At 59.5% G+C, this 82596-nt stretch carries 69 protein-coding genes, 3 pseudogenes and 2 riboswitches; of the genes and pseudogenes, 43 read left to right on the forward strand and 29 right to left on the reverse strand.

Features of this window, described 5'->3' with window-relative positions; genetic code table 11:
- Positions 1–1224: 1224 nt before the first annotated feature.
- The 3 genes from LCM4577_RS19130 to LCM4577_RS19140 all read right to left on the reverse strand — a co-directional run bounded on the left by LCM4577_RS19130 (position 1225) and on the right by LCM4577_RS19140 (position 4960).
- Positions 1225–2112, reverse strand: coding sequence for a hypothetical protein (locus tag LCM4577_RS19130; protein ID WP_071072859.1), 888 nt, complete (start codon positions 2110–2112; stop codon positions 1225–1227).
- Positions 2113–2387: 275 nt separating this feature from the next.
- On the reverse strand, positions 2388–2678 hold the full coding sequence (locus tag LCM4577_RS19135; protein WP_338012040.1) for a hypothetical protein: 291 nt from the start codon (positions 2676–2678) through the stop codon (positions 2388–2390).
- 629 nt (positions 2679–3307) lie between these two features.
- Entirely contained in the window at positions 3308–4960 is a 1653-nt protein-coding gene (locus LCM4577_RS19140) for an MFS transporter (RefSeq protein WP_071072861.1), read from the reverse strand.
- A 347-nt stretch (positions 4961–5307) separates the two neighbouring features.
- Here LCM4577_RS19140 and LCM4577_RS19145 point away from each other — a divergent pair, with 347 nt between their 5' ends.
- A complete protein-coding gene (locus LCM4577_RS19145) occupies positions 5308–5769 on the forward strand; it encodes a MucR family transcriptional regulator (protein ID WP_071072863.1) in 462 nt (153 codons plus the stop codon).
- A gap of 155 nt (positions 5770–5924) precedes the next feature.
- Here the strand turns inward: LCM4577_RS19145 and LCM4577_RS19150 are convergent, their stop codons facing one another.
- The 11 genes from LCM4577_RS19150 to LCM4577_RS19200 form a co-directional block, all read right to left on the reverse strand.
- Positions 5925–6137, reverse strand: coding sequence for a cold-shock protein (locus LCM4577_RS19150; protein WP_041005646.1), 213 nt, complete (start codon positions 6135–6137; stop codon positions 5925–5927).
- 121 nt (positions 6138–6258) lie between these two features.
- Positions 6259–6408, reverse strand: a complete 150-nt coding sequence (locus tag LCM4577_RS19155; RefSeq protein WP_157900475.1) for a hypothetical protein — start codon at positions 6406–6408, stop codon at positions 6259–6261.
- A 453-nt stretch (positions 6409–6861) separates the two neighbouring features.
- Positions 6862–7449 (reverse strand): type II toxin-antitoxin system VapC family toxin, encoded by a 588-nt coding sequence (locus LCM4577_RS19160; protein ID WP_071072865.1) that lies wholly within the window; start codon positions 7447–7449, stop codon positions 6862–6864.
- Positions 7439–7735: a hypothetical protein gene (locus tag LCM4577_RS19165; protein WP_071072867.1), complete on the reverse strand. Its 297-nt coding sequence runs from the start codon at positions 7733–7735 to the stop codon at positions 7439–7441. The genes LCM4577_RS19160 and LCM4577_RS19165 overlap by 11 nt, the downstream gene beginning before the upstream one ends.
- Before the next feature lie 751 nt (positions 7736–8486).
- Positions 8487–9728 carry a hypothetical protein gene (locus LCM4577_RS19170; RefSeq protein ID WP_131803478.1) on the reverse strand — a complete coding sequence of 414 codons (1242 nt, stop codon included), beginning with the start codon at positions 9726–9728 and terminating at the stop codon, positions 8487–8489.
- On the reverse strand, positions 9715–10830 hold the full coding sequence (locus LCM4577_RS19175; protein WP_041005644.1) for a Fic family protein: 1116 nt from the start codon (positions 10828–10830) through the stop codon (positions 9715–9717). The genes LCM4577_RS19170 and LCM4577_RS19175 overlap by 14 nt, the downstream gene beginning before the upstream one ends.
- Positions 10831–11732: 902 nt before the next feature.
- Positions 11733–12167, reverse strand: coding sequence for a PIN domain-containing protein (locus LCM4577_RS19180; RefSeq protein ID WP_041005642.1), 435 nt, complete (start codon positions 12165–12167; stop codon positions 11733–11735).
- Positions 12164–12466: a hypothetical protein gene (locus tag LCM4577_RS19185; RefSeq protein ID WP_040972818.1), complete on the reverse strand. Its 303-nt coding sequence runs from the start codon at positions 12464–12466 to the stop codon at positions 12164–12166. The genes LCM4577_RS19180 and LCM4577_RS19185 overlap by 4 nt, the downstream gene beginning before the upstream one ends.
- A 1073-nt stretch (positions 12467–13539) precedes the next feature.
- Positions 13540–14925, reverse strand: a complete 1386-nt coding sequence (locus tag LCM4577_RS19190) for a pitrilysin family protein (RefSeq protein WP_042646569.1) — start codon at positions 14923–14925, stop codon at positions 13540–13542.
- A complete protein-coding gene (locus LCM4577_RS19195; protein ID WP_244508378.1) occupies positions 14925–16208 on the reverse strand; it encodes a pitrilysin family protein in 1284 nt (427 codons plus the stop codon). Before LCM4577_RS19195 ends, LCM4577_RS19190 begins: the two co-directional genes overlap by 1 nt.
- Positions 16209–16665: 457 nt before the next feature.
- Entirely contained in the window at positions 16666–16956 is a 291-nt protein-coding gene (locus tag LCM4577_RS19200; protein WP_071072872.1) for a hypothetical protein, read from the reverse strand.
- On the opposite strand from LCM4577_RS19200, the gene LCM4577_RS19205 reads away from it, so the two are divergent.
- Entirely contained in the window at positions 16885–17130 is a 246-nt protein-coding gene (locus LCM4577_RS19205) for a transposase (RefSeq protein ID WP_042646570.1), read from the forward strand. The genes LCM4577_RS19200 and LCM4577_RS19205 overlap by 72 nt on opposite strands.
- On the opposite strand, the gene LCM4577_RS19210 is transcribed toward LCM4577_RS19205, so the two are convergent.
- Together LCM4577_RS19210 and LCM4577_RS19215 are read right to left on the reverse strand one after the other, a co-directional pair.
- Positions 17089–17316 carry a hypothetical protein gene (locus LCM4577_RS19210; protein ID WP_040972798.1) on the reverse strand — a complete coding sequence of 76 codons (228 nt, stop codon included), beginning with the start codon at positions 17314–17316 and terminating at the stop codon, positions 17089–17091. The genes LCM4577_RS19205 and LCM4577_RS19210 overlap by 42 nt on opposite strands.
- 1353 nt (positions 17317–18669) lie before the next feature.
- Positions 18670–19137 carry a hypothetical protein gene (locus LCM4577_RS19215; protein WP_083354776.1) on the reverse strand — a complete coding sequence of 156 codons (468 nt, stop codon included), beginning with the start codon at positions 19135–19137 and terminating at the stop codon, positions 18670–18672.
- A gap of 507 nt (positions 19138–19644) precedes the next feature.
- Here LCM4577_RS19215 and LCM4577_RS19220 point away from each other — a divergent pair.
- The 7 genes and pseudogenes from LCM4577_RS19220 to LCM4577_RS19250 all read left to right on the forward strand — a co-directional run.
- On the forward strand, positions 19645–21141 hold the full coding sequence (locus LCM4577_RS19220; RefSeq protein WP_071072874.1) for a GMC oxidoreductase: 1497 nt from the start codon (positions 19645–19647) through the stop codon (positions 21139–21141).
- A gap of 191 nt (positions 21142–21332) precedes the next feature.
- A complete protein-coding gene (locus LCM4577_RS19225) occupies positions 21333–21980 on the forward strand; it encodes an HAD-IA family hydrolase (protein WP_244508376.1) in 648 nt (215 codons plus the stop codon).
- A gap of 38 nt (positions 21981–22018) precedes the next feature.
- Positions 22019–23428 carry a glycosyltransferase gene (locus tag LCM4577_RS19230; RefSeq protein WP_041009206.1) on the forward strand — a complete coding sequence of 470 codons (1410 nt, stop codon included), beginning with the start codon at positions 22019–22021 and terminating at the stop codon, positions 23426–23428.
- Positions 23429–23498: 70 nt separating this feature from the next.
- A complete protein-coding gene (locus LCM4577_RS19235; protein WP_131803479.1) occupies positions 23499–23927 on the forward strand; it encodes a hypothetical protein in 429 nt (142 codons plus the stop codon).
- 45 nt (positions 23928–23972) lie between these two features.
- Positions 23973–24341: a hypothetical protein gene (locus LCM4577_RS19240; RefSeq protein ID WP_131803481.1), complete on the forward strand. Its 369-nt coding sequence runs from the start codon at positions 23973–23975 to the stop codon at positions 24339–24341.
- 26 nt (positions 24342–24367) lie between these two features.
- On the forward strand, positions 24368–25912 hold the full coding sequence (locus LCM4577_RS19245; protein ID WP_244508377.1) for a radical SAM family RiPP maturation amino acid epimerase: 1545 nt from the start codon (positions 24368–24370) through the stop codon (positions 25910–25912).
- A gap of 169 nt (positions 25913–26081) precedes the next feature.
- Positions 26082–26336, forward strand: a pseudogene (locus LCM4577_RS19250) (IS110 family transposase); the annotation flags it as partial.
- Between the two features lie 799 nt (positions 26337–27135).
- Here the strand turns inward: LCM4577_RS19250 and LCM4577_RS19255 are convergent.
- On the reverse strand, positions 27136–27900 hold the full coding sequence (locus LCM4577_RS19255; protein ID WP_041003133.1) for a Crp/Fnr family transcriptional regulator: 765 nt from the start codon (positions 27898–27900) through the stop codon (positions 27136–27138).
- Between the two features lie 168 nt (positions 27901–28068).
- Between LCM4577_RS19255 and hemN the strand changes: the two genes are divergently transcribed.
- Positions 28069–29418, forward strand: a complete 1350-nt coding sequence (gene hemN, locus LCM4577_RS19260) for an oxygen-independent coproporphyrinogen III oxidase (RefSeq protein ID WP_071072878.1) — start codon at positions 28069–28071, stop codon at positions 29416–29418.
- A gap of 413 nt (positions 29419–29831) precedes the next feature.
- On the opposite strand, the gene queE is transcribed toward hemN, so the two are convergent.
- Genes queE through queC form a run of 3 tightly spaced genes read right to left on the reverse strand, consistent with a single transcriptional unit; the run spans position 29832 to position 31617 of the window.
- Complete coding sequence (gene queE / locus LCM4577_RS19265; RefSeq protein WP_041003433.1) at positions 29832–30566, reverse strand: 7-carboxy-7-deazaguanine synthase QueE; 735 nt, start codon at positions 30564–30566, stop codon at positions 29832–29834.
- On the reverse strand, positions 30563–30919 hold the full coding sequence (queD, locus tag LCM4577_RS19270) for a 6-carboxytetrahydropterin synthase QueD (RefSeq protein WP_041003134.1): 357 nt from the start codon (positions 30917–30919) through the stop codon (positions 30563–30565). Before queD ends, queE begins: the two co-directional genes overlap by 4 nt.
- A complete protein-coding gene (gene queC / locus LCM4577_RS19275; RefSeq protein ID WP_071072880.1) occupies positions 30919–31617 on the reverse strand; it encodes a 7-cyano-7-deazaguanine synthase QueC in 699 nt (232 codons plus the stop codon). Before queC ends, queD begins: the two co-directional genes overlap by 1 nt.
- Before the next feature lie 489 nt (positions 31618–32106).
- Here queC and LCM4577_RS19280 point away from each other — a divergent pair, with 489 nt between their 5' ends.
- The 3 genes and pseudogenes from LCM4577_RS19280 to LCM4577_RS19290 all read left to right on the forward strand — a co-directional run bounded on the left by LCM4577_RS19280 (position 32107) and on the right by LCM4577_RS19290 (position 34261).
- A complete protein-coding gene (locus LCM4577_RS19280; protein WP_041003137.1) occupies positions 32107–32508 on the forward strand; it encodes a hypothetical protein in 402 nt (133 codons plus the stop codon).
- A 169-nt stretch (positions 32509–32677) separates the two neighbouring features.
- A pseudogene (locus LCM4577_RS19285) lies at positions 32678–32931 on the forward strand (transposase); the annotation flags it as partial.
- 1051 nt (positions 32932–33982) lie between these two features.
- The gene (locus tag LCM4577_RS19290) at positions 33983–34261 is read left to right on the forward strand and encodes a helix-turn-helix transcriptional regulator (protein ID WP_042646676.1); all 279 of its coding nucleotides are present in this window, start codon (positions 33983–33985) and stop codon (positions 34259–34261) included.
- Between the two features lie 519 nt (positions 34262–34780).
- Here the strand turns inward: LCM4577_RS19290 and LCM4577_RS19295 are convergent.
- Both LCM4577_RS19295 and panB read right to left on the reverse strand, forming a co-directional pair.
- Positions 34781–35755, reverse strand: a complete 975-nt coding sequence (locus LCM4577_RS19295) for a hypothetical protein (RefSeq protein WP_071072883.1) — start codon at positions 35753–35755, stop codon at positions 34781–34783.
- A 302-nt stretch (positions 35756–36057) separates the two neighbouring features.
- Positions 36058–36918, reverse strand: coding sequence for a 3-methyl-2-oxobutanoate hydroxymethyltransferase (gene panB, locus LCM4577_RS19300; protein ID WP_071072885.1), 861 nt, complete (start codon positions 36916–36918; stop codon positions 36058–36060).
- Positions 36919–37088: 170 nt separating this feature from the next.
- Here panB and LCM4577_RS19305 point away from each other — a divergent pair, with 170 nt between their 5' ends.
- The 13 genes from LCM4577_RS19305 to LCM4577_RS19365 all read left to right on the forward strand — a co-directional run bounded on the left by LCM4577_RS19305 (position 37089) and on the right by LCM4577_RS19365 (position 49210).
- A complete protein-coding gene (locus LCM4577_RS19305) occupies positions 37089–38057 on the forward strand; it encodes an NrtR DNA-binding winged helix domain-containing protein (protein ID WP_040972777.1) in 969 nt (322 codons plus the stop codon).
- Positions 38058–38121: 64 nt separating this feature from the next.
- Positions 38122–39096 carry a quinolinate synthase NadA gene (gene nadA / locus LCM4577_RS19310; protein WP_071072887.1) on the forward strand — a complete coding sequence of 325 codons (975 nt, stop codon included), beginning with the start codon at positions 38122–38124 and terminating at the stop codon, positions 39094–39096.
- A complete protein-coding gene (locus LCM4577_RS19315; protein ID WP_071072889.1) occupies positions 39093–40631 on the forward strand; it encodes an L-aspartate oxidase in 1539 nt (512 codons plus the stop codon). The genes nadA and LCM4577_RS19315 overlap by 4 nt, the downstream gene beginning before the upstream one ends.
- A 1-nt stretch (position 40632) precedes the next feature.
- Positions 40633–41514 carry a carboxylating nicotinate-nucleotide diphosphorylase gene (gene nadC, locus LCM4577_RS19320; protein ID WP_041003149.1) on the forward strand — a complete coding sequence of 294 codons (882 nt, stop codon included), beginning with the start codon at positions 40633–40635 and terminating at the stop codon, positions 41512–41514.
- Between the two features lie 10 nt (positions 41515–41524).
- A complete protein-coding gene (locus LCM4577_RS19325) occupies positions 41525–41839 on the forward strand; it encodes a hypothetical protein (protein ID WP_071072891.1) in 315 nt (104 codons plus the stop codon).
- Between the two features lie 55 nt (positions 41840–41894).
- On the forward strand, positions 41895–42347 hold the full coding sequence (gene panD / locus LCM4577_RS19330) for an aspartate 1-decarboxylase (RefSeq protein WP_071072893.1): 453 nt from the start codon (positions 41895–41897) through the stop codon (positions 42345–42347).
- 61 nt (positions 42348–42408) lie between these two features.
- Positions 42409–43407, forward strand: a complete 999-nt coding sequence (gene bioB, locus LCM4577_RS19335) for a biotin synthase BioB (RefSeq protein ID WP_071072895.1) — start codon at positions 42409–42411, stop codon at positions 43405–43407.
- Positions 43404–44552, forward strand: a complete 1149-nt coding sequence (locus LCM4577_RS19340) for an 8-amino-7-oxononanoate synthase (RefSeq protein ID WP_071072896.1) — start codon at positions 43404–43406, stop codon at positions 44550–44552. Before bioB ends, LCM4577_RS19340 begins: the two co-directional genes overlap by 4 nt.
- A 16-nt stretch (positions 44553–44568) precedes the next feature.
- A complete protein-coding gene (bioD, locus tag LCM4577_RS19345; RefSeq protein ID WP_071072950.1) occupies positions 44569–45204 on the forward strand; it encodes a dethiobiotin synthase in 636 nt (211 codons plus the stop codon).
- Positions 45204–46469: an adenosylmethionine--8-amino-7-oxononanoate transaminase gene (locus LCM4577_RS19350; RefSeq protein WP_071072948.1), complete on the forward strand. Its 1266-nt coding sequence runs from the start codon at positions 45204–45206 to the stop codon at positions 46467–46469. The genes bioD and LCM4577_RS19350 overlap by 1 nt, the downstream gene beginning before the upstream one ends.
- Positions 46466–47449: a beta-ketoacyl-ACP synthase III gene (locus LCM4577_RS19355; protein ID WP_071072898.1), complete on the forward strand. Its 984-nt coding sequence runs from the start codon at positions 46466–46468 to the stop codon at positions 47447–47449. Before LCM4577_RS19350 ends, LCM4577_RS19355 begins: the two co-directional genes overlap by 4 nt.
- 66 nt (positions 47450–47515) lie before the next feature.
- Entirely contained in the window at positions 47516–47968 is a 453-nt protein-coding gene (gene panD / locus LCM4577_RS19360; RefSeq protein WP_071072900.1) for an aspartate 1-decarboxylase, read from the forward strand.
- 204 nt (positions 47969–48172) lie between these two features.
- Positions 48173–49210 carry an MBL fold metallo-hydrolase gene (locus tag LCM4577_RS19365; RefSeq protein WP_041003441.1) on the forward strand — a complete coding sequence of 346 codons (1038 nt, stop codon included), beginning with the start codon at positions 48173–48175 and terminating at the stop codon, positions 49208–49210.
- A gap of 38 nt (positions 49211–49248) precedes the next feature.
- Here LCM4577_RS19365 and groL read toward each other — a convergent pair whose 3' ends face one another.
- Both groL and LCM4577_RS19375 read right to left on the reverse strand, forming a co-directional pair.
- Positions 49249–50880: a chaperonin GroEL gene (gene groL, locus LCM4577_RS19370; RefSeq protein WP_071072902.1), complete on the reverse strand. Its 1632-nt coding sequence runs from the start codon at positions 50878–50880 to the stop codon at positions 49249–49251.
- 57 nt (positions 50881–50937) lie between these two features.
- Entirely contained in the window at positions 50938–51252 is a 315-nt protein-coding gene (locus LCM4577_RS19375) for a co-chaperone GroES (protein ID WP_040972763.1), read from the reverse strand.
- A gap of 1375 nt (positions 51253–52627) precedes the next feature.
- Between LCM4577_RS19375 and LCM4577_RS19380 the strand changes: the two genes are divergently transcribed.
- Positions 52628–53755, forward strand: a complete 1128-nt coding sequence (locus LCM4577_RS19380; protein WP_116390107.1) for an omptin family outer membrane protease — start codon at positions 52628–52630, stop codon at positions 53753–53755.
- 1049 nt (positions 53756–54804) lie between these two features.
- On the forward strand, positions 54805–55959 hold the full coding sequence (locus tag LCM4577_RS19385) for a porin (RefSeq protein ID WP_071072905.1): 1155 nt from the start codon (positions 54805–54807) through the stop codon (positions 55957–55959).
- Between the two features lie 332 nt (positions 55960–56291).
- Here the strand turns inward: LCM4577_RS19385 and LCM4577_RS19390 are convergent, their stop codons facing one another.
- Genes LCM4577_RS19390 through LCM4577_RS19400 form a run of 3 tightly spaced genes read right to left on the reverse strand, consistent with a single transcriptional unit; the run spans position 56292 to position 58435 of the window.
- Entirely contained in the window at positions 56292–56717 is a 426-nt protein-coding gene (locus tag LCM4577_RS19390) for a hypothetical protein (RefSeq protein WP_131803482.1), read from the reverse strand.
- Positions 56718–56751: 34 nt separating this feature from the next.
- Positions 56752–57672, reverse strand: a complete 921-nt coding sequence (locus LCM4577_RS19395; RefSeq protein ID WP_198541061.1) for a nucleotidyl transferase AbiEii/AbiGii toxin family protein — start codon at positions 57670–57672, stop codon at positions 56752–56754.
- Positions 57659–58435 carry a type IV toxin-antitoxin system AbiEi family antitoxin domain-containing protein gene (locus LCM4577_RS19400; RefSeq protein ID WP_071072909.1) on the reverse strand — a complete coding sequence of 259 codons (777 nt, stop codon included), beginning with the start codon at positions 58433–58435 and terminating at the stop codon, positions 57659–57661. The genes LCM4577_RS19395 and LCM4577_RS19400 overlap by 14 nt, the downstream gene beginning before the upstream one ends.
- Before the next feature lie 813 nt (positions 58436–59248).
- Between LCM4577_RS19400 and LCM4577_RS19410 the strand changes: the two genes are divergently transcribed.
- The 14 genes and pseudogenes from LCM4577_RS19410 to LCM4577_RS19475 all read left to right on the forward strand — a co-directional run.
- Entirely contained in the window at positions 59249–59833 is a 585-nt protein-coding gene (locus LCM4577_RS19410; protein WP_071072912.1) for a hypothetical protein, read from the forward strand.
- Between the two features lie 205 nt (positions 59834–60038).
- Positions 60039–60154, forward strand: a riboswitch (TPP riboswitch).
- A gap of 103 nt (positions 60155–60257) precedes the next feature.
- The gene (thiC, locus tag LCM4577_RS19415) at positions 60258–62102 is read left to right on the forward strand and encodes a phosphomethylpyrimidine synthase ThiC (protein ID WP_071072914.1); all 1845 of its coding nucleotides are present in this window, start codon (positions 60258–60260) and stop codon (positions 62100–62102) included.
- 3 nt (positions 62103–62105) lie between these two features.
- Positions 62106–63074: a glycine oxidase ThiO gene (thiO, locus tag LCM4577_RS19420; RefSeq protein WP_071072916.1), complete on the forward strand. Its 969-nt coding sequence runs from the start codon at positions 62106–62108 to the stop codon at positions 63072–63074.
- Between the two features lie 22 nt (positions 63075–63096).
- Positions 63097–63294 (forward strand): sulfur carrier protein ThiS, encoded by a 198-nt coding sequence (gene thiS, locus LCM4577_RS19425; protein ID WP_040970504.1) that lies wholly within the window; start codon positions 63097–63099, stop codon positions 63292–63294.
- A 3-nt stretch (positions 63295–63297) separates the two neighbouring features.
- A complete protein-coding gene (locus tag LCM4577_RS19430; protein ID WP_071072918.1) occupies positions 63298–64071 on the forward strand; it encodes a thiazole synthase in 774 nt (257 codons plus the stop codon).
- Positions 64068–64673, forward strand: a complete 606-nt coding sequence (locus LCM4577_RS19435) for a thiamine phosphate synthase (protein ID WP_071072919.1) — start codon at positions 64068–64070, stop codon at positions 64671–64673. The genes LCM4577_RS19430 and LCM4577_RS19435 overlap by 4 nt, the downstream gene beginning before the upstream one ends.
- Positions 64643–65422 carry a hydroxymethylpyrimidine/phosphomethylpyrimidine kinase gene (locus LCM4577_RS19440; protein WP_371410061.1) on the forward strand — a complete coding sequence of 260 codons (780 nt, stop codon included), beginning with the start codon at positions 64643–64645 and terminating at the stop codon, positions 65420–65422. The genes LCM4577_RS19435 and LCM4577_RS19440 overlap by 31 nt, the downstream gene beginning before the upstream one ends.
- A gap of 742 nt (positions 65423–66164) precedes the next feature.
- Positions 66165–66521, forward strand: coding sequence for a hypothetical protein (locus LCM4577_RS19445; protein ID WP_071072923.1), 357 nt, complete (start codon positions 66165–66167; stop codon positions 66519–66521).
- A 1025-nt stretch (positions 66522–67546) separates the two neighbouring features.
- A complete protein-coding gene (gene glyA, locus LCM4577_RS19450) occupies positions 67547–68884 on the forward strand; it encodes a serine hydroxymethyltransferase (RefSeq protein ID WP_071072954.1) in 1338 nt (445 codons plus the stop codon).
- A 54-nt stretch (positions 68885–68938) separates the two neighbouring features.
- Entirely contained in the window at positions 68939–70135 is a 1197-nt protein-coding gene (gene metK, locus LCM4577_RS19455) for a methionine adenosyltransferase (RefSeq protein ID WP_071072925.1), read from the forward strand.
- 734 nt (positions 70136–70869) lie between these two features.
- The gene (locus LCM4577_RS19460; protein ID WP_071072927.1) at positions 70870–71727 is read left to right on the forward strand and encodes a sterol desaturase family protein; all 858 of its coding nucleotides are present in this window, start codon (positions 70870–70872) and stop codon (positions 71725–71727) included.
- A gap of 751 nt (positions 71728–72478) precedes the next feature.
- Positions 72479–73471, forward strand: a complete 993-nt coding sequence (locus LCM4577_RS19465) for an adenosine kinase (RefSeq protein WP_071072929.1) — start codon at positions 72479–72481, stop codon at positions 73469–73471.
- Between the two features lie 496 nt (positions 73472–73967).
- A riboswitch (cobalamin riboswitch) is annotated at positions 73968–74160 on the forward strand.
- Between the two features lie 95 nt (positions 74161–74255).
- Positions 74256–76619, forward strand: a complete 2364-nt coding sequence (gene metE, locus LCM4577_RS19470; protein ID WP_071072930.1) for a 5-methyltetrahydropteroyltriglutamate--homocysteine S-methyltransferase — start codon at positions 74256–74258, stop codon at positions 76617–76619.
- A 257-nt stretch (positions 76620–76876) separates the two neighbouring features.
- Positions 76877–77804, forward strand: a pseudogene (locus tag LCM4577_RS19475) (TCP-1/cpn60 chaperonin family protein); the annotation flags it as partial.
- Between the two features lie 701 nt (positions 77805–78505).
- Here the strand turns inward: LCM4577_RS19475 and LCM4577_RS19480 are convergent.
- Both LCM4577_RS19480 and glmS read right to left on the reverse strand, forming a co-directional pair.
- Positions 78506–79609 (reverse strand): site-specific integrase, encoded by a 1104-nt coding sequence (locus LCM4577_RS19480; RefSeq protein ID WP_083354778.1) that lies wholly within the window; start codon positions 79607–79609, stop codon positions 78506–78508.
- Between the two features lie 248 nt (positions 79610–79857).
- Positions 79858–81681 (reverse strand): glutamine--fructose-6-phosphate transaminase (isomerizing), encoded by a 1824-nt coding sequence (gene glmS, locus LCM4577_RS19485; protein WP_071072938.1) that lies wholly within the window; start codon positions 81679–81681, stop codon positions 79858–79860.
- A 488-nt stretch (positions 81682–82169) separates the two neighbouring features.
- On the opposite strand from glmS, the gene tnpA reads away from it, so the two are divergent.
- Positions 82170–82520 (forward strand): IS66-like element accessory protein TnpA, encoded by a 351-nt coding sequence (gene tnpA / locus LCM4577_RS19490; protein WP_071072940.1) that lies wholly within the window; start codon positions 82170–82172, stop codon positions 82518–82520.
- The last annotated feature ends 76 nt before the right edge of the window (positions 82521–82596 follow it).

Raw genomic sequence — 82596 nt, forward strand, 5'->3', positions numbered from 1 at the left:
CATGTTTCGTCTCCGATCCAGGCAACAACGCATCGCCTAAAGTGTGTGGAGCAACGACAGGCGAGCCAACATGGCCGCCGCTCAGGAATCCCAAAGCGCGCCTAGGGCACCGAACCCGGGAGCTCTGAAGGAAGCACCTTGTCCGGTCGGTAAATCGAGCAGGCCCTTGGCCGGGCCGACGCTCAAATACCTTTCGCTCGCAGTCGGGAGGTCGCAATCACCTTCAACATCACCTAACAACCATTGCTCCCTTGAGGCGGAACTTAGCTTGGCTGACCTGACAACAAACTGACGCGCTATGACAGCTGAGCAGAATCTGAGAGCCGCCGGAGCAGACCCTTGCATTTGGCCAAGGGACAAAGGCCGACTGAACTGACGTGCGAACGGTGTGACCGACGCGAGTACGTTAGGACCGGGACCGTACTGTAATCAGGTCGCACGCGTCAGCCACGGTCGTATTCGATCCTGAAGGACTGCATCGGAATAGAAAGCGATGCTTCCGGAACTTGGAGGAGGACATACGGCAGCGCGGCGCGCGGGAAAGTCACGGTGGCATGGCTATGAACGGCATTCTTGCGTTCGCATGGTGCCGAGACGGCGAACTCTGATAAACATGCGAATCGGCCAGCGTTGCTACTGCTTAAAGCTCGTCGGCTAGGCCGGTAGCCCTGGTGCACCCCCGCTAGAGCCCAAGCCGCTTTCTGGCCCTATAACAGAGCTTTTCAACGACCTTGAAACGGGGGGCGGCCCGGTTTGCTCATCCTCCCAGGAGGTCCCCGACGCGCTTCAAGCCGAGGTGGGACAGAGCTAACCGAGCCGCAGGTGCGCAATAACCAATCCAGCACACCAGGGCAACCCCGAAAAGGTTTTAGTTGCAACGGTTGGTTTTTTGTCGATCACAGGCCTTTTTGCCGCCCCATCCTATGCAGCCTCAAGCCGGATGACCTCTGAGCCGCTTCGCAATGGGTGTAGGCTAGTCTGCGCTATAGACCATGTCTGATCCCAGTCTTCTCGCAATGCTCGCAACAGGCTTGGAGCCGCTCGTTTTAGTCCTGTGCAGCGCATACCTCGCCGTGTCTCTTTTCGTTTGAGACAGGATAGATTAGTCCCATCGGGAGATCTGGTGGTTCTTGCTGTAGAGGGTAGCGTCAATCGGGTCGCCTTCAACCCTCGGGCTTTACTTGGGATTCGGATCGGCTGGACTCGATCGATCTCGCCTGCAGGTTATTCACGCGCAAGAACGGCCAGCTTTTTGTCGAGCTGGGGATCGATGTAGCCTTCCTCCAGAACCCTTAGGATCAGCTTCATAGCGGCTGCCTGCATCACCACGCGGTCGTCCTCGGGCAGTAGATCAAGGAGAATTGAAATTGTGGCCGGATCTTCGGAAACGAGCGCCGGAACCAGCTCGTCATCAGGGATGATCCTCTCAATGCCGATGATACCGGCCACGATCGGCAAATGGAATTTTCGGACATGGTCCTTGTGATAGGCATCCGCCCTCTCAATCTTTTCTAACTTTTCCGTGTCACCTGAAAACGCCTCACGTATGGCTAAGACGACCGCATCGCGGATTTGGTCAGCCTTTACCGCCACCTCTTTGGCTGCCCCGCCGACGCTCACGGCAAATTGGATGAGTTCATCGAGGCTTTGCCGGGCTTTATGCAGGTCGCCGACTGTCATTGGCGAGGGCAGTTCCCCAATTTCCTTTGCTAGACCGGACAACGAGTTCTGCGCGACCAGGAACTTGTCGCGATCGGTCTTCCTAGCTTCGGAAAGCTCTTCTGTCGAAACTGCTCGCCTGGACGGCCCAAAATATGGATTGTTCCATCTTTTGACCAGATAGGCTTCGCGCGCGCCGGGGTTGTCCGACCATTGCAGTTCTTCTTCTTCAGCTAAATGGGGCCCTCTGGACTCACCTTTAGCTCCATAGATCACATATTTGACGGCCTCTAAGCCGGCGGCCTCCCGCTCGGCAGGTGTCTTGGCCTTGCCCCACTGGGCGCCGAGCCGCTGAATCTCTTGTTCGTCCTGAAATTCCCGTAGCGCTTCTCCGCCCGCCCGTCCTGCCCGGAACGCCGCGATAGAGTCTCGCCAGAGCTTTCTGATTCCCACTGGGTGTCCCCCGGCCTTTGCGTTGAATCGTCCAATCGGCATGGGCGGGCACAGTAGCAGATTACATCCCAGGGCTGGACACTGCTGACGCGCGCCACAACAGATGCGGCATCTGACGGTTTCGTCTTGATTCCGCGGCAGCACGAACGATCCGATTCCGTCGACTGCTCCAATCTGCTCTGCGCTTGAGCAGAGACGCCGTTTCGAAGCTTGCCGCTGGGCACGTGCCTGACAGCCTTGACCGTAATGCACTAAGAGACAGCTCGAGCTTATCCCTATTCGTCGCTATCCTCGTCCTCGTTTTCATCGTCGGGCTGGTTCCGACCTGCATTATTCGCCTGCTCTTCGACATACGCCTGGCAGCCTTCATTGAAAGATTGGCTGTCGCCGTTGCAATCTCGTTCGTCACTGATGTCGTTCCTTGYCGCCCAACTGTAGCCGGCCTCATGCCCGGAGCAATCATCCGTGCAGTCGTAGCCATGGAACGTCTCTTGCGCCGCCGCCGGAATGGCGAGCGAGCCGACCAGCGCCAAGGCACCTGCCGCAACAACGAATCTAATCATCATACAAACTCCGATCAAATCTCGGTGTCCGGTATTTTAGGAGGGTGGCGAAGATGAGGCTGATGGTCTGGGTACTTCAGGACCAGGCTCCGGCGCAGTTGCACTCGCCGGCAACGGCAAGCACGATGCCGAATCAGGCAGCGGCCAAGCCGGGGAACATTCCCCCAAACCGAAGCGTCCTTAATGCTCTTGTTGGCACAGATGGCGTTACCCGCAGTGGGAAAGCACGAAGGAATTCGTGTCTCTTGCATGTACAATCGAAAAATCCGTCGGGATCTAATCTAGGCATCGATCTGGAGCGAGAACCGGAACGCGCCCGCAACGCGGCCCGCAGCCACGCCAGCTGAACACCCCGCAGAATTGAATTGAATGGACAGCCGATTGACTGGTCTGCCCGTTGTGTTTCGCTGATCTGTCTAAAACTTGAGCGACATACGACGGCAACGCGGAGCGCCCGGCGGCGCTTCGGCGCGGGACCGCAGCGTGCGCGTCGTTGGCACCACTGTTCGGCTTGTAGAGCTGCGGATATCGATCCCGCCGCGCTCTATCTCCATGGAACTTCGCGGCGGCCTTTGCCGTCCTTCATGATGCCTGCGCTTCGAGCAGTTAGCGATTACCAAATCGAGACTAGATCACCGTCGGAAAAAGAAGCTCCCCGACTGCTCCCGCCTTCGCGGTGCCCCGGTCGGCCGCTCGATCGCAAGCCTCGTGCGGGGCGGCAGATCTCCCGCCTGCAGTTCGAGGAGGCGCTGATCCACCTCCTTGTCCTCCGCGGTTAGGCGATGGTTGAGGCGAAGGTAGTCCATCCAGGTCGGCGTGTGGAATGTCTCCGTCCAATGCGAGGGTTCCTGGAGGTCGCGCTGGAGGTTCCAGTGCCGGGCGCCGGCCCGGCTCTGCACCCGTCGGCGTTCCCGCATCAGGTCCAGGAAAGCTTCGACGTTGGCCTCTGGTATCGGGTACTCGATCTTGACGACAATCGGGCCGCTTCTCGACTTCAGGTCGAGGGCGAGCGCTGGCGTTTCAAAGCCAAGTGAATCCTGGTCGGCCTCTTTCCACTGGCGGATCGGGAGCAGCAATCCGGTGGCGGCGACCAACAAGAGAGCGCCCGCAGAGATCTCCAGCGCCAGGGCGAGCGAATAGTTTTCGGCCACCACGCCCCACAGCCAGCTTCCGGCCGCGACGCCTCCCGACGAGAGGGCCGAGTAGATCGAGAGCGTGCGGCCAACCACCCACCGCGGGCTCGACAGTTGTACGCTGACGTCAAGCCCCGTCCAGGTGACGACCCAGCCCGCACCTCCCAGCGTCAAGGCGATAGCCGCCACAACCAGCGAAGGCGTGAAGGCAAGCGCCAGGCAGCAGGCGGCGCAGGCGATGCATGCGAGCGTCGTCAGCCGCTCCTGTGACAGCGCCCGTCTCAGCGCGTTGTTGGAAATGCCGGCGCACAAGGCGCCCACGCCAAATCCGGCCATCAGGACACCATAGGCGATCGGCCCTCCGTCGAGTTGGTCGCGAGCAACGAGAGGCAGTAGCGCGAGGATGGAAATGCTCGTCAGTCCGAACAGAGTTCCACGCGCGATTGCCGCCTTGATCTCACCTGACAGCGCGGTGAACCGGGCACCATCGTGAATGGCGGTGGTCAATGGCTCACGGGGAAGAGGCGAAGAGCGACCGTTCCATTTATTGAGTCCTATCGCCCACAGCATTGCCACATAGGTTAGCGTCGCCAGTGCAAAAGCCGTGAGTGGTCCGAAGGAGGCGACTACAACGCCGCCGAGCGCCGGACCGATGCTTCGCATGGCATTGTAGCCTACCGAAATCAGCGTGACCGCGGCCGGAACTTCGCGCTTTCGCAGGATGTCTCCGACGGAAGCATGCCAGGCCGGATCAGTGAAGGCAGCGCCGCATCCGGCCAGGCAGCTGAAGGCGAGGATCAGCCAWGGATTGTAGAATCCTAGCCCGACAAGCGCGGTCAACATGATCGACGACACAGCGATCACGCACCAGCCCAGCGCCATGACGGTGCGGCGGCTGAAATTATCGGCGATGGCCCCGGCGAAGATCGAAAGGATGAAAACGGGCAACGTCGTTGAGGTCTGCACCAGGGCCACCATTACGTCCGATGTCGAGATAGTCGCCATCAACCAACTGACCGCAACCGTCTGAAACAGCCAGCCCAGACCGGACAGCTGTGCCGCGAGCCAGATTGCGCGAAACGTGGGGTTCTCCAGCGGCGCGAATGTCGCCGACGAAACCGAAGCCGCGTCCGTGCGCGCCGCCCTGCTCATTTGGCAACCCTCTCTGTTCGTGCAGGGTTAGTTGGAGACTTCTCCTCGGCGCAATTGCCTCTGGAGAGTGGCAGGATCAGGGCATTATAAGTGCTGAACCGAAGTAATTTTCGTTGGCTGCTCCAAAGCTAAGACGGAATGTTCTGGCGGCATACCTGTCCATCGAGGGCCGTAGGGCCAATGAACCGTTCTGCTACATGTTTAAGGTGTGACTAGCGCGTATGCCTTGGTGTCGGTTGGAGAAGCCGGTATTGAGGAGAGACCTCACACAACATTCATTGCGTTCTGTAGCTGGCTTCATTAATGAAGCGCTTCTTTGCCTACGTCACCCCAACCAGGAGCACTCCGTGACAGAAGAAGTCGAGAACAATACTGCCGCTCTCATAGAGCTTACCGCGGACGTCGTGTCGGCGTACGTGTCGAACAATCCGGTCCCCGTTGGCGAGCTTCCGGGCCTGATCGACCAGGTGCATGCCGCGTTGAAGGGCACGCTGGGCGCCCCRGTCGCGGAGCCCGAAGCCCGCCCGCCTGCCGTTCCCATCAAGAAATCGGTCACGCCCGACTACATCATCAGCCTGGAGGACGGGAAGAGGTTCAAGTCGCTGAAGCGGCATCTCGCGACCCACCATGGCCTCACGCCTGACGAATACCGCGCCAAGTGGGGCCTGCCCGCAGACTACCCGATGGTTGCCCCGAATTATGCCGCGGCTCGCTCTGCTTTAGCCAAGACCTTGGGGCTCGGTCGAAAGCCTGATCAGACAAAGCAGGCTGCCCCTGCAAAGAGGTCCCGCAAAAACGGCGTGGGCTGATCGTTGTTCGGCGTACTGACTTGAAAGGCGGGGGTCACCCGCCTTTCGCTCTGTGTTCCACAGCTTGTCCAGGGCTTCTGCCGATCATGTCCCCGCAGGAGTTCGTCTGCGGGCGCCGCGCTCGCCCTCGGCTCGTATACATGTGCAAGAGCCAGTCAGCTTGCTTTGCTGAGACTGCCGGCTGAGGATTTCCCGGTGCGGCGGTCCTGCTCGATCTCGTATTTGACCTTTTGCCCATCAACGAGTGTCGAAAGACCCGCACGCTCCACGGCGGAAATGTGAACGAACACATCAGCGCCACCTCCATCGGGCTGGATAAATCCGTAACCCTTCGTGCTGTTGAACCATTTTACAGTCCCGGTGGCCATGAATTCTCCTTCGTATCGGTTGCAGCGTTGGTCTGCGCAAGACAGTTAACACCTGACTTGGGGATAGGCGCAGCAAAAAGGACAAATCGCAAGACCTTGGATCGATCAGGAAGATCAACGATCAAGAGCGGATAGGAGCCTGAACGGCGATGCGCCAGCGCTGCCCCGCGAACGCGATCACGACTTCGACGGCGGCCGGGTTCGAGATCGGGATGGCGCCAAGGGTGCGCCCGCCGCAGACGATCCGCCACTCCTCGTCCGTCGAAAACACGGCGTAAAAGTCGCGGCCAGCCGTAGGCTGCTCCCCGATTTCCCTAGCATGGTCGTACCATCCGGCGCCTGCTCCAGCAGCCGATTGTCCGCCGAAGCCATGCCGCGCAGCAGCTCTATGTAATCGCCCTTTCCCAAAGCGGAAAGCGGACCAACCGAGCATTACGCTTCGAAAAGGCGATCAGCGCAAAGCCCGCCCTCCTGTGCGATTAAGGAGAGCGCCTGGTGCAGCGCGACGGTCGCAACGGCTTCGACGATCGAAGGAGCGCGATCTCAACGGTTGCCCGCCGAACGACCGAGACGGGCCGAAAACCGAATGGCAGCTTCACGTCTTTGGGTGGCAATAGGGGACGTTTTCCATCGGAGGTGGCTCGACTTGACCGTTTCCAACCATTTGGAATGGCGGCAATGCGCCGTACTGGTGTCATCTAGAACGATCTGAACCATCCCCAATTCATACGGATCGCGACGTTGGGGTGCGGTACAGAACAATGCGCCCTGTCGGAACGAGTTGGGAAAGAAAGTCGAAGTCCCGGATGTTTCCCGTGAGTACGCTTGCACCCAGTTGCCGTGCCTGCAGGAAAACCAGAGCGTCGTTGAGGAACTTGCGTTCGTGACCTTCGCCCTTTGGCAAATTGCTCATTCGGAAGAGCAGACCAGCGAGGATGCCGGCTTGCCCCCAAATGGCAGTATCTGGGGCATGAAGTCTGTGCTCCGGTACGTCCGCGATCGTGGCTTGGATCGTTTCCAGAACAGCCTTCGTAGAGGTATGCTTCGGATCCAGTCGGCCGAACACGTGTGTCAACTCGGAAAGGATCACCGCCGAATGGTGGCATAGCCTATACGTTAAAAGCGTATCCACCCCTGCCGGCGATCGACCCTGCAGAACATCCAGATAGACGGTGGTGTCCAGAAACAATGGACCGCCGATAATCGGTTCGTCGTCGCTCCATGGCAGATCGTCATCCGCCCGGCGCGCGAGCGTTCCCTGGCGTTTCTGGGGCTTGAGTGCTCGCAGAGTTTCGGAAAGATCAAATCCCAAGGTCGATATCCGAGGGAATACTGCCTTTGCGCTTGACGAGACGAGCCCCGAAATCGTCCTCCAGCGCCAGGCGCGACAGCGCAAGCTCCAACAACTCGGTGTCCGAAGTGACGTGGGCGCGCTTCTTGGCCGCGGCGATCAGGTCCGACGGTACACGCCCCGACAAACGCGTGTTCTTAGCAGAGCCGAGCAGACCAATGGCCCTCGCCTGCTCAAGGACGAGCTTGTTACGGGTCAGCGCGACCTTTGCTTCGCTGTCTGCAGCAGTATGGATTTGAGCACCCATGCCAACCTCCTGTGTTGAACATAACGTAGCTTACGTTCAACACATTTGCAAGGAGCACTCGCTTACGGTGTCAATTTCTATGTCTGCGCCTAGGACTGCTGATAGAAGTTTTCATGTCCTTGAGTCGGTTCCGAACCGCCTGGAGGCGAGCCGCAGCGCCGGCGCTGGTCGGCGCAGGCGAAGTCGCGGGCTGATCGAGGCGAGAGTGCACACCTGCACGGCGATCAAGCCGCTATGGCCCGGACATAATTCAGATTCTTGACCCCGACAGCGCCACTGTCGCCGATCTTGAAGCCGCTTTCGCTCAACAGTCTTGCGATCGTGTCCATGTCGACTGAAGCGAACGGCCTGAGCTATCTCGGGCCGTTCGCCCGATCCCGGTCAAGTCATCGATTCAGAGCGCTGATGAACGTTCGCTTTTGGCCCTGTCGCCACCTCCAAACTAACGAAGTTACCTGTCCGCTTTCAGGAAGCGGAAGAACTGAGACCGATGGCGGAGGTTGGGGCGCATTTCTGGATCGTCGGCGACCTTGCCTTCTCGCAAGTCAATAGCAACGATCCAATCGCGATACATGATGGCAGAAATATCATGCAAGGCCCCGGCGATCTGCGCGAGAAGACGCAAGTCGTCGAATATATTTTGGAGAGAGCGCGTCTTTGGTCGCCCTGGGCGTTCCAATCATGTTTGTCATGTCGCGCTAATTCTTGTGTCAGGTTCGGGCTATTGGGCCAAAGAATACGCTCTCCTCGCTCACCACTTAACATCGAGGTCGTCGTCGTAGAGCATACTTGGCATCATACCCATCATCACATGGTCGGGCAGGATACGGGTAGCCCGTTTCCTATGCACTTCGAAGCCGGGATATGCATCCTCAATGACCTGCTTGAAGAACGCCTCCGTGCGAGGCTTCACGCATTCCGAAATTTCCCACAGAAATGCGTGAACGGCCTCGTAATCCGACACGACCTCTTCGGGCCGATGAATCGCTTCGAGATGCTCGAAGAACCTTTCGACATGGTTTCCCGGCGTATTGAAGAGCGGGCGCCTGCCGTCGAAATAGACCACCTCGATCTGCTCGCGGATAGGATCGACATTACCGTGCAATGCGAAATTTCTCTTGTCGATTACGCGCATGAAATGCGCATAAGCGTTGGTGCTTTTGTCGACATCGCGTGCAAAGCCATCGCAATGCTGGCTGAGCAGCGCGAGGCGGTCAGGGATCTTGGCCCGTATAAAGGCCTGATAGGCTTCCGGGGCGTTTCGGATTTCATCGCGCGTGAACATGAGGATCACCATATTGATGAAGGCCTCGGCCATAAACGGCATCAGAAGGTGGAGCTTTAGACAGTTGCCAAAGAGATCGTTTGCGCGTGCGGATACGCCTTGCATGGCTCTTTCTAAAGTTTTCAGCCGCGATTTGGCAGTCGGCGATCTTTTCGGAAAAGCCGTCTTTGCCGGAGCATCAAGAATGGCTGCGTGCAAATCGGCGCACAGGCCTGCGATACTGACGAACTTATTCTGAAAGACGACGAATTTTTCCAGGCTTTGCAGCACCGCGGATTTCTGCGGGCCGATTCTCGCATAATCATTTCTGATGCCGACAATCAGGTCCCGCCACTGCTTGTGCGTGAGCGCATCGCCGACCATGATATGAACTTCGCGCGACATGCCGCAGATATACACGTCGGTCTGGCCGGCCTTGAGGTTGTAGTCCAAGTGTATCCAGTTATCGCTGTCATCCTTGCGCAGGAAGTTTTGAAAACCGTTCGGTTCGCCAAAGCGAGCCTTCAGATAACAGTAGATGTCTACCGGCCTGAGCCGCGACCGAACCGCGAGAATGGCGCCGCCTTTCTTTTTCTTAGATTTCCTTTCGCGCGTAATCCATTCCACTACTTCCTGCCGGGTAGCTGCTCGCCATTCGCCGATATTGAGGCAAGCAGGTTCTTCAACAGTCTTCCTCTTCATTCGCTGATGGGACTTACGCGCGATCATCGCGAATATTCAGCGTATAACGTGTGTGCCGGAGTTCACCGGTTTTTGTTAGCGCACCTTTAGCCACCAAGTCCTGCAAGTCCCTTGTTGCCGTGGCGCGGGATGCCTGAGTGATGGCGATATAATTCTCGGCGCTGAGGCCTCCTTTAAAGCCGTAGATACCTTCCCGGAACATCCGGGCGACGGCTTTTTCCTGGCGTTCGTTGAACTGACCCCGGTGGTGCTCGTAGAACTTGGCCTTGGCAACGGAGAATTCGACGCGGGCGAGCGTTACGCGCTGCGCTTCTAGGATCGTGCTGGCGAAGTAGATCAGCCAATCGGTGATTGCGTTGTTTTTGTTGCTGGCCTCCAAACGATCGTAATAGGCCTTGCGGCGACGCTCGATCGTGTAGGCCAGGGCGATAAGGCTCGGCTCGCCCAGATTTTGCGCCAGCGCCTTTTCGCAAAGGGCACGTCCTATGCGGCCGTTGCCGTCTTCGAACGGATGGATGCTCTCGAAATAAAGGTGCGCGATACCAGCGCGTGTGAGCGCGGGAAGCGGAGTCTTGCCCTTGGGCGCGGTATCGTTGAACCAAATGGTAAAGGCCTCCATCTCGGCTTTCACGCGCAATGAGGGCGGCGCCTCGAAATGCACTTTGGGTTTGTCCAGCCGGTTAGAGACGATCTGCATGGCATCAGCATGCTGGCGATAGTTGCCGATCGTCCCGATGCGCCGCTCGCCGGACATCACCATCTTGTGCCAAGCATAGAGCGTGCGGTGCGAAAGCGGGTTGGCAAAATGCAGATACACGTCGGCCATCATTTGGGCGATGCCCCGCTCGGCGGGCGGGATGCGCCTGTTCTCGCCTCCGAGCCCAAGCTGCTGCCGCAAGGATGATTGCAGGCTTGCCCGGTTGAGATACTCCCCCTCGATCTCCGATGTCTTCAAGGCCTCTTCGCTGATTAGATCGATGCGTATCTGGTCGCGGTCATCGGGGCCGACATGGCGAAACACGCCCAGGAACTCGCCCGATCGCAATAGGAACTCGCTTTCCAGCGGGTCCAGTGCCATCTTGTCATAGGTAAAATGCGGCCAGTCGGCCTGCTCCCAATTCCATGCCATGAGCTATAGAGCGCCTTTCTATAACTCGTAATAGCGAAAAATGTGAGCTATAGCAATCTTATCTATGCCTCAGCCGGTATGCGGCGGCGATGCCGAATACGGGCTGAAAGACACTGGACGCTGGCGGCAACGCGGGCAAGTACCGCCCGCAGGAAAAGCCACAGCGGCCAGACCCGCTACTCTGACCAGAACACCGAGATACACCATGGCCCCGCCGCAACCACTGGTACACTGGCGGGCAACGGGCGATGACTCGACAGTGATCCTCTTAGGGTAACCCCGAACACACGTCCGACTGCTTCCGTGGTGCTTCCGTGACGTGTTTCCCTCCCGCTTTTCGCGGAAAAGAGGCCTTGCTAATCGCCTGTTTCACCTTATAAAAATGGCGCACCCGACAAGATTCGAACTTGTGACCTTCGCCTTCGGAGGGCAACGCTCAAGCAGGCGCAACGGAACAGGTCGTCGATGATAGGCGCCGGCGGGCTCGAACCGAACTATCGCGTGGTAGATAGGGATCTTGAAGCGACTGGTGCATCCAAGCGAGATCATGCCCTGTCGCACACGGTGCGGGAGTAAAGGCTCTCCCCAAGTCTGATCCTTAGCAATGTCGAGTCACTACAGGCCCGCCACAGACCCGCCGATGTTCCGCCCCACCCTATCCGTTTCCCCTTTCCTTCTCGGCCTTTGCTTGAGTCAGGCTGCCGCGATTGACGCTTGAATGACAGTGCGTTCGTCCGGCTCGTCCTCAAACGGACGTGTGCCGATGATGTCGCGCCCTTGGTCGCCTCCGGTCCGGCCGAAGCAAGCGAGATCAGTCCAGCCATCGCAAAGATGGTAGCACGAGGTGTTCGAACTCGGTGCCGCTGAAATCCTCAAGGTAAAGTGAATCGCCTGTATACCTCCTAACTCCCAGAGCTGCGGAGCGGATTGATGATCTGAACATCCTCGAAGTCCTTTTCATTGTTTGTCACGACGACGCAGTGATTGGCCTCGGCGATCGCAGCGATGATGGTGTCGAGCGCGCTTCTGGGGCGTCCCTTCGCCTTCCCACCAGCCATAAGACTGGCCCAGACGAGGCCAGCTTTCTCGTCAAACGGCAGGACGCGACCGGCGAACAGCGCTTGCGGGCCTTCGGGGCCGGCGAACCAAGCTTCAAGGGTGCTCCGCTTCCTGCCTTTCGGTTTCTCCAAGATGCCTAGACGGATTTCGGCCACGGTAAGCGAAGCAATGAAGAGGTCGTCGTCTTTCTGCGCGCCCATCCATGATAGCAGCGAGTGCGACGGCTTTGGCTTAATTACGTTGCTAATGATGTTGGTATCAAGAAGGTAGCGGGTCAAAGCTCGACCTTACGCCCCTCTTCTTGCGGCCGGCTGAGGTCGAGATCCGCGCCAACAAGAGGTGAGCGACGTAAAGCCGCGAGAATGCCCCCAGCTTTCGGAGGCTCCCCCGCCACCGCCTTCTGTATGGTCCGGCGAAGCTGCCCGGCTTCTGGACCTTCCTCCGTCAATTTCCGGGCAAGGGATCGGAGTAGATCGCGGTCGGCGTCGAGCGCCTGGATTTCGAACCGCGCGATACCTCGCTCGGTCAGGCGGGACCGGTAGTTTTCGAGGGCTCTCTTCTGCGCAGCGTTGCTCATCGCGTGCCTCCGTTCTATATCCAGATATATAGCCGTGTTTTCTTTGGAGCGCAAGGCTGGTGGACGTGTTCTCGACCACTGTAAATAAAGATGGACCATCCAAGGCATTTGGGACGCTGGGAGCGTGCCACCGTGGGAAGACGCCCCTCATTCATGGAGGCGATCACAAAAAAATCATTGCTACGAGGATGGTCGACCCGTGCCCCGCCGCTGCGGACTCGCCGACACTCCGGTTCGGCTCATCAGCGGGGCGGGGCAAAGAGCGGCCGGGCCAGCAGTCGCGGCATGCCTCGTTGACCCGTCGATATAAGCGCCCAGGCGATTGCTGCAGGGCCTGCCGGTCGGCGACGAAGGTGTCGAGGTGCAGCAGCTGGATCAGGGCCGTTCGCCCTCGGCCAGGCGTGCGGCCAGCGCCCGAGTGGCCTCAAGCATTGTTGACGGGAAGGAAGACGAAATCGGCCCTGCCGTCGCCAAGAACGCCGCGCAAAGCGTCCGCCGCATCGGCAGCGTCCAAGGCCAGGCGCAAGGGACGGGCCACTGGAGGCTCCACCAAGCGGGTCCGGGCGGCGATGTCGGAATTGGCCCTGTGCAGTTCCCCGCCATGCGCAGCGTAATCGGCCGCGATATGGTCGTCTTCGAGCCATTGCGTTGCGCCGAGCGCCAGCCGATGCGCTGCAGCGCCCGCTCCGGCAACTGGCCCATTCCGGCAGCCTGGGGAAGTCCTGCAGTCTGGCGCCGGATCGGCCCAACGCCAGGGTGCGGGACGACACCAGCCGACGAGGCGACGCTGGAATCAGCGCTCTGTGCTCAAAGTCAGTCAATGCTGCGTGGCAAGCCGACGTCGGAACGGCTGTGCCTCGGTTTTAAGCAATCGGAAGTGGCCGATCTACGATGTCGGAGCGTCAGCTCCAGACGCCACAACTCGACTTATCTTTGCGGGCCGCGAGGATCGCGTGCGCCGCAATTTCTTTTAAGCTACGCCTAGACAGAAAGGCGGTGGCATTAGCGCGAGGAAATAGGCGATGCAAGCTCAAGCGATTCGGTGCCTTGCTAACCAGCATGGAAGCTGCCGCTCATCCTTTAATATCGGTGAGCGGTGGCCCGACGATCATGACGGTCGGGTCGGCCGACAGAAGCTTCCTAGCCTCCGTCCTGACATCCTCTAGAGATACTGCTTCGATCAGCGCAGCGCGATTTTTGATATAATCCATGGCGAAATTGTCGCGCTGCAGCCCGACCAGTGTCGCCGCAATCGAATCTGAAGACTTGAGGTGGTTAATCGCAAACGAGCCGATCAGGTATTTCTTAGTCGCCGCGAGCTCCTCCTCGGTCGGCCCCTTCTCGGCCATCTCCTTCACTACCTTGCGCACGATGGCAAGCGTCTCGGCGGCGCGGTCGGAGCGTGTCGCAGTCGCCACCACCAGCGCATGGGAATGCTCATGGTCGATCAGACGGGAGCTGACGCCGTAGGCGAGACCGCGTTTCTCGCGCACTTCTTCGAAGAGCCGCGAGGTGAACGGCGAGCCGCCGAGGATCTCGTTCATCAGCACGGCGGCGTAGAAGTCGGGTGAGCTGGGCTTCACGCCGGGCCAGGCGAGCTGCAGCGAGGTCTGCGGCAGGTCGTAATTCACCTCCAACTGCTGGCCGAGCCTGGGCGTGACGTCGGCCACGGGGGCGAGCGTATCCACCTGCGGCAGGTCCCCGAATACTTCGTCCAGCTTGCCGCTCAGTGTCGCAGCGTCGATGTCGCCGACAACAGCCACATGCAGGCCGCGGCGGGCGAAACTGGCCTTGCGGAAAGTCTTGATGTCGGAGGCGGTTATGGTGGCCAAGCTTTCCTTGGTGCCCTCGCCCGGCCGCGCATAGGGATGCTGGCCATAGATGGCGCGCAGCCAACGCTGCTGCGCCACCGTGTTGGGATCGCGCTCGTTGGCGAGGATGCCGGAGAGAATCTGGCTGCGGATGCGGTCGATCGGCGCCTGGTCGAAGCGCGGGCTGTTGACCGCCAGCTGCAGCAGCTCGAAGGCCTCGTCTTTCTCCTCCGACAGCATGCGCATCGAGCCGTAGGTGCCATCGCACGCTGCCTGAAAACTCATTTCGGCGCCGGCATCGTCGAGCTTCTGCTGGAAGGCGTCGCTGTCTAGGTCGCCGGCGCCTTCGTCGAACAGGCCGGTCATCAGATTGACCAGACCCTCCTTGCCGGCGGGGTCCTGGGCGCTGCCGCTATCGAAAACGAAGCGGAGGGCGATCAGCGGTATCGAATGGTCCTCCACTAGCCAGGCGGTGACGCCCTTCTTCGACTTGACCTCCTGGAAGTTCATCTCGGCGCGCGCTTCAAGCGCCGGCAGCTGCAGGAAGAACAGGGCAAAGCACACGGTGGCGATGGCGCGGCAGACCTTTCCTTCTCGCTTTTCAGGGGAAGGAACACTGCTCATCCGTTCAAGGGCAAGGGTCATCATCAATTCCCCACCTGTTGCTGCGGCAAGAGATAGCCGGTGGTCGAATGGTCGAGCACCAGGTAGCGGGCGGCCACTAGCTTCACCTGCTCCGCGGTGACCTTGCGGACGCGCTCGGGCCTTTCCTCGACGTCCTTCACGTTGCCGCCGCTGGCGAGCGTCGAGCCATACATGTTGGCCATGTCTTTCTGCTTGTCGCGGGCAAAGATCATCGAGCGGACATAGCGCGTCTTGGCGCGCTCCAACTCGTCGCCGGTCACGCCGTCCTTGACGATGCGGGCGATCTCGGCGTCTACGGCCGCCTCGACATCGGCAAGCTTGGCATCGCCGCGCGGCGCGCCATAGACGGTGAAGTTGGTGTTGTCGAGCATGGTGCTCTGGAAATAGGCGCCGGCAGTGGAAGCGATACCCTGCTTGACGACGAGCTGCTGATAGAGGCGGCTGTGATGGTCGCCGCCCAGGATCTCGGCCAGAAGATCGAGCGCCTCGGCCTCGACGGGCTTGGCCGTATGATAGGATGGCACAACCCATTGCGTCGAAAAGCTCGGCACCGACACGCGCGCATCGGTGAGCGTGACGATGCGTTTGGTGTTCTGCTCCGGTTCGATCGGGCGGATGCGCGGCGGCAGATCCGGTCCGCGCACGATCTTGCCGTAGGTCCTTTCGGCCATTGCCTTCACGGCGTCGGGATCGACATCGCCCGCCACCACCAGAACCGCGTTGTTTGGGTGGTAGTAGACGTCGTAAAACGCCTTCGCGTCCTCTCGGTTCAGCTGTTCCATCTCCTGCATCCAGCCGATTACCGAAATTCGGTAGGGCTGATTCTGCCAGAGTGTGGCATCGACCTCCTCTTCGAGCACCGCCTGCGGATTATTGTCGATGCGCGAGCGGCGCTCCTCCAGGATCACGTCGCGCTCGGTCTTGACGACGTCATCGGTGAGGATGAGGTTGCGCATGCGGTCGGCCTCAAAACCCATCATCTGCTCGAGCGCCGAGGGCGGCACCGTCTCGTGGAAAGCGGTGTAGTCATAGTAGGTAAAGGCATTCTTGGAGCCGCCGATCTCRGACACCGTGCGATCAAGCTCGCCGGCAGTGTGATTCGCGGTTGCCTTGAACATCAGATGCTCGAAGAAATGGGCGATGCCGGATTTGCCGGGCGGCTCGTCGGCACTGCCGACCTTGTACCAGACCATGTGGGTGACGACTGGCGCGCGATGGTCAGGAATGACGACCACTTCCATGCCATTGCGGAGCAGGAATTCGGATGACGACCATTCGCCGGCCATTGGCGACCTGATCCCCGTGAAGACTAAGATGGTTACCAGCAGGGTCTTGGAAACCCAGCCGCCGGGGTTTGCAGCGGACATCGTCATGAATCTGTTTTGCTCCTTGGTGTGCCACGCGTTCGACAGATCGGGTAAGCATAGAACGTGCCAAGCAGAAATTACTTTCGGGCAACGCATCCGCACCCAAACCGACCATGTCGGTTGTCGGACATTGTCGGGTTTCACTCCCCAGCCTTAGCCGATGCGATTGTAAGGGAGTGGTGGTTCAGCACGTTTCCGTTCACGCCGGGGGGACAGCATGCTGGTGCGGTTTCGCTCATGTATTTGGCCGGCGGTAGCGGACACGGTCTCTCCACCTTTCCGCAGCGTCGGTTGGGTCACCGTGCCAACCTAGATCGAGGCGAGAGTACCACCAAATGGATACTGCCCCTCCGAACCGGAGCTGCTTTGGCGGTGCTTACGGGTAGCAGGCCAGACGCCTTGCGGCCGGTCCGCTGCAGCAGCGGTTGATCGACGACATGATCTCGCGCCAGTTCAGCCAGGAGACGCAGCGCAACCACCTCCGCGATGTCGGACGGTTCACGACCCTCTTGGCCGGTCGCCGGACACGGCGACAGCGGACGATCTGCGCCGGTTCCAGGTCGGGCAGGAAGATGACGGCATTCAGATCCAGGCCATGAACAGGCATCGTGCGGCGCTGCGCTTCTACTTCATCCATCGTGCGGCGCTGCGCTTCTACTTCATCCATACGGTGGACCGCCACTTCGCCGCCTGGCTTGGACTGACGCCAAAGCCCCATTCGAGCGATGGCAAGGAGCGGCTCCGAAGCCGCGCGAGACGCGTATGGTGCCGGGCAGCCTGGGCGGCAGTACGAATGGGCCTAATCTGGCGGCGATTCCATGGCTGGCGGTTGGCGCGCTAAGCTATCCTTGTTCGCCAATTGCTCGAGTTCCGCCTCATCGGTGACGCCGGCTCGATAATGAAAGATGATGTTGAGCGCCCGCTGTTCCCGGTCAGTTCTGGATTCGGCAGGAACGCCGGTACGGTCAAACACGCGGCCAAGCAGCGCGACTTCCTCGGGAGTGAACACTTCCCCGCTAAATGGCATAGGAGCTTCCTTAAAATCGAATGCAGGCGCTTCGTGCGATTCTGATTAGCGCTCCACCCTTACAATTCCGCGACGACCGATGCCAATCCGAAACCCCGGTACATGACTCGCCCCGAGTTGCAGAGCGGATCACTCGCCTCAATTTAGCGGTCGGGCCAGCGCTTGGTTACGGCTTTTCGGTACATTAGCGTTGCTCGTAAACAGTATGCAGGCGGACATGAGGCGGTTAGGCTGCTGTGGTCGCCCGCCGGGTTGCCCTTAAGTTCGCGAACGCCCGGTGCTTCTCGTCAAGCCATGGGCTGAACTTGCGCAGCGCCGTTATTTATGTCGCGCGCAATCGAACTCTCGCTCAGCTTGGCTGCAGCCCACGCGCGGTAGGCGACAAAAAGCGCCTCGTCCGGGATGCTCGCGACCGCGCTTGCGGCTGCGCTTGCACGACGGCAGCTTGGTGCCTGCCTCGGCGGACCCCGTATGGCGCGTGCCGGTCAAATCGCCTGTTGATTGAGCGCAGGTCGATACGCGTCTGCGACGTGGAAGGTTCACGCTTTGGGGAGCACCCTCGATCCAACCGCCATGTGAGCCGGTCCGCCGCCGGGCAAGCCGGCTGTTTGGAACGGCTTGCCGATGCTGGCCCGGCTGCAAGGCGTTCAGATGCTCCTGAACACTCGCCTGCCCGGTCTGCTGCTGTTGCAAGGCTGCGTCGTCTGTGCGGGCGAAATCTGAGACGCGGGACGGATTGATCCATCCGAATCTCCTTTGCGTGTTCCGAGCCGCTCAAGCCGGCCTGGCGGATTGATTCTATGGGGCTTAGCTTTCGACAAGCTGACGGATGAGAGCGCTGCACATGGCAGGCTTGCGGTCATGTGCGTGCCAGGCAGTCAGGACGAGATCGAATGGTCGGCCTTTGCATCGACGAGCGCGTGATCTTGGTCGTGAGCCCGCCGCGGGAACATGCAATCATCGTCGTCATCCGCTTTTTGCCATGGCCGCATGTTGGCGAACGCTGACACAGGAGTCGATCATGATGAGCTGGCCGCGGAAAGTAAGCCGCGAACACCCTCCAATTAACTAAACAATTAGCGCAGTCTAATATTATGAAAGCGCTGTCCGCAATTACGGCACTTCGAATTCCATCACAAATGAAACCGTTTTACGCTTGCCATCATCTGCCTGGACACGTATCGCCGACCTGTGGCTCGGTTCGCTCCGTCCCACCTCGGGCAACACCCTCCTGTCCAGAGCGAACTGAGCCACACCTAGCAAGCGGATGAACCGAACAACTCGAACCACCAATTCCGGGACCGCGCACTTGATTCGTCTATGCCGCCCGGCGCGCTGCCTGCGACGGGTTGCCTAAACATCGCTGTGACGATCGTGACGCCGCTCCCCGCTGATGAGCCGAACCGGAGTGTCGGCGAGCCGTCGTGGCAAGCTTCGTTGACCCGAGTCGATATAAGCGCCGAGGCGATGCTGCAGGGCCTGCCGGTCGGCGACGAGGGGGTCGAGGTGCAGCGGCTGGGTCCGCGGCCGTTCGCCCTCGGCCAGGCGTGCGGCCAGCGCCCGGGTGGCCTCGAGCACAAAGACGCCGCAATCAGCCGTTCTGGCCAATCCCTGGCGAACTTCGGACAATAACCTCTGAATCTGAGCGAGCGAGCCTATGATCGGCGAGCGCAGTTCATGTACACTGTCGCGGCGGACTCTCTTTCGGCATCGAGGGGCCTTCCAGGCGCTCGAGAAGCCGTTCGGCGGGATCCGCGAGGGGGACAGTTCCGCCGTGAGGCCGCTCAAGCCATTGAGCGAGAGATTACCGCCATCGCGCAATCCGCTCTCCTGTCGCCTTACTTCGGTTGGCGCCAGCGACCGCCGGCTCACCGTCCAGTAGACGGTTACGCTAAAAGAGGAGGAACACGAGTGTCAGAACGAAGGCTGAGACTTCGGCGTCCATGATTCTTGACGGCGGATCGAGACCGCGAGCGCTTGGCGTTTGGCACTGTCCAATGTCCGACAATGTTGGAAATGCGACTACCAGAGTACAAGCATCGGATTGAGTTAAAACGGTTTCTCGTTGGCACAGTAAATGCGCTGCCATCCGCAACACGTCACTGAAAAGGAGAAGACGTTTCATGGTCACCCCACCAATGCCGCCGCCGCTGGTCTTCTGAAGGCATCCACACACGACGGCCTTTTCGTCAATTGTCGCCACCCAGCCACCGGTCCGGCGGGCATCGCTGCCCCCCACTACGCGTCCGGTATAAAGCTCCTCCTCATGTCAATCGCGAACATCGCCCGCTGGCCTGCTACCACAAACCTCACAGGAGACTGTTACCCGTGACGGACATCAGACACATTGCAGCGCACGCGTGTAATTACACAAACTTCGATGCGGTTGTTGTCGGCTCCGGGCCATCTGGATCGATCGTCGCCCGGACACTTGCGGAAAAGGGGTGCCATGTGGCCGTCCTGGAATATGGAGGCCCGGCTTGTCCTGGCGCCATGCTCGGGCCTCATCAAGAGGCCTACAGCAAGGCACTCACTTCCAATGGCCAGGCCGATGGCAACCCCTGGACAGCCTGCTGCGTCGGCGGGGGGATGGGTTTCTACAACGCGATAACGTTCAGATACCGACAAGCAGATCTGTCAGCTTCCCAATATCTTACGACTGACATGGCGATTGACTGGCCGATTACCCTCGAGGAGCTCGAACCCTACTATTTGGAGATCGAGCATCTCTTGGAGATCAGTGGCGCGAATGGGTTTCCATCGTATCCACCCAGTCCGCGTGGGCTGATGATATCCAATGCAATGCAGGAACTCGGCATAAGATCAAAAACCATCCCACTAGCAATCAGGCCGCCAGGGACCAACAAGGGATGCATCAATTGTTCGGCTTGCGATGAACTCGCGTGCCCTACGGATGCGAGAGCATCAGTGCTTGCAAGAAACATTTTGGATGACTCCGCCCTGCCAGGGTCAATCTCGGTTCTATACGGCTGTTTCGTCAACCGGATCCAAATGCAGAACGACGGTCGGGCTGGAGCTCTTGAGTGCTATGTGCCGCTCTCATCGGAACTGATCCGTATCCCAGTTGAAAGGGTAATCGTCTGCGCAAACGCGATACAAACAGCGGCATTGATGCTCAGGTCGAAGGGTGACCATGCTCCAAAGGGAATAGGAAACGACTCCGGCCTCGTTGGACGCGGCCTCTCGTTCAAGATTGGTGGCTACTCCGTCGGCTACATGCAGCGAGCCGATCGGGGCTCCGATGCATTTGCTCCCCACTGGGGACCGCATTCGACCGTTTATACCGATGAGTTCTACGAACATAACGGCGCGCCATGCAAATTTGGTGGGCTCATTTATGAAGCGAATTTCGCTTCGCCGAATGAGAACGTAGGCGTCGCGCGCCTGCACTACATAGCCGGAGAAGAGCCATGGTCGCATAACCGCGTCGCGCTTGACGAGGCCGCTGACCAGTACGGTACCCCTTATATCCGTTTTGAATACCGAAGCTCGGAAAATGACCGTGCACGAAGGAATTTTCTCGCCGACCGCGCGGATGAAATTCTGCGCCACCTTGGCGCATTCCGCATCGAGCAAGAGCCATATTTCCCGGGAAAAGGCAGCTCCCACCTGCACGGCACGATGCGCGCCGGTAGTGATCCGAGGAACTCGGTCGTGGACAGCTGCGGCAGGGTCCATGGGTTGACCAACATCCATGTGATGGATGGCTCCGTTATGAACTTCGCCGGCAACAGCAATYCGACCCACACAATCATGGCCAACGCCAGGCGAATGGCTATGTCACTCGGTAAAGGCGCAATTTAGATGCTCGGTCCTGGCTCCATGGACGGTGCATTTTTTGCCGCTTTGCAGCCGGCACACGGTTGGGACGGTGACATGACTGCACAGCTCACTGACCCAGCCCATGGTCGAATAGTGCGCGAAGGCATTTCACACCACAGAAAGAGCCGGCCTTTCCAATAAGCATCATTGGGGCTGATATGGGGTGGAAAGCCTTGAAAAATCGCAGGAAAACCGCAACCGTTAATGTTCACCTCGACGACTATGATCACGTAGCCTTCGATCTGGACGGAACCCTTGTAGATTCGGAGGCTGTGGTCGAAAGCGCACTCCGTCGATGGGCACGGGAGGAACGGATCTCTCCGGATAACGCGGTGCGAATGTCGGCCGCCCGCCGCGACGTCGATTTAGTGGCGGCGATCGCGCCCGATCTCTCGCCAGAACGCGAGGCAAATCGCATTGCGGGTTACGAAGTTCAAGCGATGGGACTGTTGCAACCGATCGAGGGCGCCGTAGAGTTCTATAGCTCTATCCCAGCAGAAAGGCGATCTATTGTCACCTCTTCGGCACGGGTTTCGGCCCTTGCCCGCCTTGAGGCGGCTGGACTCTCCTGGCCGCGGATCATGATTGCAGCCGAGGACGTCAGTCAGGGAAAGCCGTATCCGCAACCCTATCAAACGCTGTTGAGAATGCTGGGCATCGCAGGCAAAAGATGCTTGGTTTTTGAGGATTCCCCCACCGGAATTGAAGCGGCGATCGCGGCAGGCTGCGACTGCGTCGGCGTCGGCCCCAATGCCAGAGATCATCCTGACACAAGGGATTGGATAGAGAACTTTGGCGAGGCTTCCTTTCAAACCAGCTGAGTTGAACCTGCTCCACAGACCTAAGGGAGGGGCCACGAATGAAAGTATCAACGAAACCCCGCACCTCACTTTTTGATGAGGTGCTGGTAGAAGGCTCGGTACTTGCCCATTACGTGGCGGAGCGAAACCATTATGAGGAACTCCTCGACGAACTATTTCGTTCGTCCGGAGAAGCTCGTAACATGATCGGCAGCCGCTGTATTTGGCACATAAATTCCACCGCATTCGGCGGCGGGGTGGCCGAAATGCTTCCACACCACATTTGCCTGCTTCGGGAGCTTGGTTTTGATGTGCGTTGGCTCATCTTTAAGCCGAAGGAAGAACAATTTTTTCAATTCACCAAAGCGCTTCATAATTCTCTTCACGACGTCAAGGTGGCAGGCGTGAATGATCTGCTCCCGCATTATCTTGAGGCATCGCAGAGAGGCGCTGCGGAGCTGGAAAGGATCATCAGGCCAGATGACTTTTTGGTAATTCATGATCCGCAGCCTCTTGTTGCAGCCGCGAAGTTCCTTGAATCTCATCCGCACCCGGCTATCTGGCGATGCCACATCGGATATCCGAAGCGCACCCCGACGGTCGACAAAATCTGGGAATTCTTCGGTGAATACCTCCGTCAATTCCAACGCATTGTCCTAAGCGACAAGGAATATGCCTTTGATACTGATCTGCCCATAGATATCATCCCGCCATCCATCAGCCCATTTTCAAGCAAAAACCGTAATTATGAAGGGCCAGCGGGCCAGGCGCTAGACCATTTGGTTTCGTTCAACAGCCAAGAATTCGAGCCCACCCCTTCCCTTCAGGACATTCTCGGCTCACGGTATTTCCTTCATGTATCCAGGTGGGATGGACTGAAAGGTATTGACCGGATTATCGCCGCTTACGATCGCTTTGTGAAAACGGCGCTCGCGGAAGCCTACGATACACGCCTGGTGATCGCGGGACCGGATCCTTTGGATGTTGCCGACGATCCTGAAGGACGGGAGTATTTCGAGAAATGCGTCCTATTATGCACTCAATTATCAGAGGAAGTGCAGCGGCGGGTGTATTTGGTCTGTATCTCGATGAAGGACCACGACGCAAACGCGGAAATCGTCGGCCGGCTGCAACAGAACGCCCATGGAGTATTTGCTCTATCTCGCGAAGAGGGCTTCGGCCTTACGGCAACAGAGGCTCTGTTCCGAGGCAAACCCGTCGTAGTGTCGTCCGCCTTTGGTCTCAAGAGGCAGGTCGTAAATGGGCTTAATGGCGTTGTCCTCCACGAGCCGGACATCGAGGATAAAGCTGCAGAAATGATGCATCGCCTTGCAGTCGGTTATAGTGATTTCGAGGAGATGGCCAGAACCGCACGCGAACACTGTCTGCGCTCGAGCACGCAGATCTCGCAAATCCCAAAGTGGTATCACTCGATGCAATCCGCTCTCTCCAGTTTCCAGGTGCGTTAACGGATTCGTTCAGTCCAAGAGTCATCTGAGCCAGGCGGCGGACGTCTCCGCACCGCAGGACACGTATGGTGTGAACCGGCTGCGAAAAAATGGACGTCGATGGTGGCGCAGCTCGATCGCTTGGCACGCGCTTGGCCCTGGCAATTCGGCAAGCGGCGACAATTCCTCACAAACCGGTGTTAAAACTTTCGGCATAAAGCGGGTCGGCGTGATCTACGTCTTTACAACTCTGCTCGAGATCGACGCCCCTGATCGGCCTCTCCTCGACTATGGAGGGTGCTTAACCGACATTGGATTGCCGCCGATCGGCGACGAGGTTGTTGAGGCGCAGCGGCACGTTGCCCGCCCGGTTACCGAGAACTTTGTAACAAATATGCCAAATTGTCGTTCCGAGGGTCAGCAAGTCGACGATGCGGTGCGGTCAGACAACACGCTAAATCAGGAATTTTTGAGTTGGTACGGCGCTTGCTTGGTCAGAGCAGCATCCGATCGCTTGTGAGGGCGAGATGGAGAGCTTGCCCACATTAAGCAAAAGGCGAATAGAATGCAGCGAACTGAAGTAGAGCGATTCATCAACGATCTTGGAGCAAAAAGCAGTCCGCTCGCAAACCTCAAACCACGCGCTGGAGGGCTTGCATCGATTGTAGCGGTTGGAAAGGGCCTCGGCTACGACATCACGCTTGACGAGGTTAGAAGTCATATACGTGCGAAAAGCCAAGGAAGGTTAAGTGAGAAGCTGCGCTCGATTGCTGGCCGCAAGCGTGGTTCGAGTGTTTCGACCGGCCTTGTACATACGGTCGCGTTGGCTAATTCCGATCCGCATTTATCCATGAGCCCCCTGCAAGTCGGGGAAAAGGCCGCAACCGTCGCGGTCGTCATCGTTATTGTAATTGCTATTGCGGTCGCCAGTTGATGAAATTTAGTTCTGGCAGCTTTGGCTTGGACGAGCCTGAAGAGAACATGAAAGCAAACCTCGTCGAGCATGAGATTATGCCATCAAGCCGACAAGGGGCCGCTTCAGCGGCTCGCCTGCACGCTCGCAGCGACGGCTGGCGGCAAGTTTTTGACCGGCGCACGCCAGAGGAACGGCGCACGTTGTCACACATCAAACGCTTCATGGAGCGGCTGGCCGGTGACAGGAAGTTCCGTACGGCGCTTTCGGAGAACGTCGACAACCCTCGAATAGTGACCGCGTCCTACGGGATCGAAGTTGACCCAATGCAGATACTGCCGCTCTGGTGCGGTGACTACGTGAAGTACCGCTTCAAATCGGAGTCTGCCCCGTGGCCGCTAGCTATGATGTGGGATGAGTATGTGCGCGAGATGTTGCGCCATCGAGACCTCGTGCGCCGCCAAGGCGAAATGTCGACGATTAATCCTCGCTTTCATGCCTGGCGCGAGCGCCAGATCCGGCGCTGTAACGACGAATTGGGCGAATTGGGGACGTCGATCGCGCACCACACCATCGCATTCGAGCTCAGTGAAGGCTGCACCGTCGGTTGCTGGTTCTGCGGCCTCTCGGCGGACCGATTCAAGGGTTATTATGAATATAGTGAGGAGCATGCTGGGCTTTGGCGCGGCGTGGTCGCTGCCGCGAGCGATATGTTTGGTCCGGCGGTCCGCACTGGCTTCTGTTACTGGGCTACAGATCCAATCGATAACCCGGACTACGACCGTTTTCTGTTTGACTTCTATCAAATCACCGGCGAATTGCCACAAACGACGACGGCCGCCCCGCTAAAGGATCAAGCACTCACTAGGCGCGTGCTCGAACTGTTCGAACGTTACGGTCGCGTGCCAAATCGTTTTTCCGTATTAAGCACGAAACATCTCGATCAGATTCACGCGGCGTTTTCGCCCGAGGACCTGATGGGGGTCGAACTCATCCTGCAGGGCAAGGATGGGCCGACCGCAAAGGCTGTTACCGGGCGCGCGCGAGAGCGAAAGGAGCAGCTCAAGGCAACCAACAAAGATGAAGCAACCCTCTTGCCGGAGGGCTATCCCACGACAATCGCCTGTGTTTCCGGCTTCCTCGTAAATATGCGGAAGGGGCGTTTGCAACTGGTGGCGCCGGTACCGGGTAGCGACCGCTGGCCTCTCGGGTACCGGATCGTGGCTCAACGTTTCTTCCGGACACCTGACGAGTTCCGGGAAGGGCTCGAGAGCATCGTTGACAAGCATATGCTCGAAAGCCCACCCCCCAACCTGCCGATCCGCTTCCGCGAAGACCTGCAATACGAGGCAGAGAACCGGCACTTCCGTCTCCGCTCACGCAATACTGAGCATTGGGTGCTCGACGAGCTCGTTCCGATTTCCGTTGGCCAACTAATCGCGTCCGGCAACTATACAGCTTCGGAGCTGATTATGCGGGTCGCAACGGACGGAGCGAGCGCCCTTGCAGCCGCCGACCTGCTCGACCAGCTTTACGCGGCCGGGGTGATCGAAGAGGATCTCGACGATCTTTCCCTTGGCAGGATGGGATGACAGGCTGCATGCCGCGGGCGTCGCCATCTACGGCGACAGCGGCATGGGCAGACAATCATGAGGGGTGGCTAGCATCCACCAAGTGAAATTCGGTGACCGGTTCCGGCTAGGAGCAAATGAGCTCTAGCAGGCTTCTCTGATTGGGGTTGTTGAGGTCAAGCTCCTTCTGCTCGGCGTGATCACGCGCGCCGGCGACGAAACCTTGCGCAGCGTGCTGGTGGCCGGGGCTATCGCTATAAGGCATATCCGACGCGGCCGAGGCGCCGTCTCACCCTGGCTCGGCGGCCTACTCAAGCACAAGCCGCAGAAACTGGCTGCCGTGGGGCTAGCGGACAATATCGCGCGCATCGCCTGGAAGGTAATGACGAGCGGCGATATCTACAGAGCGGAGCCTATGCCACCAGCCTTGGGGCGCGTCGCATAGAAAGCGGCCAGACACGGGGAACATCTCTACTGTTACCGTGCTGACGTGCTGAGCTGGTGCCGGAACTTGCAGGAGAATGAGCAGTTGGTGTGATCGATCGATCCGAGACGCGGGACGCAAAGGCCCGACATATGATCGCAAGCGATCCGATTAATCGTTACTCAACATCTTGCGATAAGCGTGCCGTCCACATATGGGGTCAGCGGAGTGAGGCGTCTCAATCTGTTGGACCACCTTGAGAGAGTTCGTCCCAGGATCGTGCCTGCCGGGTTCGCCAGTTGCTGCTCGCGCTCCTGGCGAGCCTCAAGGTCGCGTTGGACGCGCGCGCTCGATGATTGGCCCGGGGTCGCGGCCGGAACGCACGGCCGCCTCTACCTCATCGGCCACTTCGGGACCTTACAGGTCCGCCACGCGCGCGCGGAACGGGCCATCAAATGCCGCCCGCCCGACAGCCCCCACTTGCCTACTTCAAATATCTTCTGTCCACCTATTGTATTGGATCCATCTTTAGTTAGTCTCCCCAAGTGTCGCTGCTGGAGCAGTACCCCCGGCAACAGCTGGCAACCGTTCCTCGCGAGGTCGGTCAAGCAGTTCTTCGGCATCGACGACCCGATAACCGGCGAGTTCATCGGCAAACATCTTGGCCACGAAACTGTGGCCTATCTCAGCATCAGCAGCGGCCACAACGGATTCTCGGTTCGATAGATGCTATGCCACTTTTTAGAAGGCTTGCGTTGACGCATCGCGCTCGAACGCGATCCTGCCATTTCCCGGGCCAGGCAAGCGAGGCAAGAGCGGCTCAGGTCTCGTAAATGGAGCGGTTGCGCCTCGGCCACCGCCCACCGCAACGTTGTTCCAGCCGGCTCATGTCGTCTACCGTGACACGGCGGCTGTTCTCGATCCGGATCACGCCGTCCATTCTCAGTCTGGTCAGCTGACGGCTCACCGTCTCATTTGTAATTCCAAGGAAATCAGAGATGCCGGCGCGCGTCAGCGGCAGATCGAAGCACGCCGAGCTGGCCGCCGGGCCAACACTGGAATCGATGTTGCGGGCGATCATGAGAAGAAAGCTCGCTACCTTCTCAGGCGCGGTCTTGCAGCCCAGAGTCACCATCCATTCGCGTGCTTCGTCGAGCTCTTTCAGCGTCTGCTTGAGCAGGCGATGCTCGAGCTCCGGTGATTGCTTCATCATCTTTTCGATTGCCGCTTTCGGAAACGAGCATATCGAGACAGTCGTTGCCGCTTCGGCATGGATCGCGCTTTTCGCCTCGAAGGGCTGTCCCAGAAAATCCGGCGCGAACCGGAGACCGACGATTTGCTGGCGGCCGTCCGAGAGGCTCTTCGTCAGCTTCACCACGCCCGAAAGCACGTTCGAATAGCTGTTGAGGGTCTCGGCATCGCCAATCAGTTCGATGCCCCGTTCGACCCTGTGCCGTGACGAAGTCTTGGCGAGCTTGGCCAAACGATCTGGATCGAGTGCGCTGCAGAGGCCACGGTGCCGTGCCTGGCAAGACAGGCAATAGACGGGGATGCCGGAACTGTGAAGACCGTGCCGTAGTGTCATTGATCGCTCTCCCGATCTGATCGCCCTCCCGGTCCCAAGCGCCGGCACGATAACCATCGACGGTAGAAAAATCCTTGCGGCAGTTTGTCATGCTGGAGGCTGACCGAAATCAGTGCTTTGGCTCATCTGTGCGTCCACAGTTGGCGACTCAAACAGGTTGACCACGACATGCGATCGGAACTTGCTGCCAGACTTGGTGAGAATGTCCCGCGCTATACCAGTTACCCCAGCACACCGCATTTCCATCAAGGTGTCGACGCGGTCGTTTATCGCGGCTGGCTGGAGGCACTCGAAGGCGGCGGGGAGCTATCGCTTTACCTGCATATTCCCTATTGCGACAGGCTCTGCTGGTTTTGCGCGTGCCATACCAAACATACACGTCACTATGCGCCGGTCGCCGCCTATTTGCAGTCGTTGTATGCAGAGATCGCGACGGTTGGCAGCCTTGTCAGCGGCAAGGGCCGAGTTCGCGCGGTTCATTTCGGGGGCGGTTCGCCGACCATGCTGAAGCCGCAGCATCTGGTGACATTGGGGACGGCGCTGCGAGACAATTTTGATTTTCTCGACGATGCCAAAATCAGCGTCGAGATCGATCCGAACGATATGGACGGAGTCCGCCTCGACGCGCTTGCCGAAATCGGCATGACCAGGGCGAGCCTCGGCGTGCAGGACTTCGATCCGAAAGTGCAAAGAGCGATCAACCGCGAGCAAAGTTTGTTGCAGACCAAGGCAGTCGTCGATGGCGTTCGCTCCCGGGGAGTAGATTCCGTGAACCTTGATCTGCTCTATGGCCTGCCGCATCAAACCAGCGAGAGCGTGCGTTCCACCGTGGCGCAGGCGCTGACCCTGGAACCGGACAGGATCGCCCTGTTCGGCTATGCTCACGTGCCCTGGTTCAAGAAACATCAGACGATGATCGACGAGGCATGGCTCCCCGGTCCGACGGAGCGGTTTGCGCAATCGCAACTTGCTGCGCGAGCGATCGAGGACAATGGATACGAATCAATCGGGCTCGACCATTTCGCAAGGCCGGGCGATGCGTTGGCGATAGCGGCCCGCGCGGGAGAATTGCATCGCAATTTTCAGGGTTACACCGAGGATCGCTGCGAGACGTTGATTGGACTTGGCTCTTCGTCCATCGGCCGGTTTCGTCAAGGCTATGTGCAGAACATGCCTTCGACCGGCGAATACCGGAGCATGACGGAAGACGGGAAGCTGGCCGCCGTCCGCGGCATAGCATTTTCCGACGACGATCGCGTCCGGGGCTGGATCATTGAGCGACTGATGTGCGATTTCGCCTTCTCGGCGATCGACTTGGTGGAGAGCTTCGGGAAAGYCGGCCAGAAGCTCCTCCGTCAGGCAAGCTCCATAGCCCTTAATGATCCTGCTCGACTGCTCGAACTCCAAGGCGACCGATTCGTCGTGCCGGCGGAAAATCGCCCGTTCGTAAGGAGCATTGCGGCGAAGTTCGACAAATATTTCGAGGGTGGAACGGCCAGGCACTCAGCTGCAGTTTGAGCATTTTGATCGTAAAATTCGCGTCAATCGCGTTTGATCGATTGCTAGCCATTTCCGCAGCACGGGAAATTGCGAGGATTCATGTGGCTGCATATAGCAGCCTGGCCTCTCATCGCGGCGCCTCAGTCGAACGCGACAACGTCGCAGCAAGCGCCGCGCCAAAACTGCGGCGACGCGAGAAACGCGCAGGATCCTGCATATCTTGCTTATGCAGGTTTCTGCACTGGCCGCTGGCGCGTGCCTATTCGACAGAAGGGCCGACGGTCAGGGTGGAGTGTCGCTCTGGGCCTACATGCTGCCTGGCAGCGACAGGAAAGCCATCGACGCAAGCTCTTTACGAGGCTGCGATCGGCATCTTGATTGTCGATTTCTTGCTATGGGATGCCGAAGGCTGTCGCCCCGGCGAGTGCTGGCTAAACGCCTCGTTTGTTGCCCCAGAGCATAACGTGCAGCTGTGGTAACACGCGGGCTTCGAACCACCTGTCGCCGGTTACGCTGTCTACCAGCCACTCCATGCGTTTCATTATTCCATCAACGTCGACAGGAGCGTCTTCATTTCCGGGGTGTGGCGGCGTGTGATTGCCGGGTTGCAGATAGACTGGAAGTCGCGGAAATCTCGCCGCGGCCTCTTTCGCAAAGGCATAGTCATTTTCGTCGAAAACAACGAGCTTCAGCACGACTTGCGGCTTGTCCTGCGCCGCCTGGAAGCATGCCTCGATAATAGCCCAATCGGTCCTCATTTCACTTGACGGCGGCTTTGGGCTAAGGACCAGCACGTCAAGTTCGGCGAACCATTCCCGGACCACGGAACCTTGGGTTTCCAGAGCAAATCGGTAGCCCTCGTCATGGCCTCGTTTGATGAGAGCACCGAAAGGCTGGATAGCCGGATTGCCGCCTGACAGCGAAACCATCAACGGGCGGCCGCCGGAAAGCGCGACAATCTTTTGCCACACGGCGTCGCAGGACATCATCTGCCATTCATCCCGGAATTGCCTGTCGACCGCATGCAGACTGTCGCACCAGGAACAGCGATAATCACACCCGCCGGTTCTGACGAAGACCGTCGGCAGACCGATGAGCACGCCCTCGCCCTGGATCGTCGGCCCGAAAATCTCACTCACGCGGATTGCGGGATGCATATCGGTCATGGCCGGCATTCGGCCCATGTTTTCGGCGTCTCGCTAACCCGCACGGCCGTGGTTTCGGGCAAGCGTGCCTTGCACCATTCATAAAAGTGTCTGGCCAGACATTCCGCGGTAACCTTTTCATGCCCCAGCACGTCATTGAGATGTCGGTGGTCGAATTTATCGTCGATATAACGTTTGAGCGGTGCCAAATCGTGATAGTCGCGGACAAAGCCGTGCTCGTTCAGTTCCTTGCCCGATAGCTCCACTTCGACGATGTAGTTATGCCCGTGCAGGCGCGCGCACTGGTGGTCAGGCGGCAGGGACGTGAGTTGATGAGAGGCTGAAAAGTGGAATTCCTTGGTGATGCGGAACATTACACCCCCCTCCTGCGCAACGCGTCCAGCCAGAAGTCGGCGTCCTCGTAGTCGGTGGGATCTGGGTGGCCACAGAGATGAAACGCCTCGCGCCGCTCGACGCACGTCCCGCACCGTCCACAGTGACGCTTGCCGCCCTTGTAGCAGGACCAGGTCTCCGCAAATGGCGTGCCGTGGCGGGCTCCATCCTCAATTATGTCCGCCTTTGTGAGATTCACATAAGGCGTATAGAGTCGAATATTCGCGTAGCCTTCGAGCGCGCAGTCTTGCATCATCTGGAAGGCGTCGATGAAGGCTGGTCGGCAGTCCGGATAGATGAAGTGATCGCCACCATGCACGGCCGTCGCCACCGCTTCCGACTTGCGCGCGGCCGCGAAGCCGAAGGCGATGGCCAACATGATGGCGTTCCGGTTGGGCACCACCGTAACCTTCATCATGTCTTCGGCGTAGTGCCCATCGGGTACCTCCACATTGTCGGTCAGCGCGGAGCCGGAAAGGCCGCGGCCGATTTCGCGGATGTCGATGATGCTGTGCGGGACGTTCAGACGCTCCGCGCAAAGGCTGGCGAAGTCCAATTCCTTGCTGTGCCTTTGGCCGTAATCGAAGGATAGCAGGCCGGCGAGTTCGTGCTCCGCTGCCACTTTGTGAGCAAGGGAAATGGAGTCCAATCCGCCGGAGCAGACGACGAGAGTCTTCATCGTTGGGGTTTCCTGTTTTGACCGGGTAGGCTGCGACCGGAGATTTCTCTGCTCTCCCAGTACCCCAGGGAGCCTCGTTTGTGAACTGAGGACGAATTTGATGCGCTGACGTGCCGCTGTGCTCAAGCGGGCTGAGCCTGCAAGAAACACGAAACTGATAGACGGCCCACCTCACTGCATGTCCAAGATCCAGGCATAACAAAATAGGCTCTGAAAGAGGCCGGAGCTTCAGAAACAAGCTTCTCGACGCTTCAATCAAGCGCCAGGTGGCGGAGCTTCGAGGACCTAAGGAACCGAGTTATGGGTCTCGAGCGGAAGCCCAACGTCATTATCTTCCCGCGCCTTCCGCCCAAGACTGGTTCGAATCGGAGCACACGCGGGCCAAGGGCCGAGCGTCACCCAAACCAAATGGGTCGGGCGTGGGCCGACATCTGTGAACAAGCCGTGTGCGTCGTTGCAATTACCCCGGTGTTGCGCGCAATTGCTCCCATGGCTGCGGATGAACTGGATTCGCTGGTATTCCAGATGGCGGTCGAAAGTGTCGGCGCGCTCTCCATAGGCTTCACTGAAAAGGCTGCGGCGATAGCCGCCAGGAGCCGCGGTATCCTACTTTTCGACGTGCGGGTGGACGGTGACGCGGCGGTCCAGCGGATCGCGGCCATCCGATATCCAAGTGACCGGACGGGCGTGCTGGCTTTGGACATACGAGGCGTGGGTATTCGCCATTGCATTGTCGGCGGGACTTTCTCGGCTTTGACCGCGCCACTGGAGAATTGGACCGGCATGCCCCTGTCGATGCAGGCAAAGATTAGTGTCGACGACCATGCCACTCTCTTCCTAGGCGCCTTGCGGGAGGCCGGACATTTGCCGATCAGCCAGCCTGATTCATAAGGGTTGGCGGAGGTGGTGAAAGCCGTTGAAACGCTGTGGGATTGGTCGCTTACGCCAATTCTAATTATTTCCGGAGACCCCACTCCTACCGCCTCTGAGCGGTTTGTCATCTGTCACAGGCAAGTCCGTGATTGCCCGTTTCGACGGCGGGATGCCGTCGTCCAACAGTGGCGAATACTGCCGGCGCGGCGCGGCCGAAAACCACATCAAGTCCTGGAAGACGCATCTCACTGGCCACCGCACATCCTCCTCAAGAGCGACGGCTAACCAGTTCCGGCTGTTCCTGCATGCCGGCGCCAACTGGCTTATGCGGGGCTTGCGCGCCGCGATGCCGAAACGAGCTCTGCCGTCGCCCGACTCGACACGCTGCGTTTGCGCCTCATCATGATCGCCGCGCGTGTGGTCGAAACGAAGACCCAAATCCCCGCCTGCACTGCCAGCATTCTGCTCGGACCGGCGCATCCTGCGCATCGTCCTCATCCTGCAACTCGCGACATAAACGAGGGGAACCCCGAAACGAACGCGCCGCAAAGCCCCGCCTGCCATCACCGGCGGATCAACCCCGGCGCCCGACGGGGCGTCAAAACGTACCGCAATGGCGACCAGAGCGCCACCTCAGGCCGCCGAAAGCTCATCGCCGTGCATCAAGCGGGCCAGGTGACCGCCGGTGATCGAGGACCTCTGGATCGTCAATGCACAATGCCCCAAGTATACAACTCAGCCAGCCTTCAACGACCAAGCTATGTTCGGACTTGTGCTTGTCAGCGCCTTGGGGGACTGCTGTAGCTGGAGCGGTCATTATAATGGCCAAGGCCGTGGCAGCATGTATCGTTCGCGGCCAGTTAGACCACAATTTGAGGAGCCTCAAGAGCCCTACATTGTCTTCTTTTGAGGTAGGCATTTTTCGTTTTCCTTTTTGATCAACACGGATTTGAAGAGGATCTGGTGTTATTTCCCGCCGGGAGAGCCGGCGAAGCAGATATTCATATGGTCGATTCATGAGTTCTCCTGAATGTTTGTTTTACGGGAATCGTCATGGCAGCCCTAGCTGACAGCCTGAAAGCGATCTGCGGGCGATCCTGTCTGCCAAGCGCAGCAACATCCAACGGAGCTGGGCGTCCCACGGGATGCGCAGCAGATTGCGTTCGGACGAACGTTATGTGAACTCCTGGGTTACCTGCGCGACGGCAATGTCGGGATGCGTATCATGGCTGTGACTATGCAATTGGCATGCCACCAAGAGGGTTGTGAGCAGCGACCACAAATCGGCGGATTCGTCCCTTGCCGGCTTGATCCTGACCCCCAGGGTGTCTGGACCTGAACACAGATTGTCGTTAATCGGACCCTCACAAAACGCTGTGACCAGCTTTAGCACCGGATACGTGAGTCCTCCTTGAGAATTGCGCGTCTGGGAGGGGCAGATCGGGAAGGAGCCTCCCGATCATCCGGCACCCTAGTCTTCTTGGAGGTTTCTATGAAGGATTCACGCATTCCCGAGCCGGTTTTGGTGGCTATGTCAGAGGGGGTGCACGTCATTCGCGCTTATCGTGAACACCTTGGATATTCGATCGAAGACGTGGCGGTGACGAGCGGGTTAGCCACTGAGGAAATCCAAAACATCGAGTCGGGCTTAAGGTACAACAAGGGCTATCGGGATCGCATCGTGAAATCATTGTCCCTGCCTGTGGGAATTCTTGAGGAGGCCGAGATGATGGGCGTTGCGTCACGAGTGGAGAATTTGCAAGTGAGTTGAACATCAATACCCCAGCTCGTGGCCCTGTTTGGCTTGATTGGCGGCTGAACCGACCCGAGCCGGTCGACCGCCCGGCGGGTCGCCGGATGCCTGCGTCAGAGCCATAGAATTTTTGAAAAAGTTCACTCCGATGCATAGGCAATCGGCGGGGCGTTGCGAAGGGTCAAGACTATTGCCGCCCAACGCATGTAGGCCGCTTAGAGTTTCTGAATACTACCCGAAAACGGCCACGGCCCCATTTCTCGGCTGATGCTAGCCGCGATCCTAGAATGCGAAGTTGAAACCTTGGCAGCCGAACTATCCAGGTCAGGGTCTTCGACGGGTATAGCGCCGTTGGCGCCGGGACATATTACCACTCGTCTCCTTTCTCGGGCTTCGGTGATGGCAGGATTGCAATGGCACCATGTGGCGGAAACGCCCGACCGTGGACGCTGGTTGTTTCCGGGATGGCGCCATTGCTTATTGCCTGCGAGGCACTGGTCTTCGATCTGGGAAAGCTGTTTCGGGACTTGGCCGAAATCAGCGAATAACCGGCTCGCCGTGGAAGCGACGCCGCGAGGGCGGCGAAACGCCGAAGCCGACTTCCATCATCAGCCTCGGGCTGTGCGCCGGTACGGTGCCCATGTGGAAGCCGAACGGATCCTCGACGAAACCAAGCCCTGCCTCTCCGGTAAGTGTCACGGCGCTTTGCTCGCCATAGACGCCCAGAACCTCTTCTGCGGGATGGCCGACGAGAAGCGTCAGTTGATGCTTGAGCGCGCGTCGCTTGTGACTGCCGCGGACATAGACATGCGGGCCGGTACCCTCGTCCACCGGCAGCAGGTAAAAGAAGAACTTCAACATCCGCCAGTCGTCAAGATCGAAGTGGTATTTGCCGAGTGATGCCAGGTTCTTGTCTGCGTCGGACGCCTGGGTGGTGGGGAAGCTCCACCAAACGCGCGTGGTGATCAGTTTCGCCTGGCCGCCCAGATAGTGTGCAGCGATATCCATGAGCAACGGATCGTTTTGGATGGCAACTGCCGCCTTGCAGCCGAGAATGCGCTCGAAATAGTGGCCGCTGAGCAACGGACGGCCGAACCGAGCTTCAGCCTGTGCATGCTCCGTCGGCATGAATTCGAAACGGCGATCGAAATTGCCAAAGCAAGGTGTGCATCGCACGAAAGCTGCAATCTCCTCATGGATAAATTTGGGCAAGACGAGTCCGGAAAAAAGCCCATCCGACTGCAGCGCATCGACAGCATCCTGGCGATTGACGCCGACAAACATTGTTTCCCGTCCTTTCTGCGACGCTCGAACAGGCTTTGCACCAAGCCAGTGCATTCTCCGTGCCGGCATAGTGCGGGCGAGCACGAACATCGGCAGCCACGCTGGATTCTCGCGAAGATCCGACAGATATGTCGGAATGCGCACGGCCATGCGACGTAGCATACTGCCGTTTCGTGCGATTGCTTCGAGATTTGTAGCGCCGGCTTTGTCGGTATTCGTAACGGTCATCAGGATCCTCAGGTATGAATGCACTTTCGACGAAGCATTGGTTCTCACTGCTTCGTCACGTATTACCCAAACCCGATTCCCGCAGCGGAAGAACGCTAGCCACGCGTCAAGTTTTGTGCAACGCACAATTTCCCTCATCAGGAAACGCAGTTAGATACTGCTTCCCTCACCAAACATCAGGATCTCTCTGAGCCACCGCCCATTAGGTGGCGGCAATGATGGATCGCGTGCCGCACTCGATTGCGAAGATTGGCCACCCGATCAGCCCAGTATTCTTCGACACGCCTTTCGCGGCGGCACGCTCATGCGGCTCCTCCGCTTCCTGTCGCGTCAGCGTCAGCATCTTTGGGCGCATCGGCAAAGACGTGCTCGGCAGCAGGGAAGCGCCGCTTGCGCACCTCATCCGCATAGGCCGCGATCGCGGCGCCGGCCTGGTCACCGAGTTCTGCGTAGCGCTTGACGAATTTCGGCCTGAATGGGGAAAACAGGCCGAGCATGTCGTCACTCACCAGGATCTGGCCGTCGCAGGCCGGTGAGGCGCCGATGCCGATGGTTGGGATGCCAATCTCGCTGGTGATGCGGCGCGCGAGCTGCTCTGGCACCTTTTCAAGCACGACCGAAAAGGCCCCGGCTTGCGCGACCGATATCGCGTCGCGCCTGATCCGCTCGGCGTCCTCTCCCCTGCCCTGCACGCGGTAGCCGCCGAAAGCGTTGACTGCCTGCGGCGTCAGGCCGATATGAGCCATGACAGGGATGCCACGAGCACCGAGGAATTGGATAGTAGCGGCCATCGCCTCGCCGCCCTCCAACTTGACAGCCGCGCAGCCGGTCTCAGCCATTAAACGAGCCGCGTTGCGGAACGCCTGCTCGGGACTTTCCTCATAAGAGCCGAACGGCAGGTCAACAACCATCAGCGCCTTCTCCAGGCCACCGCGCACGGCCTTGGCATGCATGATCATCATGTCGAGGGTGACGCCGAGCGTCGACGGCAGGCCGTGCAGCACCATGCCCACGCTGTCGCCGACAAGAACGATGTCGCAATGTCGATCGACCAGTCTTGCAATCGGCGTCGTATAGGCCGTCAGGCACACCAGGGGGACGCCACCCTTACGGGCCCGAATATCGGGCGGTGTAATCGCCCTCGAATCACCTGCTGTGCTCAATGCATGCCTTCCTTCCCCGACGTCACCCACCGCAGGTGTCGCGTTTGGCACGTTCTTGTGCAAATGCGAAGAGCTAAAAAAGCCGTGGAGCTGCGCGGTGTTGACGTGCAGACAGCTGCGTTTAAATTAAATCGATTAAGGCACCCGGCCTACCAACCGCTTTCGCCACCATGGACAAACAGGCAAAAGGAACCAAGAAAGATCGAGCGGCCGTAAAGGCCGACGAAGTCACAGTGGACCTGATCGCCTTTGTCGTCGCTGTAAACGAAAATGAACCCTGTGTCCTCACCATCGGGCAAGCGGATACGCTACCTTCCGGACCATTTGCGCTTGAGCACCGATCGCTGCAATCCGGGTTGAGGGGATGGGTGGAGCAGCAGACCGGCCATCCGCTGGGCTATATTGAGCAGCTCTACACCTTCGCCGATCGAGACCGCATCGGCTCCGGGCGCCGGCAGCGCGCTATCTCCATCAGCTATCTCGCGCTCACGCGCAAGGAACAGGCGGCGAGCTCGCCAAAATGCGGCTGGCGAAGTTGGTATGAATATTTTCCATGGGAGGACCACCGCTCCGGGACGCCGCCGATAGAGTTGGACGTCCTGCGGCCGCGACTGATTGAATGGGCAGACGGCGCCGGCGACGCGGCGACGAGACGCGAACGTCGACAGCGGACAGCGACAGCCTTCGGCTTCGACGGCCGCCATTGGAATGAGGAACTCGCGCTTCAGCGCTATGAGTTAATCTACGAAGCAGGTCTGGTCCAAGAGGCCGGAAGCGCGCGCGACGCGACGCGGCCTTCGCTGGTGCCCAGCAAATCCATGGTCGCCGATCACCGTCGCATCGTGGCGACCGGCATTGCGCGACTGCGCTCCAAGATCAAATACCGGCCGGTCGTCTTTGAGCTGATGCCGCAGTCATTCACTTTGCTACAGCTGCAACGAACCGTCGAAGCGCTCGCCGGCAGGCTGATCAACAAGCCGAACTTTCGTCGCCTCATAGAGCAGCAGGAACTGGTTGAGGAGACCGGCGAGATTTCTGTCGATACGGGCGGGCGACCGGCAAGGCTCTATCGCTTCCGCCACGCTGTCCTGGACGAGACGCCCATAGTCGGCACAAAATTGCCCGTCGCGCGGGGTTGACACGCTTATAGTCGGCATAGATATATATCCGTTATAGTCAGATGGATTATAATTGGAGGGGCCGATGAGCGGGGCGTTACCTTCAGCCGCGTCTCTTTATCGGCGCGTCTGGCGCGTCATCCCACCAGGGGAATGGGCAGCGTTCAGCGATGACATCGAGGCCATTTTGGCGCTCAAGCGCGAGCGAAATGCCGTCATCCTGGCCCACAACTATCAAACACCCGAAATCTTCCACTGCGTGGCCGATATCGTCGGCGACAGCTTGGCGTTGGCTCGCAAGGCTATGACGGTCGAGGCGCAAGTCATTGTGTTGGCCGGCGTGCATTTCATGGCTGAAACGGCCAAGCTCCTCAATCCGGACAAGACGGTGCTCATTCCGGATCTCGGCGCAGGTTGCTCGCTGGCGGATTCGATCACCGCCCAGGACGTGCGCTTGATGCGCCAGCGTTATCCCGGCGTGCCGATCGTCACCTATGTCAACACGTCGGCCGAAGTGAAAGCCGAATCCGACATCTGCTGTACATCAGGCAACGCCAAGGCGGTCATCGAATCCCTTGGCGTCCCCCGGGTGATTATGTTGCCGGACGAATATCTGGCCCACAATATCGCCGCCCAGACCGACGTCGAGATCATCGCCTGGCAAGGCCATTGCGAGGTGCATGAGCGCTTTACGCCGGCCGATATCCGCGAGTTGCGCGAAAACCACCCCGGCGTGACGGTGCTGGCCCATCCCGAATGCCCGCCCGACGTGGTGGCCGAAGCCGATTTTTCCGGCTCGACCGCAGCCATGTCCGACTATGTCGAAACGCAAAAGCCGCCACGTGTCGTGCTGATGACGGAATGCTCGATGAGTGACAACGTCGCGTTAGCGCACCCAGATGTCGAGTTCATCCGGCCCTGCAATTTGTGCCCGCATATGAAGCGGATCACGCTCGCCAATATCCGCAGTGCGCTCGAGGAGAACCGACACATCGTCACGATTGATCCCTGTGTTGCTGAACGGGCACGCTGGGCCGTCGAGCGCATGCTCTTCGTATGACCACCTACGTCCATGACATTGGCGGGGCGCCGGTCATCATCGGCGCTGGCCTGGCCGGACTGATGACGGCACTGCATTTGGCGCCACAACCAGTCGTCCTCCTTTCCAGGACGCCACTTGGTACGGATGCCTCGAGCACACTCGCGCAGGGTGGGCTTGCGGCAAGCTTGGGCGAGGACGACAGCCCTGACCTGCACCTCGCCGATACACTTGCCGCTGGCGATGGGCTTTGCAACGAAGAAATAGCCAGGCGAGTGGTCGAGGCCGTCCCTCACGCCGTCGAGAACCTCATTCGTCTTGGTGCTCCCTTCGACCGCGCATTGGATGGGAAACTGCGGCTGGGCCTCGAGGCAGCCCATTCACGGCGCCGGGTCGTCCATGCCGCTGACGCCACAGGCCATCAGTTATTTCATGCGCTGCTTGCCGTGGCGCGGCGCACCCGTTCGATCACAATCATGGAAGGGATAACAGCCCTTCGCCTGGTGGTCGCCGAGGGCTGCACCGTTGGCGTGCTGGCTGTGCTTGAGAGCTGCGCGTTCGCATTGCCCACCCGCCGCGTAGTGTTGGCGACCGGCGGCATAGGTGGCCTGTTTTGCGACACGACCAACCCGCTTTCTTCGTTTGGCTACGGGCTGGCGCTGGCCGCCTGTGCCGGCGCAGAGCTCGCCGACCTGGAATTCGTGCAGTTCCACCCGACAGCGCTCGACACGCAGCGCCGGCCAATGCCGCTGATAAGCGAAGCCGTGCGGGGCGAAGGCGCAGTGCTGGTCGACGAATATGGTCACCGCTTTCTTGCCGCGACCCCTGGCGCTGAATTCGCATCGCGTGACGTGGTTGCGCGGGCGATCGCCAATCAACTCGCCGCTGGCCATCGCGTCTACCTCGATGCCCGTCAATGCCTCGGGCAGAAATTCGCAAAACGCTTTCCCGCGATCGATGYGGCGTGCAAGCAGGCTGGCATCGACCCGGCCGTTGAGCCTATTCCCGTGCGCCCTGCGGCTCACTATCACATGGGCGGCGTGGCCGTTGACACGGAAGGGCGCAGTTCCGTCTCGGGCCTATGGGCGTGCGGCGAAGTGGCTCACACGGGACTGCACGGCGCCAACCGCCTCGCCAGCAACTCGCTGGCCGAAGCGGTTACAACAGCTGCCTGGGTGGCGGCAAGCGTGGCCGGCACCAGCGCCGGCTGGCAGTGGCCCAGGCTTCCCGCAACCGTGTCTGTGCGACCCGACCCTTCATCTGTCCGCCAACTTGTCTCGAATGCGCTCGGGATCTTTCGCAATGGCAAAGCGCTTGGCGAGGCGATCACCACCCTTCTGCCGATCGCGGTCGGCGAAACGGCCGCGGCCGACCCGGCTCTGGTGGCGTTGTTGATCGCGATCGCGGCATTTCGGCGCGAAGAAAGCCGCGGCTCGCACTTTCGGTCCGATTTTCTGGGCCGCAATCCCGAGGCCCTGCCGTCGCGAATGACGCTTTGCACTGCGTTTGAGCATGCCGTTGCGCTCAGCTGGCAGAGATCCGAACGGAGTTGCTGATATGAGCTCCCTTGCACCACTTCCCCAGATTGTCATGGAGCCGATCGTCCGCGCTGCCTTGCTGGAAGATCTGGGAAGAGCCGGCGACATCACCAGCGATGCCATCATCCCCGCCGATTGCAAGGCGACGCTCGCGTTGAATGCCCGGCAGGCCGGCGTTGTCGCCGGGCTCGATCTGGTGATGTTCGCGTTCCTCCTCGTCGATCCCGGGATCAGCATGCAGTTGCGCTGCCCAGAGGGCGGCAAGGTTTCCGCCGGGGAGACCATCGCGGTCGTAAGCGGGCCGGCGCGAAGCCTGCTGACGGCCGAGCGGACCGCGCTCAATTTCCTATGCAAGCTGAGTGGCATCGCAACGGCGACGGCCTCGCTTGTAAACGCGGTACGCGGCCATAGCACCAAGATCGTATGCACGCGAAAAACAACGCCAGGCCTGCGTGCCCTTGAAAAATATGCCGTGCGCGCCGGCGGCGGCGCCAATCACCGCTTCGCGCTCGACGACGCCGTGCTCATCAAGGACAACCATATTGCCATTGCCGGCGACATCCGCACCGCAATCGAGCGAGCGCGTCGTGCGGTAGGCCACATGATCAAGATCGAGGTGGAGGTCGACACGCTGGATCAGTTGGAGATGGCGCTGCAGGCGAGCGTTGACGCGGTGCTCCTGGACAACATGTCGCTCGATGACCTTACCCAGGCCGTGGCGATGGTCGGAGGGCGAGCGATCACCGAGGCGTCGGGTCGGGTGACACCGAAGACGGCTCCCGCAATCGCGGCGACCGGCGTCGATCTCATCTCGGTCGGCTGGCTTACCCATAGCGCTCCCATTCTCGACATTGGCCTGGATATGCCCGCGGACCGGAACTGCCGCAGGCATCTGAACTGAGGGAGAGGGCATGAACCGGGACCGCAGGAACTCCTTTGGCCGCAGGCTAACTCGCGCCACCATCTCCCCGTCCGCCGACCCAAGCCAGCTCCTTGGCGCACTTCATAGTTCTAGCGGCGAGGAGAAACCGACGGGCCAGGGGCAAACAAAGGACCGCGTGGAAGCACTTGGCTTTATCATCTGCCGGCTCGACGAGCTGCGCCAGATGGCTGCCTCTCATGGACTGGAAGCACTCAGTTGCCTGTTGGATGTCGCCTTCACCGAATCCTGCGACGCGATCAGAAGGGAGCATTCTTGCGCTCAAGCCGAAGAAAGCACGCGATAGGCGCCGAGAACGCGAGGCACCGGGGCACCGGATCGACGTCGTTTTGGAGGAAGGGATGCGCAAAATCGTTGCCGGCAAGCTGCACGGCATCCACGTCACCGAGGCCAATCTCGACTATCACGGCTCGATCACGCTCGATCCCGACCATTGCGAGGAGGCAGGCATGCTGCCGATGGAATTCGTCGAGATCTGGAACAAGAATTCGGGCGCGCGGATCTCGACCTATGTCATCCTCGGTGAGCGCGGGTCGCGCTGTTGCATCCTTAACGGCGCCGCGGCCCGCACCTGCCAGCCAGGCGACCAGGTCATCATCTGCAACTCGGTCTATGTGCACGAGAGCGAGCTGACCGCGCTCAAACCGCGTGTGCTGACCTTCGACAAGGATAATCGGATCGTCGACCGCCTGACTTATTCGGTCGAGCGCGCAGCAGGCGGAGGCTACAGCTTTTCCATACTCAATGAATCCAACGACGTACTGCGCGTGCCGGCGCTGGTGGGCAGATCATGACGGGCTCCGAAGTCCGCTTTCTTGGCTGATTAGCCAAACGTTTTTTGCTGATGGAGGTGGAATGAACGCGGAACTTGGCCCGGACTTGACATCGGACCCTCTCGGTTGGGCGCTTCCGCCCTGGACGCAAGAGGAAGCCCAGGCAGTCTACGACCTGCCCTTCAACGACCTGCTCTTCCGGGCGCAGACGATCCATCGCGAGAATTTTGATCCCAACCGGGTGCAGCTGTCGCGCCTGCTGTCGATCAAGACCGGCGGCTGCCCCGAGGATTGCGGCTATTGCAGCCAGTCCGCGCATCACCAGTCCGGCCTCAAGGCCTCGAAGCTGATGGAAGTTCAGCGCGTCGTCGCCGAGGCCAGGAAGGCGCGTGACGCGGGCGCCACGCGCTATTGCATGGGTGCTGCCTGGCGCAGCCCCAAGGAGCGCGACATGGAGGCGGTGGTCGCCATGGTCGAGGGCGTGAAGGCGCTCGGCATGGAGACCTGCATGACGCTCGGCATGGTCGATCTCGAACAGGCGCAGCGGCTGAAGCAAGCCGGGCTCGACTACTACAACCACAACATCGACACGTCGGAGCGCTACTACGGCGAGGTCATCAGCACGCGCAGCTTTGCCGAGCGGCTGGATACGCTCGAGAACGTTCGCCAATCCGGCATCAAGGTCTGCTGCGGCGGGATTGTTGGAATGGGCGAAGAGCCGGTGGACCGCATCGACATGCTGGTGACTTTAGCCAACCTCCCGGAGCCGCCCGACAGCGTTCCAATCAACATGCTCATCCCGATCGCTGGCACCCCGCTTGCCGACGCCAGCCCTATCGAGCCGATCGAGTTCGTGCGCATGATTGCGCTCGCCCGCATCATGATGCCGAAATCGTATGTCCGCCTTTCGGCCGGCCGCACCGCCATGACCGACGAGATGCAGGCACTGTGCTTTTTTGCCGGCGCCAATTCGATCTTCGTCGGCGACACGCTGCTGACGGCGGGCAATCCCGGCCAGGACAGGGATACGCTGCTCTTTCGGCGTCTGGGCATCGAGCCGATGGAACTGGAGGCGCAGTGAACGAGGCACTGTTTGCCCGCTACGAGGCGACCTTGCAGGGACTGGCGCGCAAGGACCGGCTGCGGCGGCTTGCGCCGCGCGCCGGGCTCGACTTCTCATCGAACGACTATCTCGGGCTTGCCGCCTGCAAGAGGCTTGGCGACGCGGTTGTGGCTGCGATCGCGCGGGGCACGCCGGTCGGCGCAACAGGATCGCGGCTGCTGCGCGGCAACGCGCCGGAGCATGAGCAATTGGAAGCTCACGCTGCGGCGTTTTTTGGGGCCGAGCGCGCGCTTTTCTTCGGCGGCGGCTACATCGCCAATTTCGCTATTCTGACGACGCTGCCGCAGAAGGGCGACCTACTCGTCCTCGACGAGCTCGCCCATGCCAGTATGCACGAGGGTGCGCGCGCCGGACGCGCGGAGTTCGTTCTGGCCGCGCACAACGACGTCGACGCCATCGAGGACGCGATCGGGCGCTGGCGCGCCGAAGGTGGCATGGGGCGGGTCTGGATCGCGGTCGAAAGCCTCTACAGCATGAGTGGGGACTGCGCGCCTTTGGAGAGCCTTGTGGCTCTGGCCGACCGGCACGAGGCGTTCATCGTTGTCGACGAGGCGCACGCTACCGGCGCCTGGGGACCGGACGGCCGCGGCCTTGCCGTCGCTTTTGAGGGGCGCGACAACGTCCTCGTGCTGAATACATGCGGCAAGGCGCTCGGCGCATCTGGCGCCCTCGTCACGGGCCCAAGGACACTGTGCGACTATCTCGTCAACCGCTGCCGTCCGTTCATCTATGGTACTGCGCCATCGCCGCTGATGGCCGTGGCCGCGCGCGAGGCGCTCGCGATATTGTCCGATGAACCAGAGCGTCGTCTCCGGTTGCATGAAATTATTGCATTTGCGGGCCGCCAGCTGGCCGAGCGCCTCGGCACAGCACCCAGCGGCTCGCAGATCCAGCCAATCATCATCGGCGACAACCGGCGCACCATGGCGGTGGCGGCGGCACTGCAGGCCCGCGGCTTCGACATACGCGGCATTCGTCCACCGACTGTGCCGGAAGGGACTTCGCGCCTGCGCATATCGCTGACGCTCAACGTCGATAAAGCCGCCATATCCGCCATGATCGATGCGCTTGTCGAGGCGTTGGCCCAGAATGACCAAAGGTGACATGACCCGAAGCGACATCAGCAAAGGCATAGTCATCACAGGAACGGATACCGGCATCGGCAAGACGGTGTTTTCGGCGGGCCTCGTCGGCCTGCTCGACGGCTTCTACTGGAAACCGGTGCAATCGGGCCTCGACAAGGAGACCGACAGCGAGGCCGTTACCCGGCTCTCCGGCCTGCCGGCCGGGCGCGTCCTGCCGGAAGTCTATCGTCTGAAGACGCCACTGTCGCCGCATCGTTCGGCCGAAATCGATGGCGTCGCAATCGAGGCGGCAAAGCTCTCGCTGCCGGACTTGCCAGGTCCGCTCATCATCGAAGGCGCTGGCGGAGTGATGGTACCGCTCAATCGGCAGACAAGATTCATCGACATATTCCGGGAATGGCAACTGCCGGTCATTCTTTGCGCGCGCACCGGGCTCGGCACCATCAATCACACATTGTTGTCGATCGAAGCGCTCAGGGCCCGTGCCATCCCCCTCATCGGCGTCGCCTTCATCGGCGAAGAAATGGCGGATAGCCAAAGGACGATCGCGGAATTTGGCAATGTGCGGCAGCTTGGCAGGCTGCCGTACCTTGATCCACTGACATCTAAAACCCTGAGGGAAGCGATGGTTTCGGGCTTCGATCTCTCGCCGATTGCATGGGGTCAATGATGTCGCAATCCCGCGTCTGGCATCCTTTCACCCAGCACGCGCTCGAGCCGGCGATCCCCGAAATTGTCCGGACTGAAGGCGCTTATCTCCACAAGGCCGATGGCACCCGCATCCTCGACGCTATTTCGTCGTGGTGGGTCGTCACCCACGGCCACCGCCATCCACGCATTATCAAGGCGATCGAGACGACTGCTGCCAACCTCGACCAGATCATCTTCGCCGGCTTCACGCACGAGCCGGCCGAACGCCTCGCCAGAGCCTTGGTGGATCTCGCGCCGCCGGGACTCGACTGGGTGTTTTATTCCGACAGCGGCTCGACCTCGGTCGARGTCGCGCTGAAGATGGCGCTCGGCTATTTCCGCAATATCGGCGCGCCGCGCTCGCACATCGTCGTCATGGAGCACAGCTACCATGGCGACACGATCGGGACGATGAGCGTCGGCGCGCGCGGCGTGTTCAACGCCGCCTACGAACCCTTGCTGTTCGAAGTCGACACCATCCCCTTCCCGGCCGCAGGACGCGAGCAGGAAACGCTGGATCGGTTCGAGGTCGTCTCTCGCGACCGGCGCGCAGCTGCGCTGATTGTCGAGCCGCTGGTACTCGGCGCCGGCGGCATGCTGATGTATCCGCCCTGGGTTTTGGCTGAGTTAAAGAGGATCGCCGAGGCTTCGGGCACGCTCTTGATCGCCGACGAAGTGATGACCGGCTGGGGACGCACGGGAACCGTGTTTGCCTGCGAGCAGGCGAACATCTCGCCCGACATCCTTTGCACCTCGAAGGGCCTGACCGGGGGCACCATTCCGCTTGCCGCGACGCTGGCGACCGACGCCATCTTCCAGGCCCATTCTTCGCTCGACCGGAAGAAGACCTTTTTTCATTCGAGCTCCTATACGGCCAATCCGATTGCCTGCGCGGTGGCACTCGCCAACGTCGAGATCTGGCACGACGAGCCCGTTATCGAACGGATCGCGGCGCTCGCCGCGCTGCAGGCCGCTGGCCTTCAGCGCTTTCACGACAATCCTTGCTTCACCGACCGCCGGATCACCGGCACGATCGCTGCGCTCGATTTGGGTACCGCATCCCCCGGCTATCTTGCCGAGATCGGTCCAAAGCTGCGGGCATTCTTCCTCGAGCAGGGATTGCTGATGCGCCCGCTCGGCAATGTCCTCTATCTGCTCCCACCCTATTGCGTAACCGGCGGCGAGCTCGATCGGCTTTATGACGCAATCGAGGAGGCCGGCGAACGCTTCGGATCCAAACCATGAGCAGGTCGTCGCGCATCCTCGGGCTTGGCCACCATGTGCCAGGGCGCAAGGTTGAGAACGCCGAGATTGAGAACAATCTCGGCCTCGAGCCAGGCTGGATCGAACGGCGCACAGGAATTCGCTCGCGCTTCTGGGCGACTGATGAAGACACGCTCTCGGGCCTTGCCGCGCGGGCCGGCGACATGGCGCTGGCAAATTCCGGCATCGATCGGAGCGGAATCGGTCTTCTGTTGCTCGCCACGTCAACCCCAGACCATCTCCTGCCGCCGAGCGCGCCGCTGGTTGCGCACCGGCTCGGTCTCGGCCGCGCCGGCGCCATCGACCTGACCGGCGCCTGCGCCGGTTTCATCTATGCGCTGATGTTCGCCGACGGGTTCACCCGCCTGCACGGTCGACCCGCCCTTGTCATTGCCGCCAACATTCTGAGCCGCCGCATCAACCCGGCCGAGCGCGCCAGCGCCGTGCTGTTTGCTGATGCCGCCGGCGCAGTCGTGATCGGTCCCAGCGAGGATGCCGAACAAGGCATTCTCGGCGCTTCGGTGGATTCGGACGGTTCGCGCTACGGATTGATCCAGATCCCCGCCGGAGGAAGCAACACGCCTTTTCAAAACGACCTCGATCTCGCGCAGACCCGCATGACGATCATCAATGGCCGCGAAGTGTTCGCCAAGGCCGTGGAGATGATGACGTCATGTTCAAGAGACGCGCTCGCGATAGCTGGAATGCGGCCGCAAGACATCGACCGGTTCGTCCCGCATCAAGCCAACGCCCGCATTTTCGATGCTGTCGGCCGAAACCTCGGCATTGCGGACCAGGCAATCGTCAAGAGGATCGCCGTATACGGCAACTCTTCGGCCGCAACGATCCCTCTCTCGTTGTCGCTCGTCAATCGGTCGCAGCCACTCCGGCCGGGCGAGAAAATGCTTCTGGCGGCGGCGGGTGCCGGTCTCAGCGGCGGGGCGCTTGTGGTTGGAATTTAGCCGCGCGGCGGCCGCCGACAAGACATCAACACCGTTCAGGCGAGACGAAAAAAGGACAACAGACCAATGCGAAAACTAGTCGCCGGCAAGCTTCACGGCATCCACGTCACCGAGGCAAATCTCAACTACCATGGGTCGATAACGCTCGATCCTGACCACTGCGAGGCAGCCGGGATCCTGCCCATGGAATTCGTGGAAATATGGAACAAGAATTCCGGCGCGCGTATTTCGACCTATGTCATTCTCGGCGAGCGCGGGTCACGATGCTGCATCCTCAATGGTGCTGCAGCCCGCACCTGCCAGCCTGGCGACCCGATCATCGTGTGCAACTCCATCTACCTGAACGAAGCGCATATCACAGCGCTGAAGCCGCGGATCGTCACGTTCGACCAGGACAACCATATAAGCGAGCGCCTGAGCTACTCGGTCGATTTTGACGCATCTGGCCGTTACAGTTTCTCGATCCATGATGAGGCCAATGAGGCTTTGGCGATTCCTGCGCTTGTTTCCCGGGCGTGACTTGTCCCTTGCGCCCGCGTGAGCCGATGCGCTGTTTGCCGTCCCCGTCCACGAGGTAGTGTCGTGACCCGCCGTAAGGGGGGGCTATGACGAACCTCGAGGCCATCCTTATCGGCGAGCGCCGAGGGTGCGGCGCCCCGAGATAGCGGTGAAGCCGCATACAAGCCGCAAAAAAGATCTCGACCCGATGATATGGAGCAATTCATGATCTTCCGTCAGCTGTTCGATTCCGTTTCGAGCACCTATTCCTATCTGCTTGCCAGTCGCCAAGGCGGCGAGGCACTGATCATCGATCCGGTTGTGGACAAGGTCGACCGCTATCTCCGGCTCGTGCGTGAGCTTGACCTGAGGCTGGTCAAGGCGGTGGACACGCATCTTCACGCCGACCACATAACCGGCCTCGGCGCGCTGCGCGACAAGACGCAGTGCATCACGGTGATGGGCGAGCAGACCAAGGCCGACGTGGTATCGATGCGGCTTGCCGACGGCGACAGGCTGACCATCGAGGGGCTGGCGCTCGACGTCGTCCACACGCCCGGCCACACCGACGATTCCTACAGCTTCGTCCTGCCCGACCGGGTGTTCACCGGTGACACGCTGCTCATCCGCGGCACCGGCCGCACCGACTTCCCGAATGGCGATGCGCGGCACCAGTATGAATCGATCTTCGGCCGCCTGCTCAGGCTGCCAGACCCCACGCTGATATATCCGGCGCACGACTACAAGGGCGACACTGTCTCGACCATCGGTGAGGAGAAGGCCTTCAACCCGCGCCTGCAGGTGAAGTCAGTGGACGAATATGTCGAGATCATGAACAGTTTGAAGCTCGCCAATCCGAAGATGATGGATGTCGCCGTGCCGGCCAACATGAAGGTCGGGCTGCACCAGGACGAGATCGCGCGGCGCGGCTGGGCGACCAATGCCAACGAAGCCTTGGTATTGGCAGGCAAGCCGGATGTCGCGCTGATCGACCTGCGCGAGCGCTCCGAGCGCGAACGCCAGGGYATTATTGCGGGGTCGCTGCATGTGCCTTACCCGAGGCTGCAAGAAAACATCGCTCCCGGCGGCCTGTTGCACGAGCTCGTCCGTTCGAGCGGCAAGCGGCTTGTGCTTTACTGCGCCTTCGGCGAGCGTTCTGCCATGGCGGTGCAGGCCGCCCAGGATCAGGGCCTCACATCAGCCTGCCATATCGAGGGTGGAATCGACGCCTGGAAGAGGGCGAATGGACCATTGGTAAGGTAGCTCCGCCCTCTTCCACGACAAGAAAGAAAGGGGCCTCGTCAGAAATCCATGCCGCCCCCGCCCGGCATCGGCGGGGCGGGAATTTCCTTCTTCGGCTTCTCGGCCACCATCGCCTCGGTGGTGACGAGCAGGCCGGCTATTGAAGCGGCGTCCTGCAGCGCCGTGCGCACGACCTTGGCGGGGTCGATCACGCCTTGGCCGAAGAGATCGCCATACTCGCCGGTCTGGGCGTTCCAGCCATAGCCGAACTCAGGCTTCTCGCGAACCCTGCCCACGATAATGGAGCCTTCCGCCCCGCTGTTTTCGGCGATCTGGCGAGCGGGAGCCTCGATGGCGCGCCGCACGATCTCGACACCGGTCCTCTGGTCGGGGTTGTCGAGAACGACATGGTCGAGCGCCCTTGCTGCCCTGAGTAGCGCCACGCCACCGCCCGGCAAGACACCTTCCTCGACCGCCGCGCGCGTGGCGTGCAGCGCGTCGTCGACGCGGTCCTTACGCTCCTTGACCTCGACTTCGGTCGATCCTCCGACACGGATCACCGCGACGCCGCCGGCGAGTTTGGCCAGGCGCTCCTGCAGCTTCTCGCGGTCATAGTCGGAGGTGGTCTCCTCGATCTGGGCCCTAATTTGAGCAACGCGGCCGTTGATTTCGTCCTTATGGCCGGCACCGTCGACAATGGTGGTGTTTTCCTTCTCTATCTCCACCTTGCGAGCGCGGCCGAGCATTTCCAGCGTGACATTCTCCAGCTTGACGCCGAGATCCTCGCTGATGGCCGTGCCGCCGGTCAGGATGGCGATATCCTCCAGCATAGCCTTGCGGCGATCACCGAAGCCCGGAGCCTTGACGGCGGCGACCTTCAGTCCGCCGCGCAGCTTGTTGACCACCAGCGTGGCCAGAGCCTCGCCCTCGACATCCTCGGCGATGATCAGCAGCGGCTTGCCCGACTGGACCACGGCCTCGAGCACGGGAAGCAGCGCCTGCAGGTTGGAAAGCTTCTTCTCGTGGATCAGCACATAGGGGTCTTCGAGCTCGACGCGCATCTTGTCCTGGTTGGTGATGAAGTAGGGCGACAGATACCCGCGGTCGAACTGCATGCCTTCGACGACTTCCAGCTCGGTCTCGGCGGTCTTGGCTTCCTCGACGGTGATGACGCCTTCGTTGCCGACCTTCTGCATGGCTTCAGCCAGGAAGCGGCCGATCTCGGCGTCACCATTGGCCGAGATGGTGCCGACCTGTGCGATCTCGTCGTTATTCGTCACCTTGCGGGCTTTGGCCTTCAAATCGGCGACGATCGTTTCCACCGCCTTGTCAATGCCGCGCTTCAAATCCATCGGGTTCATGCCGGCCGCGACTGCCTTGGTGCCCTCGGTCACGATCGACTGCGCCAGCACCGTGGCGGTGGTGGTGCCGTCGCCGGCGATGTCGCTGGTTTTGGACGCGACCTCGCGCACCATCTGCGCGCCCATGTTCTCGAATTTGTCCTCGAGTTCGATCTCCTTGGCGACGGTGACGCCGTCCTTGGTGATGCGCGGGGCGCCGAACGACTTGTCGATGACGACGTTGCGGCCCTTCGGACCGAGCGTCACCTTCACCGCATTTGCGAGAATGTCGACGCCGCGCAGCATGCGCTCGCGGGCATCAGAATGAAATTTCACTTCCTTGGCAGCCATTGGTTCACTCCTGTGAATGGTCAGTTCTTGTCGACTGTTTGTGTGACGCGGTTTCGGTCACGCGGCTTGCCTGGCCGAGGCCGAAATCTCGATCACACCCAAGATGTCGCTTTCCTTCATGATGAGCAGGTCTTCGCCGTCGAGCTTGATGTCGGTGCCGGACCACTTGCCGAACAGGATGCGGTCGTCGACCTTCACGTCGAGGGGGGTGAGCTTGCCGCTCTCATCGCGAGCGCCTGGGCCGACGGCGATGACCTCGCCTTCCTGCGGCTTTTCCTTGGCCGTGTCGGGGATGATGATGCCGCCGGCCGTCTTTTCATCGGCCTCGATGCGACGGACGAGTACGCGGTCATGCAATGGACGGAACTTCATGTCGTTCTCCTTTTGGACAAACAGATTGCAAGAGACTCCCCGGACCCGGCCCCCCAGGGCCAGCCGGGGTTCGCGCGACTTTTGCGGCATGGCGCGCGTGCCGAACTGGTTTTGCTCCTTTCACGTTTCAAGAGATGGACTGACTCAGGATTTCCGACCATCATGGCCCCGGTGATTTTCCCGATGGGACGCTCGAGGTTTGTCGCGTAAGCGCTGGACCAAGGTTCGGGCCGGCACCATGCTAGGCACTGYGCAAAGGGTATTTGGCGCGTATTGCGTCTGGGGCCGGGATAGCTGTCAGATGTACATCACAACAGGCAGGCCGGATTGAACGTGCGRCAAGTCATCGACGAAGACGCATCCGCTTTCCCATTTAACAGATGGAAGTGTCTTCTCGCGGCCGCAAGGATACGTCTTGGTATCCCTTCGAGCATCAATACTTAGCATATCGTTTTCGTTTACATCAAATGCGAACGCTAATGTCGACACCATAAGAAAAGCTGCTGTTGCTATGACACTTTCCATCGTCTTGCTCCATTCCGTGTTTGTTTTTGTGACATTCAATAAAAATCCAATCGAACACGCGTTATATTTCTTATAACGTCTTCACATGTTAAACAGCAGAGAGCAAACGTCATGCCAGATGCAGCGATGGCTTAAATTTCAATTAGTTACCAATTCTCCGCGCCTTGCGGGTAAAGCGGCGTCGCTATTTTGTCGAATTCCTTGCAGGAATTTGAAGGAAACCAATCGATATGTCCTCATATATTAGTTGTCGGCACGCCGAAGGGGCGAGATGCCTCATCGGACGTTCGCGAGCCGGAAGTCACGGCTGGCGACGCGAGTGGCAACAGCCATGCTCAAGCATGCTGACCGACGTGAACTGATGCGGATCAAAAAGCCAACGGACGATTCCGTTGCGCGCGAATAATCGGAACCAGAACCTGACCCGGCCGACACCACATCGGTTCGATCCAGACAAACCAGCCGGGGTCGCTGGTCGCGCCCAGCGGGCGTTTTCACAGTGGGGGCCGGACTTACGCGAGGGGTTTCCGCGCCGTGGCTCCGACCTTGGGAACCTGGCGGCGTGGCATTCGCGGGTCGGTCGAACAGGCTGTCCTTGAAGGTCACGAGCTCCTCAGAAATTGAAGAGCTTTCATGCCGCAAGCCTCTCATCGACAATTTGCGACAGGTGCTTTGACATTGTGCGAGGCGCGACAAATGCCGGGCATGCGCCACTCGATTGACATGCGTCTAAAGAGTTTTCTTTGGCACGCATGTTGCTTCGAGTGTCGCTAAACGCGTCTCGCGGAGAGTGTTTCAATGTTCGCACCATGCTGCCTGCTGGGATCAGGCCGTACCGTAGGAACTCCCGATGCAGAAGAAGCAAGCGGCCGCACTGCAAGCAATGGCCGGGCAAAGGGCTGCACAGGCACTTTGCCACGATCATCCTCTCGCCTGGAGACCAACTCTGCAGTCGGCCCAACCTAGCCAATTTAGGACGTCCGCGACCAACCCGAAAATCAACACAAAGGAGAATCTGCCGATGCGGCGAGTGCTTATAACCTATATCGCGCTTTGCGGTCTGTCGGCGAGTGCGGCCGCTGCCGACGGCGCGGTGTTCGCCGACCCGGCAGTGCGAGCCGACGCAGTGGCCCCGGTCTTTTCATTCGAGGGCGGGCTACGCTACTGGTACAGTAACGGCGAAGCATCGAAGGAACTTTACAACGTCGACGGCGCGGAGATGGTGTCGCGGCTCACATACGACGATCTCAGTGTCCTATCGGGCGAAGTCTTCCTCAACGCGACCCACGATCCGACTGGCATCTTCGTCAAGGGCTTCCTCAGTGCGGGCGGGATCCCCAAGGGTTCTCTTACCGACGAAGATTTCGTGCACCCCTCTTTGTCCATGAAATCCTATTCGAGCACGTTGTCGGATCAGCACAACGGTCGCATCACGTATTTCACCGCCGACCTCGGATATAATTTCTGGAACACGCCGCGGTACCGCATGGGTGCTTATGTCGGTTACAATTTCTGGAACGAGAGCTACCATGCCATCCATTGCGCGCAGCAGGCGGCCAATCCGGGGATTTGCGTACCAGCCATTACGAACAATATGGGCGTCATCAGCCAGGATAACGATTGGCATTCGCTGCGACTCGGCCTGGCCGGGGAGACGCAACTCACCGAACGACTCAGCCTTTCCGGTGACGTCGCAGTGCTGTTCACGCAGCTTGACGGCAAGGATCAGCACCATCTGCGCCCAGAGATCAATCCGATTCCCGAGGACGGGAACGGGAATGGCGTCCAATTCGAGGCAATGTTGAACTACAAAGTCACGGATTTGTTCAACATCGGCTTCGGCGGCCGCTACTGGCGCGCATCAGCTATTGGCGCCGCTCATTTCGAGGAGACGCCGGGCGGTGGTAGCCCGGCGATCCAGCATTGGGAGGTTGAACGCTACGGCGTGTTCGGCCAGGCTAGCATCAAGTTCAACTGAGAAAGCACCGCCAGCGCCAAGTTGCCGTTGGACAATCGCAGTCCTGTTGGATGATCAAACGCAGCCGATTTCGCAGCAGGCTGAGTCCGGCGAACGGGTACGGCAGCCGTGAGGCTCGTGTGCAAACGCACACGCCTTTAAACCCTGTCACCGTAGCCGGACGAAGGATTGTAACACGGGCAGCCAAGCAGAGCGCCCTGCCCTGCGAGGTCAAAGGCGCTCGACACGTTGGCAGCGCCCGTTCTCGGGCGTTCGCAGTCGTGCTGGTTCCCTGCACTCATGCCTCGTTAAGGCGAGCCGGTCGAGAAAAGCAACGAATGCGACAGCAACCGCGCGTACCGCGAAGCGGTGCTGCCGCCCGTATGCGAACAAGACCGTTTTCGATGCCCTCGTCCTTGGCCTTCAGTTGGGTCGAGAAAACGGCAATGACGCTTATGGCCTGGGCCTCACCGCAAGGTTCACATGCCCAGTCTCGCTCATGACCATTATGTCAGCGTCATGCGGCACCCACCTGGCGTACCGAGCGGTGTCACCGCATGATGTCTCATTCATCGAAGCTCACAACAAACAAAAGCTGTCGCCTTTGAACGAAACCTGTCGCGTATCGAACACGCGAACCATCCAAAACCCTGGCGTTTTTCGTGTGCGGCTTGATCTCAAGGCAAAATGAGAAGGGAGCGCGAACCAAGGTCCGCCGGCAAATTGGGTGTCAGGCCGCAGCTGCATCGCCAGGATGGCACGCCACTTGCGTATGCAACTGTGGAAGTCGTTGTGAGGGTCTCCCCACAACTGACGGACATAACTTTGGCGGTTGGCTCACAAAGGGTGAACTAATGTGCTTTATTGCAGCAATTCATATATTAATAAATGCCAATATTATTTGATAATATGATTTAGCTTCATCGCCTTTGTTGTTGAACCGTTGCCATGACTGGTTCGTCGCGCTGCGGATGGCGCAGCGCATTGCGCCTCATTTTTAGATCGCAGGGATAAGCGGAGGATCCGCTCTTCGACGTCCTTCCTCTTTTATATGTTTGAACGGAGATCAAATGAACTTCACGAGTCTTCTTCTCGGCTCAGCTGCGACCCTCATTGCCGTTTCCGATGCCCGCGCCGTCAACGCCGAGCCAGGCGCGGGCGAATACGTCAAGATCTGCGACGTCTATGGCGCAGGCTTCTTCTATATCCCAGGCACCGAAACCTGCCTGCGCATCGGCGGCTATGTCCGCTATGACACCGCCTTGGGTGACGTCGGCTCGTTGGATGGGGCAAAGGCAACCGACCACGAGGACGGCAGCACCAATGCAACCTGGAAGAAGAATGCCCGCTTCACGGTGAAGACCTGGACGAACCGGGAAACCGAGTTCGGCACGTTGAAGACCTATACCGAAACCCACATGGATTTTGGTAACCTCAACGATTATTCGGATCCGGGCAGTACTCAAAACTATGCCTCCAATAGAGATCTCAGCCTGACTTTCGCCTGGATCCAGCTTGGCGACCTTCGAATCGGTAAGGACTGGTCCGCCTTCGACATGTTTATTGGCTATCCCGGCAACGTGCTCAATCAGACGCTCGTTCCCTACGGTGATCTCGAAACCAATGTCATCCAGTACTACTTTGGCGCCGGTAACGGCTTTTCGGCCGTGGTCTCGCTCGAAGAAGGCGAAGGCGTGGCCGGCACCATCGATAGCTACGTACCGCACGTGGTCGGCGGCCTGAAATACGCGCAACAGTGGGGCGCAATCACCGGTGTTGCCGCTTACGATAGCAACTACGGATCTGTGGCTGGCAAAATCCGCCTCGACGTCAATATTACCAACGAGCTGTCGCTATTCGGAATGTTCGGCTACGGCTCCAATGGCAAGCTCAACGACGATTCCACTAACGCAATCGACGCTCACGGCCGCGGCTTTTACAAAACCTGGGGCGGCAACTGGGCTTTCTGGGCTGGCGCCACTTACAAGTTCAACGAGACGACTTCGTTCAACCTTCAGGTCTCGGGTGATCAGCTCAAGAACTATGGTGTCGCTATGAACGTCGCCTATACGCTCATTCCAGATTTCACGGTCACTGCCGAGGTCGACTATGACCACTGCGGCGACTTCGGGGTCGGCATGGTGGATCCTTCCAACGTGAACTGGACTAACGCTGACAAAAACAACAGCGTCGGCGGCATCCTGCGTTTCCAACGCTCGTTTTAAAGGACGAAGAGTTGCATCCGCTTAATTGAGCGCCGCAAGGCGAGATTGGAAGCCTCTACCACAGGCCGGATGACGTTCGAGATCCGGACATGGGGCGATTCTGCGGGCGACATTCATGCTCGGGCGCTCATACCGCGGGATGCATGAGCCTGTCGATCCTGCAAGGAAGTCCAGCGTCGCCGTCGGCTCAGATACGTCGTTGCACGTGGGTTCGTCACCGATCCGCCGCATGGCGGCGTTCGACCGTGGGGAATCCCGACCCGTCCAGCATTACTGAAACCAAGTTGCCCTCCGAAGGCAGAGGTCCCAACTTCTTGTCGGGTGCGCCATTTTTATACCGCCGCAGGGTCCAGCTTTATCAGGTAGTTTGGTGCCAAATACTCGAACGAAGCGTCCGCCTGTTCAAACACCGCCTTCATCATCGCGGTTACCGCATTCTGAACCGGCCCATCCCCTGCGATAAAGTCATGTGCATGGTCTATCCCAATCTCGGATATTGCCTTTTCGTGACCGGCCTTGGATTTTAGTAACGTGGCGGCGCGGTGGACGAAGCCGCCCTGGGCCTGGGCAATCCCGTCGGTTATTTCGACGATACCACCCGGACCTCCGGACCTAATGAATAAGGCCGATTTGCCTTCATAGTTTGCAGGGTCGCCATTACCACTCTGAGCGGAAGCGGCATACGCGGTGAGGAACCGTGTCGCGAACTCGGTCAGTTCCTTGTCCTTCATCTGAGGTTTGATTCTTTCCGCGGTCATGCACATCCATCCGATCAACCGGCGCAAACAGCCTCTAGCCACGGTTCAACACCGCCGTGAGTTGAGCCACTAGTTTCTCACGGGCTTCATGCGGGAGCTTGTCTAAATTCATCTGCTTCCACCGCACGGCTGGCAGCGCTTCAGCACCGTCCACGTTCAGCAGCGACCAATCAGGTTCGCCACGCTTAAATCCAATTAGGAAGTCTTTGTGATCCTTTGGCATGCTTCCCACTACCGTAGCGATTAACATTTCGCGTGCGGTCAACAAATCAACAAGAGCCACAGGCTCTGCCGTCATGCCATCGAACCCTTGCTCGAACTCCTTCGCAATGTCTTTGCGGCGCGGGACAATGACCTCTGAAATCGGCCTGTCATGGCTGATGAGATAGACAACGAAGGCGCGGCGCAGATCATCATCGATCCCTTCGTTTGCCAGCAGATCGCGAATATCGAAGAGATCACGCGGGTGCTGCCGGTCGAGCGCCGCCATTATTTTGCCCGCGTAGAGATCGGAAAATGAGACGACATGTGTTTCGGCATATCCGAAGGCGGCTTCCACGGCGGGTGATACTGAGCGCACGGTTGGTTCAAAGACGCAGCCGCGCAAGACCGGGGTGACTTCGATCTTAATCTGCGCATCGGGTCTTTGAACCGTCAGCTTGGTCACGATCTTTTCGCGGACATTCTCCACTTCAGTTACCMGCAGTCCGCGCAGCGCGGCGCGAATCGCTGTCGCTACGCGTTTCATTGCAGCGTCGATTGCAGCCAGTGACTCCGGTCTTGGCGCGACAGGCAGATAGGTCAGATCGATATCAACAGACAGGCGCGGCATATCCCGCACGAAAAGGTTGATGGCTGTTCCGCCTTTCAGGGCAAATTCTTTTTCACCGGCCACGAATGGCATGACCTCGACGAGCAGTGCCACCTGGCGCTGATATTGTTCAGACAGGGGCACCGATATCCTCCGGTATTGTTATGAGATATTTCGGATCGAGCTTTCCGMCCTTGACGAGCATACGTTTGCCCGTGCCGAGATCGAGGGAACCGCGATCTATCTGGTTGAGCCAGACATGATTGTGCCGCTCGGCAAACCAGAAAAATAGCCGCTTGACCTTAACGCTCTTGCAGTCGGCAAGAAGGCTTTGGAGCCGTTTCGGACTTAATGTACGCAGGCCGTCGACGAGCATATCAACTTGGTGAAAGCTCTCGCGGTTTGGCAACTCGTCCAGCAATTCGAGCAGCGCACGTTCGGTCGTCGAGACTTTCATAGGCCAGTCTGACGATCCCGGTAGCTCGCGTATCGAGCCAGTAGCCGATTTGAACAGAACCTGTGAGCGATGAAACCGGAACGTCTGTTTCAGGGGAAGTTTTGCAAGCCAGCTGGGGGGCGCCTTGGTGCCATATAGATGTATCTTCGAGAGGCCGGACGCTGACACGTAGTGGCTGAATCCCTGAAGATCTAGGGCGGTGCGCCCGCCTACGATCAGATCGCTTCCGAGCAGCTTTTGCAGAGATACTATGACCTTTTCCCAGGTCAATTCGCCAAGGGGCCGCTTGTAGGTGCCACGCGCCGGCTGAACCAGCCATCCCGCCGAGACGTATTGGCTGCGCAGGCTGGTTGAATAGCCGTGACGCTCCATCCAGCCCGCATCGACAATGAGGCCCTCGGGTAAGGTGCGTTCTAGCTGGTTTAGCTTTCCGTCATTTTGCTTAGTCATACTTAGTAAAATAGCACATATTCAAACCAAACTCAAGGTTTGCAAATGCCGCTATCTGCGTAGCCATACTTAGTAAAAACCAATAACTTCAAACCAGCTTACCCTATGGGCCCCCTCTCCCGCGCCGATAGTCTTTTGGCCGGGTCTGCTTTCGCGATGGCGGCGAGCGTGCTGGTCAGATATGCTAAGGGATCGACGGCACTAATGCAGATTTATGCCGACCGTCGAACTATGCCGAGCGCCTCTTCTGATGGGGACGGTCCGCGCGCGCTCCCGGCCAGTCCCAGCGGGGAACTGGTGGTCGACACTCGGCATAGTTCTCATTCTCAAAGGGCATACAGGAATTCCGCAAGCCGGTCGTTTGCTCGAAATCGCTCGGCCTTGACGCGTTCGTACGGCCTCAGCTTGCGAGGGCGGATTCCTTCAGTTTCAAGATGTGCATGAAAATACGTCAGCGCCGTTTCGATCGCCTTATGGCCCAGCCACAGGGCAATGACAGAGCAATCGACGCCCGCCCCTGTAGCAACTCCATGGCAGCGCTGTGTCTCCTATGTCTCGATCGATATAGGAGACACACCTGTGCCATGCACACGCTGCAGGCGACCGGGATGTCCGTAAGGTCTCGCTCTGGCTCGGACGCGCCAGCCTCCAAAGCACGGAAATCCACCTGCGGGCCGACCCGACCGAGATGCGCCGACAACCCAGATGACGCAGTATTTCCGGGCAATGGCGACGTCCCGAGCGCCCTGAAAAATCGTGACCGTCAAAATCGGTCTCGCCAACGCTAGGCGGTCAGTCAGGTAGGAAACCGCTTTGCCGGGAACCTCAGCCGTCGAGGTGGCGAAATATGCGAAGGCTGCGAAAAACTTCGGCTGCACCGCCAGTCCGAGCCTCGAACCGACCGGCTTGGCATTCACGAATTCGATGTCGGCAAACGAAAGGCTCCATTCCTTGGCCAGCGACCCGGGCGAAACACGCAGATCTCAGGAAGGTTCTAGAATCCATTTTCGGCAAAGTCTGGCTTGGAGCATCAATTTTCAGGGAGTAGGTTCATTTTTCATAGTCCCTGGCCGGTTTGAACAGGAATTCGAGAGAAGAGCCCAATTTTCATGGCGGCGGCGCCCGCACGCCGAATTCCTCTATGCCTGCGTTCCACGAACCATCGAACGGGATCTTCCCAACGAAACCGCGTTTCTGCAGCGCTACGATCAGTTCCGGCAACATGTGGATGCCTTTATCGACATGCCCGAGCGGCTGATCGATCTGCTCTTCCGTTTCCTCTACCAGAACGGCGGCCAGCTATCGAACCGCGCCCGCGAAAAGGAATTCGCCGCGCTGACGAATGACGAGGCAGAGCGGATCGAGGAGATCTACGCGCAAACCTTTGGTGCCGATTGAAGGCGTGATCATCGCAAGCACCGAACTTTCAGTCCGGTGATTTGACAATCTTCTTATCCCTTCCCCGCCCTCTACTCGTGCGCGCGATTTGTCGCCGCCTTATGCGCGAACTTTTCCCGCAGTTTGATCAGCAGCCGATCAGCGCCGCGGTCTGCCCGCTGCCTGAAGGCGCTTGACAAAGCGGCGCTGGCCCGGTCAATTCGCAAGCATTCACCAGGGGAGTCCCGGCAAGGGGCTGAGATACTGCTGGCTTTGCGGCGCAGTGACCCGTTGAACCTGATCCAGTTCATACTGGCGTAGGGACGGTGCAAGCGCTTTACGGGAGTTCATGCCCGAAGACCTGTCTCGGCAGGTAAACCGAAGCGTCTTTTCATCCTTCCGGCACAGAACTGGGTCTCCAATGCAACGAGCAAAGGAGCCTCAAATGAATGCCTTGACCCCCACCGTATCGACCGGACCGCTGCCGGCGTCGCGGAAGATCCACAAATCCGGCGCCCGCCATCCGCAGATCAAGGTCCCGATGCGCGAGATCGCCGTTCACCCAACTGCCGGCGAGCCGCCGGTGACGGTCTATGATCCATCAGGCCCCTATACCGATCCCGCGATTGAAACGGATATCGAAAGGGGTCTTGCCCGCGTTCGGCAAGACTGGATCGTGGCGCGTGGCGATGTCGAATCCTATGACGGCCGCCATGTCAGGCCGGAGGACAACGGATTTGCGGCAGGAGAGCGCCTGACGCGGGAGTTTCCGATCCGCAACCGTCCGCTGCGGGCCAAGGCCGGCAAGGCGGTAACGCAGCTTGCCTATGCGCGCGCCGGGATCATCACGCCCGAAATGGAATTCGTTGCCATCCGCGAAAACCTCGGCCGGGAGATCATGCGGAACGGGCTGCAACGGGACGGCGAGGCGTTCGGCGCATCGATACCGGATTTCGTCACGCCGGAATTCGTACGCGACGAGGTGGCGCGCGGCCGCGCGATCATCCCCGCCAACATAAACCATCCCGAGAGCGAGCCGATGATCATCGGCCGCAATTTCCTGGTGAAGATCAACGCCAATATCGGCAATTCCGCCGTCACGTCCTCGATGGCCGAAGAGGTCGAAAAGATGGTCTGGGCGATCCGCTGGGGCGCCGACACGGTCATGGATCTGTCGACGGGCCGCAACATCCACAACATTCGCGAATGGATCGTGCGCAACGCCCCGGTGCCGATCGGCACGGTGCCGCTTTACCAAGCGCTGGAGAAGGTGGGCGGTGTCGCCGAGGATCTGAGTTGGGAAGTCTATCGCGACACGCTGATCGAGCAGGCCGAGCAGGGCGTCGACTATTTCACCATCCATGCCGGCGTGCGGCTGCATTACATCCCGCTCACCGTCGGCCGGGTTACCGGCATCGTCAGCAGGGGCGGCTCGATCATGGCGAAATGGTGCCTGCACCATCACCGCGAGAGTTTCCTTTACGAGCATTTCGACGAGATCTGCGACATTGCCAGAGCCTACGACGTCTCCTTCTCGCTCGGCGACGGCCTTCGTCCCGGCTCGATCGCCGATGCCAATGACCAAGCCCAATTCGCCGAGCTGGAGACGCTTGGCGAACTGACGAAAATCGCCTGGGCAAAGGACTGCCAGGTGATGATCGAAGGCCCTGGCCATGTTCCGATGCACAAGATCAAGCAGAACATGGACAAGCAGCTCGCCGTCTGCGGCGAGGCGCCCTTCTACACGCTGGGGCCGCTGACGACGGACATAGCGCCGGGCTACGACCACATTACGTCCGGCATCGGCGCCGCCATGATCGGCTGGTTCGGCACGGCCATGCTCTGCTACGTGACGCCGAAGGAACATCTCGGCCTGCCGGATCGCAATGACGTCAAGACCGGCGTCATCACCTACAAGATCGCCGCGCACGCCGCCGACCTTGCCAAGGGGCATCCCGCGGCGAAGATCCGCGACGACGCGCTTTCGCGGGCACGGTTCGAGTTCCGCTGGGAAGACCAGTTCAACCTGTCGCTCGATCCCGAGACGGCGCGCTCGCTCCATGACGAGACCTTGCCCAAGGAGGCGCACAAGCTGGCCCATTTCTGCTCGATGTGCGGGCCGAAATTCTGCTCCATGCGCATCTCCCACGACATTCGCGCGGAAGCGCAGAAGGAGGGGATGGCGGCAATGGCGCAGAAATATCGCGCAGGCGGCGATCTCTACATGCCGGTCGAAACGCCCGGAGCGGAAGAACAGGCTTTGGCGCAGAAAGACCAGGAGAGGCACTGAGCCATGTGCCGCGTCCTTGTCAAAGGCGCCGGTGTGGCAGGCCTCACCGCCGCCCATGAATTGGCCGCGCGTGGTGCGTCGGTCACGGTTGCCGAAATTCGCAGCCGGATAGGCGGCAATGCCTCCTGGCTCGCCGGCGGCATGCTCGCCCCCTGGTGCGAAGGCGAAAGCGCCGAGGAGGCGGTTGTCACGCTCGGCATAACTTCGGCCGACTGGTGGGAAAGGGCACTGCCCGGACTCGTGACAAGGGCCGGCACTCTCGTTGTCGCCCATGCGCGCGACGCCTCCGAGCTTGCCCGCTTTGCGGCTCGTACGCGCAATTGTCAGTCCGTCGACGAAGAGGCGATTGCCACCCTCGAACCCGATCTTGCCGGCCGCTTCCGCCAGGGACTCTTCTTTGCCGGTGAAGCTCATCTCGATCCCCGGCGGGTTCTCGAAGCCCTCGCCGGCAAGCTCCGCGCCATGGGCGTCGTATTTCTCCTCGAGGCAGGCGAAATTGCCTGTTCCGACTTCGATCAGGTGATCGACTGCACGGGCATCGCGCGAAGCGACGACGACCTGCGCGGCGTGCGCGGTGAAATGCTGCTCCTGCGCACACGTGATGTCTCGCTTGCCCGGCCCGTGCGTCTCCTCCATCCGCGCCATCCGATCTATATCGTGCCGCGGGCCGATCATCACTTCATGGTCGGTGCGACCATGATCGAAAGCGACCACGATGGGCCGATCACCGCCCGTTCGCTGATGGAGCTCCTCAACGCGGCCTACGCACTGCATCCGGCGTTCGGCGAGGCCGAAATCGTCGAGACAGGAGTGGGCGTGCGTCCCGCCTATCCCGACAATCTGCCGCGGGTTAAGCGTTGGAAGGACGGCACGATCACGATCAACGGCCTTTACCGGCACGGTTTCCTGCTCTCACCGGCCATGGCCGAGCAGGCTGCCAGCCTTCTCTTTAATGCATCTGCCGACAATTGATCTGTCGGCCTGGAGTTTGACAATGAAGCTGATCGTCAATGGCGAAGCGCTTGAGGTCGAGGCGACGACGCTCGCCGCCCTTTTGAAGGAGCTTGACTATGAGGGTGGCTGGCTCGCCACCGCGCTCAATGGCGATGTCGTGCCCGCCGCAGCACGCCCTGAATTCCGTTTGAGCGACGGCGACCGGATCGAAATCCTGTCGCCCATGCAGGGAGGCTAGCCGATGTTCGATCTTCTCGGGACAAAGTTGGCCTCGCGCCTGCTGCTGGGCACCGCCCAATATCCTTCGCCGGCGATCCTTGCCGAAGCGGTCAAGGCGTCGGGCACCTCGGTGGTGACCGTCTCGCTGCGCCGGGAAACGGCCGGCGGCAGGGCCGGCGAACAATTCTGGTCGCTGATCCGTTCGCTCGGTGTGAGGGTGCTGCCGAACACCGCCGGCTGTCACTCCGTGAAGGAAGCCGTGACGACCGCCAAGATGGCGCGCGAGGTCTTCGGCACGTCCTGGATCAAGCTCGAAGTGATCGGCAACCACGACACGCTGCAGCCCGACGTGTTCGCTCTGGTCGAGGCGGCACGCATCCTTTGCGAGGACGGCTTCACTGTATTCCCCTACACCACCGACGACCTTGTCGTCGCCGAGCGGCTGCTCGAGGCAGGCTGCAAGGTGCTGATGCCGTGGTGCGCGCCGATCGGTTCGGCGCTCGGACCGATCAACATCATGGCGCTGCGCGCGCTGCGCGGGCATTTCCCCGACGTTCCGTTGATCGTCGATGCGGGGCTCGGACGACCATCGCACGCGGCAACCGTCATGGAACTCGGCTTTGACGCCGTGCTCCTCAACACGGCGGTCGCCAAGGCTGCCGATCCGGTGGGCATGGCGCGGGCTTTCAGCAAGGCGGTCGATGCCGGTCGCGAAGCCTTCTGTTCGGGGCTGCTCGAGCCGCGCGACGTCGCCGTGCCATCGACGCCTACAATCGGCAGGGCGGTATTTTCATGAAGCTCGATCCCTTCTACCTGATCGTCGACAGCGCCGCCTGGATCGAGCGGCTGGTGCCGCTCGGCGTCAGGCTGGTGCAGCTTCGCATCAAGGACATGGGCGAGGACAGGCTGCGGGCGGAAATCCGCAAGGCAAAGGCCTTGTGCGCACGACATGACTGCCAGCTCATCGTAAACGATCATTGGCACCTCGCGATCGAGGAGCGCTGCGACTTCGTCCATCTCGGCCAGGAGGATCTGCAAGCCGCCAACCTCCAGCAGATACGGGCAGCCGGCATCAGGCTCGGACTGAGCACCCACGATCATGCCGAACTGGAAACGGCGCTGGCAGCCGAGCCCGACTACGTAGCGCTTGGTCCCGTCTATCCGACCATCCTGAAGAAGATGAAATGGGCGCCGCAGGGGCTCGAAAGGGTTCGAGCCTGGAAGGACGCCGTCACACCCATTCCGCTGGTCGCCATCGGCGGCCTCAATCCCGAGCGGCTCGACGGCGTTTTCGCGGCCGGCGCCGACAGCGCCGCGGTGGTGACGGACATAACGCTGAACCCGGATCCCGAGGCGCGCACCAGGGAATGGATCGAAAAGACGGAGGAATGGCGCTGAGTCAAAACATGAATGTGCTTGTCGTTGGCGGATCGGATTCCAGCGGGGGCGCCGGAATTGCGCGCGATATCGAAACGATCTCTTCAATCGGTCTGCGCACTTGCGTTGCTGTCACCGCGGTAACGGTGCAGACGCACCACGCCGTTAGGGATATCCGTCACATGCAACCCGGCCTGGTGGCCGATCAAATGCGGGCGGCGTTGCAGGCCAACGCGGTGGCGGCCATCAAAATCGGCATGCTCGCAACTGCGCAGATCATCGCTGCCGTCGCCGCYGTGCTGCGCGAAAATCCGCGCACGCCGGCAATCCTCGATCCGGTGCTGGCTTCCTCGTCGGGCAGGCCGCTGCTGGAATCGAGTGCGATCGACGTCATGAAGCGTGATCTCATGCCGCTTTGCCGCTTGGTCACGCCCAACCTCATCGAGCTGGCGGTGCTGACCGGCTCGGAATTGGCCGCGGGCGACGATGACGCGCTGCGGCAGCAAAGGCGATTGCTTGCGGAAGGGCCGCAGGCGCTGCTCATCAAGGGCGGCCACGCGGAGGGGCCGAGGTCCACAGATATCCTGTTGAGTCGCGGCCGGGAACCCATCCGCTTCGATATGCCCAGGCTTGCCGGATCGATGCGCGGCACTGGCTGTATCCTGGCCAGCGCTATTGCGGCGTATCTGGCGATCGGGGATTCGATCGAGAAAGCCGTGCTCCAGGCCAAGCTTCTTGTCTTCGAAAAGATTTCGAAGAACCCCGTGTGAGGATCGGGCTCGCGATAGTCGCCCCTGCTTCGCCTCGAAGGATCATGTTCGCCGGCCGGTGTCTCATGACGAAAGCATCTGGATCCAGACCGCTTTTGTGGCTCTGGTTCGTCCATTGGTGAATGATTCTCGGTTCGGGCGACAATAAGCGGCGGGAGCTAGACGTGCAGTCCCCGAGCGTAATGGCGCATCGTCAAACCTCAGTCGACAGGGTGAGGATGCCCTATGGCAAATGTTCTTCACGGCAGCGCCCATACGACGCCGGTTTTGGAGCCGACCGCAATGGCTTTCCTCATCGATACAAAATTGGCGACGATCCTTGAGGCTCGCAGAATATGAGCAAGGTGGCGGGCGTATATTGAGCTCCTGAGCTGGCACCGAGGTTGGCAGGCACTCCTGATCAATGATGGCCACGCCCAGGACTTCCAATCGGATCATATCCCGTATGATGCCGCCTGCCGCTTCCTCGTCGGCCTCAATGCCACTGACTAGGATACCGTCAGACTGAACTGTCGTTGGCCTCCGCACCGCGCGCCAATAGGGGCCCGCTCGAACTGGCACCCTTCGTCAGCATTGCGCCCATGCCGACTTAGTTTTGCTCATTTCCCATATCAAGAGGTGGACTCATTGATCGATCCCGATGACGCCGCCAGCCCGAAGTCGCAAAATCCAGCGTTCGAAGGAACCTAGGTTTCAAGTTCACGCCTGAGCGACGACTGCGCAGACCTGCAGAGAGAGACAATTGGACGAGCACAACCCCAAGGAAGAACCGATCGAGACCGTATTCCGGAACGGCACGATCACCGTCGTCGGCATATTGCTGGCGTTTTCGCTGGGTTTCGTCACACATTGGGCGGCAAACCCGGTTCCGTGGCGACTTTACGACCTGTTCGCAGTGGTCCCAATCCTGGTCGGCATAGCCTCGCAGATGCGGGCGCTGTCGCTGTTGCTCGACATGAGTTCACTGCGACGCCACGTCTACGAACGGGCCAACCGCATTTTCATGGCCGGCCTCATCCTGACTGCATGCGGCGTCGGGCTGGCAATTCTGCTTGACGTCTTCGAAGTGGCGTCGACGGTCACGCTGCCTGGAGCGTAACGAAGGCACCACCATTAAGCGCTTTCACGCCCTATGCGTTCATCTCAGCGCGGTTGCGACTGCTGGCCCGATCTTGTCGAGCACGTCTTCAAAATCCAAAAGCCGCAGGCCCGTACCACGATCGATGCGCTTCGAAGGAAGGGGGTTTTTGGCATTCTTCCATCCCTACCATTTGCCCCAGGCGACGGTGCCCCGTTGGTTTGAAACCAGGCGACTCGGCCCATCTTGACCGGCATCTCGGCAAGCAGGAATTGCAACAGTTTCTTCAAAGAAAATCATAGACTCTTAGCAACCCGAAATCGCTGAGAATGGTAGGATTGTCTCAACGTCTCAGGTCAGCCAGAGGACTCAAAACCGCGGTTCTTCCCATTCTGCGACTGCCGAACCGCACGAAACCTATGACTAGACGTGAATAGCAAGAAGAGTTGCCATCGTGGGTTGCTCCAACTCAATCACTGCTGGTTCAAAACAATTACACGCGTGGAAATAAGTACGTATCCTCGCGATCTCGAAAGTGTCCGGTCTGTGATATAAGCGATGAGACAATATCGGTTCGAAAGTTGCTGGTCTGCGGAGAACGCCCAATGACAAATTCAGTGCAACGAGTGTCCATTCTTTCCATGCGGCTTGATGCAGAACAATGATGACACTGGTCAGTCGCCTACGGGCGGCAGCGCATTTTGATCGTCTTCGAATCCTGGGCCTTTGCGCGCATGCGAATCTAACGGTCTGCGAGCTGGCAGACATTTTGGGACTGCGTCGCGATCGCGTTGTGGGACACGTCCGGCTACTCGCCAAAGCCGACTTTCTTTGCTGCGACGAACAGCGCCCGTGGCGCTCCTACCAACTCAAAACAGGAGATAAGGACGGCGGCCTGGTCCAATTGCTAGTCGATCTCCTGCCCCACTGCGATGGCTATCATGAACGAGACCTACAACGACTCGAAGCGATACAAAACGAGCAGCCGAAGGGGACAGCCTGCTTGATCGTGAAATAGATCGACCCAATTGGAGCGCGAGCCCATGATGGATAACTCTGACCAGCGCGGCATCGCGCAGCCCGAGACTTACGGACGCTCTTCCTTAGCCTCGGTTGATAGCTGCGTCCACGAACTGCTCCTGAGACAAGAGCGACAGGAGCGCACGACGCTCAAACTAATCGCTTCTGAGAACTTTGCCTCCTCGGCAGTGCTCGAAGCGACCGGGTCGATTTTCACAAACAAATACGCCGAGGGGTACCCGGGTGCGCGCTACTATGCGGGAAACGAGATCGTCGATGAGCTTGAGAACCTCGCCATCGAGCGCTTGAAGAAACTATTTGGAAGCGAACACGCCAACGTCCAGCCCTATTCCGGCTCGCCGGCCAATCAGGCTGTCTATCGCGCGCTTTTGAAGCCCTGCGACAAAGTCATGGGCTTGCCCATTCCGGAAGGGGGTCATCTGACTCATGGTTGGGCTATCAACTTTTCCGGAACCGACTACCAACGAGTCCCCTATGGGCTAGACGAAAAGACCCAGCAAATTGACTATGACCTCTTGCGCGAGACAGCTAAGCGGGAACGGCCGCGGCTCATTTGGATCGGCGGAACTGCTTATCCGCGTGTCTTTGACTACGCGGCAATGGCAGAAATTGCTCGAGAGGCGAACGCCTATCTCGTGGCCGACATTGCGCACATCAGCGGCCTGATTGCGGCAGGTGCGCATCCGAATCCGGTACGCCATTGCGACGTCGTCAGCAGCACCTCTCATAAATCGATCCGCGGCCCTCGCGGGGGATTCATTTTGTCGAGGAATGAGGACCGTTATCAGGCCTTCTGTCATCCGAAAAGCAAATACAATCTCGCCAGGCGGATTGATCGCGCGGTCTTCCCTCACCTGCAGGGCGGGCCACATATGAATGTTATCGCTGCGCTAGCAGTCGCCTTACAGGAAGCGGCGACCCCGGCATTTCGTATCTACGGGCAACAGACCGTCAAGAATGCCAAGGCTCTGGCCGAGGCGCTGCTTGAGCGAGGTTATGACCTGGTTACCGGTGGGACCGACAATCACATGCTCATCCTCGACATGCGCGATCGACCACTGTCGGGCAAGGCCTATGCCGAGCGATTATCAAAGGCAGGCATCATTACGAACTTCAATATGGTGCCGGGGGATCCGCGCGATCCGGCGGTCACAAGCGGAATTCGCTTGGGGTCGCCAGCAGTGACGTCAATGGGCATGCGCGAGGAGGAAATGGTGCAGATCGCTGCCTTTATTGACCTGGTCTGTCGCCAGCCCAACGATCCGGATGTTCATGCCAGCGTGCGAAAAGACGTTGCCGAGTTATGCGCTGCATTCGAGGTCCCGGGCATCACCGACAGATAAAGCGGGCTAAGAAAAATGCCCATGCAAACTCCAACACCCGAAGCGAGGCATTTCATGGCTAGGCAGTTCGTTTTCTCTTCCGAATCGGTTGGCGCGGGACACCCGGATAAGCTCGCCGACAACATCTCGGACGCAATCCTCGACGCAGTCTTGCGCTTCGATCCGAAGGCGCGCGTCGCTTGTGAAGCCCTGGTGAAGACATGTGAAGCCTTGGTGAAGACAGGAACCGTCGTTCTGGCTGGCGAGATTACCAGCGATGTGACGGTCGACTACGGCCAAGTGGCCCGCGATACGATTGTTGATATTGGATACGACGATGAGGCGGTTGGCTTTGACGGCCGGCGTTGCTCCGTCATTCATGCCCTCACCGAGCAGTCGCCCGACATCAGGCAAGGGGTTGACGAGGGTCGAGGGCAGGATCTCGAACAGGGAGCGGGAGATCAGGGCCTCATGTTCGGCTATGCATGCCGCGAGACCGATACTTTGATGCCGTTGCCGATCCAGCTCGCCCACGGCTTGACGAAAAGGCAGGCGGATGTCCGCAAGGGCGGACAGCTAAGCTGGTTGCGCCCTGACGTGAAATCCCAAGTCTCCGTGCGCTATGAGGGCCTGCGCCCCGTCGCCCTGGATACCATCGTCGTGTCGACGCAACACAATGAGCAGGTTTCGCAAGAGACGGTTCGCGAGGGGGTTATTGAAGAAATAATAAAGCCGGTCCTGCCGACCGACCTGGAAACGAAAGACACCAGAATTCTGGTCAATCCAACGGGACGGTTCGTGGTCGGGGGCCCCCGCGGCGACTGCGGCCTTACCGGACGCAAAATCATCGTCGATTCCTATGGTGGAATGGGACGTCACGGTGGCGGCGCCTTTTCAGGCAAGGACCCATCCAAGGTTGACCGCTCGGCTGCCTATGCCGCCCGATATGTCGCGAAGAATATAGTGGCAAGCGGACTCGCGGACGTCTGCGAGGTGCAGCTTGCTTACGCGATCGGCGTGGCCAGTCCGGTTTCTGTCATGGTCAATACTTTCGGGACAGCAAGGGTCGAGGAAAGAAGGATCGAGCAGCTCATTCCTGAGTTGTTCGACCTCAAACCGAAGGGCATTATCAAGATGCTTGATCTGTTACGCCCGATTTACCGCAAGACTGCGACCTATGGTCATTTCGGTCGCGAAGAGCCCGAGTTTACCTGGGAGAGGACTGACAGAGCCGACGACTTGCGGCGCGAGGCAGGGCTCGCCGCACCTTGAAATCCGGCGCCAAAAGGACGCTGCAACATCCGTCTATGACAAGACTTCGGCCGGCCGGCATGGAAGAAAGCCGGGGTCCGTTGGCGGACCAAGAAAGCCATCGATGGTGAATTGTGACCTGCTTTAAATCGGCGAGCCATTGTCGAAATCATCGCGCACGACGCGGATTTTCCCGAAAGCAATGCGCTRGCAAGTCGCGATGATCCTCGTCGACACCCTGCGCGCCGAGCTGCTGATTTGTGAGCGTCACGATGCAGCCCGCATCTGACCTGCCTCTGTCGACCAACTACTCAACGGTGCGGGGCTCGTGACGCTTACGGTGATTTTTGCAACGCTCTTTTGCCGTAGCAAGTTGCCGCCGCAACACTGACGCATAGTCTGTCGCCTCGGGCAGCCAACTCGCCCAAGGGTCTTTTCCGATCATTTAGGAAACGGATACGTCTCATCCAAACAATCGATTTTACCAATCCAGGAGAACCCCGCATAGTCCGCTCCCGCGATGCCCCGCGTACCGACGCAATAATCACCGCTGAATGCGCACGAAAAGCAAGTTGCATGACCGCTTCGTGCAATTGGTACTTTCTGCGCGGATAAAAATTCGGGTGCCGACCTCGAATTTATCGGGCCGTGCCGGAGATCTACTAACGATTGGATTCGCCCTGATGACGAAAATGACTGCCTCGATGTTCCGACCTGAAGCTCGCGCAGCTTGAACGATTCGCCGGAGCAAACAAATGCAAATTCTCGATTTTAATCATATATCGCAGATCTTCGTGGACTCGCTCGAGCTGGTGGTGGTCTTCGCCACCATCTGCGCCGCGCTGGAGTTCACCTTCCCGGCCTATCGATACAGTCTTGCCTCATACGCTCGAGGCGTGCGGAATTGGCTTATTCGACTCGGATTGGGTGCGTTTGTTTGGCACTTCTTCGCTGTTGGTCTGGCGTGGCTAGGAGTAAAGCCGCTGGTAACGATCAACTTCGCAACGATGCTCCACTCTGACAACGCAATCGTCAGCAGTGGATTGGCGGTCCTTTCCGGCGTTTTAGTCGCGATTGCTGGCGATTTCTTTTACTATTGGATGCACCGGGCTCAGCATGCTGTTCCATTCCTCTGGCGGCTTCACGCTACGCACCATTCGATCCGCGAATTGACGGCATGGAATTGCAATCATCACATCTCCGAACCACTCGTTTACGCGGCGCTGGTAGCACTGCCACTCGCTGTGATCCATTTTGAATCTGGCGTGGTGCCCATCGTTGCCATGACGCTGATTACGTTCCAGGCCCATCTTTCGCACTCCAGTACCCGCATCAATCTTGGGCCGCTTCGCTATATCATTGGCGACAACAAATTCCACCGCATCCACCACTCGATGGAAGCGGATCACCGGCACCGAAACTATGGGTTTTTCACAACCCTCTGGGATACGGTTTTTCTAACGGCATACTGGCCAAAAAAGAATGAGTGGCCGGAGGTTGGCATGCGAAACCAGCCCGAGCCGCTGACCGTGCGGGATTACATTATGTTCCCATTCGATCGACGTCGCTGGCGTAAACCAAAAGTCGGAAATGCTGTGGAGGCCAGGGATTAGACGAGTGGAGGCTTACGCCTTGTACCTGACTGTCAGGCCAGAAAGCCAAGGATGAATGCATATTTGGAACATCGCACGGATACCCGACGAGCCTCCACCTAACGAGGACTGTTGCGCCTGAGCGGCAGCAGAGTAGGGAATTTTCCTATCGCGCTGCCGCGTTGGCGAGATTGACCGGAAATGGTCGTGTCCAGTCGCGTGACTTTGCCGGCGCTGCACCGTCAGCCAGCAATCCCTCTCGGGCTTCCGCGCGCTCTGTCTAAGCGGGCAAGGTGGGCACCTGTTATCTGCTTCACGACACGGTTTATCCACTGAGACCAGCCAGACGGCGTGAGTGCAAACCGGTCAAATAGCCGTTCTGCACCGCCCCGTCGCGCGGTACCATCAGCCCGCACCACCTCGGATCGTCTCCGGCATAGCGTTGCATTTCGGTTGAGCATTTTTACAGATCCTTCCCGAAAATTCACAGAGGCTTTGCAATACCAAATCGCTAAAAATGGTAGGAATCCCAAAGGCTGTTTGAGGGCAGCGAGGTCAAGCCGGGTGCATTTATTTCCGGTCACAAAGCCGCGACTTATGAGCACTTCGGGCGCGAAGAGTCTACTTGGGAGAGGCCGGCACTTACGGCACGATGCAAGGCTCGCAGCGCCGCGAGACTCGTGCCGAATAGATTGGCATGCGGAAAGCCCATCCCAAATGATCGCGCCCGGCCGGCATGGCAGAAAGCCGGTACTCGTTGGCGGAGACATTGATGCCGGAATATGACGTGCTTTGCATCGGCAATGCCATTGTCGACATCATCGCGCAGTGCGACGAGGCCTTTCTCGAAACCAACGGCATCATCAAGGGCGCGATGAACCTCATCGACACCCGACGCGCCGAGCTGCTCTACAGCCGCATGGGGCCGGCGATCGAAGCTTCAGGCGGCAGCGCCGGCAACACGGCGGCGGGCGTGGCGAGCTTCGGCGGCCGCGCCGCCTTCTTCGGCAAGGTGTCCAACGACGCGCTCGGCGACATCTACAGCCATGATATCCGCGCCCAGGGGGTGGCCTTCGACACCAAGCCACTGCAAGGCGAGCCGCCGACGGCGCGCTCGATGATCTTCGTCACGCCGGACGGCGAGCGCTCGATGAACACCTATCTCGGCGCCTGCGTCGAGCTGGGGCCGGAGGACGTCGAGGCCGACAAGGCGGCCGGCGCCAAGGTCACCTATTTCGAGGGTTATCTGTGGGATCCGCCGCGCGCCAAGGAAGCGATCCGGCAGACCGCCAGGCTGGCGCATGCGGCCGGGCGCGAGGTGTCGATGACGCTGTCGGATTCCTTCTGCGTCGACCGCTACCGCGACGAGTTCCTGGATCTGATGCGCTCGGGCACGGTCGATATCGTCTTCGCCAACAGCCACGAGATCAAATCGCTCTGCCAGACCGCTTCGTTCGAGGACGCGCTGGCTGCGATCCGCAAGGACTGCAAGATCGCCGCCGTCACCCGCTCGGAAAAGGGCTCGGTGATCGTGCGCGGCGACGAGACCGTCACTATCCGCGCGACCACGATCAGTGAACTGGTCGACACCACTGGCGCCGGCGACCTCTATGCCGCCGGCTTCCTCTACGGCTATACGAGCGGCCGCAGCCTCCAGGACTGCGGCGACCTCGGCTCGCTGGCGGCCGGGCTGGTGATCCAGCAGATCGGCCCGCGGCCGCGCCAGAACCTGCGCCGCGAGGCCGAACAGGCAGGCCTGCTGTAGGGGCGTGCCAAGGACCAGCTTCCTTCCTCCTAGTGAAAGCTGTTTAGGAAAGCGCGAGCAAATCGAAATGTCGCATGTGCATTCCGTCGAGGGTTCCCCTTGGCGTTTCTGGTCTAGTTGCCGGAACTCAGAAACGGGTTGGCGCCGCTTACCGGTGGCAGTTTCAGGTGATCTTTGATATCAGTCGGCGCGCGGACGCCCACATTCGCATACTGCAGCATGCGACTAGCCTCGCAGTTCTGCTGGCGCGCCACCCTGGCTCGCGCCCCAATCGGTCCGACCAAAGGCCCGGCTCATTTGTCAATTTGGCCCGGTCACCTACAGCGGCCAAGGTCTGGCTTCATGTAGCCAATCTCACTTACCGCGTGCCGAATTAAACATCTTCACGATCGAAAAGTTCGTCCTCTACGCGACTTAGAAATCACTCCGTCAAAGTGCGTTCACATAATGACATAAACATTTCTTTATGCGAGATTGACACAAGAGCTGACTGCTGTGATTGTGTCCAAGCCATGGTTCTCCGTACGGCGCTGCCGCAGCGGAGCTAAGAGGAAGCCGGTGCGATGCCGGCGCTGCCCCCGCAAGAGGCGAGCCGACCCCACTCATGTCACTGAGGCGAACAGCCTCGGGAAGACGGGTAGAGGCTATGACCCCGAGCCAGGAGACCTGCCACGGCGAACTATTGTCCACGGGCGGGGTGTCTCGGTGGCCGCTGCGGCCCGGCGTTCGGACCGGCCTACTGGCGCCTTCGTTGTCCCCCACGCCTCAATCATCGGGGTATCGCATGACTCTCTCTCAGCAAATTCCTGTAGCAACGCTTGGTGTGCCGCGCATCGGTCGCAGGCGAGAACTGAAATTCGCGCTTGAAAGCTATTGGTCCGGAAAATCTTGCGCTGCCGAGCTTCTCGCGACGGCAAAGGCGCTCCGTGCCGCGAACTGGGAGGAGCAGCGCGATCGCGGTGTGTCGAAAATCCCGTCGAACGACTTCTCGCTCTACGACCATGTACTCGACACCGCCGCCATGGTCGGCGCCGTGCCGTCCCGCTACGCATGGAATGGCGGCGAGGTCCCACTCGACATCTATTTCGCCATGGCCCGCGGCAACCAAGGTCAGACGGGCAATCGCGACTCTGGTCGGGAGCCTGCGGCTTGCACTGCCCTAACCGCGATGGAAATGACCAAATGGTTCGACACCAACTATCATTACATTGTGCCGGAACTTGACGACGATCAGGCGTTCACACTCTCGTCGACCAAAACGGTTGATTACTTCCTCGAGGCTAAAGCCCTGGGCATTCATACACGCCCGGTCATCCTTGGACCGGTCACTTTTCTCAAGCTGGCGAAGTCACCTGCCGAAGGTTTCAATCCCCTCACGCTCCTGCCGCGACTTCTGCCCGTCTACGAGCAACTCCTGCGGAGGTTGAAATTCTCGGGAGCCGATTGGGTGCAGATCGATGAACCAGCGCTTGTGCTCGACCTAAACCCGAACGAACGAGCCGCACTTGAATTTGCCTATGGGCAGCTGTCGAAGGCCGCGCCCGAGCTGAAGATCATGCTGGCTACCTATTTCGGGCCGCTGGGGGACAATCTCGAGACGGCGATATCGCTGCCTGTGGCCGGCCTGCATCTTGATCTCTCCCATGCTCCCGAACAGTTGGAGACGGCTGGTCGGCTCGCGCCCAAGGATCTGGTGTTATCGCTTGGCTTGATCAATGGCCGCAACGTCTGGCGCGCGAACCTCACTGCCATTCTCGACCGCATCAAGCCGACCGTCGCGGGCTGGCCCTTGGATCGAGTCGAGATCGCGCCTTCGTGCTCGATGCTGCATGTGCCCATCGACTTGCGTATGGAGACGGCACTGGATGCGAACATCAGGTCGTGGCTCGCCTTCGCGGCCCAGAAGACCGACGAGCTGGTCATCCTGGCTCGGGCCTTGTCCCAAGGTAAAGATGCGGTGGCTGGCGAGTTGAAAGCTTCTACCGAGGCTGCCGCAACTCGCGCAACATCCACGAAGGTCCATGACCCGCTCGTTGAAGGACGGATCGCCGACATCAACGGCGCCATGAAGCAACGAAAGAGCGCATTTGCCGAGCGTTCCAGGGTCCAGGCCCGCACGCTCGGCCTGCCGCCGTTCCCGACGACGACCATTGGATCCTTTCCGCAGACGCCTCAGGTGCGCAAGGCGCGTTCCGCTCACGCGAAGGGCCGGCTCAGCTATGTCGACTACGAAACCTTTCTGAAGAAGGAGATCGAGGCTGCTATTCGCTGGCAGGAGGAGATCGGGCTGGACGTGCTGGTGCATGGCGAGTTCGAACGAAACGACATGGTACAGCATTTCGGCGAGCAACTTTCCGGCTTCGCCTTCACCGAACATGCCTGGGTGCAGAGCTATGGGTCGCGCTACGTGCGTCCCCCCATCATCTTCGGCGACGTATCGCGCCCCAATCCGATGACGGTGCGCTGGTGGCAATTCGCCCAGTCGCTTACGCAAAAGCCTGTGAAGGGAATGCTTACAGGCCCAGTGACCATTCTCAATTGGTCTTTTGTCCGCGACGACGTACCCCGCTCCGAGGTCTGCCGCCAGATCGCGCTCGCTATTCGCGATGAAGTGACGGACCTCGAAGGATCCGGCGCAAGGATGATCCAGATCGACGAGGCCGCGTTTCGCGAAGGCTTGCCACTGCGCAAGTGCGACTGGAAGGTCTATCTCGACTGGTCGGTCGAATGCTTCCGGATCGCTTCAACAGGTGTAAAGGACTCGACTCAGATCCATACCCACATGTGCTATTCGGAGTTCAACGAGATCATCGACGCGATCGCTGAGCTGGACGCGGATGTGATTTCGATTGAGACATCGCGCTCGGCAATGGAACTGCTGGACGCCTTTACGAGCTCTAAATATCCGAACGAAATCGGTCCAGGAGTCTATGACATCCACTCACCGCGCGTTCCGGAAGTCGCCGAGATTTCGGAGCTCGTCATGCTTGCCCGCGAGCGACTGTCCGATGGTCAACTGTGGATAAATCCGGACTGCGGCCTCAAAACTCGCAAATGGGAGGAGGTCCGCCCTGCCCTGATTAACATGGTTGCGGCAGCATGCGCCCTGCGGGAGAAACAGCAGGCCGAGCTCGCGCGGCCCCTGTGACCCGTAAACGGGTGAGCAGCAGCGGTCGCGGACGGGTGCCTTTGCCCGACATTTGCCTGGCAAGCTGGCATCAATGCCGTTCGGGAGAAAACTTCTGATCGCGTTGTGGAAGCATGTTCATCATGGTGCTTGCCGTGAGGCGCTGTCATGAAGCCATTCTTTTCCATCCATTGGATTTATAGCAGCCGCTGATCCTGGGCGAACCAACCTTCGAACGCGCGACGCTCCAACATGGGGCGCTTCATTCCGTGTTCACTGTTACCAATTTTTCAACCGATGTTCAGTCGATGGCCGGCGACGGCACCACGACCGCGACGGTTCTCGCGCAGTCGATCGTCGAGGAAGGACCAAGGCGGTTGCTGCCGGCATGAATCCGATGGACCTCAAGCGCGGCATCGACCCCGCCGTCACCGAAGTCGTCGCGGCGCTCGGCAAGGCTACTAAGAAGATCACGACCTCCGAGGAAGTCGCCCAGGTCGGCACGATTTCGGCCAATGGCGACGAGTCGGTCGGCGCCATGATCGCCGAAGCGATGCAGAAGGTCGGCAACGAGGGCGTCATCACCTTCGAAGAAGCCAAGACCGCTGAGACCGAGCTGGAAGTCGTCGAAGGCATGCAATTCGACCTCGGTTATCTCTCGCCCTATTTCGTCACCAACCAAGACAAGATGCGCGTCGAGCTGGACGAGCCGTATGTGCTGATCCACGAGAAGAAGCTCAGCAATCTGCAGGCACTTCTTCTTGAGGCCGTCGTGCAGTCAGGCAAGCCGTTGCTGATTCGCGGCCGTAGAAGAAGGCATTGTCGCGGGAGGCGGCATGGCTCTGCTGCGCGCTTTCTGGCCATTACCGTCACCGGCGCCAATGCCGAGCAAACCGCGGGCGTGGCAATAGTGCGTCGTGCGCTGCAGGCCCCAGCCCGCCAGATCGCTTCGAATGCAGGCGCCGAAGCTTCGATCGTCGCCGRCAAGATCCTCGATAACAGGGAGGCGACGTTTGGCTTCAACGCCCAGAATGGCGAGTATGGCGACATGATCGGCATGGGCATTGTCGATCGATGAAAGTCCTGCGCGCGGCTCTCCAGGACGCGGCCTCGGTCGCCGGCCTGCTCGTCACCACCGGAGCCATGATGCCGAAGCTCCGAAGAAGGAGCGGCAGCATGCCGGGCGGTAAGGCGCCACGCTCGGGATCGTTTGCTACAAGGGCGAAGTACTGCCCCTCGTATCGCTCCTCAAAAGCCTCCGGGCCAGTCAAGAAGGCGATAAGTTCCGGTTCAAGACCTGGCAAACCGGATTCAGTCCATCGCGACAGTACGGCCCGCAAAAAGGGCCAAGTCGCCAACCCGTGCCTTGCAGGCCACTCAGCAATATCAACAAGCCCCAGCATCTCCATTGGGCGGCCGGCTCTCCTTCCCTCAGCAATGGCGGCCCCGACATATCGGGTACACGCCTGGACGTAGGAGAGCGAGTGCGTGGAGAACATGCCGTGCAAGATCGCGGTAGCAGAACGACAGCACGTCAGGTTCGGGTCGTTCCAGCCAAAATCATAGCGATGCCTCGCTTGATCGCTACTTATACACGTCACTCCCGTCAGTAAGATCGCCTCAACTCGACCATCAAGTAGCGCGACGTCTTTGGCGTCGTCCTTAATTCTCTTCTTCGGCTCTGCCGCGCTCACCTGATCCTCGCTCTATAATGTTATTGGCCAGCCTCTCTGCGAGGTCATCGGCCCGCTTTCGGATATGGCGACGGGCATACTGCGCTCCCATCTCGGACTGCGGTGACCACCCCTGAAGCTTGTTCCTGATGCGGATCTCCTGCTCAGGATCCATTCTCTTTTCCGGGGGCTGTTGGTCGACCAATTCGCTGAAGCGGTCGTTCCAAGTCCGCCTCATCGTGTGAGGCAGTCGGGAGCATCCGGCAACATCGCTCGGATCCGCTCGAAGATCCGGTTCACCTGCCTGAGCGACAGCAGCCTACCCTGTTTGTCCGTGAAGAGTTGGCCATGCTTCCGGGCCGCTTTCGGCAACCGGGACCAACGCGTTTCGACAAAAGAATCGAATTCCTCGGCACCCTCTTTGCCGATGAACACGTCCCGCGGTTGTGTCTTTGATCGTCTGACGAACACGGTCCGGTCCGCGTAAACGACATCTCGAACCAGGACCGACTGGATTTCGGCACGGCGCGCACCGCTGCTTGCGTAGAGCAGCCACAGAAGGCGGTTCCGGTCCTGGACGAACCCAGGCTCGAATGGGTTATCAGGAGACCCCGGCGCAAGCGCCGCCGTGATCTTGTCCACCATCTCCGCCGGGATGCCTTCGAGGGTTTCGTCGTCGGATGTCGATATGTTGAAGCCGCGCCCGCGCTGGCGCAACCTGGACAGCAGCTGCTCGCCAAGCGTCCGGAGATCCGCGCTTTCCCGCTTTAGCCTTTCGAGCGATCCCAAGCCAAGCTTGAGGTGCCAATCGAAGTACTCGGCGACGTAGTGGATCCGAACGGCTGCTTCCTTCGGGTTCGCCAATCGGCTGTCGGCAGCCATTGCCTGCTGCGGACGAGATCCGAATGGCCTGAGGATTTGCGTACCGGCCCCATGGTCTTTGACGGGAGTAATCTGTTCTGCCTGAGCCCTTGCCGAGAGCAACAGGTAGTCCGCCAGCGATTCGACCTCTTCGATGCTGAGCAAATCTCCGGTCCTTAACTGGAGATCTAGATTCGCTCCTCTCGACTTTGCCCAGCATCTGGCCATAGCGATGCTGGCCAAAGCCGTCACGCACGTCTCGGGAGATCGATTCGCCTTCACGAAGGCAGCCGTCACAAACACGTTCGGATAGAACGCGGGGCCAGCTTTTTCGTCGACAAGGATCGCGACGGCACGGCCGTTTCGGCCATTGAAGCGCCTTATCTGGAACGGTTGGGGCCCAAGCCTTTTCCGCCAAGGCTCCACCCCTGGTTCTTCCGCATCAACATCGGCATGGGCACGGGTGACTGGTGACATGTCTCAGCCGCGCCCTCCAAGCGCTTCAACCGAAGTTTGGAGGTTTCAATTTACGGCCTATGCACCTTAATTTTTGTTACGCAGAGGCTTAGCCGCTTCCCGCACCGAATAAGTTAGTTTCCGATTTCCTACAGGTCTCCGTAACCATCCCAAAAACATCCAACGCAGTTTCCGGCCGGAAATCAAAAAAATTGCGATGTAGCAATGGGTTCGCGACAAGAAAGTTTCCGCTTTTGCGATAGGTCTCCCTATTCGACGGTGACTGATTTTGCGAGGTTGCGCGGCTGGTCGACATCTGTGCCCATGAAGAGCGCCGTGTGATAGGCAAGAAGCTGTATGGGCAGAGAGAAGATCATCGGAGCGATAATCTCGTCGACAGCTGGCAGCACGATCGTGTCCATGGTGTCGAGCTTGGATGCGCTTGCTCCTTTTTCATCGGTGACGAGGATAACCCGCCCTCCACGGGCGGCGACTTCCTCCATATTGGAGACGGTCTTGTTGAAAAAGCGATCAAATGGCGCGATGACAATCACCGGCATGTTCTTGTCTATCAATGCGATCGGACCGTGCTTCAATTCACCCGCCGCATAGCCCTCGGCGTGGATGTAGGAAATCTCCTTGAGCTTCAGCGCACCTTCCATCGCCAGCGGGAAACTGGTGCCACGGCCAAGATACAGGACGTCGTGATACTTGGACAATTCGCGCGCCAGAAGCTCTACCTTAGGTTGGATGCTGTTCAGGACGTGGCCCACAATGCGCGGCATTTCGGCAAGGCTTCGGACCAGCGCCTGCACCTCATTTTCGGTTACCGTTCCGCGGGTCCGGGCGGCGCTGATGGCAAGTGCGGCAAGAACGGCAAGCTGGCAGGTGAAGGCCTTGGTGGAGGCGACGCCGATCTCCGGCCCGGCAAGGATCGGGAAGACCGCGTCGGCCTCCCGAGCGATACTCGATTCGGCGGCATTGACGATCGCGCCAATTTTCAGTCCAAGCTTCTTGCAGTATCTCAGCGAGGCCAGCGTATCGGCGGTTTCGCCAGATTGCGAAATGAAAAGAGCAGCAGACTGGGGCGACAACGGGATCTCGCGGTATCGAAATTCGGATGCAACGTCGATTTCGACTGGCAGGCGAGCATAGCGCTCGAACCAGTATTTTCCGATCAGTCCGGCGAGGTAGGCGGTGCCGCAGGCAGAGATCGCCAGGCTCGGAATGCTGGCAAAATCGAAGCTCGGAACCGGATCGGCGCGATTCTCTATCAAGCTGACATAATGGGCGAGCACATGGCCGATGGCCTCGGGCTGCTCGTAAATCTCCTTCTCCATGAAGTGGCGATGTTTGCCCTTGTTGGCCAGATAAGCCGCGGCCATGGAGGTCTGACGCGGACGCTCTACGGGGTAGCCGTCGAAATCGAAGATATCGGCACCCCCCTTGCCGATTACAGCCCAGTCACCGTCGATGAGATAGGTAACTTCATTCGTGAAGGGGGCAAGTGCGATCGCGTCGGATGCTAGAAACATCTCGCCGTCGCCGTGGCCGATTGCCAGCGGTGGTCCATTGCGCGCTGCGATGATGCTCGACGGATCATCCTCAAAAAGGATGGCGAGCGCGTAGGCGCCCTTGATGCGTTTCAGCATGGCATGCATCGCTTCGCCCCGCCCCATGCCCTCCTGGCGGTGTCTTGCCACAAGATGCGCGACGACTTCCGTGTCGGTGTCGGTCTGGAACTCGGCTCCCGCCGCCGTCAATTCCTCCTTCAGCTCGGCAAAATTCTCGATGATGCCGTTATGGACGACAGCCACACCGTCGGTAAAGTGCGGATGCGCATTGCCTTCCGTCGGCGCTCCGTGGGTTGCCCAGCGCGTGTGGGCGATGCCGATGGAGCCGTTTAGCGGCTCTGCCTTCAGTCTCTTCTCGAGATTGACGAGCTTGCCCTCAGCGCGCCTGCGCTGAAAGGCGCCCTCGGTGATCGTCGCAACCCCGGCGGAATCATAGCCGCGATATTCCAGACGCTTCAAGGCGTCGACCAACCGCTCCGATACGGGCTGTTGCCCAACGATACCAACAATCCCGCACATGCCGTCTCCGACTTCTTTCCGGCAGCCTCAGTCGACGCACCGATCACGACGAGGATACCCCCGCGCTGCAATTCAGGATCCTCTAATACGATTTTATTAGGACGGTAAAATTGATTGTTGGAATAGCAATCATCCACCCGATAAATGGATCAAAGATGCGCAACGGCATATCAACAGAGCCTTCGCCTGTGCCAAGAGGCTCGGCTCTGACGGTAGTGGCGGAGATAAGGGTTTGCATCCGGCCCGATAGCGACCTTGCCGCGGTTATCCCCGGCACCACCTATGCCAACATCACAGGCCAAGGACACTGAAGGGGGCACTTTTTTGAAGCCCCCGCGCGGGGGATCATTCCGTGGCGATGACTAGATTCGCGATAATGCAGGCCTTCGTGGCGTACGCCTCCGGCGAGGGCCGCCTTGCGCGAGCATGGCATGATAGCGAGGCTGCGCTCTTGAGGTCGTCCTTGCGAGCGTAGTTAGCAGCACAGCATGAGCCATGTGACGTTATTGACCGGGCCTGAGCGTCGCCGTCGTTGGAGTGAAGAGGATCAGTGCCGGATACTGGCCGCGGCATTCGCGCCCGGGTCCACGGTGGCGGCGGTGGCGCGTCAGTACGATGTCGCGACCAGCCTGATCTATAAGTGGCGCCGCACGATGAGAGCCCGCCAGACGGGCTTTGCCGAAGTTGTCGTGGTTCCCGATGAGCCTGTCGCCGCTTCGAGGCCGGCGGCGCCCCCAGCGGTGATCGAACTGGAGATCGCCGGCAAGATGCGGTTGCGGATTCCGCTGACCACGCCACCGACACTGGCGGCGGCGATGGTGAAGGCGCTGGGCGTTTGATGATCCCGGTTCCGAGCCAGGTGCGGATCTGGTTGGCGGTCGGCCGGACCGATATGCGTCGCGGGATGCAGGGCCT

This window comes from Mesorhizobium sp. LCM 4577 (genome assembly GCF_001854795.2).
Classification (GTDB): Bacteria; Pseudomonadota; Alphaproteobacteria; order Rhizobiales; family Rhizobiaceae; genus Mesorhizobium; species Mesorhizobium plurifarium.

Excerpts from the sequence above, each read along its gene's own strand:
- LCM4577_RS19150 (WP_041005646.1), bottom strand. The coding sequence starts at position 6,137 with ATGGCCACCGGGACTGTAAAATGGTTCAACAGCACGAAGGGTTACGGA.
- LCM4577_RS19165 (WP_071072867.1), bottom strand. The coding sequence starts at position 7,735 with ATGGGTGCTCAAATCCATACTGCTGCAGACAGCGAAGCAAAGGTCGCG.
- LCM4577_RS19170 (WP_131803478.1), bottom strand. The coding sequence starts at position 9,728 with ATGATCGCGCGTAAGTCCCATCAGCGAATGAAGAGGAAGACTGTTGAA.
- LCM4577_RS19175 (WP_041005644.1), bottom strand. The coding sequence starts at position 10,830 with ATGGCATGGAATTGGGAGCAGGCCGACTGGCCGCATTTTACCTATGAC.
- LCM4577_RS19185 (WP_040972818.1), bottom strand. The coding sequence starts at position 12,466 with ATGAGCAACGCTGCGCAGAAGAGAGCCCTCGAAAACTACCGGTCCCGC.
- LCM4577_RS19190 (WP_042646569.1), bottom strand. The coding sequence starts at position 14,925 with ATGATGACCCTTGCCCTTGAACGGATGAGCAGTGTTCCTTCCCCTGAA.
- LCM4577_RS19205 (WP_042646570.1), top strand. The coding sequence starts at position 16,885 with ATGAACAGGCATCGTGCGGCGCTGCGCTTCTACTTCATCCATCGTGCG.
- LCM4577_RS19200 (WP_071072872.1), bottom strand. The coding sequence starts at position 16,956 with ATGGATGAAGTAGAAGCGCAGCGCCGCACGATGGATGAAGTAGAAGCG.
- LCM4577_RS19210 (WP_040972798.1), bottom strand. The coding sequence starts at position 17,316 with ATGCCATTTAGCGGGGAAGTGTTCACTCCCGAGGAAGTCGCGCTGCTT.
- LCM4577_RS19230 (WP_041009206.1), top strand. The coding sequence starts at position 22,019 with ATGAAAGTATCAACGAAACCCCGCACCTCACTTTTTGATGAGGTGCTG.
- LCM4577_RS19240 (WP_131803481.1), top strand. The coding sequence starts at position 23,973 with ATGCAGCGAACTGAAGTAGAGCGATTCATCAACGATCTTGGAGCAAAA.
- LCM4577_RS19255 (WP_041003133.1), bottom strand. The coding sequence starts at position 27,900 with ATGACACTACGGCACGGTCTTCACAGTTCCGGCATCCCCGTCTATTGC.
- queE (WP_041003433.1), bottom strand. The coding sequence starts at position 30,566 with ATGACCGATATGCATCCCGCAATCCGCGTGAGTGAGATTTTCGGGCCG.
- queD (WP_041003134.1), bottom strand. The coding sequence starts at position 30,919 with ATGTTCCGCATCACCAAGGAATTCCACTTTTCAGCCTCTCATCAACTC.
- queC (WP_071072880.1), bottom strand. The coding sequence starts at position 31,617 with ATGAAGACTCTCGTCGTCTGCTCCGGCGGATTGGACTCCATTTCCCTT.
- LCM4577_RS19280 (WP_041003137.1), top strand. The coding sequence starts at position 32,107 with ATGGCTGCGGATGAACTGGATTCGCTGGTATTCCAGATGGCGGTCGAA.
- LCM4577_RS19290 (WP_042646676.1), top strand. The coding sequence starts at position 33,983 with ATGAAGGATTCACGCATTCCCGAGCCGGTTTTGGTGGCTATGTCAGAG.
- LCM4577_RS19295 (WP_071072883.1), bottom strand. The coding sequence starts at position 35,755 with ATGACCGTTACGAATACCGACAAAGCCGGCGCTACAAATCTCGAAGCA.
- LCM4577_RS19305 (WP_040972777.1), top strand. The coding sequence starts at position 37,089 with ATGGACAAACAGGCAAAAGGAACCAAGAAAGATCGAGCGGCCGTAAAG.
- nadA (WP_071072887.1), top strand. The coding sequence starts at position 38,122 with ATGAGCGGGGCGTTACCTTCAGCCGCGTCTCTTTATCGGCGCGTCTGG.
- nadC (WP_041003149.1), top strand. The coding sequence starts at position 40,633 with ATGAGCTCCCTTGCACCACTTCCCCAGATTGTCATGGAGCCGATCGTC.
- LCM4577_RS19325 (WP_071072891.1), top strand. The coding sequence starts at position 41,525 with ATGAACCGGGACCGCAGGAACTCCTTTGGCCGCAGGCTAACTCGCGCC.
- panD (WP_071072893.1), top strand. The coding sequence starts at position 41,895 with ATGCGCAAAATCGTTGCCGGCAAGCTGCACGGCATCCACGTCACCGAG.
- bioB (WP_071072895.1), top strand. The coding sequence starts at position 42,409 with ATGAACGCGGAACTTGGCCCGGACTTGACATCGGACCCTCTCGGTTGG.
- LCM4577_RS19355 (WP_071072898.1), top strand. The coding sequence starts at position 46,466 with ATGAGCAGGTCGTCGCGCATCCTCGGGCTTGGCCACCATGTGCCAGGG.
- panD (WP_071072900.1), top strand. The coding sequence starts at position 47,516 with ATGCGAAAACTAGTCGCCGGCAAGCTTCACGGCATCCACGTCACCGAG.
- groL (WP_071072902.1), bottom strand. The coding sequence starts at position 50,880 with ATGGCTGCCAAGGAAGTGAAATTTCATTCTGATGCCCGCGAGCGCATG.
- LCM4577_RS19375 (WP_040972763.1), bottom strand. The coding sequence starts at position 51,252 with ATGAAGTTCCGTCCATTGCATGACCGCGTACTCGTCCGTCGCATCGAG.
- LCM4577_RS19380 (WP_116390107.1), top strand. The coding sequence starts at position 52,628 with ATGCAGAAGAAGCAAGCGGCCGCACTGCAAGCAATGGCCGGGCAAAGG.
- LCM4577_RS19385 (WP_071072905.1), top strand. The coding sequence starts at position 54,805 with ATGAACTTCACGAGTCTTCTTCTCGGCTCAGCTGCGACCCTCATTGCC.
- LCM4577_RS19390 (WP_131803482.1), bottom strand. The coding sequence starts at position 56,717 with ATGACCGCGGAAAGAATCAAACCTCAGATGAAGGACAAGGAACTGACC.
- thiC (WP_071072914.1), top strand. The coding sequence starts at position 60,258 with ATGAATGCCTTGACCCCCACCGTATCGACCGGACCGCTGCCGGCGTCG.
- thiO (WP_071072916.1), top strand. The coding sequence starts at position 62,106 with ATGTGCCGCGTCCTTGTCAAAGGCGCCGGTGTGGCAGGCCTCACCGCC.
- thiS (WP_040970504.1), top strand. The coding sequence starts at position 63,097 with ATGAAGCTGATCGTCAATGGCGAAGCGCTTGAGGTCGAGGCGACGACG.
- LCM4577_RS19430 (WP_071072918.1), top strand. The coding sequence starts at position 63,298 with ATGTTCGATCTTCTCGGGACAAAGTTGGCCTCGCGCCTGCTGCTGGGC.
- LCM4577_RS19435 (WP_071072919.1), top strand. The coding sequence starts at position 64,068 with ATGAAGCTCGATCCCTTCTACCTGATCGTCGACAGCGCCGCCTGGATC.
- glyA (WP_071072954.1), top strand. The coding sequence starts at position 67,547 with ATGGATAACTCTGACCAGCGCGGCATCGCGCAGCCCGAGACTTACGGA.
- metK (WP_071072925.1), top strand. The coding sequence starts at position 68,939 with ATGGCTAGGCAGTTCGTTTTCTCTTCCGAATCGGTTGGCGCGGGACAC.
- LCM4577_RS19460 (WP_071072927.1), top strand. The coding sequence starts at position 70,870 with ATGCAAATTCTCGATTTTAATCATATATCGCAGATCTTCGTGGACTCG.
- LCM4577_RS19465 (WP_071072929.1), top strand. The coding sequence starts at position 72,479 with ATGCCGGAATATGACGTGCTTTGCATCGGCAATGCCATTGTCGACATC.
- metE (WP_071072930.1), top strand. The coding sequence starts at position 74,256 with ATGACTCTCTCTCAGCAAATTCCTGTAGCAACGCTTGGTGTGCCGCGC.
- LCM4577_RS19480 (WP_083354778.1), bottom strand. The coding sequence starts at position 79,609 with ATGTCACCAGTCACCCGTGCCCATGCCGATGTTGATGCGGAAGAACCA.
- glmS (WP_071072938.1), bottom strand. The coding sequence starts at position 81,681 with ATGTGCGGGATTGTTGGTATCGTTGGGCAACAGCCCGTATCGGAGCGG.
- tnpA (WP_071072940.1), top strand. The coding sequence starts at position 82,170 with ATGAGCCATGTGACGTTATTGACCGGGCCTGAGCGTCGCCGTCGTTGG.